The organism is Pseudomonas gingeri, assembly GCF_013386115.1.
Lineage (GTDB): Bacteria > Pseudomonadota > Gammaproteobacteria > Pseudomonadales > Pseudomonadaceae > Aquipseudomonas > Aquipseudomonas gingeri.
Window position 1 is genome coordinate 226,543 of the sequence record NZ_JACAOR010000005.1, and the last position, 114,778, is coordinate 341,320.

100 protein-coding genes and 5 tRNA genes are annotated in these 114,778 nt (G+C 60.1%); 64 read left to right on the forward strand and 41 right to left on the reverse strand.

Features of this window, described 5'->3' with window-relative positions:
- Positions 1-184: 184 nt before the first annotated feature.
- Complete coding sequence (gene glyA / locus HX881_RS09025; protein ID WP_017123436.1) at positions 185-1,438, reverse strand: serine hydroxymethyltransferase; 1,254 nt, start codon at positions 1,436-1,438, stop codon at positions 185-187.
- Between the two features lie 247 nt (positions 1,439-1,685).
- The gene (locus HX881_RS09030; protein ID WP_017123437.1) at positions 1,686-5,537 is read right to left on the reverse strand and encodes a sensor domain-containing protein; all 3,852 of its coding nucleotides are present in this window, start codon (positions 5,535-5,537) and stop codon (positions 1,686-1,688) included.
- 289 nt (positions 5,538-5,826) lie between these two features.
- Here HX881_RS09030 and ettA point away from each other — a divergent pair, with 289 nt between their 5' ends.
- A complete protein-coding gene (ettA, locus tag HX881_RS09035) occupies positions 5,827-7,491 on the forward strand; it encodes an energy-dependent translational throttle protein EttA (protein ID WP_017123438.1) in 1,665 nt (554 codons plus the stop codon).
- A 244-nt stretch (positions 7,492-7,735) separates the two neighbouring features.
- Positions 7,736-9,073 (forward strand): NADP-specific glutamate dehydrogenase, encoded by a 1,338-nt coding sequence (gdhA, locus tag HX881_RS09040; protein WP_177084032.1) that lies wholly within the window; start codon positions 7,736-7,738, stop codon positions 9,071-9,073.
- Here the strand turns inward: gdhA and HX881_RS09045 are convergent.
- Complete coding sequence (locus tag HX881_RS09045) at positions 9,070-9,564, reverse strand: GreA/GreB family elongation factor (RefSeq protein ID WP_017123440.1); 495 nt, start codon at positions 9,562-9,564, stop codon at positions 9,070-9,072. The genes gdhA and HX881_RS09045 overlap by 4 nt on opposite strands.
- A gap of 71 nt (positions 9,565-9,635) precedes the next feature.
- A complete protein-coding gene (locus HX881_RS09050; protein WP_103032776.1) occupies positions 9,636-9,989 on the reverse strand; it encodes a hypothetical protein in 354 nt (117 codons plus the stop codon).
- 272 nt (positions 9,990-10,261) lie between these two features.
- Between HX881_RS09050 and HX881_RS09055 the strand changes: the two genes are divergently transcribed.
- On the forward strand, positions 10,262-10,624 hold the full coding sequence (locus HX881_RS09055) for a hypothetical protein (protein WP_177084034.1): 363 nt from the start codon (positions 10,262-10,264) through the stop codon (positions 10,622-10,624).
- 18 nt (positions 10,625-10,642) lie between these two features.
- Here the strand turns inward: HX881_RS09055 and HX881_RS09060 are convergent, their stop codons facing one another.
- Entirely contained in the window at positions 10,643-12,496 is a 1,854-nt protein-coding gene (locus HX881_RS09060) for an Lnb N-terminal periplasmic domain-containing protein (protein ID WP_177084036.1), read from the reverse strand.
- A gap of 74 nt (positions 12,497-12,570) precedes the next feature.
- The gene (locus tag HX881_RS09065; RefSeq protein WP_017123444.1) at positions 12,571-13,059 is read right to left on the reverse strand and encodes a DUF3015 domain-containing protein; all 489 of its coding nucleotides are present in this window, start codon (positions 13,057-13,059) and stop codon (positions 12,571-12,573) included.
- Positions 13,060-13,337: 278 nt separating this feature from the next.
- On the opposite strand from HX881_RS09065, the gene HX881_RS09070 reads away from it, so the two are divergent.
- Both HX881_RS09070 and HX881_RS09075 read left to right on the forward strand, forming a co-directional pair.
- On the forward strand, positions 13,338-15,776 hold the full coding sequence (locus tag HX881_RS09070; RefSeq protein ID WP_017123445.1) for a Lon protease family protein: 2,439 nt from the start codon (positions 13,338-13,340) through the stop codon (positions 15,774-15,776).
- 284 nt (positions 15,777-16,060) lie between these two features.
- Entirely contained in the window at positions 16,061-16,393 is a 333-nt protein-coding gene (locus HX881_RS09075) for a PA4575 family protein (protein ID WP_017123446.1), read from the forward strand.
- 3 nt (positions 16,394-16,396) lie between these two features.
- Here the strand turns inward: HX881_RS09075 and HX881_RS09080 are convergent, their stop codons facing one another.
- Positions 16,397-18,223: a hypothetical protein gene (locus tag HX881_RS09080; RefSeq protein ID WP_177084038.1), complete on the reverse strand. Its 1,827-nt coding sequence runs from the start codon at positions 18,221-18,223 to the stop codon at positions 16,397-16,399.
- Between the two features lie 171 nt (positions 18,224-18,394).
- Between HX881_RS09080 and HX881_RS09085 the strand changes: the two genes are divergently transcribed.
- The 3 genes from HX881_RS09085 (at position 18,395) to bamJ (ending at position 20,059) form a co-directional block, all read left to right on the forward strand.
- Complete coding sequence (locus HX881_RS09085; RefSeq protein ID WP_017123448.1) at positions 18,395-18,883, forward strand: TIGR00645 family protein; 489 nt, start codon at positions 18,395-18,397, stop codon at positions 18,881-18,883.
- Positions 18,884-19,018: 135 nt separating this feature from the next.
- Complete coding sequence (locus HX881_RS09090) at positions 19,019-19,324, forward strand: DUF6482 family protein (RefSeq protein ID WP_017123449.1); 306 nt, start codon at positions 19,019-19,021, stop codon at positions 19,322-19,324.
- 117 nt (positions 19,325-19,441) lie between these two features.
- Positions 19,442-20,059: a BamJ family beta-barrel-assembly machinery protein gene (bamJ, locus tag HX881_RS09095; RefSeq protein WP_017123450.1), complete on the forward strand. Its 618-nt coding sequence runs from the start codon at positions 19,442-19,444 to the stop codon at positions 20,057-20,059.
- 153 nt (positions 20,060-20,212) lie between these two features.
- On the opposite strand, the gene HX881_RS09100 is transcribed toward bamJ, so the two are convergent.
- From HX881_RS09100 to HX881_RS09110, 3 genes are all read right to left on the reverse strand, one after another.
- The gene (locus tag HX881_RS09100; RefSeq protein WP_017123451.1) at positions 20,213-20,470 is read right to left on the reverse strand and encodes a PA4570 family protein; all 258 of its coding nucleotides are present in this window, start codon (positions 20,468-20,470) and stop codon (positions 20,213-20,215) included.
- A 248-nt stretch (positions 20,471-20,718) separates the two neighbouring features.
- A complete protein-coding gene (locus tag HX881_RS09105; protein WP_017123452.1) occupies positions 20,719-21,060 on the reverse strand; it encodes a zinc ribbon domain-containing protein YjdM in 342 nt (113 codons plus the stop codon).
- A gap of 201 nt (positions 21,061-21,261) precedes the next feature.
- On the reverse strand, positions 21,262-22,230 hold the full coding sequence (locus HX881_RS09110) for a polyprenyl synthetase family protein (RefSeq protein WP_017123453.1): 969 nt from the start codon (positions 22,228-22,230) through the stop codon (positions 21,262-21,264).
- Between the two features lie 241 nt (positions 22,231-22,471).
- On the opposite strand from HX881_RS09110, the gene rplU reads away from it, so the two are divergent.
- The 5 genes from rplU to HX881_RS09135 all read left to right on the forward strand — a co-directional run bounded on the left by rplU (position 22,472) and on the right by HX881_RS09135 (position 26,225).
- The gene (gene rplU / locus HX881_RS09115; RefSeq protein ID WP_003176051.1) at positions 22,472-22,786 is read left to right on the forward strand and encodes a 50S ribosomal protein L21; all 315 of its coding nucleotides are present in this window, start codon (positions 22,472-22,474) and stop codon (positions 22,784-22,786) included.
- A gap of 35 nt (positions 22,787-22,821) precedes the next feature.
- Positions 22,822-23,079 carry a 50S ribosomal protein L27 gene (rpmA, locus tag HX881_RS09120; protein ID WP_042934223.1) on the forward strand — a complete coding sequence of 86 codons (258 nt, stop codon included), beginning with the start codon at positions 22,822-22,824 and terminating at the stop codon, positions 23,077-23,079.
- A 200-nt stretch (positions 23,080-23,279) separates the two neighbouring features.
- Positions 23,280-24,503, forward strand: a complete 1,224-nt coding sequence (cgtA, locus tag HX881_RS09125; protein WP_017123456.1) for an Obg family GTPase CgtA — start codon at positions 23,280-23,282, stop codon at positions 24,501-24,503.
- Between the two features lie 121 nt (positions 24,504-24,624).
- Entirely contained in the window at positions 24,625-25,743 is a 1,119-nt protein-coding gene (gene proB / locus HX881_RS09130; RefSeq protein ID WP_177084040.1) for a glutamate 5-kinase, read from the forward strand.
- A 20-nt stretch (positions 25,744-25,763) separates the two neighbouring features.
- Positions 25,764-26,225 carry a CreA family protein gene (locus HX881_RS09135; RefSeq protein WP_177084042.1) on the forward strand — a complete coding sequence of 154 codons (462 nt, stop codon included), beginning with the start codon at positions 25,764-25,766 and terminating at the stop codon, positions 26,223-26,225.
- A gap of 181 nt (positions 26,226-26,406) precedes the next feature.
- Here the strand turns inward: HX881_RS09135 and rpsT are convergent, their stop codons facing one another.
- Positions 26,407-26,685, reverse strand: a complete 279-nt coding sequence (gene rpsT, locus HX881_RS09140) for a 30S ribosomal protein S20 (protein WP_017123459.1) — start codon at positions 26,683-26,685, stop codon at positions 26,407-26,409.
- 252 nt (positions 26,686-26,937) lie between these two features.
- Between rpsT and murJ the strand changes: the two genes are divergently transcribed.
- The 6 genes from murJ (at position 26,938) to ispH (ending at position 34,404) form a co-directional block, all read left to right on the forward strand.
- A complete protein-coding gene (murJ, locus tag HX881_RS09145; protein WP_177084044.1) occupies positions 26,938-28,476 on the forward strand; it encodes a murein biosynthesis integral membrane protein MurJ in 1,539 nt (512 codons plus the stop codon).
- A gap of 172 nt (positions 28,477-28,648) precedes the next feature.
- On the forward strand, positions 28,649-29,599 hold the full coding sequence (gene ribF / locus HX881_RS09150) for a bifunctional riboflavin kinase/FAD synthetase (RefSeq protein WP_017123461.1): 951 nt from the start codon (positions 28,649-28,651) through the stop codon (positions 29,597-29,599).
- Positions 29,596-32,427 carry an isoleucine--tRNA ligase gene (gene ileS / locus HX881_RS09155; protein WP_017123462.1) on the forward strand — a complete coding sequence of 944 codons (2,832 nt, stop codon included), beginning with the start codon at positions 29,596-29,598 and terminating at the stop codon, positions 32,425-32,427. Before ribF ends, ileS begins: the two co-directional genes overlap by 4 nt.
- Positions 32,420-32,935: a signal peptidase II gene (lspA, locus tag HX881_RS09160; RefSeq protein WP_017123463.1), complete on the forward strand. Its 516-nt coding sequence runs from the start codon at positions 32,420-32,422 to the stop codon at positions 32,933-32,935. Before ileS ends, lspA begins: the two co-directional genes overlap by 8 nt.
- Positions 32,936-32,942: 7 nt before the next feature.
- Positions 32,943-33,380, forward strand: coding sequence for an FKBP-type peptidyl-prolyl cis-trans isomerase (gene fkpB, locus HX881_RS09165; RefSeq protein WP_177084561.1), 438 nt, complete (start codon positions 32,943-32,945; stop codon positions 33,378-33,380).
- Positions 33,381-33,456: 76 nt separating this feature from the next.
- Entirely contained in the window at positions 33,457-34,404 is a 948-nt protein-coding gene (gene ispH / locus HX881_RS09170; protein WP_017123465.1) for a 4-hydroxy-3-methylbut-2-enyl diphosphate reductase, read from the forward strand.
- Here the strand turns inward: ispH and HX881_RS09175 are convergent.
- The gene (locus HX881_RS09175) at positions 34,381-34,926 is read right to left on the reverse strand and encodes a GspH/FimT family pseudopilin (RefSeq protein WP_017123466.1); all 546 of its coding nucleotides are present in this window, start codon (positions 34,924-34,926) and stop codon (positions 34,381-34,383) included. The two genes, ispH and HX881_RS09175, sit on opposite strands and share 24 nt — an antisense overlap.
- Before the next feature lie 138 nt (positions 34,927-35,064).
- On the opposite strand from HX881_RS09175, the gene HX881_RS09180 reads away from it, so the two are divergent.
- From HX881_RS09180 to thiO, 7 genes are read left to right on the forward strand one after another with little or no spacing between them, the layout of a single operon-like run.
- Complete coding sequence (locus HX881_RS09180) at positions 35,065-35,529, forward strand: GspH/FimT family pseudopilin (RefSeq protein WP_017123467.1); 465 nt, start codon at positions 35,065-35,067, stop codon at positions 35,527-35,529.
- Positions 35,526-36,002 (forward strand): type IV pilus modification protein PilV, encoded by a 477-nt coding sequence (gene pilV / locus HX881_RS09185; protein ID WP_017123468.1) that lies wholly within the window; start codon positions 35,526-35,528, stop codon positions 36,000-36,002. Before HX881_RS09180 ends, pilV begins: the two co-directional genes overlap by 4 nt.
- Positions 35,999-36,703 carry a PilW family protein gene (locus HX881_RS09190; protein WP_017123469.1) on the forward strand — a complete coding sequence of 235 codons (705 nt, stop codon included), beginning with the start codon at positions 35,999-36,001 and terminating at the stop codon, positions 36,701-36,703. Before pilV ends, HX881_RS09190 begins: the two co-directional genes overlap by 4 nt.
- 7 nt (positions 36,704-36,710) lie before the next feature.
- Positions 36,711-37,235: a pilus assembly PilX family protein gene (locus tag HX881_RS09195; protein WP_017123470.1), complete on the forward strand. Its 525-nt coding sequence runs from the start codon at positions 36,711-36,713 to the stop codon at positions 37,233-37,235.
- Complete coding sequence (locus HX881_RS09200; protein WP_177084046.1) at positions 37,222-40,359, forward strand: pilus assembly protein; 3,138 nt, start codon at positions 37,222-37,224, stop codon at positions 40,357-40,359. The genes HX881_RS09195 and HX881_RS09200 overlap by 14 nt, the downstream gene beginning before the upstream one ends.
- Before the next feature lie 12 nt (positions 40,360-40,371).
- Positions 40,372-40,785: a type IV pilin protein gene (locus tag HX881_RS09205; protein ID WP_017123472.1), complete on the forward strand. Its 414-nt coding sequence runs from the start codon at positions 40,372-40,374 to the stop codon at positions 40,783-40,785.
- A 47-nt stretch (positions 40,786-40,832) separates the two neighbouring features.
- Positions 40,833-41,933, forward strand: coding sequence for a glycine oxidase ThiO (thiO, locus tag HX881_RS09210; protein ID WP_017123473.1), 1,101 nt, complete (start codon positions 40,833-40,835; stop codon positions 41,931-41,933).
- Positions 41,934-42,200: 267 nt separating this feature from the next.
- Here the strand turns inward: thiO and HX881_RS09215 are convergent, their stop codons facing one another.
- The 4 genes from HX881_RS09215 to HX881_RS09230 all read right to left on the reverse strand — a co-directional run bounded on the left by HX881_RS09215 (position 42,201) and on the right by HX881_RS09230 (position 46,569).
- On the reverse strand, positions 42,201-43,544 hold the full coding sequence (locus HX881_RS09215) for a sigma-54-dependent transcriptional regulator (protein WP_177084048.1): 1,344 nt from the start codon (positions 43,542-43,544) through the stop codon (positions 42,201-42,203).
- Between the two features lie 2 nt (positions 43,545-43,546).
- Positions 43,547-45,136, reverse strand: coding sequence for a sensor histidine kinase (locus HX881_RS09220; protein WP_017123475.1), 1,590 nt, complete (start codon positions 45,134-45,136; stop codon positions 43,547-43,549).
- Positions 45,126-45,359 carry a PP0621 family protein gene (locus tag HX881_RS09225; RefSeq protein WP_177064949.1) on the reverse strand — a complete coding sequence of 78 codons (234 nt, stop codon included), beginning with the start codon at positions 45,357-45,359 and terminating at the stop codon, positions 45,126-45,128. Before HX881_RS09225 ends, HX881_RS09220 begins: the two co-directional genes overlap by 11 nt.
- 193 nt (positions 45,360-45,552) lie before the next feature.
- On the reverse strand, positions 45,553-46,569 hold the full coding sequence (locus HX881_RS09230; protein WP_017123477.1) for an outer membrane protein assembly factor BamD: 1,017 nt from the start codon (positions 46,567-46,569) through the stop codon (positions 45,553-45,555).
- A 150-nt stretch (positions 46,570-46,719) separates the two neighbouring features.
- Between HX881_RS09230 and rluD the strand changes: the two genes are divergently transcribed.
- The 20 genes from rluD (at position 46,720) to HX881_RS09330 (ending at position 65,985) form a co-directional block, all read left to right on the forward strand.
- Positions 46,720-47,682: a 23S rRNA pseudouridine(1911/1915/1917) synthase RluD gene (gene rluD, locus HX881_RS09235; RefSeq protein WP_042934227.1), complete on the forward strand. Its 963-nt coding sequence runs from the start codon at positions 46,720-46,722 to the stop codon at positions 47,680-47,682.
- Positions 47,679-48,404, forward strand: a complete 726-nt coding sequence (pgeF, locus tag HX881_RS09240; RefSeq protein ID WP_177084050.1) for a peptidoglycan editing factor PgeF — start codon at positions 47,679-47,681, stop codon at positions 48,402-48,404. The genes rluD and pgeF overlap by 4 nt, the downstream gene beginning before the upstream one ends.
- Before the next feature lie 130 nt (positions 48,405-48,534).
- Positions 48,535-51,099: an ATP-dependent chaperone ClpB gene (gene clpB, locus HX881_RS09245; protein WP_042934230.1), complete on the forward strand. Its 2,565-nt coding sequence runs from the start codon at positions 48,535-48,537 to the stop codon at positions 51,097-51,099.
- A gap of 385 nt (positions 51,100-51,484) precedes the next feature.
- Positions 51,485-51,560: transfer RNA gene (locus HX881_RS09250), tRNA-Asn, on the forward strand.
- 9 nt (positions 51,561-51,569) lie between these two features.
- Positions 51,570-51,646, forward strand: a tRNA-Pro gene (locus HX881_RS09255).
- A 5-nt stretch (positions 51,647-51,651) separates the two neighbouring features.
- A tRNA-Lys gene (locus HX881_RS09260) sits at positions 51,652-51,727 on the forward strand.
- A gap of 108 nt (positions 51,728-51,835) precedes the next feature.
- Positions 51,836-51,912, forward strand: a tRNA-Pro gene (locus tag HX881_RS09265).
- A gap of 815 nt (positions 51,913-52,727) precedes the next feature.
- Positions 52,728-53,516, forward strand: coding sequence for a Wzz/FepE/Etk N-terminal domain-containing protein (locus HX881_RS09270; RefSeq protein WP_177084052.1), 789 nt, complete (start codon positions 52,728-52,730; stop codon positions 53,514-53,516).
- A gap of 36 nt (positions 53,517-53,552) precedes the next feature.
- Complete coding sequence (locus HX881_RS09275; RefSeq protein WP_177084054.1) at positions 53,553-53,963, forward strand: WxcM-like domain-containing protein; 411 nt, start codon at positions 53,553-53,555, stop codon at positions 53,961-53,963.
- The gene (locus HX881_RS09280; RefSeq protein WP_177084056.1) at positions 53,956-54,420 is read left to right on the forward strand and encodes an acyltransferase; all 465 of its coding nucleotides are present in this window, start codon (positions 53,956-53,958) and stop codon (positions 54,418-54,420) included. Before HX881_RS09275 ends, HX881_RS09280 begins: the two co-directional genes overlap by 8 nt.
- The gene (locus tag HX881_RS09285; RefSeq protein WP_177084058.1) at positions 54,417-55,541 is read left to right on the forward strand and encodes a DegT/DnrJ/EryC1/StrS family aminotransferase; all 1,125 of its coding nucleotides are present in this window, start codon (positions 54,417-54,419) and stop codon (positions 55,539-55,541) included. Before HX881_RS09280 ends, HX881_RS09285 begins: the two co-directional genes overlap by 4 nt.
- A 4-nt stretch (positions 55,542-55,545) precedes the next feature.
- Positions 55,546-57,306: an ABC transporter ATP-binding protein gene (locus HX881_RS09290; protein WP_218171633.1), complete on the forward strand. Its 1,761-nt coding sequence runs from the start codon at positions 55,546-55,548 to the stop codon at positions 57,304-57,306.
- Between the two features lie 32 nt (positions 57,307-57,338).
- A complete protein-coding gene (locus HX881_RS09295) occupies positions 57,339-58,214 on the forward strand; it encodes a hypothetical protein (RefSeq protein ID WP_177084060.1) in 876 nt (291 codons plus the stop codon).
- Positions 58,211-59,212 carry a glycosyltransferase family 2 protein gene (locus HX881_RS09300; protein WP_177084062.1) on the forward strand — a complete coding sequence of 334 codons (1,002 nt, stop codon included), beginning with the start codon at positions 58,211-58,213 and terminating at the stop codon, positions 59,210-59,212. The genes HX881_RS09295 and HX881_RS09300 overlap by 4 nt, the downstream gene beginning before the upstream one ends.
- Before the next feature lie 107 nt (positions 59,213-59,319).
- Entirely contained in the window at positions 59,320-60,459 is a 1,140-nt protein-coding gene (locus HX881_RS09305; protein ID WP_177084064.1) for a hypothetical protein, read from the forward strand.
- A gap of 34 nt (positions 60,460-60,493) precedes the next feature.
- The gene (locus HX881_RS09310; protein ID WP_177055197.1) at positions 60,494-61,531 is read left to right on the forward strand and encodes a polysaccharide biosynthesis protein; all 1,038 of its coding nucleotides are present in this window, start codon (positions 60,494-60,496) and stop codon (positions 61,529-61,531) included.
- A gap of 2 nt (positions 61,532-61,533) precedes the next feature.
- Positions 61,534-62,649 carry a UDP-2-acetamido-2,6-beta-L-arabino-hexul-4-ose reductase gene (wbjC, locus tag HX881_RS09315; protein WP_177084066.1) on the forward strand — a complete coding sequence of 372 codons (1,116 nt, stop codon included), beginning with the start codon at positions 61,534-61,536 and terminating at the stop codon, positions 62,647-62,649.
- A gap of 24 nt (positions 62,650-62,673) precedes the next feature.
- Complete coding sequence (wecB, locus tag HX881_RS09320; protein WP_177084068.1) at positions 62,674-63,804, forward strand: non-hydrolyzing UDP-N-acetylglucosamine 2-epimerase; 1,131 nt, start codon at positions 62,674-62,676, stop codon at positions 63,802-63,804.
- Positions 63,805-63,829: 25 nt separating this feature from the next.
- Positions 63,830-65,035 (forward strand): glycosyltransferase family 4 protein, encoded by a 1,206-nt coding sequence (locus tag HX881_RS09325; RefSeq protein WP_177084070.1) that lies wholly within the window; start codon positions 63,830-63,832, stop codon positions 65,033-65,035.
- Positions 65,032-65,985 carry an NAD-dependent epimerase/dehydratase family protein gene (locus HX881_RS09330; RefSeq protein WP_177055189.1) on the forward strand — a complete coding sequence of 318 codons (954 nt, stop codon included), beginning with the start codon at positions 65,032-65,034 and terminating at the stop codon, positions 65,983-65,985. The genes HX881_RS09325 and HX881_RS09330 overlap by 4 nt, the downstream gene beginning before the upstream one ends.
- A 141-nt stretch (positions 65,986-66,126) precedes the next feature.
- Here the strand turns inward: HX881_RS09330 and HX881_RS09335 are convergent, their stop codons facing one another.
- The 3 genes from HX881_RS09335 to HX881_RS09345 form a co-directional block, all read right to left on the reverse strand.
- Positions 66,127-67,428 (reverse strand): NAD(P)/FAD-dependent oxidoreductase, encoded by a 1,302-nt coding sequence (locus HX881_RS09335; RefSeq protein WP_017123502.1) that lies wholly within the window; start codon positions 67,426-67,428, stop codon positions 66,127-66,129.
- 63 nt (positions 67,429-67,491) lie between these two features.
- On the reverse strand, positions 67,492-67,665 hold the full coding sequence (locus tag HX881_RS09340; protein WP_017123503.1) for a DUF3094 family protein: 174 nt from the start codon (positions 67,663-67,665) through the stop codon (positions 67,492-67,494).
- A gap of 67 nt (positions 67,666-67,732) precedes the next feature.
- Positions 67,733-68,362 carry a DUF1780 domain-containing protein gene (locus HX881_RS09345; protein WP_042934238.1) on the reverse strand — a complete coding sequence of 210 codons (630 nt, stop codon included), beginning with the start codon at positions 68,360-68,362 and terminating at the stop codon, positions 67,733-67,735.
- A 135-nt stretch (positions 68,363-68,497) separates the two neighbouring features.
- On the opposite strand from HX881_RS09345, the gene HX881_RS09350 reads away from it, so the two are divergent.
- Both HX881_RS09350 and HX881_RS09355 read left to right on the forward strand, forming a co-directional pair.
- Entirely contained in the window at positions 68,498-69,196 is a 699-nt protein-coding gene (locus tag HX881_RS09350) for an energy-coupling factor ABC transporter permease (RefSeq protein WP_017123505.1), read from the forward strand.
- A 78-nt stretch (positions 69,197-69,274) separates the two neighbouring features.
- Positions 69,275-69,490 carry a hypothetical protein gene (locus tag HX881_RS09355; protein WP_177084072.1) on the forward strand — a complete coding sequence of 72 codons (216 nt, stop codon included), beginning with the start codon at positions 69,275-69,277 and terminating at the stop codon, positions 69,488-69,490.
- Between the two features lie 5 nt (positions 69,491-69,495).
- Here HX881_RS09355 and yacG read toward each other — a convergent pair whose 3' ends face one another.
- From yacG to pilB, 5 genes are read right to left on the reverse strand one after another with little or no spacing between them, the layout of a single operon-like run.
- Positions 69,496-69,699 carry a DNA gyrase inhibitor YacG gene (gene yacG, locus HX881_RS09360; RefSeq protein WP_017123507.1) on the reverse strand — a complete coding sequence of 68 codons (204 nt, stop codon included), beginning with the start codon at positions 69,697-69,699 and terminating at the stop codon, positions 69,496-69,498.
- On the reverse strand, positions 69,696-70,319 hold the full coding sequence (coaE, locus tag HX881_RS09365; protein ID WP_177084074.1) for a dephospho-CoA kinase: 624 nt from the start codon (positions 70,317-70,319) through the stop codon (positions 69,696-69,698). Before coaE ends, yacG begins: the two co-directional genes overlap by 4 nt.
- A complete protein-coding gene (locus HX881_RS09370) occupies positions 70,316-71,188 on the reverse strand; it encodes a prepilin peptidase (RefSeq protein ID WP_177084076.1) in 873 nt (290 codons plus the stop codon). The genes coaE and HX881_RS09370 overlap by 4 nt, the downstream gene beginning before the upstream one ends.
- Positions 71,189-71,190: 2 nt before the next feature.
- Positions 71,191-72,408, reverse strand: coding sequence for a type II secretion system F family protein (locus tag HX881_RS09375; protein WP_218171634.1), 1,218 nt, complete (start codon positions 72,406-72,408; stop codon positions 71,191-71,193).
- Positions 72,409-72,411: 3 nt separating this feature from the next.
- Positions 72,412-74,112, reverse strand: a complete 1,701-nt coding sequence (pilB, locus tag HX881_RS09380) for a type IV-A pilus assembly ATPase PilB (RefSeq protein WP_177084078.1) — start codon at positions 74,110-74,112, stop codon at positions 72,412-72,414.
- A 224-nt stretch (positions 74,113-74,336) separates the two neighbouring features.
- Between pilB and HX881_RS09385 the strand changes: the two genes are divergently transcribed.
- The 4 genes from HX881_RS09385 to HX881_RS09400 all read left to right on the forward strand — a co-directional run bounded on the left by HX881_RS09385 (position 74,337) and on the right by HX881_RS09400 (position 78,089).
- Positions 74,337-74,750 carry a pilin gene (locus HX881_RS09385; protein WP_177084080.1) on the forward strand — a complete coding sequence of 138 codons (414 nt, stop codon included), beginning with the start codon at positions 74,337-74,339 and terminating at the stop codon, positions 74,748-74,750.
- Positions 74,751-74,872: 122 nt separating this feature from the next.
- On the forward strand, positions 74,873-76,519 hold the full coding sequence (locus HX881_RS09390) for a tetratricopeptide repeat protein (RefSeq protein ID WP_177084082.1): 1,647 nt from the start codon (positions 74,873-74,875) through the stop codon (positions 76,517-76,519).
- Between the two features lie 93 nt (positions 76,520-76,612).
- Positions 76,613-77,974, forward strand: coding sequence for an O-antigen ligase family protein (locus HX881_RS09395; RefSeq protein ID WP_425503501.1), 1,362 nt, complete (start codon positions 76,613-76,615; stop codon positions 77,972-77,974).
- Positions 77,975-78,013: 39 nt separating this feature from the next.
- Positions 78,014-78,089 (forward strand) — tRNA-Thr (locus tag HX881_RS09400).
- Between the two features lie 47 nt (positions 78,090-78,136).
- Here HX881_RS09400 and HX881_RS09405 read toward each other — a convergent pair.
- Both HX881_RS09405 and HX881_RS09410 read right to left on the reverse strand, forming a co-directional pair.
- Positions 78,137-78,358: a hypothetical protein gene (locus HX881_RS09405; RefSeq protein WP_017123513.1), complete on the reverse strand. Its 222-nt coding sequence runs from the start codon at positions 78,356-78,358 to the stop codon at positions 78,137-78,139.
- Positions 78,358-78,831, reverse strand: coding sequence for a Tse2 family ADP-ribosyltransferase toxin (locus HX881_RS09410; protein ID WP_017123514.1), 474 nt, complete (start codon positions 78,829-78,831; stop codon positions 78,358-78,360). Before HX881_RS09410 ends, HX881_RS09405 begins: the two co-directional genes overlap by 1 nt.
- A gap of 173 nt (positions 78,832-79,004) precedes the next feature.
- On the opposite strand from HX881_RS09410, the gene HX881_RS09415 reads away from it, so the two are divergent.
- Positions 79,005-80,501, forward strand: coding sequence for a DNA-3-methyladenine glycosylase 2 family protein (locus HX881_RS09415; protein ID WP_177084084.1), 1,497 nt, complete (start codon positions 79,005-79,007; stop codon positions 80,499-80,501).
- Positions 80,502-80,529: 28 nt separating this feature from the next.
- Here HX881_RS09415 and nadC read toward each other — a convergent pair whose 3' ends face one another.
- Entirely contained in the window at positions 80,530-81,378 is an 849-nt protein-coding gene (gene nadC, locus HX881_RS09420) for a carboxylating nicotinate-nucleotide diphosphorylase (RefSeq protein ID WP_017123516.1), read from the reverse strand.
- Between the two features lie 374 nt (positions 81,379-81,752).
- On the opposite strand from nadC, the gene HX881_RS09425 reads away from it, so the two are divergent.
- The 5 genes from HX881_RS09425 (at position 81,753) to HX881_RS09445 (ending at position 88,323) form a co-directional block, all read left to right on the forward strand.
- Complete coding sequence (locus HX881_RS09425) at positions 81,753-83,975, forward strand: DUF1631 domain-containing protein (RefSeq protein ID WP_177084086.1); 2,223 nt, start codon at positions 81,753-81,755, stop codon at positions 83,973-83,975.
- Between the two features lie 84 nt (positions 83,976-84,059).
- Positions 84,060-84,623, forward strand: coding sequence for a 1,6-anhydro-N-acetylmuramyl-L-alanine amidase AmpD (gene ampD, locus HX881_RS09430; RefSeq protein ID WP_017123518.1), 564 nt, complete (start codon positions 84,060-84,062; stop codon positions 84,621-84,623).
- On the forward strand, positions 84,620-85,459 hold the full coding sequence (gene ampE / locus HX881_RS09435; protein ID WP_017123519.1) for a regulatory signaling modulator protein AmpE: 840 nt from the start codon (positions 84,620-84,622) through the stop codon (positions 85,457-85,459). Before ampD ends, ampE begins: the two co-directional genes overlap by 4 nt.
- A gap of 1,602 nt (positions 85,460-87,061) precedes the next feature.
- Positions 87,062-87,766 (forward strand): methyl-accepting chemotaxis protein, encoded by a 705-nt coding sequence (locus HX881_RS33165; RefSeq protein WP_425503502.1) that lies wholly within the window; start codon positions 87,062-87,064, stop codon positions 87,764-87,766.
- A gap of 173 nt (positions 87,767-87,939) precedes the next feature.
- Complete coding sequence (locus tag HX881_RS09445) at positions 87,940-88,323, forward strand: hypothetical protein (protein ID WP_177084090.1); 384 nt, start codon at positions 87,940-87,942, stop codon at positions 88,321-88,323.
- Here the strand turns inward: HX881_RS09445 and HX881_RS09450 are convergent.
- Both HX881_RS09450 and cra read right to left on the reverse strand, forming a co-directional pair.
- Positions 88,298-89,089: a TatD family hydrolase gene (locus HX881_RS09450; RefSeq protein WP_177084092.1), complete on the reverse strand. Its 792-nt coding sequence runs from the start codon at positions 89,087-89,089 to the stop codon at positions 88,298-88,300. The genes HX881_RS09445 and HX881_RS09450 overlap by 26 nt on opposite strands.
- A 2-nt stretch (positions 89,090-89,091) precedes the next feature.
- The gene (gene cra / locus HX881_RS09455) at positions 89,092-90,087 is read right to left on the reverse strand and encodes a catabolite repressor/activator (protein ID WP_177084094.1); all 996 of its coding nucleotides are present in this window, start codon (positions 90,085-90,087) and stop codon (positions 89,092-89,094) included.
- 434 nt (positions 90,088-90,521) lie between these two features.
- Here cra and ptsP point away from each other — a divergent pair, with 434 nt between their 5' ends.
- The 3 genes from ptsP to HX881_RS09470 are packed head-to-tail and all read left to right on the forward strand — an operon-like array spanning position 90,522 to position 96,081.
- Entirely contained in the window at positions 90,522-93,383 is a 2,862-nt protein-coding gene (gene ptsP / locus HX881_RS09460) for a phosphoenolpyruvate--protein phosphotransferase (RefSeq protein WP_177084096.1), read from the forward strand.
- On the forward strand, positions 93,383-94,324 hold the full coding sequence (gene pfkB, locus HX881_RS09465; protein WP_177084098.1) for a 1-phosphofructokinase: 942 nt from the start codon (positions 93,383-93,385) through the stop codon (positions 94,322-94,324). Before ptsP ends, pfkB begins: the two co-directional genes overlap by 1 nt.
- A gap of 11 nt (positions 94,325-94,335) precedes the next feature.
- Positions 94,336-96,081: a PTS fructose-like transporter subunit IIB gene (locus HX881_RS09470; protein WP_177084100.1), complete on the forward strand. Its 1,746-nt coding sequence runs from the start codon at positions 94,336-94,338 to the stop codon at positions 96,079-96,081.
- A gap of 125 nt (positions 96,082-96,206) precedes the next feature.
- On the opposite strand, the gene HX881_RS09475 is transcribed toward HX881_RS09470, so the two are convergent.
- Complete coding sequence (locus HX881_RS09475; protein ID WP_177084102.1) at positions 96,207-98,732, reverse strand: PepSY domain-containing protein; 2,526 nt, start codon at positions 98,730-98,732, stop codon at positions 96,207-96,209.
- Positions 98,733-98,960: 228 nt separating this feature from the next.
- Between HX881_RS09475 and HX881_RS09480 the strand changes: the two genes are divergently transcribed.
- Positions 98,961-99,746: a tetratricopeptide repeat protein gene (locus tag HX881_RS09480; protein WP_177084104.1), complete on the forward strand. Its 786-nt coding sequence runs from the start codon at positions 98,961-98,963 to the stop codon at positions 99,744-99,746.
- Between the two features lie 133 nt (positions 99,747-99,879).
- Here HX881_RS09480 and HX881_RS09485 read toward each other — a convergent pair whose 3' ends face one another.
- The 5 genes from HX881_RS09485 to HX881_RS09505 all read right to left on the reverse strand — a co-directional run bounded on the left by HX881_RS09485 (position 99,880) and on the right by HX881_RS09505 (position 105,153).
- Positions 99,880-101,043, reverse strand: a complete 1,164-nt coding sequence (locus tag HX881_RS09485; RefSeq protein WP_103032579.1) for a type III PLP-dependent enzyme — start codon at positions 101,041-101,043, stop codon at positions 99,880-99,882.
- 668 nt (positions 101,044-101,711) lie between these two features.
- A complete protein-coding gene (locus HX881_RS09490) occupies positions 101,712-102,869 on the reverse strand; it encodes an osmoprotectant ABC transporter ATP-binding protein OsmV (RefSeq protein WP_177084106.1) in 1,158 nt (385 codons plus the stop codon).
- A complete protein-coding gene (locus tag HX881_RS09495; RefSeq protein ID WP_017123528.1) occupies positions 102,866-103,519 on the reverse strand; it encodes an ABC transporter permease in 654 nt (217 codons plus the stop codon). Before HX881_RS09495 ends, HX881_RS09490 begins: the two co-directional genes overlap by 4 nt.
- Positions 103,520-103,528: 9 nt before the next feature.
- The gene (locus HX881_RS09500) at positions 103,529-104,422 is read right to left on the reverse strand and encodes a glycine betaine ABC transporter substrate-binding protein (protein WP_017123529.1); all 894 of its coding nucleotides are present in this window, start codon (positions 104,420-104,422) and stop codon (positions 103,529-103,531) included.
- Positions 104,423-104,436: 14 nt separating this feature from the next.
- Positions 104,437-105,153, reverse strand: a complete 717-nt coding sequence (locus tag HX881_RS09505) for an ABC transporter permease subunit (protein WP_177084108.1) — start codon at positions 105,151-105,153, stop codon at positions 104,437-104,439.
- Positions 105,154-105,493: 340 nt separating this feature from the next.
- Between HX881_RS09505 and HX881_RS09510 the strand changes: the two genes are divergently transcribed.
- Both HX881_RS09510 and HX881_RS09515 read left to right on the forward strand, forming a co-directional pair.
- On the forward strand, positions 105,494-107,077 hold the full coding sequence (locus tag HX881_RS09510) for a peptide chain release factor 3 (protein ID WP_177084110.1): 1,584 nt from the start codon (positions 105,494-105,496) through the stop codon (positions 107,075-107,077).
- A 257-nt stretch (positions 107,078-107,334) separates the two neighbouring features.
- Positions 107,335-107,598: a hypothetical protein gene (locus tag HX881_RS09515; RefSeq protein WP_177084112.1), complete on the forward strand. Its 264-nt coding sequence runs from the start codon at positions 107,335-107,337 to the stop codon at positions 107,596-107,598.
- Positions 107,599-107,713: 115 nt separating this feature from the next.
- On the opposite strand, the gene HX881_RS09520 is transcribed toward HX881_RS09515, so the two are convergent.
- The 6 genes from HX881_RS09520 to HX881_RS09545 form a co-directional block, all read right to left on the reverse strand.
- Positions 107,714-108,682: a peptide ABC transporter ATP-binding protein gene (locus HX881_RS09520; protein WP_177084114.1), complete on the reverse strand. Its 969-nt coding sequence runs from the start codon at positions 108,680-108,682 to the stop codon at positions 107,714-107,716.
- Positions 108,682-109,650 (reverse strand): ABC transporter ATP-binding protein, encoded by a 969-nt coding sequence (locus tag HX881_RS09525; protein ID WP_017123534.1) that lies wholly within the window; start codon positions 109,648-109,650, stop codon positions 108,682-108,684. Before HX881_RS09525 ends, HX881_RS09520 begins: the two co-directional genes overlap by 1 nt.
- 10 nt (positions 109,651-109,660) lie before the next feature.
- Positions 109,661-110,572 carry an ABC transporter permease subunit gene (locus tag HX881_RS09530; RefSeq protein ID WP_177084116.1) on the reverse strand — a complete coding sequence of 304 codons (912 nt, stop codon included), beginning with the start codon at positions 110,570-110,572 and terminating at the stop codon, positions 109,661-109,663.
- A 10-nt stretch (positions 110,573-110,582) separates the two neighbouring features.
- Entirely contained in the window at positions 110,583-111,593 is a 1,011-nt protein-coding gene (locus tag HX881_RS09535; protein WP_017123536.1) for an ABC transporter permease subunit, read from the reverse strand.
- A 75-nt stretch (positions 111,594-111,668) separates the two neighbouring features.
- The gene (locus tag HX881_RS09540) at positions 111,669-113,264 is read right to left on the reverse strand and encodes an ABC transporter substrate-binding protein (RefSeq protein WP_017123537.1); all 1,596 of its coding nucleotides are present in this window, start codon (positions 113,262-113,264) and stop codon (positions 111,669-111,671) included.
- Between the two features lie 77 nt (positions 113,265-113,341).
- Positions 113,342-114,742 carry an OprD family porin gene (locus HX881_RS09545; protein WP_042934261.1) on the reverse strand — a complete coding sequence of 467 codons (1,401 nt, stop codon included), beginning with the start codon at positions 114,740-114,742 and terminating at the stop codon, positions 113,342-113,344.
- Between the last annotated feature and the right edge of the window lie 36 nt (positions 114,743-114,778).

A 114,778-nucleotide genomic window follows, 5' to 3' on the forward strand; every position in this document is an offset into this window, starting at 1 on the left:
GCAAGCCGGCTCCCACAGGATGGTGCTCCGCCATCGCCAGCAAGCCGGCTCCCACAAGAGGGTGCTCCGCCGCCAAGGCGCTGCTCTGCTACGAAGGAGCGACGGACGGCGAGTTTTCTCCAGGCGAAAAAAAGCCCGGTCATCGCTGACCGGGCTTTTTCAATGTTGCGTCAAGCGGGGTTTATCAAGCGCCGTAGACCGGCAGCTTCTTGCAGATGGCCTTGACCTTCTCGCGAACGGCGTCGATCACCGCTTCGTTGTTCAGGTCGGCCAGGATGTCGCAGATCCAGCCGGCCAGCTCGCGGCATTCGGTTTCCTTGAAGCCACGGGTGGTGACTGCCGGGGTGCCGAAACGCAGGCCGGAGGTGACGAACGGGGAGCGTGGGTCGTTCGGTACCGAGTTCTTGTTCACGGTGATGAACGCCTTGCCCAGGGCGGCGTCGGCGTCTTTGCCGGAGATGTCCTGCTTGATCAGCGACAGCAGGAACAGGTGGTTCTTGGTCCCGCCGGAAACCACGTCGAAACCGCGCTCGATGAACACTTCGGCCATGGCCTGGGCGTTCTTCACCACTTGCTCCTGGTAGGCCTTGAACTCAGGCTGCAGGGCTTCCTTGAAGCAGATCGCCTTGGCGGCGATGACGTGCTCCAGCGGGCCGCCCTGGGCGCCCGGGAATACCGCGGAGTTCAGCTTCTTCTCGATGTCGGCGTTGGCGCGAGCGAGGATCAGGCCGCCACGTGGGCCGCGCAGGGTCTTGTGGGTGGTGGTGGTGACGACGTCGGCGAACGGCACCGGGTTCGGGTAGACGCCAGCGGCGACCAGGCCGGCCACGTGGGCCATGTCGACGAACAGGTAGGCGCCGACTTTGTCAGCGATTGCGCGGAAGCGTGGGAAATCGAGGATCTGCGAGTAGGCGGAGAAACCGGCCACGATCATTTTCGGCTTGTGCTCGACCGCCAGGCGCTCGACTTCGTCGTAGTCGATCAGGCCGTTGGCGTCGATGCCGTACTGCACGGCGTTGTACAGCTTGCCGGAGGAGGAAACGCTGGCGCCGTGGGTCAGGTGGCCGCCGTGGGCCAGGCTCATGCCCAGGATGGTGTCGCCGCCTTGCAGCAGGGCCAGGTAGACGGCAGCGTTGGCCTGGGAGCCGGCGTGTGGCTGGACGTTGGCGTAATCGGCGCCGAACAGTTCCTTGGCGCGGTCGATGGCCAGTTGCTCAACCACGTCGACGTATTCGCAGCCGCCGTAGTAACGCTTGCCCGGATAGCCTTCGGCGTACTTGTTGGTCAGGACCGAGCCCTGGGCTTCCATCACCGCGGGGCTGGTGTAGTTTTCCGAGGCGATCAGCTCGATGTGCTCTTCCTGGCGCTGAGCTTCTTGCTCCATGGCGGCAAAGAGATCGGCGTCGTACTTGGCAATAGTCAAATCACGGCTGAACATGGCGGTCCTCAAGGATCGGGGGCAGAAAAGGAAGGCATTCTAACCCAATGGGTTTTATCTGGCATATGAAAGGGCATCATGTCGCAGATAAGCGGTGTTCAGGTTTGCCGGCGGCACCTGCCAGGGCCTCTTCGCGGGCAAGGCCGGTTCCTGCGATTTTGCGTCATGTGCAACACCCGTGGTCGCCCCCGTACTGGTGGGAGCCGGGCTTGCCCGCGAATGCGTCTGTCCAGGCGCCACGGGCCTGTCAGTCGAACATGAACAGCGCATCGTTGCTGAACTGTGCCTCGAAGCGATTGGCGGCCATCGGCCTGCCGAACAGGTAGCCCTGCACTTCGTCGCAACCGTGTTCGCGCAGGAAGTCCAGCTGCTCGTGGGTTTCCACGCCTTCGGCGATCACCGCGAGGTTGAGGCTGTGGGCCATGGCGATGATGGCCCGGGCGATCTGCGCATCCTGTTCGCCCGACGGCAGGCCGTCGACGAAGGTGCGGTCGATCTTCAGGACGTCGATGGGGAACTGCTTGAGGTAGTTGAGCGACGAGTAACCGGTGCCGAAGTCGTCCACGGCGATGCTCAGTCCGAGGTTCTTCAGGCCGGCGAGGATCAGCATCGCCTCGCTGACTTCGCGCATCAGGATACTTTCGGTCAGCTCCAGCTCCAGGCACGCCGGGGGCAGGCCGGTGTCCCGCAGGATGGTGGCGATCCGCGTGCCCAGTTGTCCGTCGGAGAACTGCCGGGCGGAAATGTTCACCGAGACCTTCGGCACCCGGACCTTGTTCTGGTGCCAGGTCTTGAGTTGGCGGCAGGCCTCGGACAGCACCCAGTCACCGACATCCACCACCAGCCCGAGCTCTTCCAGGACCGGGATGAAGTCGCCCGGCGGTACCAGCCCGCGTCGTGGATGGCGCCAGCGCAGCAAGGCTTCGGCGCCGGTCAGGCGCTTGCCGTCGCCGCTGAACTGCGGCTGGTAGTAGAGCACGAACTCGTTCTGTTCCAGGGCGTGGCGCAGGTCGCTTTCCAGTTCCAGGCGCTCCAGAGCGCTGGCGTTCATGTCGGCCTGGTAGAACTGGAAGTTGTTCTTGCCGCGCTCCTTGGCGTGGTACATCGCGGTGTCGGCGTTTTTCATCAACTGACTGAGTTCGCTGCCGTCCTGCGGGCTCAGGGCGATACCGATACTGGCGGTGACGAAAAACTCCCGTCCTTCGAGGACAAAAGGCGTCACCAGGCTCGAAAGGATCTGCTCGGCGACGTGGATCGCCCGGTTCAAGGCCATTTCGCGAGTGACCCGTGGCTGCAGGAGCAAGGTGAACTCGTCGCCGCCCATGCGCGCCACGGTGTCATCCTCGGCGACGCAGGCCAGCAGGCGCGTGGCCATTTCCTTGAGCATGCGGTCGCCGGCGGCATGGCCGAGGGAGTCGTTGATCGGCTTGAAGCGGTCGAGGTCGAGGAACATCAGCACCACCCAGGACTTCTGCCGCTCGGCCTGTTGCAGCGCGGTGTGCAGGCGGTCCTGGAACAGCGTGCGGTTGGGCAGGTGGGTCAGGGCGTCGTAGTAGGCGAGGCGATGGATCCGCTGCTCGCTGGCCTTGCGCTCGCTGATATCGCTGAAGAAGCACACGTAGCTGGCGAGGTCGCCTTCGTCGTCGAGTACGGCGGTGATGCCGACCCAGGCCGGATAGTGCTCGCCACTGCGGCGCTTGAGCCAGACTTCGCCTTCCCAGGTGTTGTGCTGTTGCAGTTGCTTGAGCACATAACGCAGGTGGGCTTCCTGCTGGTCGTCGACCGTCAGCATGTTGGGCAACTGGTCGAGGACATCGGACACGGCATAACCGCTGACGCGGCTGAAGGCCTCGTTGGCCTGGACGATATAGCCGGCCGGATCGGTAATCAGGATCGCCGAGGTCGAGTGCTCGAATACCGTGGCGGCCATGCGCAGGTCTTTTTCCGCGCGGCGCTGCTGGCTGATATCGCGACCGACACCGAGAATCCCTTCGAAGGCGCCGTGCTCGTCCCAGACCAGCACCAGGCGCAGTTCGATCGGGATCTTGCGGCCATCGGCCCGCAGGCAGTCGAACAGGAACAGCTGGGTCTGTACCTGGCTGCGCAGCTCGGCCAGTTGTTCGGGCTTGTCCAGGGCTTTGCTGACCCGCTCCATCAATTGGTAGATGCCGGTCAGTTGCGTCGGGTTGGCGATGGTCGAATGCCAGCCGTTCTTGAATACCCAGTCGACTTCATAACCGAGCACGGCATGCACCGACGGACTGACGTAGTTCAGGTGCAGCTTGCTGTCGGTGGAGAAGATCACATCGCTGATGCTTTCGGCGAGCATTCGGTAGCGCTGTTCGCTGTCGCGCAGGGATTCGCTGGCTTCGATCTGGTCGGTGATGTCCTTGGCGACGCCGATGATCCGCGTGACCTGGTCGTATTTATCCCGGGCCAGCGCCTGTTCGCGGATCTCGAAGCGCCGCCACTGGTTGTCGCGGTGGCGGAAGCGCAACTGGCACTGCAACAGCTGGCTGTAGCCGGCGTGGCGCTGCTGGTGGCGCAGGCGGTGGTAGTGTTCGGCGTCTTCGGGGTGCAGCAGGATTTCCCAGAAGTACTCGCCCATCTGGTGCAGTTCGCTCTTGTTGTAGCCGAGCGTCTGGCCCAGGTGGTGGTTGCTGAAGATCATCCGCTGGCTGATCACGTCCTGGACGTATAGGTGATCCGGCACGGTGCGCACGACATCCGACCAGAACCCTTCGCGCTCCAGCAGCGACAATTCGATCAGCTTGCGGCTGGTGATATCGGTGATGCTGAGGATGACCGCCGGGTAGTCGCCGGGATCTTCCGGCAGGCGCAGTACCAGCCACAGGTGCTGGTCCTGGCCGTGGGCATCGGTGAGCTTGATCTCCAGTTCCAGTTGGCTCTGGTGGTTGATCAGCGCTTCCACCAGCGGGTAGCCGATACCGGTGATCTGGGTCGGGCAACCGTCTATCAGGCACTTCCAGGCGGTCTCGCAGGAGTCGACATTGAGCAGGCGCAGCGCGACCAGGTTGACTTCGGTGATGCGCAATTCTTCCAGCAGCAGGCGACGGTGTTCGGGATCATGGGCGATCCAGCGCTTGAGGCTTTCGCTGTCGGTCAGGTGGTTGTCGGCGAGAAAGGCCGGCAGCCCCGACAGGTCGAGGACGCACAGCGCTACGCCGGTGCCTTCGAAGATGTCCTGGTAGCGACGGCGCCCTTCATGGACCTGGCGCTGGCGCCGGCGCATATTGATCAGGGCCAGCACCGGCAGCATCGACAGTCCCAGTCCCAGCAGGCACTTGCCGATCAGCGCCGGGAGCAGTTCCTCGAGGACCTTGCGCTGGTCGAACAGGCCGCGCAGCTGCCAGTCGCTGTTGGACAGCGGGACGATCAGCACGCTGTTGGCTTCGTCATCCGGTTGCAGCACCGAAGGCCGTGGGGTGATGTCGTTGTCACGGCTGATGACACGATGGTTCAGGCGGTTCTCGATGACCCAGGTCGGCTGGAATTTCTGCTCGGACTGACGGGTAAGGCTCTGGAACAGCGTCGGTGCCAGGCGCAACGCCCAGTAGCCGTTGGTCTCGCCGCTGGCCTGGCGCAGCAGCAGGTGCACCATCGAGCCGTCGTCGTCATTGGTGAAGTAATAGGTCTGGGTGCGACTGCTGCGCCGGACCAGTTCGGCGAGGTAGTCGGCATCGTGGCTGTCGACGGCGCTGTCGCTGATGATGTTGCCCTTGGCGTCGAGCAGGGCAATGCTCTGGATGTCCGGCAGGGACAGGCGCAGCTTGCCGAGCAATTGCTGTTGCTGCTCGCGGTTCTCGGGCTTCTCGAAGATCGGCAGCAGGTTGGCCGCGATCTGCGCATTGAGCTTCATGTTCAGACTGACGTGATCGGCCAGTTCGGCACTGTAGTCGATGCTGTATTGGCGCTGGATCTTGCGGGTGTGCTGGAACTGATCGATCAGTTGCCAGAACAGCAGGGCGAGCAGGAACAACACCAGTATCGCCAGTACGCCTTTGATTGTGCCGCGCAGGGGTGTGCCGGACACATGACGGGATGCGCGCGCGGGCGATGGCGGGTTGGCGTTGGTCAAACTGTGATCCTGCGGTTGGGCTGGATTGGCGCGACGTGCACTATAAGCCGGACGCCCGAAGGGCGGCTAGCATGCCTTGACTTGTGGCAAAGTGCCAGCCCCGTTCGACCGAGCGGTTTGCCCTGTTTCACGCATTCAGGTAGCTTTGCCGGTTACGCGGGAGTTTTGCGCTCCTCTTTGAGGCCGGGATCGGCGTTGCGTTTGACAAGCATGATGCATGCCGCACTATCCCGCCTTGTCCGAGCTACGCTCGCGCCTTTATTCATCAGTCACTGACGCTAGGTTCTCCATGGCTCAATACGTCTTCACCATGCATCGGCTGAGCAAAGTTGTTCCGCCGAAGCGGGAAATCCTGAAAAACATCTCCCTGTCGTTTTTCCCGGGCGCCAAGATCGGCGTTCTTGGCCTGAACGGTTCGGGCAAGTCCACCCTGTTGAAAATCATGGCTGGCGTCGACACCGAGTTCGACGGTGAGGCGCGGCCGATGCCGGAGCTGAATGTCGGCTACCTGCCGCAGGAACCGCAACTGGATCCGACCAAGACCGTGCGTGAAGTGGTCGAGGAAGCGGTCAGCGTGATCAAGGACGCCCAGGCGCGCCTGGACGAGGTCTACGCCGCCTACGCCGACCCGGACGCCGACTTCGACAAGCTGGCCGCCGAACAGGCCAAGCTCGAAGCCATCCTGCAGGCCAGCGACGGTCACAACCTGGAGCGCCAGCTGGAAGTCGCCGCCGATGCGCTGCGCCTGCCGGCCTGGGACGCGAAGGTCGAACACCTGTCCGGCGGTGAAAAGCGCCGTGTGGCCCTGTGCCGCCTGCTGCTGTCGGCTCCCGACATGCTGCTGCTCGACGAACCGACCAACCACCTGGACGCCGACTCCGTCGCCTGGCTGGAGCACTTCCTGCACGACTTCCCGGGCACCGTGGTCGCGATCACGCACGACCGTTACTTCCTCGACAACGTTGCCGGCTGGATCCTCGAACTCGACCGCGGCGCGGGTATTCCGTACGAAGGCAACTACTCGGGCTGGCTGGAAGCCAAGTCCGATCGTCTGGCCCAGGAATCCAAGCAGCAGTCGGCCCATGAAAAGGCCATGAAGGAGGAACTGGAGTGGGTGCGCAAAGGCGCCAAGGCCCGCCAGTCGAAATCCAAGGCCCGTCTGCAGCGCTTCGAGGAAATGCAATCGCAGGAATTCCAGAAGCGCAGCGAGACCAACGAAATCTATATCCCGGCCGGTCCGCGCCTGGGCGACAAGGTCATCGAGTTCAAGAACGTCAGCAAGGGCTATGGCGACCGCGTGTTGATCGACAACCTGTCGTTCAGCATGCCCAAGGGCGCGATTGTCGGCGTGATCGGCGGTAACGGTGCCGGTAAGTCGACCCTGTTCCGCATGCTGATGGGCAAGGAAACCCCGGACTCGGGCAGCATCGAGATCGGTGAGACCGTGCAACTGGCCTGCGTCGACCAGAGCCGCGACGACCTCGACGGCAGCAAGACGGTGTTCCAGCAGATCTCCGACGGTTCCGACCAGATCCGCATCGGCAACTACGAAATCCCTTCGCGTACCTACGTCGGTCGCTTCAACTTCAAGGGCGGCGATCAGCAGAAGTTCGTCAAGGACCTGTCCGGTGGTGAGCGTGGCCGCCTGCATCTGGCCCTGACCCTGAAGGAGGGCGGCAACGTCCTGCTGCTCGACGAACCGTCCAACGACCTCGACGTGGAAACCCTGCGTTCCCTGGAAGAAGCCCTGCTGGACTTCCCGGGCGCGGCCATCGTGATCTCCCACGATCGGTGGTTCCTGGACCGTGTGGCGACGCACATCCTCGCTTACGAAGACGACTCGCAAGCGGTGTTCTTCGAAGGCAACTACACCGAATACGAAGCGGATCGCAAGAAACGCCTCGGTGACGCAGCGGCCCAGCCGCACCGCGTACGGCACAAGAAACTGGCCTGATCAGGTCGGTGGTCGAGAAAACGGAGCCTTCGGGCTCCGTTTTTTTTGCCTGTCGTTCCCAGGTGCAACCCGGGTGGCTGATAGCCTTTTTATGGTGCGTTTTGCGCCCTGAACTCGGAATATTTATATAAATTGCACCATTTAAATTCATAACTGCGACATTTTGCACTGTCGTAGTGCTCTTTCAATTGCTACAGTCCGGGTCAATCTCCTGATAACGACAACTCATTGACGAGACTTTTTCATGATCGAATCCGTTGACCACTTCCTCGCCCGCCTGAAAAAACGCGACCCGGACCAACCGGAATTCCATCAGGCGGTGGAGGAGGTCCTGCGCAGTCTCTGGCCGTTTCTGGAGAGTCATCCGCACTACCTGGCCTCGGGCATTCTTGAGCGTCTGTGCGAGCCGGAGCGGGCCGTGGTGTTTCGCGTGTCGTGGGTCGACGACCAGGGCAAGGTCCAGGTCAATCGTGGTTTCCGTATCCAGATGAACAGCGCCATCGGCCCCTACAAGGGCGGCCTGCGTTTCCACCCGTCGGTGAATCTCGGTGTGTTGAAGTTCCTCGCCTTCGAGCAGACCTTCAAGAACGCCCTGACCTCGCTGCCGATGGGCGGCGGCAAGGGCGGCTCGGACTTCGATCCCAAGGGCAAGAGTGACGCGGAGGTCATGCGTTTCTGCCAGGCGTTCATGAGCGAGCTGTACCGGCATATCGGTGCCGACGTAGACGTCCCGGCCGGTGATATCGGAGTCGGCGCCCGGGAGATCGGCTTCCTGTTCGGTCAGTACAAGCGCCTGGCCAACCAGTTCACCTCGGTACTGACCGGCAAGGGCATGACCTACGGCGGCAGCCTGATCCGTCCGGAAGCCACTGGCTTTGGCTGTGTGTATTTCGCCGAGGAAATGCTCAAGCGCAAGGGCGATGGGGTCGAGGGCAAGCGCGTGGCGATCTCCGGTTCCGGCAACGTTGCACAGTACGCCGCGCGCAAGGTCATGGACCTGGGCGGCAAGGTGATTTCGCTGTCCGACTCCGAAGGCACGCTGTATTGCGAGGCCGGCCTGACCGACGAACAGTGGCAGGCGCTGCTGGCGTTGAAGAACGTCCAGCGCGGGCGGATCAGCGAGCTGGCGCAACGCTTTGGCCTGGAGTTCCTCGCCGGCCAGCATCCGTGGACCCTGAGCTGCGATATCGCGCTGCCCTGCGCGACGCAGAACGAACTGGACGCCGAGGCGGCCCGGACCCTGTTGCGCAATGGCTGCCTGTGCGTGGCCGAGGGTGCGAACATGCCGACCACCCTGGAGGCTGTGGATATCTTTATCGAGGCGGGCATCCTGTTCGCCCCGGGCAAGGCTTCGAATGCCGGTGGCGTGGCGGTCAGTGGCCTGGAGATGTCACAGAATGCCATGCGCCTGTTGTGGACCGCCGGCGAGGTCGACAGCAAGCTGCACGGCATCATGCAATCGATCCATCATGCCTGCGTGCATTACGGCGAGGAAAACGGCCGGGTCAACTACGTCAAGGGCGCGAACATCGCCGGCTTCGTCAAGGTCGCCGAGGCCATGCTGGCCCAGGGTGTGGTTTAAGCCGGGTCGATGCGCAGGATCTCGATCAGCTGGTCCCCGGCCGGTCGTTTCCACAGCACTTCATCGCCGGGGTGCGCGCCGAGCAGCGCCCGTCCCAGCGGCGAGCCCCAGTTGATCAGGCCGCTGGCGTAGTCGGCCTGGTCTTCGCCGACGAGCTGGACCTGTTGTTCCTCGTCCTGTTCGTTGGCGAAGGTGACGCGGCTGCCGATCTGCACCACTTCGCTGGAGGTCGCCGGAGCGGCCAGCATGGCGCTGGACAGGCGCTGGTTGAAATAGCGCAGGTCCCGTTCGATATCGGCCTGGCGCTGTTTGTCGGCCTGTTCACCGAGGGCGCTCTGCCGGCTGTATTCGGCCTGCAACCCGGCGACGCGTTCCTGCAACTGGGCCAGGCCCGTCGCGGTGACGTAGTTGGGCTGCGTGCTGACCTGGCGCTCCACCGGCTGGCTGGCCTGGGCGGCGGCGCTGTCTTCGTTGACGAAGGCACGACTCATGGCATTCTCCCGTGCATGGCATATGGACCATGCTCGCAGGATTCGGTGCCGGGGAATTGTCCGAAAGCGACCTATTGCGAACGGTAGGCCCGTGCGGCGTCACGGTCTTTCTCCTGTTGCCAGGCGCGTTCGCGCTCGTCCCAGTGGCGGTTCTTGTAGGTGTCGCGGTCCTGATTCTCGAGCATGGCCTGGCATTGCCGGAAGCCGTCATCCCAGCCCGTGGCGTATTCACGTTCCTGGAGATAGCGGGAAACGTTCTTGCGGAATTCGCCGGTGATCGCACCGGCGGCTTGCCGGCCACTGCCGCAGCCGTCGTCGAAGCCATCGGCGAACGCCGGTGGATAACCCTGGGCGAGCAGGTGATCGTGGGTCGATTCACAGCCCGCCAATCCCATCATTGCTGCCAGCAACAGCCAACGCCACATCGTGATACCCGTACAGATCGACCCCTATGGAGTTGAGTGTAGAAGGTCGCGCGTGAGCGCAGCGTCAAGAGGTTGTGATGAACCTGTTGAGCCTGTTCGCGCTCCTGTGACGTCGGGCAATGAGCGGTTTGTGCGTCTGGGCAGTAAACTTTTTCGACCCGGGTCGTTATCTTTCTGTTCAGGTTAAAGCAGTACCGGGCGCTCTGTGCCAGGTGTTTCAGTCCCGCGCCAGGGCGTGGGGGCAATCGCAGTCGAAAGAAAGAGAGTCGTGTATGAGTTGCTTCAAACCCCATGGCGTGGGTGTCGGCCTGACCCTGTCCGCCTGTGTTGCCGTGGGTGACCCCTTGCCGGCGAGCTCTTTGGAGAGCACCTTGTTGGGCCGTTATGGCATAACGCCAGATCAGTTGCCCGTGGCAACTCAGGTGGAAGTGTCTTACGAGAAGTCGCCCAGCCTGTTTCAACTGAAGCCCGAGGCGCCTCTGGTGGATGTCCGCTTCGGCGAGCGGAAGGGGCCGGAGGAAGTGGGCAATATCACCATCGACAACATGGCCCGGCGCGATTACGAGCGTTGCCTGCGACTGCAGGGCGAGTTGCTTGAGCGCGAGTCCGGACGACCGAACCCGCGCTGTGGATAGCGGGCCATCAGTCCCGCCTCAGTAGTGATACCACTTCAGTTCCAGCATGACCTCGTTTTCCGCCGAGGCCAGTTTGCTGAACTCGCGCTGGGCGCTCAGGCGCAGGCCCAGGTTGCGCGACAGCTCCCATTGCTGGTTAAGGCTCAGGCTGCGGCGTACTTCGCCATTGGTGAAGTAGTCACCCTTGGCTTCCACGCTGAGATTGCCCAGCGGGTTTTTCCACAGCAGCCCGGTATCGAACCCGGCGGCCGGTGAGACGAACGCGGCGAAATCGGCATTGTGTTCCACGCGCACGGTGCCGAGGGCGAAGCCGAGCAGCTCATCGTTCAATTGCCAGGTACCGCCGGCCCCGCCATTGACGTGGCTGACCAGGGTCTGGTCATCGTGCTTGCCCGGCACCCGCTCCAGGCCGCCGGTCACTTGCCAGGACCAGGGTTGCAGCAGCGCGTTGCGCGGTGTCAGCGAGCGAATGGTGGCCAGGTCCAGTTGCTGCAATTGCCAGTGGTTGCCTTCGTACTGGCGCAGTTTCATCTGCAGGATTTCGATCTGGGCGCCGAGCGGGAAGCCCTCGGCGTTGTCGTTCAGGTCGTGATAGGCCATGCGCAGGCCGTACTCGCCGAAGGCCTTGTCGCCGCGGGTGCCGATCCCGGCCTGCCAAGTGCGCGACTCATGGCCGTTTTCCGGCAGTCCGGGCGGCGTGATCTGCAACTCTGGCGCGGGGTTCTGGTTGATCGCCCGGAGCAGTTCGAAGCTGCGTTGCGAGCGCACCGGGTCGCGCTCCAGGCCGTTGGCCCGATAACGTTCGAGGCGATAGGCGGCATCGACGATCAGCGCCTGGCGGGCCCTGGGCTGGGCCTTGAACAGCGGGTCCTGGAGGACTTTCTGGTCGGCGCTGACTTTCAGGACCCAGGCCTGCTCATCGTCCGTCAGGGGCTTGGCCCGTTCCAGCAGTTCGCGTTCACGGGACGGGCGATAGTCGATCCTTTCCACCAGGCCGGCCTCCTTGACCGCCTTCACCGTGTCGGTGGGGATGGCGGTCAGCGGGAACTGCCCGGTCAGGCGCAGGCTCGGGCGGGCAACCTGCAGCAGTTCCAGGAGGCGATAGGAGCAGTTTTCGTCGAAGAAGAAGTAGTCGAACTGAATCTGCTTGAGTTCCCAGACGTGCTCGACCATGCGTTGGGTTTCTTCCGGCGTGAGGTTCAGCCGGTATTCCCACAGGTCGCGGTTTTCCAGGCTGCGGTATTCGGAGAGTTTTTCCTGGTAGGGCACCAGGGCGAACAGGCCGGGGTAGCCGCCCATCAGGCCTTTCCAGGCATACAGAATGCTGTTGTCCGAGCCTTCGATATAGGCCCCGAAGTTGATCGCGTAGCTGAGCAGCGCGGTCTGGTCGCGCTGGACATCTTCCTGGTCGATACGCAGCAGGGTGTGGCCGAACATCGACGAGGGGCTGTTCAGGTAGGCCGCCGGAAAGATCATCACCGTGCTGTGGGGCGAGACGTCCTTGAACCACTGGTTGAAGTCGGAGCAGTCCGGGGCCGGCAGGTCGGTCAGTTGCAGTTGCGCCTTGAGCCAGCGGCTGCGGGCCGGGTAGACGCACTGGGCGTGCTGGTTGCCGGCGCTGGCCGGGGCATATAGCGCGGCGACGGTGGCTTTCAGTTCCGCATCCGGGTGATGGGCGCCGTCGGCGGCGAGGAAGAATTTCTTGTCGCTCACATAGCTGCGCCAGCCGCCCAGCTTGGCGCTTTCGTAATGGCCCAGGGAGATCCAGAAGGGATCGTTGGCCAGTTGTTGCAAACGTTGATCATCGATGTGCGAAGCGGCTTGGAGCGGGGCGCAGACACAGAGCGCCAGGTAGGCAAGGCGTTTGAGCATGATGGGCAACTGTTGTCCGGCGAAAGAGGGTAGGGCAGGGGTTGCCCGCTCCGGAAGGAGCGGGCGGGGCTCGGTCAAGCCTGGGTCGCGTACTTGGCCAGGCGTGGATCGCTCTTGAGTACGGCCAGGGTGTTGGTATGCACGTCGTCTGCGGTCACGTCAGCCTTGCTGAAGATCTGCTGGAAGTGCTCGTGGGTCACGGCGGCGAAATGGGCGCGGTCTTCCGGTGCGACCCCCAGGACCACGGCGTAGGTGGTCAGCGCTTCGCCCTGACCCTTGGCCATGTCTTCCGACAGCTCGTTCATCATGCCATTCATGGCAATCCAGGATTTGCCACCGTAGGTCAGTGCGTCTTTGGTGGTGCAGCCGTTGGTGCCGGACGTCATCCCGAAGGTGGCGTTGCCGGAGGTGCCGTTGGTGGTGGAGGCCAGGAAGTGTGCGGGGGTGCCACGTTGACCTTTGAACAGCATGTTGCCCCAACCGCAATCCGGGCCGCCTGGCGCCTGCGCCAAGGCCTGGAAGGAGACAACGGTGAAGAGAGTACCGAGAAGAATCCGTTTCATAGCTTTGTTCTCTTTATGTGCATACCAATGGACAAGGGTGTCCGGCCTGTGAGAGCGCCGGTGGGCCGGTTATCAGTCCAGCCGCGCATGTTGGAGTTTAGGCACGATCCAAGGGTTCCGTGGTTTTTTCCCTTTATGAATAAGATATACACCTTCTTGTAGTCCGGCTCCCGGGGCTTTTGTCCCGCTGCGAGGATTCACCTGCCACTTGCCTTGCCAGCCGGGTACGGCCAGCGCCAGAATGCCTTCATCTGCCCCGCCTGATGTAAGGAAGCCCGATGCCTGATTCTGTTGCTGCCAGCCTGCGTCTAGCGCCCGAAGCGCTGACTCGCCCTTTCTCCGCTGAACAGTTCAGCTTCTCTACCACCAATGATCTGGAGCCCTTTCGCGGTGTGCTTGGCCAGGAACGCGCGGTCGAAGCATTGCAGTTCGGTGTGGCGATGCCACGCCCCGGTTACAACGTATTTGTCATGGGAGAGCCCGGCACCGGGCGTTTTTCTTTCGTCAAACGCTACCTGAAGGCGGAAGGCAAGCGCCTGCAGACCCCCTCGGACTGGGTCTACGTCAACAATTTCGATGAGCCGCGCGAGCCACGGGCGCTGGAGTTGCCCGCGGGCGAGGCCGGCGCGTTCATCAGCGATATCAACGGTCTGATCGACAATCTGCTGGCGACGTTTCCGGCGGTGTTCGAACATCCGTCCTATCAGCAGAAGAAAAGTGCCATCGACCGTGCGTTCAACCAGCGTTATGACCGCGCCCTGGATGTGATCGAGCGCCTGGCGCTGGAAAAGGAAGTCGCCCTGTATCGCGACAGCACCAATATCGCGTTTACCCCGATGAGCGACGGCAAGGCCCTCGACGAGGCGGAGTTCGCCCAGTTGCCGGAGGCCGAGCGCGAGCGTTTCCATACTGATATCGCCGATCTCGAAGAACGTCTCAACGAGGAGCTCGCCAGCCTGCCGCAGTGGAAGCGCGAGTCGAGCAACCAGTTGCGCCAGTTGAACGAAGAGACCATTACCCTGGCCTTGCAGCCTCTGCTCGCCCCGCTGTCGGAGAAGTACGCCGAGAACGCGGCAGTCTGTGGTTATCTGCAAGCGATGCAGGTCTACCTGCTCAAGACCGTGGTCGAGCAACTGGTGGACGACAGCAAGACCGACGCGGTTGCCCGCAAGTTGCTGGAAGAGCAGTACGCGCCGAGCCTGGTGGTCGGGCATCCGGCCAGTGGCGGGGCGCCGGTGGTGTTCGAGCCGCATCCGACCTACGACAATCTGTTCGGCCGGATCGAATACAGCACCGACCAGGGTGCGCTGTACACCACCTACCGGCAATTGCGCCCGGGGGCGCTGCATCGCGCCAACGGTGGTTTTCTGATCCTCGAAGCGGAGAAGATGCTCAGCGAGCCCTTCGTCTGGGACGCGCTCAAGCGCGCCCTGCAATCGCGCAAGCTGAAGATGGAGTCGCCCCTGGGCGAACTGGGTCGCCTGGCGACCGTGACCCTGACGCCGCAGATGATCCCGCTGCAGGTCAAGGTCATCATCATCGGCGCGCGCCAGTTGTACTACACCCTGCAGGACCTGGATCCGGACTTCCAGGAGATGTTCCGGGTGCTGGTGGACTTCGACGAAGACATCCCGATGGTCGACGAAAGCCTGGAGCAGTTCGCCCAGTTGCTCAAGACCCGCACCTCGGAAGAGGGCATGGCGCCGCTGACCGCCGATGCGGTGGCGCGCCTGGCGACCTACAGTGCGCGCCTGGCCGAGCACCAGGGGCGTCTGTCGGCACGGATCGGCGATCTGTTCCAGCTGGTCAGCGAGGCGGATTTCATCCGTCACCTGGCCGGTGACGAACGCACCGATGCCGGCCATATCGAACGGGCGCTCAAGGCCAAGGCCACGCGGACCGGCCGGGTCTCCGCGCGCATCCTCGACGATATGCTGGCGGGGATCATCCTGATCGATACCGCCGGCGCCGCGGTGGGCAAGTGCAACGGCCTGACGGTGCTGGAGGTCGGCGATTCGGCGTTCGGCGTGCCGGCGCGGATTTCCGCCACGGTCTATCCGGGCGGCAGCGGTATCGTCGATATCGAGCGCGAGGTCAATCTCGGGCAGCCGATCCACTCCAAGGGCGTGATGATCCTCACCGGCTACCTGGGCAGCCGTTATGCCCAGGAATTCCCCCTGGCGATCTCCGCGAGCATCGCCCTGGAGCAGTCCTATGGTTATGTCGATGGCGACAGCGCTTCCCTGGGCGAGGCCTGCACGCTGATTTCGGCCTTGTCGAAGACCCCGCTCAAGCAATGCTTCGCCATTACCGGTTCGATCAACCAGTTCGGCGAGGTGCAGGCGGTCGGTGGGGTCAACGAGAAGATCGAGGGCTTCTTCCGGCTCTGCGAGGCCCGTGGCCTGACCGGCGAACAGGGTGCGATCATCCCGCAGGCCAACGTCGCCACGCTGATGCTCGACGAGAAAGTCCTGCAGGCCGTCCGGGCCGGGCAGTTCCATGTGTATGCGGTGCGTCAGGCCGACGAGGCCCTCAGCCTGCTGGTGGGCGAACCCGCCGGCGAGCCGGATGCCGACGGCCAGTTCCCGGAAGGCAGCGTCAATGCACGGGTGGTGGAGCGCCTGCGAGTGATCGCCGAAATGATCAGCGAGGATGACCTCAAGGAGGCCGAGAGAGAGGCCGCCGAGCAGGCGCTGGCGGAGGTCAAGCCGTCCTGACGGCGCGCATGGACTGTGGGAGTGGGCTTGTTGTGGGAGCGGGCTTGCCCGCGAAGCTTCTGGTGCTCTCAAGGGCCTCTTCGCTGGCAAGCCAGCTCCCACAAGTTCCGCAAGGGCGGGGGTCAAGGCTTTGGCGCCCGTTCCCCTGGCGCCCGTTGGTCCTCCAGGTCCTTGCGCCCGGTGGATTTATTCTATTCTCTGGGCAAGGACATCCACTGTAGTCACTGGAACGATGCAGCCTTCACGTCGGAGGCTGAAGACAGGACCTACCGAGGGTCGCCGCCATGTCGCGCAGCCTTTGTCTTACCCGCCAATGCCTGGGCCTGGTCACCCGTATCGAATGCGTCATTCGCCCGCTCGCCGGGGATAACGGGATGTGGACCCTCTTGTTCGCCGCCGGAATGGCCGGTGAGCAACCCTCCGCAATCAAATCCCAGGGCCCTTTCCACGGCCCCTTCGTCGCCGAATCGATCCTCGACTCGATTGTCGAAAGCCTGACCCTGCACGGCTACGAACTGGCCGAGGAACCGCAGATCTGGCGCCTGCACCTGCAGGCCCAGCTACGGCAGATCAACGGCGAGCGCGGTCGACATCCGGGTGGCTACGAGCTGCACTGAGGATTACTCGGCGGGCTCGTTGCTCTGGACCTTGTCGAGCTTGACTTCGAAACCGTACTCGACGGTCTGCAGGTCGGTGCGCTGGTAGCTTTCCAGTTGCGTCGGTTGCCCGTAGAAATAGTGCACGTCATAGAGCGGCGGTGAGTCGGCCTTCTCGTTGTGGCTGGTGGCGAGGATTTCCTTCAGGTAGTTGCCACTGTCGTCCTTGGCGTAGAAGCGCCAGGACTCGGCCGGGAACAGTTTCTGGTCGACCACCAGAGCATTGCCCTTGAGTTCCAGGCCCTTGGGCAACTGCCGGGCGTCCAGGGTGTTTTTCTGGATATTGGCGAGAAACAGCGGTATCGAGCCGATGGCATAGGCCGGCGTTTCCGGGAACAGGTTGAGGTCGTAGGTGATGGTGCCTTCCAGCGGGTTGACCTCGAACGCTTCCTTGGGCAGTTCCAGCGGTTCGCCGCGTTTTCCCTGTTCGTCTTCGGCAAAGAACGTCACCGGGCTGTCGCCAGGGTTGAAGGATGAGCCGAGCAGTTCGTCGTTGAACGTCTTCGGATGGTCGAACTCGATGCGCGCGGCGCTGGCGTCGTCCACGGACTGGCTGATGCTGACACTCTTTTTCAACTGCTCGGCGTCGAGGTCGGCGTCCTTGAGGTAGTGGGGCGCCTGGTCGTCGTAGACCACCACCGGCATCGGCAGTGGCTGGATGTCCTTGCTGGTGGTGTCATCGAACTGGCGTATCGGGAGGTCCAGTTCCTTGCGGTTGACGGTGGCATCGGAGAAATCCAGCACGCTGATTTCCAGCTTGTCGATCATGCCGTTGAAGTACACGCGGGTGTAATGGCTGCTCTGCCTGGCCTCGAAGGCTTTCTGCTCATCGTCGAGTTTCTTCTCGAACGCGTCGCTCCAGCTCTTCTGCTTGAGCATCTCATCCAGTTGCTGCTGGTAGAAGGCGATCTGCGCGGCGTTTTCGTTGATCGACCCCGAGCGCGAGAGGAACTGGCCGGTACTGTCCCTGGCCTGGGCGATCAGCGGGTTCAGCGCCGTATCGCCGACCTGCGCCGCCTGGGGCGCGCTGTTGCTCAGTTCGATCTCGGCATTGTTCTTGTCGAGCGAGACCAGGGTCAGGCTGATGTTTTCGCTGGTCTGCCGCTTGCCGATGTCCTTGCGGGTCAGGTCGAAGGTAAAGACCTTGCGCGGGGCGATCACCTCGACCTTGCCGTGCAGGGTCAGGGGTTGGGGCTGGTTGCGGTTCTCGACTTCCACCCCGTCGACGTACGGGTAGGTCACCGTCAGGTCGTCGGGGTTGGTCATGTTGGCGCTGGACGGGCTCAACTGGATGCCGGGATCGGTCTCCGACCATTCGGGCTGGAAGGGTACGACCTGCTTGTTGCTCAGGGTCACCGACTGCCATTCCAGGGCATGGGGGAAGGGAAACTCGGTCGGGTAGTTGAAGCTGAACGGGAAAATCGGCTGCAGGTCGGTCAGGTAATCGGAGCTGGAGGCCTTGCGCAGCACGAACAGCCCGTTGATGTAGGTGTCGGCCAGGGCCTGCGGGGTCGGGTAGTGCTTGAGCAGCGCCAGGGCATCGTCGCTGTACTCTGTCTCGATCGGCTTGTCCCGCAGGCGCAGGCGGGCGCGTTCGAGCAGCAGCAAGGAGCCGCCGAGGTCCGCGACGGCGTCCTTGAGCTTGGGATCCTGGATCGTGTCGAGGGTCTTTTCGAATTCTGCGGTTCTTTCCTCGAGGCTGGTCTGTTGTTGCTTGTCATTGGGGGAGCAGCCGCTCATCAGCAGAGCTACCGAGAGTCCGAGGCAACCCAGGGGGCGTCGCAAATCCATTGTTCAGTTTTCCTGTCCACAGTGCATGCGCGATGTCGTTGATGCCGACACTAGCAGAAAATCGCTTTTGCAGAGCTGTCCCTGTGTTGAACGAGGCGTCTGGCGGGAGCTTTTTCCCTCGGGTTTCACGGCTGGTATACTCGCCGCCATTTCAGGCGATATGTGAGATTCATGGAACGTTTTATCGAAAATGCAATGTATGCCTCGCGCTGGCTCCTGGCGCCGATCTACTTCGGGCTGTCCCTGGGGTTGCTGGCATTGGCGCTGAAGTTCTTCCAGGAAGTGTTTCACGTCATCCCCAACGTGTTTGCCATGGCCGAGGCCGACCTGATCCTGGTGCTGCTGTCGCTGATCGACATGGCGCTGGTGGGTGGGCTGCTGGTGATGGTGATGATTTCCGGCTACGAGAACTTCGTTTCCCAGCTGGATATCGATGAAGAGAAGGAAAAGCTCAGCTGGCTGGGCAAGATGGACTCCACCTCGTTGAAGATGAAGGTGGCGGCTTCCATCGTGGCGATCTCTTCGATTCACCTGCTGCGGGTGTTCATGGACGCCAAGAACGTCGATCCGGTGCACTTGCAGTGGTATGTGATCATCCACATGACCTTTGTGATCTCGGCCTTCGCCATGGGTTACCTGGACAAGCTGACCAAGCACTGATCGTCACGCTCCGTGGCCGTGTTCGCGCCGCCCGTCCGTTGTGAAACGGACGGGCGGCGTGGTTTTCGCCTTGTGCTTTTGTCGGGTCAGGCATATGCCTGTCTATAGCCCAGTCCGAAAAGTCGAGGTGCGCCCATGAACCTGCAAGAGCTGAACAGTTTCGCCCTCGCCGGGCGGATCGACGAGTTGAACCTGATCTCCCTCGAAGGCGGCATCTATCTGCTGGAAGCGCGGATGCACGGCGCGGCCTACCCGCTCAACGACGATCATGGGCAGACCCTGCACCTGCGTTCGGTGGAGCATGCCAGGGAGGTGCTGGAACGAATGCCGAAGCTGCCGTTCCACCTGATCCATACCTCGGTGCACGACGAAATGTGCGGGATGCCGGCTAGTGCCGAGGACAGCCTGAAGGTGCCCATCGCCTTCCATTCTGGCTGGTGAGGCTGCTGACAGCGGACGCTTCTGTGCTAGTCTGCTCGCCCTTTTTGGTTCCGGGCGCGAGGGGAAATGCCGTATTCCAGGGTGTTTTCCAGAGCAGACCCATAGCGGAGCAGTGTTATGTCCGAAGTAAATCTGTCCACCGACGAAACCCGCGTCAGCTACGGCATCGGCCGTCAGCTGGGCGACCAACTGCGTGACAACCCGCCACCGGGCGTGAGCCTGGACGCGATCCTGGCCGGTCTGACCGACGCGTTTGGCGGCAAGCCAAGCCGTGTGGGCCAGGACGAACTGTCCGCCAGCTTCAAGGTCATCCGCGAAATCATGCAGGCCGAAGCGGCTGCCAAGGCTGAAGCCGCGGCAGGTGCCGGCCTGGCATTCCTGGCTGAAAACGCCAAGCGTGACGGCATCACCACCCTGGCATCGGGCCTGCAGTTCGAAGTGCTGACTCAAGGTGAAGGCGCCAAGCCATCCCGTGAGGACACCGTGCGTACTCACTACCACGGCACCCTGATCGACGGCACCGTGTTCGACAGCTCCTACGAGCGTGGCCAGCCAGCCGAATTCCCGGTAGGTGGCGTGATCGCCGGCTGGACCGAAGCCCTGCAACTGATGAATGCCGGCAGCAAATGGCGCCTGTATGTGCCGAGCGAACTGGCCTACGGCGCTCAAGGCGTTGGCAGCATCCCGCCGCACAGCGTTCTGGTGTTCGACGTCGAGCTGCTCGACGTTCTTTAACCCGCCGCACCCGCCTCTCCATGGGGGCGGTCCTTGTGTGGGAGCAGGTTTGCCGGGATGTCGGACCGCCGCGAAGGCGGTCTTACTGCCACAAGCAGTGTGGCGGATGTACCGGCCTCTTCGCGGGCAAGCCCGCTCCCACAGACACCGTTGTCATACCTGCAGCTTGCTGTTCAGGTCCCCCGTCGGGCGCAAGGCCCGGGCATAGCAGAACAGAAACAGGTTGCGCACCAGTTCCTTGAGCACCAGCGGTTCACTGGAGCTCAGGCCGCTGACATCCAGGTCACCCTGGTCCTGCAGTTCATTCAGGGCTTCTTCTTCCAGTACCGCACAGACTTCACCCGTTTCCCGATGCAGGATGCGCAGGTAAGGGTGTGGGCGGTCCAGCCAGGCATCGATCAAATAAGTCATGGTCTCATCTCCTTGATGGGTTTCAATGAGAATAATTCTTATTCAAAGAATAGCAAGTGCCTATTGGCGGATTCCTGGTTTTTCTGTGGGGGAATTGTCGGGCGTCAAGCGCAGGGAGGTGATTGATCGTTCCCATGCTCCAGCGTGGGAATGCCTTGCTGGACGCTCTGCGTCCGTTGCGCAGGCGCCGCGGAGCGTCACGGCGGCGTTCCCACGCAGAGCATGGGAACGATCGAGTTGGCGTTTGCTCAGACCTTTCTGACGAACTCGGACTTGAGTTTCATCGGGCCGATGCCATCGATCTTGCAGTCGATATCGTGGTCGCCGTCGCACAGGCGGATGTTCTTGACCTTGGTCCCGACCTTGACCACCAGGGAGGTGCCCTTGACCTTCAGGTCCTTGATCACGGTGATGGTGTCGCCGTCCTGCAGGACGTTGCCCACGGAATCCTTTTTCACGCTGTCGTCGGACGCGGTCTCGGCTTCGCCGGTGGCGGACCACTCATGGGCGCATTCCGGGCAGACCAGTTGGGTACCGTCTTCGTAGGTGAATTCGGAATTGCATTTCGGGCAGGGTGGCAACGTGCTCACTAAGGCTCCTCGGGTTCGGGAAGGCTAAAAGCGCACATTATATAGGGTTTTTAACGAAGGAGGGGGCGCGACAACGCAAGACAGGTTGACGCAGGACGTTGCAGGAGCCCGGCTTGCCGGCGATGACGTGCGCAAGAGCAACGCATCGTTCAAGGACCTCATCGCCGGCAAGCCGGCTCCTACGGTAGGCCGCTATTGGCCTCAGTGAGTGCGGGCGACCGCGAACTCGCTCAGTTCCACCAGTGCATCGCGATACTCGCTGGCCGGCAGGGCCTCCAGGCAGGCGATCGCCCGGGCGACGTAGTCACGGGCCAGTTGCGCGGTGTATTCCAGCGAGCCCGAGGCTTCGACGGCGGCGCGGATGCTTTCCAGGTCCTCGATCCCGCCCTTCTGGATCGCCTGGCGCACCAGGGCCGCCTGCTCCGGCGTTCCTTCACGCATGGTGTAGATCAGCGGCAGGGTTGGCTTGCCTTCGGCCAGGTCGTCACCGACGTTCTTGCCCAGGGTCTCGGCATCGCCCTTGTAGTCCAGCAGGTCGTCGACCAGCTGGAAGGCCACGCCGAGGTGGTCACCGAAGGTACGCAGGGCTTCGGCCTGTTCCGGCGTCGCCTGGCACAGGGCGGCGGCGCTGTGGGTGGAGGCTTCGAAGAGCATCGCGGTCTTGCCGCGGATGACTTCCATGTAGGTTTCCTCGGTGGTGCTGGCGTCGCGCACCTTGGACAACTGCAGCACTTCGCCCTCAGCGATGATGCGCGTGGCCTGGGAGAGGATCTTCATGACCGGCATCGAACCCAGTTCGACCATCATCTCGAAGGAGCGCGAGTACAGGAAGTCGCCGACCAGCACGCTGGGAGCGTTGCCCCACATGGCGTTGGCGGTGGAGCGGCCACGGCGCATGCCGGACATGTCGACCACGTCGTCGTGCAGCAGGGTCGCGGTGTGCAGGAACTCGATGGTCGCCGCCAGCAGGCGCAGGTCATCGCCTTCGCGCCCCAGGGCCTTGCCGCACAGCAACACCAATAAAGGACGCAGGCGCTTGCCCCCGGCCGAGGTGATGTAGTCGCCGATTTTCGAGACGAGCGGCACCCGGGAAGTCAGCTGCTTCTTGATGATGCCGTCGACGGCGCTAAAATCGTCCGCCACCGCGCGGTAGAATGCTTGGGGTTGCATCAGCGAGAGTCGCTCCAGAAGGGTTGCGCGGCATGCTAGGGCGGGGGTTCCGGCCTGTCAAGGCAGGATACCGGGCCACTTGCAAGGATCAGGCGGCTTGCGTACAATCGCGCACCCTGAACTTCCTGGGCAGCACCTGCCTTACGCAATTGCACTTGGGCCGTTCCAGCCCCATGCAGCCATGCCAGCCAATACCTTTACCTATAAAGCGCTGGGTGAGCAGGATTATCGGAGAAATACCATGTCTTACGCAGTAATCGTTACCGGCGGCAAGCAGTACAAAGTCGCTCCAGGTGAATACCTGAAGATCGAAAAACTGGAAATCGCCACTGGCGAATCCGTTACCTTTGATCGCGTTCTGTTGGTCGCCAATGGCGATGACGTGAACATCGGCGCTCCAGTTGTTGCTGGCGCTACCGTTGTGGCTGAAGTGATCTCCCAAGGTCGTCACGATAAAGTCCGCATCATCAAGTTCCGTCGTCGTAAGCACCACATGAAGCGTATGGGCCACCGTCAGTGGTACACCGAGATCAAAATCACCGGTATTCAGGCTTAATTTCAGCCTAATCCCCTTTTTGGAGAATTGAACTCATGGCACACAAAAAAGCTGGTGGTAGTACCCGTAACGGTCGCGACTCAGAAGCCAAACGCCTTGGCGTGAAGATGTATGGCGGCCAGGCTATCAAAGCGGGCAACATCATCGTGCGTCAGCGCGGTACCCAGTTCCACGCCGGTTACGGCGTTGGCATGGGCAAGGATCACACTCTCTTCGCTAAAGTCGAAGGCGTGATCAAGTTTGAAGTAAAAGGCGCTTTCAACCGCCGTTACGTGAGCATCGTCGCGGCTTAATCGCGAGAGTGCTGGAGAAGCCCCGTCTTGCGACGGGGCTTTTTCGTTTGTGGGGTGAGTCTCTTGCAAAGCTGTTTGTATGGGCTGCCGGCGCTGGATTTTTCGGTCGTTGATTGAGGTCGCCGCGCTCATCTTTGCAAGGGTCTTATACTTGATGTTTGTGGTTATTCGGCTCGTCCCGGTGGCGAGAGGCGTGTGTTATGAAGTTCGTTGATGAAGTATCGATTCGCGTAAAGGCTGGTGACGGCGGCAACGGTTGCATGAGCTTCCGTCGGGAAAAATTCATCGAAAACGGTGGCCCCAACGGGGGTGATGGAGGTGATGGCGGTTCGATCTACATGGTCGCCGACGAAAACCTCAACACCCTGGTGGACTACCGCTACACCCGGCACTTCGATGCCGAGCGTGGTTCCAATGGTGGCAGCACCGACTGCACTGGCAAGAAGGGCGAGGATCTGGAGCTGCGTGTGCCGGTCGGCACCACGGTGATCGATTCCGCCACCCAGGAAGTCATCGGCGACCTGGTCAAGGCCGGCCAGCGCCTGCTGGTCGCCCATGGCGGCTGGCACGGTCTGGGCAACACCCGCTTCAAATCCAGTACCAACCGGGCGCCGCGTCAGACCACGCCGGGCAAGCCGGGCGAGCAGCGCGACCTCAAGCTGGAAATGAAGGTGCTGGCTGACGTCGGTCTGCTGGGCTTGCCGAATGCTGGCAAGAGTACCTTTATCCGCTCGGTCTCGGCCGCCAAGCCGAAAGTGGCGGACTACCCGTTCACCACGCTGGTGCCGAACCTGGGCGTGGTCAGTGTCGACCGCTGGAAAAGCTTCGTTGTCGCGGATATCCCGGGCCTGATCGAAGGTGCCTCGGAAGGTGCCGGCCTGGGGATTCGCTTCCTCAAGCATCTGGCGCGTACCCGTCTGTTGCTGCACCTCGTCGACATGGCGCCGCTGGATGACAGCAGTGCGCCGGATGCCGCTGAAGTGATCGTCAACGAACTGGCCCGCTTCAGCCCGTCCCTGGCGGAGCGTGATCGCTGGCTGGTGCTGAACAAGTGCGACCAGATCCTCGAGGAAGAGCATGAGGAGCGGGTCAAGGAAGTTGTCGACCGTCTGCAGTGGACCGGTCCGGTCTATGTGATCTCGGCAATTGCCAAGGAAGGGACCGAGCGTCTGACTCGCGACATCATGCGCTACCTGGAAGATCGTCTCGATCGCCTGGCCAACGATCCGGCCTACGCCGATGAGCTGCGTGATCTCGACCAGCGTATCGAGGATGAGGCGCGTGCCCAGTTGCAGGCACTGGATGACCAGCGGGCCCTGCGCCGCAGCGGCGTCAAGAGCGTCCATGACATCGGTGACGATGACTGGGATGAAGAAGATGTCGATGACGAAGATGGTCCGGAAATCATTTACGTCCGCGACTGATTCATTGGTTAAACTACTACGCCGCTCACTGAAGCGGCGTTTTAGTCTCTGTAAAACGTAAATCACATAATCGCGTGGATGGTGCTCGGTCGTGCCATTCGCTGGCTAAGGTTGGAAGATCATGCGGAGCAAGGTGACAGGTGCGCAGCGTTGGGTCGTGAAGATCGGCAGCGCACTGCTGACGGCGGACGGCAAGGGTCTGGATCGCGCGGCAATGGGTGTCTGGGTTGAGCAGATGGTGGCCTTGCACGAGGCTGGCGTGGAGCTGGTGCTGGTGTCTTCGGGTGCCGTGGCGGCGGGCATGAGCCGGCTGGGCTGGACGGTGCGACCGAGTGCCATGCACGAGTTGCAGGCGGCGGCGGCCATTGGCCAGATGGGCCTGGTGCAGGCCTGGGAGTCGAGCTTTGCCGAGCATGGTCGTCATACCGCGCAGATCCTGCTGACCCATGATGACTTGTCCGACCGCAAGCGTTACCTCAATGCGCGCAGCACCTTGCGGGCCCTGGTGGAGCTCAAGGTAATCCCGGTGATCAACGAGAACGACACCGTGGTCACCGATGAAATCCGTTTCGGCGACAACGACACCCTGGCGGCGCTGGTCGCCAACCTGGTGGAAGCAGACCTGCTGGTGATCCTGACGGATCGCGACGGCATGTTCGATGCCGACCCGCGCAACAATCCCGATGCCCAGCTGATCCATGAGGCGCGTGCCGATGATCCGGCGCTGGACGCGGTGGCGGGCGGTACCGGCGGCGCCCTCGGGCGTGGTGGCATGCAGACCAAGCTGCGCGCGGCGCGACTGGCGGCACGCTCCGGCGCGCATACCATTATCGTCGGCGGTCGTCTGGAGCGGGTCCTGGATCGCCTTAAGGCGGGCGAGCGCATCGGTACCTTGCTGTCGCCCGAGCGCGGCATGCTCGCGGCGCGCAAGCAGTGGCTGGCCGGGCATCTGCAGACCCGTGGCACGCTGGTGCTGGATGACGGTGCGGTCAACGCCCTGGCGCGTGATCACAAGAGCCTGCTACCGGTGGGGGTGAAGCTGGTGCAGGGTAGCTTCCGTCGTGGCGAAATGGTCGTGTGCGTGGCTGCGGATGGTCGTGAGATTGCCCGCGGGCTCGCCAACTACAGCGCTCTTGAGGCGCAGAAGATCATTGGTCAGTCGTCGGATGCGATTGTCGGCTTGCTGGGTTACATGGCGGAGCCGGAACTGGTTCATCGCGATAACCTTATTCTGGTGTGATGGGTTCGAGGGAGAAGGGCATGGGGTTGGCAAGAGGATTGTTGGGGTTGTTCCTGGCGATGCCGTTGTTGGCATCGGCCGAGGAAATCGGCCAGGTGTCCACGGTGTTCAAGTTCGTCGGGCCGAATGACCGGATCGTGGTCGAGGCGTTCGATGATCCGAAGGTCGAGGGCGTGACCTGCTATCTGTCCCGTGCCAAGACCGGCGGCCTGAAAGGTGGTCTGGGTCTGGCGGAGGATCGTGCCGAGGCGTCGATTGCCTGTCGCCAGGTCGGGCCGATTCGCTTCAGTGGTGAGCTGAAGGATGGTGACGAGGTGTTCAAGGAGCGCACGTCGCTGGTCTTCAAGACCATGCAGGTGGTGCGTTTCCTCGACAAGAAGCGCAATACGCTGGTGTACCTGGTCTATAGCGATCGGTTGATCGAGGGCAGCCCGCAGAATGCGGTGACGGCTATTCCGATTCTGCCTTGGCCGAATCAGTGAGAATCAAGGGTTGCCCGCTGCTATTGGTTGTCGCGAACCTGTAGGAGGCAGGCCTTGCTCTTGCGGAGTTGATAGATCGTTCCCACGCTCCGCGTGGGAATGCCGCCCGTGACGCTCCGCGTCACAAGTCGCAGGCAATAAAAAACCGACCCTGGGGTCGGTTTTTTAACAAGCGTGTCGCTTAGGCTGCGGCAGCAAGGTTCAGAGCCTTGATGTGGCCATTCAGACGACCTTTATGGCGAGCAGCCTTGTTCTTGTGGATGATGCCTTTATCGGCCATACGGTCGATAACAGGAACAGCCAGAACATAGGCAGCTTGCGCTTTAGCAGCGTCTTTTGCGTCGATGGCTTTCACTACGTTCTTGATGTAGGTACGAACCATGGAACGCAGGCTGGCGTTGTGGCTGCGACGCTTCTCAGCCTGTTTTGCACGTTTTTTGGCGGAAGGTGAGTTGGCCACCGTCGAGCTCCTCGAAAGACTTTTTAGGAAATAGCAAACAAAATAGGCCGCGAATCATGCCGATGAGTTGAAGTCTTGTCAAGGGCAGGCGATGCGTTCCGCTGAGTGGTATATGTGGGACACCGGGATATTTCTTTCCGGCGTACGACCTGTAAACTCGCGAGCTTTGGCTCTGTGCTGTTGCGGCGCGGAGTATCGCATAGCTGGGCGCTTTATTCGCCTGTTCTTTACCCAAAGGCACACAATCCTTCAATGAATCTGCTCAAGTCGTTGGCCGCCGTCAGCTCTATCACGATGATTTCCCGGGTCCTGGGGTTTGTTCGCGATACCATCATCGCGCGCGCCTTCGGCGCCGGAATGGCCACCGATGCCTTCTTCATTGCCTTCAAGTTGCCCAACCTGCTGCGCCGGATCTTTGCCGAAGGGGCCTTTTCCCAGGCGTTCGTGCCGATCCTGGCAGAGTACAAGAGCCAGCAGGGCGAGGAGGCGACCCGCACCTTCATTGCCTATGTGAGCGGCATGCTGACCCTGGTCCTGGCCCTCGTCACGGTGCTCGGAATGGTGGCCGCGCCCTGGGTGATCTGGGCCACCGCGCCCGGCTTCACCGATACGCCGGAGAAGTTCAAGCTGACCGCCGACCTGTTGCGGGTGACCTTTCCTTATATATTGCTGATCTCGCTGTCGTCCCTGGCCGGCGCGATCCTCAATACCTGGAACCGCTTCTCGGTCCCGGCCTTCGTGCCGACCCTGCTGAATGTCAGCATGATCATTTTTGCCCTGTTCCTGACGCCGTATTTCGACCCGCCGGTGATGGCGCTGGGTTGGGCGGTCCTGGCGGGCGGCCTGGCGCAACTGCTCTACCAACTGCCGCACCTGAAGAAGATCGGCATGCTCGTGCTGCCACGCCTGAACCTGCGCGACAGCGGTGTCTGGCGGGTCATGAAGCAGATGCTGCCGGCGATTCTCGGGGTCTCGGTGAGCCAGATTTCGTTGATCATCAACACCATTTTCGCCTCGTTCCTGGTGGCTGGCTCGGTGTCCTGGATGTATTACGCCGACCGCCTGATGGAGCTGCCCTCCGGCGTGCTGGGCGTGGCCCTGGGCACCATCCTGCTGCCGATCCTGTCCAAGACCTATGCCAGCAAGGATCGCCACGAGTACTCGCGCATCCTCGACTGGGGGCTGCGCCTGTGTTTCCTGCTGGTGCTGCCGTGCTCCCTGGCATTGGCGATTCTCTCCGAACCCTTGACCGTTTCACTGTTCCAGTACGGCCAGTTCAGTGCCTTCGATGCCTCCATGACCCAGCGGGCGCTGATCGCCTACTCGGTCGGCCTGCTCGGGATCATCATGATCAAGGTGCTGGCGCCGGGCTTTTACGCGCAGCAGAACATTCGCACGCCGGTGAAAATCGCGATTTTCACCCTGGTGGTCACCCAGTTGCTCAACCTGGTCTTTATCGGGCCGCTGGCCCATGCCGGGCTGGCCTTGGCCATCAGCGGCGGCGCCTGCATCAATGCCGGCCTGTTGTTCTGGCAGTTGCGCAAGCAGAAGCTGTTCATCCCGCAGCCGGGCTGGAGTCTGTATCTGCTGAAGCTGCTGGTCGCTGTCGGCATGATGTCGGCGGTATTGCTGGGCTTGATGCACTGGATGCCGGCCTGGGACCAGGGGCACATGCTCGAACGCTTCCTGCGCCTGGGGGCGCTGGTGGTTGCCGGGGTGCTGGCCTACTTTGGAATGCTGTTGCTGCTGGGCTTGCGCCTGCACCATTTCAATCGCAAGTCGTTGATGTGAGGGAGCGCCGCGTTTCTGTGGGAGCCGGGCTTGCCCGCGAAGCTTTTAGCGCTCTCCGGGCCTTGTTCGCCGGCAAGCCGGGCTCCTGCGGGGGCATGTGTCGACGCGTGACAGGTATTAAGCCGGGCCCGGTATGGTTATAATCGACCACTTTATGAGCAAGAAGCGCGTTATGCAGCTGGTTCGAGGCCTCCACAACCTGCGTCCCCGGCATCGGGGCTGTGTCGCCACTATTGGCAACTTTGACGGTGTTCATCGTGGTCACCAGGCCATCCTGGCCCGACTGCGCGAGCGTGCGCTGGAGTTGGGCGTGCCCAGCTGCGTGGTGATTTTCGAGCCGCAGCCCCGGGAGTTCTTCGCTCCGGAGACCGCGCCGGCCCGCCTGGCGCGCTTGCGCGACAAGCTGCAACTGCTGGCCGCCGAGGGCGTGGACCGGGTGCTGTGCCTGGCGTTCAACCAGCGCCTGAGCAAACTCAGTGCCGCCGAGTTCGTCGATACGATCCTGGTGGACGGGCTGGGTGTGCAGCATCTGGAGGTCGGTGACGACTTCCGTTTCGGCTGCGACCGGGCCGGCGATTTCGATTTTCTGCTGCAGGCGGGTAACGTCCGCGGCTTTACCGTCGAGGCGGCGCAGACCGTCGAACTCGATGGCTTGCGGGTCAGCAGCACCCAGGTGCGTAACGCCCTGGCGGCAGCCGACTTTGCCCTGGCCGAGCGTCTGCTCGGCCGTCCGTTCCGGATTGCCGGACGGGTGTTGCACGGACAGAAGCTGGCGCGCCAATTGGGTACGCCAACGGCCAACGTGCAGCTCAAGCGCCGTCGGGTGCCGTTGACCGGGGTCTACCTGGTCAGCGTCGAGATCGACGGCCAGCCGTGGCCGGGCGTCGCCAATATCGGCGTGCGACCCACGGTTTCAGGTGATGGCAGCGCTCACCTGGAAGTGCACCTGCTGGATTTTGCCGGTGATCTGTATGACCGGCGTTTGACCGTGGTCTTCCACCACAAGCTGCGCGATGAGCAGCGATTCGCCTCCCTCGAGGCGCTCAAGACGGCGATCAATGCGGACGTCGCCGCCGCCCGTGCCCACTGGCAGGGTTCACCGCTTAAAAAGAGCCTGAAATGACCGACTACAAAGCCACGCTTAACCTCCCGGACACCGCCTTCCCGATGAAGGCCGGCCTGCCACAGCGCGAACCGCAGATCCTGCAGCGCTGGGACAGCATTGGCCTGTACGGGAAGTTGCGCGAGATTGGCAAGGATCGTCCGAAGTTCGTTCTTCACGACGGTCCTCCATACGCCAACGGCACGATTCACATCGGTCATGCGTTGAACAAGATTCTCAAGGACATGATCATCCGTTCCAAGACCCTGGCCGGCTTCGATGCGCCGTATGTGCCGGGTTGGGACTGCCATGGCCTGCCGATCGAACACAAGGTCGAAGTGACCCACGGCAAGAACCTGGGCGCGGACAAGACCCGCGAACTGTGCCGTGCCTACGCCACCGAGCAGATCGAAGGGCAGAAGTCCGAGTTCATCCGCCTGGGCGTGCTAGGCGACTTCGCCAACCCCTACAAGACCATGGACTTCAAGAACGAGGCCGGTGAAATCCGTGCCCTGGCCGAAATCGTCAGGGGCGGTTTCGTGTTCAAGGGCCTCAAGCCGGTGAACTGGTGCTTCGATTGCGGCTCGGCGCTGGCCGAAGCCGAAGTCGAGTACCAGGACAAGAAGTCCTCGACCATCGACGTCGCGTTCCCGATTGCCGATGAGTCCAAGCTGGCCGCCGCGTTCGGCCTGTCGTCGCTGACCAAGCCGGCCTCGATCGTGATCTGGACCACCACCCCGTGGACCATCCCGGCCAACCAGGCGCTGAACGTCCATCCGGAGTTCACCTACGCCCTGGTCGATGTCGGCGACAAGTTGCTGCTGCTGGCCGAGGAACTGGTGGAGTCCTGCCTGTCCCGCTACGGCCTGGAAGGTGCGGTGATCGCCACCGCCAAGGGCGAAGCTCTGGACCTGATCAACTTCCGCCACCCGTTCTACGATCGCCTGTCGCCGGTCTACCTGGCCGACTACGTCGAGCTGGGCGCCGGTACCGGCGTGGTTCACTCCGCCCCGGCCTACGGCGAGGACGACTTCAAGACCTGCAAGCACTACGGCATGGTCAATGACGACATCCTCACACCGGTACAGAGCAATGGCGTGTACGTCGACTCCCTGGAGTTCTTCGGCGGCCAGTTCATCTGGAAGGCCAACCCGAACATCGTCGACAAGCTCAGCGAAGTCGGTGCCCTGCTGCACACCGAGACCATCAGCCACAGCTACATGCACTGCTGGCGCCACAAGACCCCGCTGATCTACCGCGCCACCGCGCAGTGGTTCATCGGCATGGACAAGGCGCCCGTGGCTGGCGATACCCTGCGCGAGCGGGCGCTCAAGGCCATCGAGGACACCCAGTTCGTGCCGGCCTGGGGCCAGGCCCGCCTGCACTCGATGATCGCCAACCGTCCCGACTGGTGCATCTCCCGCCAGCGCAACTGGGGCGTGCCGATTCCGTTCTTCCTCGACAAGGAAAGCGGTGAGCTGCACCCGCGTACCGTCGAGCTGATGGAGCAGGTGGCCCAGCGTGTCGAGAAAGAAGGCATCGAGGCCTGGTTCAAGCTGGATGCCGCCGAACTGCTGGGTGACGAAGCGCCGCGGTACGACAAGATCAGCGACACCCTCGACGTCTGGTTCGACTCCGGCACCACCCACTGGCACGTGCTGCGTGGCTCGCACCCGGTAGGCCACGAGAGCGGCCCGCGCGCCGACCTGTACCTGGAAGGTTCGGACCAGCATCGCGGCTGGTTCCATTCTTCCCTGCTGACCGGTTGCGCCATCGACAACCATGCGCCGTATCGCGAACTGCTGACCCACGGTTTTACCGTCGACGAAGCCGGCCGCAAGATGTCCAAGTCCCTGGGCAACGTGATCGCGCCGCAGAAAGTCAACGACACCCTGGGCGCCGACATCATGCGCCTGTGGGTCGCCTCGACCGACTATTCGGGCGAAATGGCGGTGTCCGACCAGATCCTGCAGCGTAGCGCCGACGCCTACCGGCGTATCCGCAACACCGCGCGTTTCCTGCTCTCCAACCTGAGCGGCTTCAATCCGGCCACCGATATCCTGCCGGCGGACGAAATGCTCGCCCTGGATCGCTGGGCGGTGGACCGTGCACTGTTGCTGCAACGCGAACTGGAACTGCACTACGGCGAGTACCGTTTCTGGAACGTCTACTCCAAGGTGCACAACTTCTGCGTGCAGGAACTGGGCGGTTTCTACCTCGACATCATCAAGGACCGCCAGTACACCACCGGGGCCAACAGCAAGGCGCGGCGCTCCTGCCAGACCGCACTGTTCCACATCTCCGAGGCGCTGGTGCGCTGGATCGCGCCGATCCTGGCCTTCACCGCCGACGAGCTGTGGCAGTACCTGCCGGGCGAGCGCAACGAATCGGTGATGCTCAATACCTGGTACGAAGGCCTCAGCGAACTGCCGGAAGGCTTCGAGCTGGATCGCGCCTACTGGGAGCGGATCATGGCGGTCAAGGTCGCGGTCAACAAGGAAATGGAGAACCTGCGGGCAGCCAAGGCCATTGGCGGCAACCTGCAGGCGGAAGTCACCCTGTTCGCCGAAGAGGCACTGGTCACCGACCTGAACAAACTGAGCAACGAACTGCGCTTCGTGCTGATCACCTCCACCGCGACCGTGGCGCCTTTGGCGCTGGCGCCGGCGGATGCCGTGGTCACCGAGGTGCCGGGCCTGAAGCTCAAGGTGGTCAAGTCCGGCCACGCCAAGTGTGCCCGTTGCTGGCACTGCCGCGAGGATGTCGGGGTGAACCCGGAACATCCGGAAATCTGCGGTCGCTGCGTCGACAACATCAGCGGCGAAGGCGAGGTGCGTCACTATGCCTAATGCCGGTGCCGGCCGTTTCGGCCGCCTGGGCTGGTTGTGGTTGAGCGTGCTGGTCCTGGTCATCGACCAGGTCAGCAAGCTCCACTTCGAAAGCTCGCTGACCATGTACCAGCAGATCGTGATCATTCCCGACTACTTCAGCTGGACCCTGGCCTATAACACCGGCGCGGCCTTCAGCTTCCTGGCTGACAGCTCCGGCTGGCAGCGCTGGCTGTTCGCCCTGATCGCGGTCGTGGTCAGTGCGGTGCTGGTGGTCTGGCTCAAGCGCCTGGGGCGCAACGAAACCTGGCTGGCCATCGCCCTGGCACTGGTGCTGGGTGGGGCGCTGGGCAACCTGTACGACCGCATCGCCCTGGGTCATGTGATCGACTTTATCCTGGTGCACTGGCAGAACCGCTGGTACTTCCCGGCGTTCAACTTTGCCGACAGCGCCATTACGGTGGGCGCGGTGATGCTGGCGCTGGACATGTTCAAAAGCAAAAAGTCCGGAGAAACCGTTCATGACTGAACACGCAGTGGCTGAGCAACGGATCGGTCAGAACACCCAGGTCACCTTGCACTTCGCCTTGCACCTGGAAAATGGCGACACGGTCGACAGTACCTTCGACAAGACCCCGGCGACCTTCAAGGTTGGCGACGGCAGCTTGCTGCCGGGCTTCGAAGCGGCCTTGTTCGGCTTCAAGGCCGGTGACAAGCGCAGCCTGACCATCCCGGCGGAAAATGCCTTTGGCCAGCCCAACCCGCAGAATGTGCAGATCATCCCGCGTTCGCAGTTCCAGGGCATGGAGCTGTCGGAAGGCTTGCTGGTGATCTTCAACGATGCGGCCAATACCGAGCTGCCTGGTGTGGTCAAGGCCTTCGATGACGTCGAAGTGACCGTCGACTTCAACCATCCTCTGGCCGGCAAGACCCTGACCTTCGATGTGGAAATCTTCGAGGTCAAGGCGCTGTAGGAGCCGGCTGGCTGGCGATAGACCGCGCAAGCGGTCAAACTGATCTGAAACCCGCGCGCAAGACACGAGGCACAGCATGCAAATCAAACTCGCCAACCCCCGTGGCTTCTGCGCCGGCGTGGACCGGGCGATTGAAATCGTCAACCGGGCCCTGGAAGTCTTCGGACCGCCGATCTACGTGCGTCACGAAGTGGTGCACAACAAATTTGTCGTCGAAGACCTGCGCGCCCGCGGCGCCATCTTTGTCGAGGAGCTGGACCAGGTGCCGGACGACGTCATCGTCATCTTCAGTGCCCACGGCGTTTCCCAGGCCGTGCGCAGCGAGGCGGCCGGTCGCGGGCTGAAGGTGTTCGATGCCACCTGTCCGCTGGTCACCAAGGTGCATATCGAAGTCGCGCGCTACAGTCGCGATGGTCGTGAATGCATCCTGATCGGCCACGCCGGGCACCCGGAAGTGGAAGGCACCATGGGGCAATACGACGGCAGCAACGGTGGCGCCATCTACCTGGTGGAGGACGAGAAAGACGTCGCCGCCTTGCAGGTGCGCAATCCCGACAGGCTGGCCTTCGTGACCCAGACCACCTTGTCGATGGACGACACCAGCCGTGTCATCGACGCCCTGCGGTCTCGGTTCCCGGCCATTGGCGGGCCACGCAAGGATGACATCTGCTACGCCACGCAAAACCGCCAGGACGCGGTCAAGCAACTGGCGGACGAATGCGATGTGGTGCTGGTGGTCGGCAGCCCGAACAGCTCCAACTCCAACCGCCTGCGTGAGCTGGCCGAGCGCATGGCGACCCCGGCCTACCTGATCGACGGCGCCGAAGACATGCAACGCAGTTGGTTCGAGGGTGTCGAGCGCATCGGCATCACCGCCGGCGCCTCGGCACCGGAAGTACTGGTGCGCGGGGTGATCCAGCAGCTTCAGGCCTGGGGCGCCACCGGTGCCGATGAGCTGGCCGGTCGCGAGGAGAACATCACGTTCTCCATGCCTAAGGAACTACGCGTTCGCTCGTTGCTCTGAGCCTGCAGTCTGACAGAGCGCCTCCGGGCGCTCTCGTGTATCGATCCGCGCTCTGCCGGTGGAGGCCAGTACCACCCGCAGGTGGCTGATGGCTTGCTCCCTCGCGCAGACATGCAGCGTGCCTCCCCTCGATGAGCCGTTCTCGTAGCGCAGTTCGCCCAGGCTGGTGAAGCGGATAAAGCTGCGCATGGTGGTATTGCCCCTGATGGGGGTTCTGCCATCTCCGCGTCGCTCACTCAGGACCGGGTTGTCCGGGTCCTCATGGCCGTTTCCGTTCTGGTCGATCACGATCCTCCAGCCACGGCTCCAGTCGCCTTCCAGCGGGTGAATGATCACGCTTCGCTGGCGCAGGATCGCTTCGGTGCGGGCCGTGCGCAGGCCGGTGGCGAGTTCATCGGCCGAGACTCTTCGGTGCTGGGAGTCCATGAGGTCCCTGAACGACGGAAAGGCCAGATGGGCCAGTAGGGCGATCAGGGCCAGCCCGACCAGCAGTTCGATCAGTGTGAAGCCTCGCGGTGACATATCGGCCGACTCCCTGTTTATTTTGATGACAGTGCTTCCGTGCACTGGTCCATCCAAAACAACCGTATATCCTGTCGTCGGTTGTCTGGAGGACAGGGCTAGTTATAGTCCAGAGCAGGCGGGGTGGGGAGTACGCATATGTTTCAACGTACCAGAGGTTTCACGCTGGTCGAGCTGATGGTCGCGGTGGCGGTGCTGGCGATTCTGGTCACGGTCGCGGCACCGGTGTTCACCAGCAGCATCCAGAAGACCCGAGCCGATTCCGAGGCCAGCGACCTGATGCGCGCGTTGAATTATACCCGTCTCGAGGCGATCAACCGGGGGGTGAATGTGCGCATTGCGCCCACGGCGGTCGGAGGCTCCTGGACCCAGGAACTGACCACTCGGCTGAGCCCAGCGGGGAACGTGCTGCGGGTGACTCCGGCCATGTCGACGGCGGCGACGGTGGCGAGCAATAACGTGGCGTTCATCGAGTTCAACAACCTCGGTGGGCTGGCCAGCCCGGCGGCCAATACCACCCTGACCTTTGTCGAGGGGGCCTACACCAATGCGGTCACCGTGTGCCTGACAGGGCGGATCGTCCTCAATGGAGTGTGCCAATGATGCGTAGCGATCAACGGGGCACAACCCTGGTGGAAGTGCTGGTGGCCATGCTGGTCATGGCGATCGGTCTGCTCGGTGCGGCGGCCTTGCAACTCAATGCCCTGAAGAGTACCGACAGCTCGACCATCGGCACCCAGGTCAGTTTCATCACCTACGACATACTGGATCGCATTCGAGCCAACCCTTGTTCGAATTCCACGCTCAATCCCTGCGTCAATCCCGGGGCTGACTATCAGTTGGGAAGCCTTACGGCTCCCAGCAGCATTTCGACGATACGGGACCAGGATCTGTCCGACTTCGTCACCAACCTGAACAATATCGCCGGTGCGGCGAACGTTACCGGCACCATCTCGGTCGCGTCCGGTGTCGTCACTATCACGATCAACTGGAATGACGCACGCGCCGCGAACGCTGCCGCCACTTCGACCTTCTCCCTGGTCAGCCAGGTTTCAACCGTGTGGAACGGCCTATGAAAAAGCTTTCCGGGGGATTCGGCCTGGTCGAGATCATGGTTGCGCTGGTGCTGGGCCTGGTGGTGGTCCTGGGCGTTACACAGATATTCGTCGCGGCCAAGAACACCTACACGAGCCAGACCGCCGCTGCCGGGATTCAGGAGGATGCTCGCTTCGTGCTGAGCAAGATCCAGCAGGAAGTCCGCATGGTGGGGATGTTCGGGTGTGTCGGCACCGTGGCGGACTCCAGTGACAACAGCGCCTTCACCGCGGCCTACAATGCGCCGATTACCTGGGACAACGCCAATCAGGCGCTGACTCTGGTCACCGCGGACGTCGGCAATAACGGTACGGTGCCGGCCTGGACGATTCTCTCCGATTGCCTGGTGCAATCCACGGCCTATACCGGCGCCCGGGCGGCGGGCAGTGGGCAGATCGCCTTGCCGGTCAGGCAACTGGTCTACTCCTTCGCCAACAACCAACTCTATATCGGCCCGCTGAACAATCGCCAGCCACTGATCAGCAATGTGCAGGCTTTTTCGGTGTCGTTCGGGATGGCCCGGACGGTGCTCGACAGCACGGCGTTCAGTTACTCCGCCAACCCCTCCAACGCAGCCCTGATTCGCAGTGTGCGCCTGACCCTGACGCTGAGGGACCCGACCAACAAGGTCAGCAATCGCACATTCAACGTCGTGGCGTCCGTGCGTAACCGGCTCAGATAAGGAGGGCATGCATGTGAAGACTTTTGCCCGTGGGGCTCATCGATTCAATCCGCGATCCCAGCGCGGCATGGCATTGCTGGTCAGCCTGGTGTTTTTGCTGTTGCTGACGCTGATCGGTATTTCGTCGATGCAGAACGCCAACCTGCAGGAAAAGATGTCCGGCAGCGTCAAGGTGCGCAACGAGTCGTTCCAGTTTGCCGAGAGCGCGCTACGTGTGGGGGAAAGCATTGTGCAGGCGTCGACATACGATTTGGCGGTTTGCTCAAGCACCACGCGCTGTGCACCGCCCGCCGAGGCGACCAACAATGCCGTGGCGCTGACCGCGGGCGCCAATGCCACTTCGGGAGTCACCTGGGTGGCGGTCACCAATGGTTTCTATGGCATCCAGAAGCTGGGCACCACCAAGGACCCGGTCAATGTGAACCAGGCGGGCATGGAAGACAGTCTTTCCTGGACCACCTACAGGATTACCGGCGTGGGTAATCAGGGTGCGTCGCGCACCGTGCTGGAGAGCATCTATGTCAAGAAGTAAGCGGTCGGGCAGCGGGCTTTCGCGACTCGCCAAACTGATAGGCGGGGGGCTTCTCGGGCTCTACCTCAGTGCTCCGGCCTATGCCTTCACGCCCTCTGACTCGCCCTTGTTGAGCGCCGGTTCGGTGACACCGAACGTGATGCTGCTGGTGGATAACTCGGGGAGTATGAACAACCTGATTCGTACGGCGGACTTCAATCAGGCGACGACGACTCCCCAGGTCTACAACTGCGCTTCGAATACCAGTTGCAGTACCAACATCAATGGCCTGGTCACGCTCGATATGACCAATGAGAATCAGTTCATCAGTGATTTCAACCAGGGTGGCTGCAGCAGTGGCTACGATGGTTTCAGAATCGCTACCAGTGTCAGTAACAATGCGCCTACCAATGTTCTTTACTGCATCAAGTTCCCCGATCCCGTCGGTGGTGGCAATACCCGGATTTCCAACCGGTATGTGGCTTATCTCATCGCCAGGATGATCACCGCCGGGCTGGTCAAAAAGGACTACTCCACCGACAGTACGATCCCCAATGACTATCGGATCAACGTCGCACGTAACGTGTCCTCGTCACTGGTCACCAGCAACCGCAACCTGCGTATCGGGCTGGCGACCTTCAATTCGCCTCGCAGCGGTGATAATGGTCCGGGCGGTAATATCGCCCGGGGGATCAGCGATCTGTCGCCGGTGAGCGGGTCGACCACCCAAGCCCAGGCGGACACCAACTACAACGCGCTGATTTCCTCTATCGGTGGTCTGTCGGCGGTTGCCAACACGCCATTGGCTGAAACGTATTACGAGATCACTCGCTATTTCCGTGGGATGGCGCCGTACTACAACTCGACACCGAGTACCTATACCAGCCCGATCCAGTACCGCTGCCAGAAGAACTACGGGGTGGTGATCACGGATGGCCTGCCGACCTATGACCGCACGTTCCCGAGCAACGACCCTCTGGGCGGCAGCAACCTGCCGAACTGGGACGGGATCAATAATGACGGCGACAACCTGAGTGGCGACGGCGAAGGCGACACGCTCTATCTGGACGATATCGCCAAGTTCGCCTATGACATCGACATGCGCTCCGCGGGTAACGATGCTGCCGGCAAGAGTTGGGACGCTGCGGACTTCCCGAAACAGAATATGTTTACCTACTCCGTGGGGTTTACGGCTGACAACCAGATGTTGGCCGATACCGCGCGGTATGGACACGGTAACTACTATCAGGCGACCGACAGTGCGGGGTTGAACGCGGCGCTGTCGGCGGCACTCAATGACATCACCTCCAAGGCGGGATCCGGCGGTGGTGGCGCAGCGAGTTCATCGAGCCTGCGCGCCAATACCTTGTTCTATACCTCGCAGTACGACCCCACCGATTGGCGCGGCACCATCCGGGCCTTTGCGTTCAATACCGACGGATCGCTCAGTTCCACGGCCAACTGGACGAGCGACACGACCATCTCTCCCAGCGGCACGGCCACTCCAACTTTTCAGTCTTGGAATACCCTGACCAGCGCGGCTATCACTCTCGCCTATGGCAACTTCGCCCCGCTTCAGCAGGTCGCCCTGGGATTGAGCCTGCCCCTGGGCGTTACCGGCAACGATCTGGTGGAGTGGAGCAAGGGCACCAACAGGACCGGTCTGAAAACCCGCAGCGTGTACCTGGGGGACGTCGTCAACTCGCGACTGGTTTATGCGTCGCCGACCGATCGCACGGCATCGGACAGTCTTGGCGACACCACTTACACCACCTACCTGGACGGCAAGAGTACCGGGATGACGGCTCGCCTGGTGGTCAACGCCAACGATGGATTCTTCAACGTCATCGACCCGGTGGTTGGCAACCGCCTTTATGCCTACATGCCGTCGAGTGTGATCAACAACCTGCACTATGTCGCCGATCCGAACTACATCAATGGTACCAGCCACAAGTTCCTCAACGATGGCCAGATCACCGTGGCCGATGCCAAGCTCAACAGCACTTGGAACACTGTCGCGGTAGGCGGTGTCGGTGCCGGTGGCAAGGCGTTCTTTGCGATCCGGCTCTACGGGGCGTCGACCTCCAACACCATCAGCGCCCTGTGGGAAATCAAGGCGCCGGATGTCGCCAATACGCTCAACGTCTTCAATGACCTGGGTTATGCCTATGCCAAGCCGGAAGTCGCACGCCTGGCCGATGGTCGCTGGGCGGCGTTCATCGGCAACGGCTACGGCAGTACCTCCGGTGTGGCGGCGTTGTATGTGGTGGACATGCGCGACGGTTCGCTGATCACCAAGATCACCGCCGACAACACCGGGAACAACGGCCTCAGCTCGGTGAAGCTGCGAGTCAATGCTCAAAGTGTCGTGCAGTATGCGTACGGCGGCGATCTGAAAGGGCAGATGTGGAAGTTCAACCTGACCGACTCCACACCTTCGAACTGGGGGATGGCATTTGGTGGCGCACCGCTGTTCACCGCTTCGGGTGGTTCGGCCCAGCCGATTACCGCGCAACCGGTCGTCGGCAACCTGCCCGGACAAGGCAAGCTGGTCTATTTCGGTACCGGCAAACTCAGTGAAACGGCGGACAAGACCACCACGGCACGCCAGGCGTTCTACGCCGTCCTGGATAATGACGGGACCAGCGCCAGCTATACCGAGAGCAATCTGGTGGCCCAGACGATCAATGCTCCCGCGACGGGAACGTCGTTTTTCACCTCCAGTCAGAATTCGGTCGATTACACGACCAAGAAAGGGTTCTACTTCTCCCTGGTTCTCAACAACACCCTGACCGGGGAGCGGGTCATTTACCCGGCGCTCCTGACCTTTGGTCGATTGATCTTCACGACGGCCATCGTTGACACCAGCGACCCGTGTTCGAGCTCGGGATCGGGCCGACTGATGGATGTCGATGCGGTGACCGGGGCCATGCTGACGTACCCGGTGCTGGACTCCAACAACGATCGGCGAGTCAATGCCAGCGACCAGATATTCAGTGGTATCAACTACAGTGGTGGCGTGCCGAACATCGGTGGCCTGGTCAGCAATCCTGATGGGTCCCAGATCATTACAGGGCCGCAAGGCTCGCCGATCGAACTGGGTGGCGTGAACAACCGACGCATCATGTGGCGACAATTACAGTGAGTGAGGGAATCAATGCGTAGAGCCAGTAAAGGTTTCACCCTGATCGAGTTGATGATTGCCGTGGCGGTTGTCGGGATTCTTGCCGCTATCGCCTATCCAAACTACACCGCCTACGTGCAGCGCACTCATCGCTACGAAATTGCCGAATTGCTCTACGAGCAGGCGCAGGCGCTGGAGCGTTTCTACTCGCGCAGCGCCACCGCGGCCAACCCGGTGGCTACCTACGCCGGGGCGACGGTGAGTGGCGGTAACACGTACTACACGATTGCCTCGAACCTTGCCGCGACGGGGTTCACCTTGACGGCAACCCCGATACCGGGTTCGATGATGGCCAATGATGCCTGTGGTACCTATACATTGAGCAACACCAACGCTCGAACCAACTCCGGAGCGGGCATGAGCCTCAAGGATTGCTGGGGTCGCTGAATCTGTCAGGGATGTTGTGTCGGTTTCTTTTCTGTCTGGATCAATAAATGAGTACCCAGCAACACGTAGTCATTGTCGGCGGCGGTGTGATTGGCCTTTTGACCGCATTCAACCTGGCCGGGCAGGTCGCCCGGGTAACCCTGCTTGATCGTTCCGGCCTGGGCCAGGAGTCCTCCTGGGCCGGCGGCGGGATCGTCTCGCCGTTGTACCCATGGCGCTACAGTTCGGCCGTCACGGCCCTGGCCCACTGGTCCCAGGATTTTTATCCACAACTGGGTGAGCGACTTTTCGCCAGCACCGGTGTGGATCCCGAGGTGCACACCACCGGGCTCTACTGGCTCGACTTGGATGACGAGGCCGAGGCCCTGGCCTGGGCCGAACGCGAGCAGCGCCCGTTGAGTCCTGTGGATATCTCGGCGGTCCATGACGCCGTGCCCGTCATGGGCGGGGGCTACTCCCGGGCGATCTACATGGCCAATGTCGCCAATGTGCGCAATCCGCGTCTGGTGAAATCACTCAAGGCGGCCTTGCAGGCATTGCCCAATGTCACCCTTCACGAACAGTGCGAAGTCAGCGACTTTATCCGCGAGGGCGGGAAGGTGGTCGGCGTGCAGACTGCCACAGGTGGCATTCGGGCCGACCAGGTGGTGCTGGCTGCCGGTGCCTGGAGTGGTGAACTGTTGAAGAAGCTGGGCCTGGAGCTGCCGGTCGAGCCGGTCAAGGGCCAGATGATTCTGTACAAGTGCGCGGCGGATTTTCTGCCCAGCATGATCCTCGCCAAAGGGCGTTATGCTATCCCGCGACGCGACGGCCATATCCTGATCGGCAGCACCCTGGAGCACGAGGGGTTCGACAAGACGCCGACCCTGTCTGCCCTGGAAAGCCTCAAGGCATCGGCGGTGGAGCTGATCCCGGCGCTGGCGGGCGTCGAGCCCGTTGCCCACTGGGCGGGATTGCGCCCCGGCTCGCCGGCGGGCATCCCGTTCATTGGTCGGGTCCCCGGTTTTGACGGGCTCTGGCTCAACTGCGGGCACTACCGCAACGGCCTGGTGCTGGCGCCAGCGTCCTGCCAGCTGTTTGCCGATCTGTTGCTGGGACACGAACCGATCATCGACCCGGCACCTTATGCGCCCGAGGGCCGGCTCTGAAGCTTCCCCGGTGATCCTGGAAACCCAACCCTGTAGGAGCCTGGCTTGCCAGCGATAAAGCCAGTGGGAGCTGCATTGATCTTGCGGCCGCCATCGCCGGCAAGCCGGCTCCCACGGGATTCGGGCTGGGCGTGGAGTCCGTGTCCGAGCACAAACAATGTAGGAGCCTGGCTTGCCAGCGATGAGGCCGGTGGGAACTGCATTGATCTTGCGGCCGCCATCGCCGGCAAGCCGGCTCCCGCAGGGGCTGTGTCAATCAATGAGCGTTTAATCCAGCCCCAGTTTCTTGAGGCGATATCGCATCGAGCGGAATGACAGGTTCAGTCGCTGGGCCGCCGCGGTGCGGTTCCAGCGGGTTTCCTCCAGGGCCTGGAGGATCAGCTTGCGCTCGATGCTTTCCAGGTAGTCTTCCAGGTTATCGATCTGCGCCAGGCTCGGCTCCCCGGGCTCGGCGTTATTGCCCTCGGCTTGCGCCAGTCGCAGGTCGCTGGCTTCGATCTGCTCGTTTTCGCACAGGGTGTAGGCTCGTTCGAGCATATTCTCCAGTTCGCGCACGTTACCGGGAAAGCGATAACCCTTGAGGGTATCCAGGGCATGGGGATGCAACCTGGCGGCAGGTTGCCCGCTGCCCGAGGCCAGGCGCTTGAGCACATTGGTCGCCAGTGGCTCGATATCGTCGCGGCGTTCGCGCAGCGAGGGCACCCGCAGCTCGATGACGTTCAGCCGGTAATACAGGTCCTGGCGAAAGCGTCCGGCGCTGACTTCGCCGTTCAGGTCCTTGTGGGTGGCGCACAGGATCCGCACATCCACCACTTCCTCCTGCTGACCGCCGACACTGCGCACGGCCTTCTCCTGGATCGCCCGCAGCAGCTTGACCTGCATGGCCAGGGGCAGGTCGGCGACCTCATCGAGAAACAGGGTGCCGCCGTTGGCGGCCTGGAACAATCCGGGCTTGTCTTCGACGGCACCGCTGAAGCTGCCTTTGCGATGGCCGAAAAACTCGCTTTCCATCAGCTCCGAAGGAATCGCCCCGCAGTTGACCGGCACGAACGGGCGCTCGGCGCGGGGCCCTTGCTCGTGGATCAGGCGTGCCACCAGTTCCTTGCCGCTGCCTGATTCGCCACTGATATACACCGGCGCCTGACTGCGGGCCAGCTTGTCGATCTGCTTGCGCAGGGCGCGCATCGGCAACGAATCGCCCAACAGACGGTTATCGATGGGCGGCGGTTTTTCACCGGCCAGCGGCAGGCGCAAGGCACTGGCGACCAACTCCCGCAGGCGGGCGAGGTCCACCGGCTTGGTCAGGAAGTCGAAGGCGCCGGACTTGAGGGCGTTGATTGCGGTGTCCAGGCTGCCGTAGGCGGTGATCATCGCCACGGGCACCTGGGGGTGGCGCTGCTGGATGTGCTGGACCAGTTCCAGCCCCGTACCGTCCGGCAGGCGCATGTCGGTCAGGCACAGGTCGAAGCTGTCCCGGGCCAGTTTTTCCCGGGCTTCGCCGACGTTGCGGGCGCTCTGGGTATCGAGTTTCATCCGGCCCAGAGTGATTTCCAGGAGTTCGCGGATATCCGGCTCATCATCGACGATCAGGATCTTTTGCCGTGGGCTCATGTTCAACTCTGTTTGCGTGCGTGAGCGAAGGTGATGCGAAAGCAACTGCCGCCTTGGCGCCTGGAGTAGTCCAGGCGGGCCTGGTTGCTTTCGCATAACTCGCGGGACAGGTACAGGCCCAGGCCCGTGCCCTGGCTTTCGGTGGTGAAGAACGGCTCGAACAGGTGCTGCAGCTGTTCGGGGGCGACGCCGGGGCCATTATCCAGTACTTCCAGGGTCGGCAGTTCATTCTTCTGTTCCAGCGACAGCTTCAGCCAGACCTCGGCCTGATCATGCAACTGGGCACTGTAGCGCAGGCCGTTTTCCAGCAGGTTGTTCAATACCTGTGTCAACTGTAGCGGGTCGGCGCGGGTTTGCAGCCAGGCACTGCCGATCTCCAGGTGGAGTTGCTGGTTCGGTCGGGCCCGTTCGCGCCATTCGCTGACAAAGGTCTCCAGCCAGGTGCCCAGGTCGAGCAACTGCGGTTCGGCGGGTCGCCGGCGGGACAGCTGGAGTACATTCTCGATCACCAGATTCATGCGCTTGGACTGATCCTGGATTATTTGCGTGAGACGCCGGTCAGGACCTTGCAGTTCCTCCGACTCCTGCAGCAGCTGGGCGGCGTGGCTGACGGCACCCAGGGGGTTGCGGATTTCGTGGGCGATACCGGCGGTCAGGCGGCCCAGGGCGGCGAGCTTGAGTTGCTGGGCCTGTTGGGCGATCTGCGACAGGTCCTCGAGGAAAACCAGCGTTTGCTGTTGCTCACCACGCTGCAGTGCGATGAACGCGGGCTGCAGCACGGCGCTGCCACCGGCGATTTTCAGGCTTTGCGGGCGCAACGTGGGATTGCTTTGCCACAGGCGCAGGCGGGCGATCAGCTCTGGCGAGCAGCTTTCGATCGATTGCCCGATGACATCGGTCTGGCCCAGCAGTGCGAGGACGCTGGGGTTGGCCAGTTGGGCGCGGTACTCGGCATCGAGTACCAGGATGCCGGTGCGCATGCGTTGCAGGATCAGTGCATTGAGCGCTTCGAGGTTGGTCACGTCACTGGCGCGCTGTTCGGCCAGGGTATCGCTCACGATCAGCAGGCGGGTCAGGCCCTGGACGAGCAGCGCCGCGGCAAAGCACAGGGCGCCGAGCAGCCCGGCCTGTACGTAGTAGTTGGCGGCTGCCGGGCGGCTGAAGCTCAGGTAGAAGGTCAGGTAGATAATGCCGATGGCCGATACGGCGGCAATCAACAGGCCGATACGACCACGCAGCAGCACGTTGCTGATCGCCACCGAGGCGATCAGCAGGTTGCCGATCCCGCTGGGTGTGCCGCCGGCGGCATAGAACAGGCCGGAGAGCATGATGGCGTCGGCCAGCGCCAGGCTGAAGACCTGGGCCTGGCGCTTGGGGTTTTCCAGCAGCACCACTACCAGGATATTCAGGATCAGGTAGATCCAGCTGCCGGTGCGAAACAGCTCGCCGTCGGCCAGCTCCAGCAACTTGTCGTCCATCTTGCTGGAAATCAGCAGGACCAGGGCCACGCCGATGCTCAGGCGATACAGGTGATAGAGCCGCAGCAGGCGTTGTGCCTGGGAGCCTTCGAGACTGAGGGTCTCAGCGGTCACGAGCGCCCGGGCCTTGCTCGAGATGGGCCTGGCTGCAATACCACTGCTGTTGCTGGCTCAGGGCGCGGTCGCGAGGCAGGTGCACGCCGCAGTGCGCGCAACGTACCATGGGCGGGGCATTCAGCTCGTCGGAGGGGCGGGCGGCGGTTTCGGCCCGTTTGAATTTGCGCCAGAACCATACGGCGGCAGCGATCAGAGCAATCCAGAACAGTAAACGAACCATGGCGACCAGCTATTCGGCGAGTGATCCGGCAGTTTAGCCAAGCTCATGACGGGCGCACAGAGCAATTACCGCGGGCCGGGCCAAAGATAAAAAAAAGAGCCCATAAGGGCTCTCTTTTGAACAGATGTCGCTGTTTGCGCGAGGATAGCGGTGAATGTCACACCGCTATCGCCAGCAAGCCGGCTCCCACGACTCAGTCGAACACACCGAAGGTCATGTAGCTGAACCACGAACGGTTGCTGTTGCTGCCCTCGGCTTCATGCTGTTCTTCTTCAACGGCATCGCCTTCGGTCGGCTTCAGGTCTGACGGGATCGCATCCTTGGCATCCTGGAACTGTTTCAGCACGTCCTGGTTGGCGCGGGTTTCTCCCGGTGGCAGCGGCGGACGGGATTCGATCAGGCCCAGGGTGGCCTTGCTCAGCCAGGAGCGGTTGTCCGCCTCGGCGACGCGTGGCACGAACTGGCCGTCGACCAGGCTCGGGTGATTCGGGTAGTTGGCCTTCAGGACTTCCAGGCTGCTGGCAGCCAGTTCATCCAGGTGCAGGCGCTGGTAGGACTCGACCATCACCGCCAGGCCGTCACCGACCGAAGGGGTTTCCTGGAAGTTCTCCACCACGTAGCGACCGCGGTTTGCCGCGGCGACGTAGGCCTGGCGAGTCAGGTAGTAGTCGGCCACGTGGATCTCGTAGGACGCCAGCAGGTTGCGCAGGTAGATCATGCGCTGCTTGGCGTCCGGCGCGTAGCGGCTGTTCGGGTAGCGGCTGGTGAGCTGGGCGAACTCGTTGTAGGAGTCGCGGGCGGCACCCGGGTCACGCTTGGTCATGTCCAGCGGCAGGAAGCGCGCCAGCAGGCCCACGTCCTGGTCGAAAGAGGTCAGGCCCTTGAGGTAGTAGGCATAATCCACGTTCGGGTGCTGCGGGTGCAGGCGGATAAAACGCTCTGCCGCGGACTTGGCCGCTTCCGGCTCGGCGTTCTTGTAGTTGGCGTAGATCAGTTCGAGCTGGGCCTGGTCGGCGTAGCGGCCGAACGGATAGCGCGACTCCAGGGCCTTGAGCTTGGCGGTGGCGCTGGTATAGCTGTGGTTGTCCAGGTCGGCCTGCGCCTGCTGGTACAGCTCGACTTCGCTCAGGTTTTCGTCAACGACTTCCTTCGATGAGCAAGCAGCGGTCAGTGCGAGGATGGCGATCAGCAGCAGGTGTTTCACTTGCATGGCGGCTTGCGTCCCTATGACGGCCGCTGTCTTGGGCGGGGCCGTCCTGTTATGATGAGTGCCCCGTTGAAAGCCTCGGGGCAAAAGACGCCGTATTTAACCACAAGCGCGCAGCCGAAACCAAAGGCTGTGCCGACGCCTAGTCCGAGCATGTCCGATAAAATTGAACTTCGCGCAGAGGTGCCGTCCGAACTGGGCGGCCAACGCCTCGATCAAGTCGCCGCACAACTATTCGCCGAGCACTCGCGCTCGCGCCTTTCCGCCTGGATCAAAGACGGCCGCCTGACTGTGGATGGAGCGGTCATCCGCCCGCGAGACATCGTCCATGGCGGCGCCATCCTCGAGCTGACCGCCGAGCAGGAGGCCCAGGGCGAATGGATCGCCCAGGACATCGAGCTCGATATCGTCTATGAAGACGACGATATCCTGGTCATCAACAAGCCCGCGGGCCTGGTGGTGCACCCGGCTGCCGGGCATGCCGATGGCACCCTGCTCAATGCCTTGCTGCACCACGTGCCGGATATCATCAATGTGCCGCGCGCGGGCATCGTGCATCGCCTGGACAAGGACACCACCGGCCTGATGGTCGTGGCCAAGACCATCCAGGCGCAGACGCAGCTCGTCACGCAATTGCAGAGCCGCAGCGTCAGCCGCATCTATGAGTGCATCGTGATCGGTGTGGTGACGGCGGGTGGCAAGATCAACGCGCCGATCGGCCGGCACGGCCAGCAGCGCCAGCGCATGGCGGTGATGGAAGGCGGCAAGCAGGCGGTGAGTCACTATCGCGTGCTCGAGCGTTTCCGCTCCCATACCCACGTCCGGGTGAAGCTGGAAACCGGGCGTACCCACCAGATCCGTGTGCACATGGCTCACATCAACTTCCCGTTGGTCGGTGATCCGGCCTACGGCGGACGTTTCCGCATCCCGCCGGCCGCAAGCATGACCATGGTCGAGTCGTTGAAGAACTTCCCGCGCCAGGCCTTGCACGCACGCTTCCTGGAACTGGACCATCCGACGACCGGTCAGCGCATGAGCTGGGAATCGCCGCTGCCGGACGACTTCGTCTGGTTGCTGTCGCTGCTCAAGCAGGATCGCGAGGCGTTCATCGGGTGAGTGACTTCCTGATTCCCGACTGGCCTGCGCCGGCAAGGGTCAGGTCCTGTGTCACTACCCGGGCGGGCGGTGTCAGCCTGGCACCGTTCGATAGCCTGAATCTCGGCGATCATGTCGACGACGATCCGCTGGCGGTCGCGGAAAACCGTCGACGTCTCAATAGCGCCTTCGATATCCGTCTGGCCTGGTTGCGCCAGGTGCATGGGGTGGTGGTGGTCGAGGCCGATCCGGCGGTGACCGCCGAGGCCGATGGCAGCTGGACTGCGACACCGGGGGTTGCCTGCACGGCGATGACCGCCGATTGCCTGCCGGCGCTGTTCTGTGATCGTGCCGGTACCCGTGTGGCGGCGGCCCATGCCGGTTGGCGCGGCCTGGCGGCGGGAGTGCTGGAAGCGACCGCCGATAGCCTCGACGTGCCCGCCTCGGAGATTCTGGTCTGGCTCGGCCCGGCTATCGGCCCGCAGGCCTTCGAAGTGGGGGCCGAGGTCCGCGAAGCCTTTGTCTCGAGCCATCCCCAAACCAGCGATGCCTTTGTTCCCAGCCGCAACGCCGGGCGCTTCATGGCGGACATCTATGCCCTGGCCCGCCTGCGTCTGGCGGCACGGGGGATCACGGCGGTCCATGGCGGCGGCTTCTGCACGGTTTCCGATCCGCGCTTCTATTCCTATCGGCGCAGCCCGCGCACCGGTCGTTTTGCTTCCCTGATCTGGCTCGAAGGCTAGACTCTCCTGATCTGCGTCAATTGTCCGACGCTTGAAACTCCCAGAATCGACCGCATCTATAGGGGCATCTGGCAGGTTTCTTCATTCAGGTGTGTCCATCGCTCCGGCCTGCTCAAAAGGAAGGTGAAAAATGCGTATAGACCGATTGACCAGCAAATTGCAGTTGGCATTGTCCGATGCCCAGTCCCTGGCCGTAGGCCTCGATCATCCGGCTATCGAGCCCGCCCACTTGATGCAGGCGTTGCTGGAGCAGCAGGGTGGTTCGATCAAACCCCTGCTGATGCAGGTAGGCTTCGAGGTCAACAGCCTGCGCAAGGAGTTGAGCAAGGAGCTCGACCAGTTGCCGAAAATCCAGAATCCCACCGGCGACGTGAACATGTCGCAGGATCTTGCGCGCCTGTTGAACCAGGCTGACCGGCTGGCCCAGCAGAAGGGCGATCAATTCATCTCCAGCGAACTGGTGCTGCTCGCCGCCATGGACGAGAACAGCAAGCTTGGCAAGTTACTGCTGGGCCAGGGCGTCAGCAAGAAGGCCCTGGAGAACGCGATCACCAACCTGCGCGGTGGCGCGGCAGTCAATGACGCCAACGTCGAGGAGTCGCGCCAGGCCCTGGACAAGTACACCGTCGACCTGACCAAGCGTGCCGAAGAGGGCAAGCTCGATCCGGTGATCGGTCGTGACGACGAAATCCGTCGCACGATCCAGGTGCTGCAACGGCGGACCAAGAACAACCCGGTGTTGATCGGCGAGCCCGGCGTGGGCAAGACCGCGATCGCCGAAGGCCTGGCCCAGCGCATCATCAATGGCGAAGTGCCCGACGGCCTGAAGGGCAAGCGCCTGCTGTCGCTGGACATGGGGGCGCTGATTGCCGGGGCGAAGTACCGGGGCGAGTTCGAAGAGCGCCTGAAGTCGCTGCTCAATGAGCTGTCGAAGCAGGAAGGGCAGATCATTCTGTTCATCGACGAATTGCACACCATGGTCGGCGCCGGCAAGGGCGAAGGCTCGATGGATGCAGGCAACATGCTCAAGCCGGCGCTGGCCCGCGGCGAGCTGCACTGCGTCGGGGCGACCACGCTCAACGAGTATCGCCAGTATATAGAGAAGGACGCGGCCCTCGAGCGGCGCTTCCAGAAGGTCCTGGTGGACGAGCCGAGCGAGGAAGACACCATTGCCATCCTGCGCGGCCTGAAGGAACGCTATGAGGTTCACCACAAGGTGGCGATCACCGATGGCGCAATCATTGCCGCGGCCAAGCTCAGTCATCGCTACATCACCGATCGCCAGTTGCCGGACAAGGCCATCGACCTGATCGATGAGGCCGCCAGCCGCATCCGCATGGAAATCGATTCCAAGCCGGAAGTGCTGGACCGCCTGGAGCGTCGCCTGATTCAGCTCAAGGTCGAATCCCAGGCGCTGAAGAAGGAAGACGATGAGGCGGCGATCAAGCGCCTGGAAAAACTCCAGGAAGAAATTGTCCGTCTGGAGCGCGAGTACGCCGACCTGGAAGAAATCTGGACTTCGGAAAAAGCCGAAGTGCAGGGTTCTGCGCAGATCCAGCAGAAAATCGAGCAGTCGCGCCAGGAGTTGGAAGCCGCCCGCCGCAAGGGTGACCTCAATCGCATGGCCGAACTTCAGTACGGGGTGATCCCGGACCTCGAGCGCAGCCTGCAGATGGTCGACCAGCATGGCCAGAGCGAAAACCAGTTGCTGCGCAGCAAGGTGACCGAGGAAGAAATTGCCGAGGTCGTTTCCAAGTGGACCGGTATTCCGGTGTCGAAGATGCTCGAAGGCGAGCGCGACAAGCTGCTGAAGATGGAAAGCCTGCTGCACCAGCGCGTTATCGGTCAGGAGGAAGCGGTAGTGGCCGTCGCCAATGCGGTACGGCGTTCCCGTGCCGGGTTGTCCGACCCGAACCGGCCGAGCGGCTCGTTCATGTTCCTCGGCCCGACCGGCGTGGGCAAGACCGAGCTGTGCAAAGCCCTGGCCGAATTCCTGTTCGACACCGAAGAGGCGATGGTGCGGATCGATATGTCCGAGTTCATGGAGAAACACTCCGTGGCTCGCCTGATCGGTGCGCCACCGGGCTATGTGGGCTATGAAGAGGGCGGTTACCTGACCGAGGCGGTACGCCGCAAGCCTTACTCCGTCATCCTGCTGGACGAGGTCGAGAAGGCCCATCCCGATGTGTTCAACATTTTGCTGCAGGTGCTGGAAGACGGTCGCCTGACGGACAGCCATGGTCGTACCGTGGATTTCCGCAACACGGTCATCGTGATGACTTCCAACCTGGGCTCGGTACAGATCCAGGAGCTGGTGGGCGATCGTGAGGCGCAGCGGGCAGCGGTGATGGATGCGCTGGGTAGTCATTTCCGGCCGGAGTTCATCAACCGGGTCGACGAAGTGGTGATCTTCGAGCCGTTGGCGCGGGATCAGATCGCCGGTATCACCGAGATCCAGTTGGGCCGCCTGCGTGGACGCCTGGCTGAGCGCGAGCTGAAGCTGGAGTTGAGCGCCGAGGCCATGGACAAGCTGATCGCCGTCGGTTACGACCCGGTCTATGGTGCGCGGCCGCTCAAGCGGGCCATCCAGCGCTGGATCGAGAACCCGTTGGCACAGTTGATCCTGTCGGGGCGCTTTGTCCCCGGGGCGAGCGTTACGGGTACGGTGGAAAACGATGAGATCGTCTTTGCCTGAGGTCCGCGATCACTTGTAGGAACTGGCTTGCCGGCGATGGCGTGCGCAAGGACGATGCAGGGCTCATGGGCCCTATCGCCGGCAAGCGGGCTCCCACAGGATTTCGGAAAGCTTTTTTTCGGTAGGGCGTTGAACTCAAAGAAAAAGGCTTGTAAAGTGCGCCCCGCAGTACGGTCACCCCGGATTTCCCTCCCCAGGGGAATTCCTGAAAAAAGATTGCAAATCATTGTCTTGAAAGCAATTTAGGGGGTTGACAGGGTGGTTTAAGGTTGTAGAATAGCGCGCCTCAGACACACGAACGCAGCGATGCGAACGAGTCGAAGAGTAAGCTTCCAGCGATGGGAGTGAGCGTTGGATGTAAGAGTTGTAACTTGAAATATGTAGTTCCGTGATAGCTCAGTCGGTAGAGCAAATGACTGTTAATCATTGGGTCCCAGGTTCGAGTCCTGGTCACGGAGCCAATTTCAAACCGGGGTATAGCGCAGTCCGGTAGCGCGCCTGCTTTGGGAGCAGGATGTCAGGAGTTCGAATCCCCTTACCCCGACCATTTTTGGGTCGTTAGCTCAGTTGGTAGAGCAGTTGGCTTTTAACCAATTGGTCGTAGGTTCGAATCCCACACGACCCACCATTTTTGAAACCAGTTAGCGCTGGAATCGAATCTTAAGATCAGAGGCCAAAAGCGCTGATCGAAGAAGGCGCCTTTTAATTTCAAAACTAAAAGGTGCCTTTTTTTTACCGGGGTATAGCGCAGTCCGGTAGCGCGCCTGCTTTGGGAGCAGGATGTCAGGAGTTCGAATCCCCTTACCCCGACCATATTCAGAAAAAAAAAGCACCCGCAAGGGTGCTTTTTTTTGCGGTTGAATTCAATAAGTCAGGTGGGATGACAGCCTATTTATCCCATTACCCCACGTTCAAGCCTCCTTTGCTTCCGTCCTTGTGAAACATTGTTGCAGCAGGAGCACTGTCGCGTTTTAGATTCAAGTCAGGCCTTCACAGGCAACAGCATTGAAGAAATTATGGCGTTCCCGAAACCGTTTGTGATTGAAGCGAGGCAGCGGGATAATCGCATGAGGACGTGATCTCCACGGTTCGGGGAGGCGTTAAAGATTGCGATCCAGGGGCAGCGATGAGACTCGAAAGAGGCTGTCTGTGCTCTATCATTTGCTGGATGCGGCGCTGCATCACATCTTGAGAATCTATAGTTTTTCCATTTGTATCATATGGTTAGCTACAAAATTGGTATCATTCATGTAAAAGTTCTCATCGTGGGTGGCGGAGTCGTTTTTTTGATATCAGACATAAAGTCCGTATGAATCTATCGAATTAGACGAAGTGATCTGTAAGATGGAGGCCCGGCTCTCTATCATATGAGCTGCTGAGCTTGTATCGGCGAGCGTTTGATATGTGTAATCGAGTCATCGCGGGGTGGTTCGATGCTGAGCGTGACTTTTAGGGTTGGCGCCCTCCCTGCGAATAAATTGTGTCTTCAGGAGCTGGTGCCGTCTTTTTGAGCGGGTGCGTGCGAGAATGCCTCGGAGTGGGGGGGCGTTTGGCGGTCCGCCGGGCAACTCTGACCCTTCAGTGGTATGCTTCAGGTTTTGATCTGTGGAATGGAGATGCCGCGATTCATGAGTACCCAGCGTAACGAGCCAAAAACGACTCCTGAAATATATAAAATGGAGGAAATTAACTTTTCTGAGTTGTTTCAATATTTTTGGCAAAAAAAAGCACTGATATTATCATTTGTTATTTCCGGATTTATCATTGCTGCCACTGCTGCTTATTCAATAAAACCCGTGTACCAAACATCTGTATTAATAATTCCGCCTTCTATAGCTGGCCTGGGTGATCTGGTTCAGGTATCCGACACTAAAATAGCAAGGGATAGCAATGCGCTTCTGGCTCAGGCACTAGAGTTTTCGGAGGGAGCAACTGAAGTTCTCAAACGAAATCTTATGTCAGAGGCCATGGTACAGAAATTTAAAGAGAGAAATTCGCAAGCTGAAGAGTTATTGAGTATTCACGTATCAGAGGATAGGCTTCGTTGTAAAAGCATCACTTTGCCAGATAGAAGAATGGCCTGCAACAGCGTGATGCTAACGGTGAGCGGAGTCGATCGTTTGAAGCTAAAGCCCGCTCTGGATGCCTATTTGCACTATGTTGCGGCGCTTACAGCTGTGGAAATTAATGAATTTATGACTGGCATGGGACTTGTTCACCGTTATGATGAATCGGGTCTTTATCGTGTCGAGAGGGCTTCGGTGGTGCCTGATACACCGATCAGGCCAAGAAAGATACTGATTTTTATTTTGGGTGCTTTTCTGGGCGGTGCTGTAGGTGTGATTGTCGTAATTGCCAGAGATTTGTTCGGGAGAAATGAAAGTGGATTTGGCAAAAAAAATAGAGTTAAAGAATAGCGCCAATGAAAACTTTCGAATAGCGGAGCATATAAAGTGAGTCTGATCAAATGGATTGATTTCCCTAGTTTAGGTGATGAGAGAGGTGGCTTGGTTGCTCTCGAAATCGGTATGGAAAAAGCAATACCGTTTGATATCAAACGTGTTTATTATATATATCGAACGGCCGAAGGTGTCAGTCGAGGCTTTCATGCGCATCGTAACTTGAAACAAGTTGCCATTTGTGTTTCTGGAAAGTTTCGTATGGTTCTTGATAATGGTGTTGCGCGTGAAGAAACCTGGATGGACAGTCCAACCAGGGGACTGCTGATTGAGAGCATGGTCTGGCGAGAGATGCATGATTTCAGCGATGATTGCATATTATTGGTGCTGGCCAGCGAGCACTATGATGAGTCTGACTATATAAGAAGTTACAATGATTTTATAGGATTGGTCGGCTATGAGTAGTATTCATGCCCTTGCGGACGTCAAAAGTATAAATATCGGTAGTGCGACACGTATATGGCAGTATAGCGTTGTTCTTGAAGGTGCGGTAATTGGTAGTAATTGTAATATATGTGCTCATACCTTGATCGAGGGTGACGTTGTAATTGGTGATAACGTTACCGTGAAGTCTGGAGTTTTTTTATGGGACGGTACTCGAGTAGAGGATAACGTATTTATTGGCCCTAATGCTACTTTCACCAACGATTCTATGCCTAGGTCAAAGATCTATCCCGACGCTTTCCAAGGGATAACTCTTAAGGCCGGTTCGAGTATTGGGGCTAATGCGACACTACTACCAGGCATAACCGTAGGTCGCAACGCAATGGTCGGGGCGGGGGCTGTGGTAACAAAAGATGTTCCCGATAGTGCTATTGTGGTTGGCAATCCTGCAAGAATTATCAGGTATCTGGATAAATGATCAGCTTTCTTGATTTGAAAAAAATAAACTCAACGATACGCGATGAGTTGATTGAATCTTGTACTCGTGTCATCGATTCGGGTTGGTATATTGGTGGTCAAGAGCTTTCGGCTTTCGAAGAGCGGTTTGCTGCTTACAGCGGCAGCAGGCACTGCATTGGTGTTGCCAATGGCCTGGATGCTTTGAGTTTGACATTACGCGCTTGGAAAGAGTTGGGGCTGCTCAAGGATGGCGATGAAGTAATTGTTCCTGCTAATACATACATAGCAAGCATTCTTGCTATCACTGAAAATCGCCTGATACCAGTATTAGTCGAGCCAAACGCGGCGAGTTATAATCTGTGTCCTAATAATGCCGAGGCAGCAATTACCTCTAAAACACGTGTCATCATGCCGGTCCATCTGTACGGACAGTTGTCCGACATGCCCGCATTGATATCTCTGGCCCGGCGAAATGGCCTACTTATATTGGAGGACTCCGCTCAAGCCCATGGAGCAAGCCTGAATGGTCGTAGAGCGGGTAGCTGGGGAAATGCCTCAGGCTTCAGCTTTTACCCTGGGAAGAATCTCGGGGCCTTGGGCGACGCGGGAGCTATTACTACCGATGACGATGAACTGGCAAAAGTGTTGATTGCGCTACGTAACTATGGCTCCCATGAAAAATACCAAAATCTTTATCGCGGAGTGAACAGCCGTCTGGATGAGATCCAGGCCGCCATGCTGAACGTCAAACTCAAATATCTCGACGAGCAAACGGCTCGACGCAGAAAAGTTGCGCAGATGTACATGGAAGGGATCAACAATCCGGTTATAGTCTTACCATTGCCGAGTGATGCTTCTCCCTTATCACTAGACAGCCATGTATGGCATTTGTTCGTTATTCGATGCCAGCAGCGTGACCAGTTGCAGCGCCACCTAAGTGATCAAGGTATTCAGACTATTATTCATTATCCTATTCCGGCCCACCAACAACAGGCCTATAAAGAGTTTAATGGAGAAAGCTATCCGCTAACTGAAATTATCCATAAGCAAGTTCTGAGTTTGCCAATGGGGCCTGATATGACTTCGATTGAAATCGATCAAGTCATTACAGCCGTTAATAATTTTTCCTGCGAAGAGTGAATCAATGATTCAGTTGTTAGGCCGTCTTTGGAAGTGTTTTACACTTAAAAGAAAGCTGCAGTTTTTCGTAATACTCGGACTTATGGTGATCGCTTCGTTCGCAGAGGTACTCAGCATCGGTGCGATAGTTCCATTTCTGGCTGTCTTAATTAACCCCGAGAAAATTCTGAATCAGCCATTGGCCGGCAGCATGCTCAAAGCCTTAAATATAGATTCTGCTGGTGGGCTCTTGCTTCCTCTGACTGTTATTTTTGCCGCTGCCGCTATTTTTTCCGGTGTCAGCCGTTTTATTTTGATGTGGGCTCAAAATAGATTAAGTTCCGCGGTGGGGGGGGATCTATCAGGGAATGTGTATAAAGCGATAATTTATCAACCTTATAGCAAACATGTCTCTCGAAATAGTAGCGAAATCATAACGGCGATATTTAATAAGGTAGATACTGTCGTTCGTGAGTTCCTGTTTCCAGTTTTGACAATTGTTAGCTCAGTTTTTATGATGCTGGCAATACTTGTGATTGTGCTTGCAATTTCGCCCATGGTAGCATTTCTTGCATTTGCTAGTTTTGGTGGGGTTTATTTGTCTGTCGTGTTAATAACAAGGAAGCAGTTAAAAAAAGATAGTTATGAGGTGAGTGTAAGTTCTGACAGGCTTCTAAAGCTCTTGAGTGAGAGTCTTGAAGGGATTAGGGATGTAATTATTGATTCCTCCCAGAGGACTTATCGTAAAGACTTCAGTAGCGCCGATTACAAACTGCGTCGTGCAAAAGCCAATATTCAGATTATTGCAAACTCACCACGGTTCGCTATAGAGTCATTTGGTATGTTGATGGTCGCGGTTTTTGCTTACTGGCTTGCTCAGATGCCTGGGGGGTTACTTGCATCGATTCCTATGTTGGGCGCTCTGGCGCTCGCGGCACAACGGCTGTTGCCCGTATTGCAGCAGTCCTATGCCGCTTGGGCATGCATCAGTGGAGCGCAAGACTCCCTGCGAGATGTGTTGAATCTTCTTCCGCATAAGAACGATCAAGTTGAAGTGGAATCAGCGCGAATCCCCATGGGGTTTGATGATTGCCTCTCTTTGGATTCAGTATCATATCGCTATCGAGACGATGCTCAATGGGTGCTGAAAAACATCAGTTTGAACATTTCGAAAGGCAGTCGAATTGGACTGATGGGCGCAACTGGTAGTGGGAAAAGTACCTTGATTGATATTTTGATGGGGCTATTGACACCTACGGAGGGAGATTTTTTGGTTGACGGTGTTAAGGTAAGCGCAGGCAATAGTCGGAACTGGCAAGGGAACATAGCCCATGTGCCACAACAAATATTTCTATCTGATGCCTCAGTGGCTGAAAATATTGCTTTTGGGGTGCCATACGAGAATATAGACTTCGATCGTGTTCGATATGCTGCCGCCAAGGCACAGATGTCCGATGTGATCGAGTCATGGTCCGCTGGCTATGATACTCCGGTTGGAGAACGAGGCGTTTTTCTGTCTGGTGGACAGCGTCAACGTATCGCAATTGCCCGTGCTTTTTATAAAGATGCAAAAGTCATTGTTTTGGACGAGGCTACCAGTGCCTTGGACAGCAAGACTGAGCTGGAAGTAATGCGCGCCGTTGATGGGCTGGGAGACGATATAACACTGATTGTGATTGCGCATCGGCTGAATACCCTGAAAGCATGCGACACGGTCATCGAAATTGAAGACGGGATCATCGTAAGGCATGGCTCTTACGAAGCAGTGTGCGGCTCTGCCCACTAGTTATATCCAGTCTGATATTTATGGGGAGCGTTATGGTTAATAGTATTGATGGGGCGATCGAAACAGACTGCACAATCATTGTTAATTCATGTGATAGTTATGAAGATGTTTGGCTGCCATTTTTTTGTTCGTTTGTGGAAATGTGGCCGGATTGTGGCTGTAAAATAATATTGAATACAGAGCGGAAGAGCTTCAGCTTTGATGGACTTCAACTATGCACATTAGAGCTATCAGCCACCGATGCTTTACGGCCTTGGGGGTGGCGGCTGCGTCAAGCACTATCGCTTGTGGAAACTGATTTCGTTATTACCCTGTTTGACGATTTTATTTTAGAAGCCCCGGTTAATCAGCTTAATTTAATTAATTGTATTCGTGATATGAAAGAACGCCACGAAGTTGCTGTTTATTATTTTAGCAATATTCCGGGTGCTAATAACCGCGAAAAATCTCTTGAAGGGTTTGAGTTGGTCGGAAGCAGGAATGATTATCGCTTGAATTCCGCTCCTGCTATCTGGAGGGTCAAGCGGCTTATCGACTTTACGGGGAATCTTGACTCGCCATGGGCGTGGGAGTTTTTCGGTAGCGGTCGGACCTATGGTAGCGGTGATTTATTCTACTGCGCTCAAATAGGGAGGGAAAATACATTTGTCTATAATTACACCCTTGGCGGAGCTATTCGTCGAGGGAAATGGGTGTTGAATGTTATTTCCCCAGTTTTAAAGAAGTATAATATTTCGATAGATCTTTCACGGCGAGGAATCGCAAGCGAATCCTTATCTGTTGGAAAATACGGTTTAAAATGGAAATTTGAGTTTTTTGTTTTGGGTTTCAGAATGATTGGGTTCAAGGCTTTCATATTTTTATATAGGGTTTTGGTAAAGAAAATTATAAAAGGTGCTCGGCTGTGATTAAGAAAAAATTTACTTTCGCTGTTTTAACGTTTAATCACGAGCTATATATTGTTGAGCACCTTGAAAGTATAAGGTTTCTAATAGAAAGCTATGGAGATGCATATGATTTTTGCTTGATTGTTGCTGATGATGGCTCCCGGGACCAAACCATCGCTTTGGTAAATCGCTGGTTATCAGTTTATGGCGATTTGTTTTGTGACGTGAAGATCTTAGGTGATGGGACAAATAATGGCACGTGTTTTAATTATACTCGAATTTGGCCGTTGGTTGAGGGTGAGCTGTTCAAGATAACTGCTGGTGATGATGTATATTCTTGTGTGAATCTCTTCGAAGAAGCCTCGCAGTTGTCTTCGCACGATTTTTTTTCAGGGCTTCCACTGTTGTTGATTGATAGTAATATCATTGAGTCGCGATCAACGATATTTCATATTTTGGCTACAGAAATTATTTATAAGGGTAAGCCATTTATTGAGCGTTTGAGGAATATAGGAAGTATAAATACGCCAAATTTGTTTTGTAATAAGAAATTCTTGTTGAATAAAGAGCTTTCAGGTTTTATTGAGGGATATAGTGTCACTGAAGATTTTCCAATGCTGGTAAAGATTGCTGGATCATATAGTGATGTTGATTTTTATCAGTCTCGTAAGGTCTATGTTTATTATCGTCGAACATCAGGTTCGACATACCTTGTCAGAGGCTCGGATTTTGATCTGGATAAGTTGAAAGTTTTTAATTATATGCTTTCAATGGAAAAGGGGTGGTTGAATCGGTTTCTTTTGAGAAATAGAATTTACTGTTATGGTCTTGATAATAAAGCCCTAAAAACTATTCTGAATCTTAATTATTTTGCGTACTTGCTCAGGCTTCTTTTGAATGTACTTCCTGTTTTTCGGTCGGTGCAGGCAGCCAAGTTGAACGTGGAGGAACACCAGGCTCACTTCAGGTTGATTAGCGAAAGGGCGAAAGCGTTCCTGAATGGCCGTTTTGAGGTCTAAAGTAACTAGCCAGCGTCTTTTGGCAGGGCTCTCGAATATTTTTCTGGCGCGCAGGTTGTTAGGTTCGTGATGCCGCATGTATTTTTTTGCTCTTGATAGGAGGGCCTATGCCATTGTTATTGGATAGCTTGTACCTACGGTTACTGGTGCTCCTGCTGGCCCTGGCGCCACTCTTTTCAAATTATGTTTTTGAGGGCATGATTAGTGTTGGTGATGTTTTTTGTATTGTCGCATTTTTTGGGTGCCTTTTATATTTAAGATTGAGTTATTTTTTTCTTGGTGTGATTTTTAGTTGTTTTGTAGTTGTCTTTGTCTCGTTGGCTTTTTTGTTGATGAAGAGTGAGGTTTCTGCAAGTTTTTTTAGAGCTGCTTTTTTTCTGGCCTTGCCGTGTTTTTTATTGTCTATGAGGGAGGAATTGTATGCGTTTTTTTTGCGATCCTATTTATCTCTTTCATTGATTTTTTCGGTGTTTCTGGTTGTGCAAGTCATGGTTTATTATATTTTTAATCAAGGTTTTACTTTGATGTTGCCATGGCCTACTTATGAGGGTGATACGGTTGAGGTTCTTGATCATGCGATTCAGGGTTTTAGAACCGGTGGCGTTTTTAGGGAGCCGAGTTATTTTTCTATATATGTTATTCCTGCATTATTTTTTTTTGCTTTACGACGGAATTATGTAAAGCAGTTGCTCTTGGTTGGGGCGCTGGTGCTTTCAACATCTTCAATGGGGTTGGCCGCTTCTATTTTTTCATTTGCTTTTTATCTGAATGCGAGTGGCAGACTTAGAGAAAATTTTAAGAGGGTTTTATTCGCGGTTTCAGCCGTTGTCGTTGCAGTGCTTTTGCTTTTGTTTTTTCGAGATGTTTCTTGGGTGGAAAGATTTCTTGACGCTTTCGGTGAGGACGGCCCGTTGAGAGTCAGGCTTGAGCCAATGCTGTTGGCCGCTAATAATGCAGGCCTTTGGGGTGGGGAGTTTGGTTCGAGTGATACTATGGTCAATTCATTTTTTGATGGTGGTGAATGGCATAATTCAGTGTCCTATCTTTTGATGAGGTTGGGATGGCTGTTTTTACTTCCTTTTATGATGCTGTTAATTCGCTTGGGGACATTGGGGGCATTGGCATGTACAGGGTTGATTTTTTTTACCAACGCATTTTCTAATGCATTTTCGACGGTTTTTCTCTTGGCATTCTACTCAATTAACTTGCTTTGCAGCGAACAGAAGTTAAAATATTCCGTTTCTTGAGCAGTCGTTGTGGCTGAATTTACCTGGTGAGAGCATGCTTTTTAAAGACAAGGTTTTGTTGATAACCGGAGGTACGGGGTCTTTCGGTAATGCGGTCCTCAAGCGTTTCCTTGATACCGACATCGCTGAGATTCGGATTTTCAGCCGTGACGAAAAGAAGCAGGATGACATGCGCAAGCGCTATGCCAGTTCCAAGCTGAAGTTCTATATTGGCGACGTCCGTGACTATCAGAGCGTGCTGAACGCCACGCGTGGTGTGGACTATATCTTCCACGCCGCCGCGCTCAAGCAGGTGCCATCCTGTGAGTTCCATCCTATGGAGGCGGTCAAGACCAACGTCCTGGGGACTGAGAATGTGCTTGAGGCCGCTATCCAGAATGAGGTCAAGCGAATCGTGTGTCTGAGCACGGACAAGGCTGTCTATCCAATCAATGCTATGGGAATCTCCAAGGCAATGATGGAGAAGGTCATGGTGGCCAAATCCCGTAACGTTGACGAAAGCAAGACGGTCATTTGCGGTACCCGTTATGGTAACGTCATGGCCTCTCGTGGTTCTGTGATCCCGCTGTTTATCGAGCAGATTCGTGCTGGCAAGGCGCTCACACTCACCGACCCTAACATGACGCGCTTCATGATGACTTTGGCTGATGCCGTGGACCTGGTACTTTATGCATTCGAACACGGAAACAGTGGTGATCTGTTTGTGCAGAAAGCACCGGCTGCGACAGTCGAAACATTGGCCCAGTCGCTGACGGCGCTGATTGGCAAGCCTGAGCACCCAATCGAGGTGATTGGCACCCGGCACGGTGAAAAACTTTATGAGGCCTTGCTCAGCCGTGAGGAAATGGCTTGCGCCGAAGATATGGGGGATTATTTCCGTGTTCCCCCGGATTTGCGTGATCTTAACTACGCCAAATTTGTCGAGCAGGGAGAAACCAAGATATCCCGAACTGAAGACTACAATTCGCACAATACCGAGCGCCTGGATGTTGCTGGCATGCAGAGATTACTGTTGAAATTGGACTTTATGCGTGCCATTCAACGAGGCGAACACGCAACGCCTGAGGAGTGAGCATGAAGGTCCTGATCACTGGTGCTAATGGGTTTGTTGGCCAGAATCTCATTGCGCACCTCAATGAGCGCGCCGATATTGAGGTACTGCGTTTTACACGTGATGACCCAAGAGACAGCCTGCCGGACTTGGTAAGGCAGGCGTCCTGTGTCTTTCATCTCGCTGGCGTAAATCGGCCACAAGACCCTCAGGAGTTCCGCATTGGCAACACTGATCTGACCAAGGCATTGTGTGAGGCGGTCAAGGCTTCAGGTCGGCGGATCCCGGTGTTGTATGCGTCATCGAGCCAGGCGGAACTGGATAATCCCTACGGCAATAGCAAGCGTGCAGCTGAGCAATTACTATTGGCACTTGCCGAGGACAGGGTGCCTGTACATATTTTCCGTCTGCCAAATGTTTTCGGTAAGTGGTCTCGTCCTAACTACAACTCTGCGGTGGCAACCTTCTGCCACAATATTGCCCGTGACTTGCCTATCCAGATCAATGATCCAAATGCTCGTATCAACCTCGTTTATATTGACGATGTGATCCGCAGCTTTGTCGCTCTGATGGATGGTGAGCGGAGAGGCACATCATTCGTCAGTGTCGAACCACAGTACACCATCACGGTAGGCGAGTTGGCCGAACAATTGAACGCGTTTCGGAGCAGCCGTCAGACGCTGATCACCGAGCCCGTAGGGGTGGGATTGGTTCGAGCGTTGTATTCTACCTATCTGAGTTACTTGCCGCCGGAGAGCTTTGCTTATAGCGTTCCCAAGTACGGGGATCCGCGTGGCGTCTTTGTGGAAATGCTCAAGACTCGGGATTCCGGGCAGTTTTCTTTTTTCACCGCGCACCCTGGAATCACACGTGGCGGGCACTACCACCACTCCAAGACAGAAAAATTTCTGGTCATCCGGGGGAAGGCCTGTTTTCGTTTCCGGAATATTGTTTCAGAAGAGTTTTATGAGCTTTTCACTACTGGGGAGCAGCCACAGATAGTTGAAACTGTTCCGGGTTGGAGTCACGACATCACCAATGTTGGTGAAGATGAAATGATTGTCATGTTGTGGGCCAACGAAATTTTTGATCGTGAACATCCGGATACTTATACGCGAGATGTTGGCACTGAAGCCTGAGCGTAGCATGCAGGAAAGAATGCAATGAAAAAATTGAAAGTTGTTACTGTTGTCGGGACCCGACCAGAAATCATTCGTTTGTCACGTGTGATGGCAAAGCTCGATGAGTACTGTGAGCACGTATTGGTGCATACAGGGCAGAATTATGACTACGAACTGAATGAGATTTTTTTCCAGGATCTGGGTATTCGAAAACCCGATCACTTCCTCAATGCCGCAGGTGCCACTGGTGCCGAAACTATCGGTAATGTGATCATTGCCGTGGATCGTGTGCTGGCAGAGGTCAAGCCCGAGGCGTTGTTGGTGCTTGGTGATACCAATAGCTGTATGGCGGTTATCCCGGCCAAGCGTCGCAAGATCCCGACCTTCCACATGGAGGCAGGTAACCGCTGTTTCGACATGCGGGTTCCAGAAGAGATCAATCGACGGATTGTCGACCACACAGCGGATATCAATCTGACATATAGCAGTATTGCTCGCGACTACCTACTGCGTGAGGGGTTGTCACCCGATACGGTTATCAAGACCGGTAGCCCAATGTTTGAAGTGCTCAGTTATTATCGCGAGGGTATTGAGGGCTCTGACGTGCTGCAGCGCCTCGGACTGGAGGTCGGGAAATTTTTCGTGGTCAGCGCCCATCGTGAAGAAAATGTCGACTCCGACAAGAGCTTTCTCAAACTGGTCGATATTCTCAATAATGTAGCTGAACACTATGGCCTTCCCGTGATAGTTTCTACTCACCCGCGTACGCAGAAGCGTGTGGATGCCATGGGGGTGAAGTTTCACGAGAATGTGCGCTTGCTCAAGCCGTTGGGATTCAAGGACTACAACAAGCTGCAACTTTGCTCCAAGGCAGTATTATCCGATAGTGGTACCATCAATGAAGAGTCGTCGGTTTTGAACTTTCCGGCACTCAATATCCGAGAGGCTCACGAACGGCCTGAAGGAATGGAAGAGGCTGCGGTGATGATGGTAGGCCTGGAGGTCGAGCGTGCCATGCAAGGACTTCAGATCTTGGAGTTCCAGGCTCGGGGCGAAGAGAGGGGGCTGCGCCTGGTGGCCGACTACAGTATGCCTAATGTGGCAGAAAAGGTAGTACGAATTATCCATAGCTATCGTGATTATGTGATGCGTACCGTTTGGAAACAGTACTGAGCCTTGGTGAGTTGGTGAGTCTGAAATGAACAAGGTTTTTGTAGTTTCTGAATATGTTTATTCGGCTCAAAACTCTACAGGCTATTTCTGGTCAAAGGTTATTGATCGGGTCGGATTGACTTACGGAGGGGTCAAAGTCATTGCTCCTGTTTCAATAGCTTCGGAGAAAAGTAAAAGTGCTGTCTCAGGAGTCGAGTACGTCGAGTTTCAGTCGGTAAACTTCAATAAAAATCGACTTTTTTCGCGGTTACTGGGACAGCTTCAGTACTGCATTCGTTTTTTGTATCATATAGCCCGTCACGTTCGTCGCAATGATGTAGTTCTCTCCGGAACCAATCCGGCTCTTTTACTCATGCTTCTCCCTGTTCTGAAGTGGCTGCTTGGATTTCGTTGGTGTTTGCTGGTTCATGATGTTTTCCCTGAAAATCTTGTTCCGGCAGGAATTTTGAAAAAAAACAGCTTGATATACTCAATATTATCCTGGTTATTTTCTATTATCTATTCGCGAGCGGATCATATTATTGTTATTGGTCGCGACATGAAAAAGCTCGTTTCAAAAAAGATAGAGGCTCGTGTAGATATCACAGTTATCCAGAACTGGGTAAGTGATCAGGATGTGGTATTGGAAGCACGTGATAATTCTGAGCTGATAGATCGGTTGGGTTGGAAAGACAAGGTGGTCTTTCAGTTTTTTGGAAATATCGGCAGGGTTCAAGGTGTAGATAACCTTCTTGCGGCTATCCGTTTAGTGTCAGATCGACGTGCGGTATTTCTTTTTATTGGCGATGGTGCAGCGGTTGAGACTCTCAGGTCTTTTATAGAATGCAATGGACGACATGATGTTGCATATATCGGAACTGTCAGTCAGAGTGAAAAGAGCAAGGGTTTAGCTGCTTGTGATGTGGCGTTGATCACCTTGGAGCAGGGAATGTTGGGGTTGGGGGTGCCAAGTAAAGCCTATTTTTCCATGGCGGCAGACAAGCCGTTATTAGCCGTCATGGACAGTCAGGCTGAAATTGCGCAGATGATAAATGATGATTCGATCGGATGGCATTGTGATGCCTCTGACCCTGTAGCTCTCGCCGCTCTTATTGATCATGTCTGTCAACAGGATTTGACACTTATGTCTGGCCGCTCCCGAAAGGTATTACAAGATAAGTACTCGGAGGCTAAAGCACTCGAAAAATTCATTACCTGTATAAATACCATTATGAAGGTGCGACCCTCATGAAGGTTTTAGTCACTGGTGCCAATGGTTTTTTAGGACTTCAGGTGGTGCAGGCTTGCCAGCAAAGAGCGCTGGAAGTGATTGCATGTGTTCGTTCAATTGAGGCGTTACCCTCACCTTGGGTGAAATCGCCCGACTTGGGACCGGGAGCTGACTGGACTCTGCTGCTTGAGGGGGTTGATACCGTTATTCACACTGCCGGTATTGCCCATCGTGTCGGACAACAAGGGGCGGAGTTGCGCCGTCTCTTCGAGACAGCCAATGTAGAGGGCACGGTGGAGCTTGCTCGTCAGGCTTTGGATGCGGGAGTCAGACGTTTCATTTTTATCAGCTCCATCGGTGTTAACGGCACAGCTACCCTGCCGGGCTCGAGTTTTTCCGAGTCCTCGATTCCGGCTCCCGGAGCTGATTATGCTATTTCGAAGTGGCGAGCAGAGGTGCAGCTGACGTCCTTACTGGACAATCGATCGATGGAGTTGGTGATTATCCGGCCACCCTTGATTTACTCTGGACGGGCCCCCGGAAATTTTCAGCGGTTGCTCAAGTTGGTGGCGAGTGGGGTGCCCTTGCCTTTTGCTTCCATAGAGAATCGGCGCAGCATGGTCGCGTTGGAGAATGTGGCTGATTTTATCGCTCATTGTGTCCAGCATCCTCGTGCTGCTAACGAAGTCTTTCTGATTTCTGATGGTGTTGATGTGTCCACACCGAGCATCATCAATTATCTGGCTGATGGAATGGGCCGCAAGCCTCGCTTGCTGTTCGTGCCAGACAAACTGTTGCATTGGGGGGCCAGGTTATTGGGAAAAGAAGCGATTTATAGCCAGCTGTGCGGGTCATTGGTTGTCGATTCCAGCAAGGCGCAGATGTTTCTGGACTGGAGGCCGCTCATTACTCCTGAATATGGATTGATAAGGGCTGGCTTGGAATTTCAGGTCGCTGACAGCCGTAATTGATGGAGAGTCCTGTCTGATAAAAAATTGATGAGTCAGCCGCCACTAGTGCGTCGACGTTTATAAGTGATGCCCCGGGGAAATGCTGGCGCCCAGTAAGCAAAGCCATATGCCCTCACGTTGCTCGTGAGGGCACACGATCTATCAGTGCAATTTCAACCGCGGATCCGTCCCACGCCCGATCCGGCTCCCCAGCATCAGCATCAAGGTACGGAACGTGCCATACAACGCCATCTGGTGCATGCGGTACAACGACACGTAGAACATCCGCGCCAGCCAGCCCTCCAGCATCACGCTTCCCGTCAGGTTACCCATCAGGTTGCCGACGGCGGAGAATTTCGACAGCGAAATCAGCGAGCCGTAGTCGGTATAACGATACTCCGGCAAGGTCTTGCCTTCGATTCGCAGCTTCAGCGATTTGGCCAGCAACGACGCCTGTTGGTGCGCGGCCTGTGCCCGCGGCGGCACATTGCGGTCGCTACCCGGCTGCGGGCAGGCCGCGCAGTCGCCAAAGGCGAAGATGTTTTCGTCGCGGGTAGTCTGCAGGGTCGGCAGCACCTGGAGCTGGTTGATGCGGTTGGTTTCCAGGCCGTCGATATCCTTAAGGAAACCTGGCGCGCGGATCCCGGCCGCCCAGACCTTGAGGCTCGCCGGAATGATCTGACCATCCGCGGTGACCAGGCTTTCGGCGGTCACTTCGCTGACCGAGGCGTTGGTCATGACCCGGACGCCGAGTTTCTCCAGGGTTTTGTGCACCGGTCCGCCGATCCGCTCGGGCAGGGCGGGCAACACCCGTGGTCCAGCTTCGATCAGGGTGATATGCATGTTTTCCGGCTTGATCCGGTCCAGGCCATAGGCCGCCAGCTCATGGGCCGCGTTGTGCAGTTCGGCGGCGAGTTCCACGCCAGTGGCGCCGGCGCCGACGATGGCCACGCTGATCATTTGCTCGGGCGCGTCGATGTTCCCGGCATGGGCGCGCAGGTAGTGATTGAGCAGTTGCTGGTGGAAGCGCTCGGCCTGCTTGCGGGTGTCGAGGAACAGGCAGTGCTGGGCGGCGCCTTGGGTGCCGAAGTCGTTGGTGGTGCTGCCGACGGAGATCACCAGCGAGTCATAGGCCAGTTCGCGGGCCGGTAGCAGTTCCACGCCGTTTTCATCATAGGTCGCGGCCAGCTGAATCTTTTTTCCGGCGCGATCGAGCCCACTCATGCGCCCGAGCTGGAACTCGAAGTGGTTCCACTTCGCCTGGGCAACATAATTGAGTTCGTCTTCCGAAGAGTTCAGGGAACCGGCGGCTACTTCATGCAGCAGCGGTTTCCAGATGTGCGTCAGGTTCGCGTCGACAAGCACGATGCTGGCCGTTCCGCGTTTACCCAGGGTCTTGCCCAGGCGGGTCGCCAACTCCAGGCCGCCGGCGCCGCCGCCAACGATCACGATACGATGGTTCATGGGGATATCTCACAAGGCTGAAGGAAATCTGTGCTTGCGTTATCCGGGCGAGCGCGAGGCAGCTCATAGCGCCAGATAACTCAGGAGGCGGCTCAACAGACCCAGGCCGATCACCACGACCAGCACTACCACCAGGAGCATCCACGGCCGGAAGGGCCGGCGCTCGACTTGGTGCTGGGAAAGCTGCAGGTACTGTTCGACATGCTTCTGGTCGTCCGGGTTCAGGCGGCTGCTCATGAAAGGCCTCGTCAGGTAGACGTAACTGGATAGGTAAACGCTACAGGATAGGAGCTTACACCATGGCTCACAGACTGATGCCGACATCGAAGACAATGCTGCGTCCCAGGTTGCCGCGCAGGAAGTCCGGGGCGTCGGGATGGGCGAACAGGACCCGGGCGAAAGTCGGGCCCACCAGCGACAGCGAGCGCCAGCCCTGGCGCAGGTATTCGGTGGGTGGTGGGAAGTGGCTGTTGAGGTCCAGCACTTCGCGTTTCAGGCTGGCGAAGGCGATGATGTCCAGCTCGCCGAGGTCCAGGCCGCGCTCCTTGTAGTTGTGGGCTTTCTTGCGCAGGGTCGGTGCCAGGCGTTGCAGCAGCTCCGAGGCGGGGATGCGCTTGGGCCTGGCCTCGCGGCGTACCAGTTGGCTCAGGGAAAACGCGCTGCGTCGGCGCTGCAGTTCTTCGCGCCATTCATCGTTGAGGCGGCGGCCTTCGTCGAGGACGAAAAACACTTCGAAGCACGCATCGCGAAACAGCACGTCCGGTGGTTCCTGGCCGGCGGGGTGGAAGTCTTCGTTACGGTAAGGCACGTTCAGCCCTTGCAGGAGGCGCTGGCAGACCCAACGCTCACGCTCCCATTTGCGGGCATTGGAAAGAAACGTGTTGGCTTGCTCGGCCTGGATGGTCAGCAAGCGTAAGAAGTCTGAGTCGTCCATGGCCCAAGCTTAGCGTCGAAACCATGACTGCTGGAAGTGGTGTACGGATTTTGTCGGGGCGGGCTGTCGCGAGGCTCGGTGTAGACTGTAGGACCTATACGGACGGGGAGTTCCGGGTGTGACGGAGAGGTCCTTATGATCGGCGCGCAATTGCTGTCGCCCGAGAGCCTGATCATCGGCTGGCTGGTTTATCTGCCGGTGCTGCTGTGGGCGATCTGGCGTTCGCCCTGGGTCGAACTGTTTACCGACAGTCGGCGCCAGCACCTGTTGTTCGGCACGGTATTCGCGTTGTTCCTGCTCTGGCTGGTGCGACGGGATTTCGATACGGGGGTGTCCTACCACTTTATCGGCCTGACCGCGGTCACCCTGTTGCTGGACTGGCCGCTGGCGATCGTCGGTGGGTTGGTGGCGCAGCTCGGCCTGGTGCTGCTCGGACGCCAGGACCTCGCCGCGTTGGGAGTCAATGGCGCGCTGCTGATCCTGCTGCCGGTGCTGGTGACCGAGGTGTGCGCGATGGTCGTGGAGCGCGCACAACCGAAAAATCCCTTTGTGTATATCTTCTGCTCCGGGTTTTTCGCCGCCGCCCTGGCGGCACTCCTGTGTCTGCTGGCGAGTCTGGCGCTGTTGTGGTTCGACGGGCGTTTTGCGATGCCGGAGTGGCTGGAGGATTTTATTGGCTACCTCTGGCTGATCATTTTTCCCGAGGCGTTTATCAACGGCATGGTGATCAGTGCGTTGGTGGTGTTCTGTCCTGAATGGCTGGAAACCTTCAACCGCACACGTTATCTATCGGCGCCCTGGAAGGACAACGAACCGCCCGGTGGCTCTCGTTGACCGGCAGCGTTGACCTGCATCAAATACCGGTATCCGGCTCACCGCCATGCTTCGTGAAAACAACCGGAGGTGGTCGGCATGAGTGTGTACGAATGGGCGCGTCAGGAAGTACGGGCCAGCCTGGAGGCTGCGCACACGGCGGGTTTCGAGCCTGGGCTGGGATTGCGCGCCTTGCTCAGCGCGGTGGTGCAGCAGAGCAAGGCGGTGCGCAGTGCCGAGGATCTGGCCGACGAGTTGCAGTTTCTCGCCGAGAACCTCGATGAGGGACAGGACTACAGCTTTATGCGGCCTTGATCAGTTCAGTGGGCACGCGGTGGCAGATCGTCGGAGAACAGGTCGTCCTCGGCATCCGGGCTGACGGGAATCTTGTGTTCCTCCGAGGCCCAGGCACCCAGGTCGATCAGCTTGCAGCGATCGGAGCAGAAGGGCCGGTTGGTATTGGTCGCGCTCCATTCCACGGGGGCGCCGCAGGTCGGGCATTCGACGGTCAGGGATTGGCTCATGATTGGCCTCCACGCAAAGTAAGGTAAAAGGTGTGCAGGCGTTCGACTTCGCTGTGCAGCCAGGCGAGGTCGCGGTCGTTGACCAACACATCGTCGGCCAGTTTCAGACGTTCTTCGCGGCTGGCCTGAGCCTTGAGGATCGCCTGCACCTGTTCTTCGCTGGTCTGGTCACGCAGCAGTGTGCGCTGGACTTGCAGTGCCTGCGGCGCGTCGATGACCAGCACGCGCTGGGTCGTTGCATATTGGCCCGATTCGATCAGCAAGGGTGAAACGAGGATCGCATAAGGCGATTGTGCGCGGGTCAGGTGGCTGGCGATCTCCTCGGCAATCAGCGGATGCAGCAGGGCTTCCAGCCAGCGCCGTTGTCCGGCGTCTGCGAAAATCAGCTTGCGCAGGGCACCGCGGTCCAGCTGGCCGTCGGCTTGCAGCACGCCAGGGCCGAAGTGCTCGGCGATCTTCAGCAACGCCGGGCGACCGGGTTCCACCACCCAGCGCGCTGCGTGATCGGCATCCACGGCATGGATGCCGAGGTCGATAAAGTGCTGGGCCGCCGCGCTCTTGCCGCTACCGATACCGCCGGTAAGACCGAGAATCCAGGGTTTTGAAGCAGCTTTGGTCATTTGAAACCGGCAAATTGCAGATAAGAAGTGGTTATTTGACCACCCCAGAGCAATGCAATCCACCCGGCAATCGCCAGATAGGGACCAAAGGGGATTGGCGTCGAGGTTTGGGCATTGCGCAGGCGCAGCAGAATCAGCCCCAGGATCGCACCCACCAGGGATGACAGCAGGATGGTCAGCGGCAGGATTTGCCAGCCACCCCAGGCGCCGAGCATCGCCAGCAGCTTGAAGTCGCCGTGGCCCATGCCTTCCTTGCCGGTCAGCAGCTTGAACACCCAGTACACCGACCACAGGCTCAGATAGCCGGCGACAGCGCCCCAGAGGGCGTCGCCCAGGGAGGTGAAGACCGCGAAGTGGTTGGCGATCAGGCCCAGCCACAGCAGCGGCAGGACCAGGGCGTCAGGCAGCAGTTGGTGGTCGGCGTCGATCAGGCTCATCGCCAGCAGGCCCCAGGTCAGCACCAGCATCAGGCCGGCGGGCCAGCCGAAACCGAAATGCCAGGCGACAAAAGCCGAGAGCAGACCGCAGGCCAGTTCGGTCAGCGGATAGCGCTTGCTGATGGGCGCCTTGCAACAGGAGCATTTACCGCGCAGCAGGGCATAGCTGATCAGTGGCAGGTTTTCCCAGGCACGGATCGGGTGGTTGCAGTGCGGGCAATGGGAGTGGGGCAGGAGCAGGTTGTAGGTCGCAGCGGGCTCTGGTTGTGGCAGGCCCAGGACTTCGTGGGCCTGGGTACGCCAATCGCGCTCGAGCATCTTCGGCAGGCGCCAGACGATGACGTTGAGGAAGCTGCCGATGATCAGGCCGAGGATGAGCGTGAATAAAACAAAGGCCAGCGGGTGGCTGGCCAGGAAGTCGGGTAGGGGCATGTTCAGACTACTGAGCCGAGTTTGAAGATAGGCAGGTACATGGCGATCACCAGCCCGCCGACGATAACCCCCAGAACCGCCATGATGATGGGTTCCATCAGGCTGGTCAGGCTATCGACCATATTGTCGACTTCAGCTTCGTAGTAGGTCGCGACCTTGTCGAGCATATCGTCCAGGGCGCCGGACTCTTCGCCGATGGCCGTCATCTGGAGCGCCATGCTGGGGAACACTCCGGTAGCGCGCATGGAGAAATTCAGTTGCATTCCTGTGGAGACATCCTGTTTGACACGGTTGACGGCATTCTTGAAGACGATATTGCCGGTCGCGCCCGAGACGGAATCCAGGGCCTCCACCAGCGGCACACCGGCGGCGAAGGTAGTCGACAATGTTCGCGCAAATCGGGCGACGGCGGACTTGTAGAGCAATGGACCGATGATGGGCATCTTCAGGAGCATCCGGTCCATCCAGTTGCGAAAGCGCTCGGAGGTTTTGTGCGCACGCTTGAGTGCATAAGCTCCCCCGACCAGGGCCAGGATCACAATCCACCACCAGTCTTGCAGTATCTGTGAGAGGCCGATCACCATCAGGGTGAAAGCCGGAAGTTCGGCGCCAAAGCCGGCAAAAATTGCCTGGAACTGCGGCACTACCTTGATCAGCAGGATCCCGGACACGATGATCGCCACGAGTACCACGGCGATCGGGTAGTTCATGGCCTTCTTGATCTTGGCCTTGAGCGCTTCGGTTTTTTCCTTGTAAGTGGCTACCCGATCCAGAAGGCTTTCCAGGGCACCCGCCTGTTCGCCAGCATCCACCAGGTTGCAATACAGCTCGTCGAAATACTCGGGTTTCTTGCGCAGGGAGGTCGCGAAGCTGTTACCGGCGGCGACCTCCTGCTTGATATCGTCCACCAGCTTGCGCATGTTCGGGTTGTCGAAGCCCTCGGCGATAATGTCGAACGACTGCAGCAGCGGCACGCCGGCCTTCATCATGGTGGCCATCTGGCGGGTAAACAACGCGATATCCATGGGCTTGATGCGTTTGCCCTTGCTGAAGATCGACACGCCTTTTTTGCGTACCTTACCGGGATTGATGCCCTGTTTACGCAGTTGTGCCTTGACCAGTGCCGGGTTGTGTCCGGTAAGTTCCCCGGACATCTTGGTACCTTTCTTGTCGGTACCCTCCCAGGCATATACGCTGATCTTTACTGCTTTCGTCGCCATGGCTTAGTCCTTGGTGACCCGGTTGACTTCTTCCAGGCTGGTCAGGCCTTGCATGGCTTTGCGCAGCCCGGAGGTTCGAAGGTCGTTGAAACCGTCCTTGCGCATCTGGGTGGCGATCTCGATCGAGTTGCCTTCGGCCATGATCAGTCGCTGCAGATCGGGGGTGTTCTTGACCACTTCATAGATCCCGACGCGGCCTTTGTAGCCGGCGTTGCAGTGGTCGCAGCCGACGGGCTCATAGATCTTGAACTTGCCAATCTGGTCTGCAGGGAAGCCCTCCTTGAGCAAGGCTTCTTCAGGAATATCGATTTCCCTTTTGCAATATGTGCACAGTTTGCGTGCCAGGCGCTGGGCGATGATCAGGTTGACCGAGGTGGCGATATTGAAGCCAGGGATGCCCATGTTATGCAGGCGGGTCAGGGTTTCCGCGGCGCTGTTGGTGTGCAGGGTCGACAACACCATGTGGCCGGTCTGGGCCGCCTTGATCGCGATCTCGGCGGTTTCCAGGTCGCGGATCTCGCCGACCATGATCACGTCCGGGTCCTGACGCAGGAACGAGCGCAATGCCTGGGCGAAGTCCAGTCCCTGTTTTGGATTGACGTTGACCTGGTTGATGCCTTCCATATTGATCTCCACCGGGTCTTCGGCGGTGGAGATATTGATATCCACGGTATTGAGGATATTCAGGCCGGTATACAGCGAAACGGTTTTACCGGAACCGGTAGGGCCGGTGACCAGGATCATCCCCTGTGGCTGCTTCAGTGCGGCCATATAGAGGTCCTTCTGCTCCGGTTCATAGCCCAGCGCATCGATGCCCATCTGGGCACTGGACGGGTCGAGGATCCGCATCACGATCTTTTCGCCCCACAGCGTCGGCAGGGTGTTGACCCGGAAATCGATGGCCTTGGTTTTCGAGATACGCATCTTGATCCGACCGTCCTGGGGCTTGCGACGCTCGGAAATATCCAGGCTGGCCATGACCTTCAGGCGCGCGGCAATGCGCCCGGCAAGGTGGATCGGTGGCCTGGCCACTTCCCGCAGGATGCCGTCGGTACGCAAGCGGACTCGGTAGACTTTTTCATAGGGTTCGAAGTGTAGGTCCGATGAGCCGCCCTTGATGGCATCCAGCAGCATTTTATTGACGAAACGCACCACGGGGGCATCGTCGGCATCCTGGCCGGCGATCTGCTCGTGTTTCTTGTCATCGACCGACTCGATATCCAGGCCTTCGAGGTCGACGTCCGCCATGTCCTCCAGGCCGCTGGAATTGCTATCGAAGAATTTGTCGATGGCATCGGAAAGCTTGTCATCTTCTACCAGGATCGCCTCGGTGGTGAGACCGGTGCTGAACTGGATATCGGTGATTGCCTGGTGATTGCTTGGGTCAGAGATGCCGACAAAGAGCTTGTTGCCGCGTCGCCATAAAGGTAGGACATGGTGCTGGCGGATCAGCTTCTCACTGACCAGGCCCTTGGGCTGGCTCTCCTTGTCGAGGCAGCCCAGGTCGAGCAGGGCTACGCCGAAATGCTCCGAGGCGATTTCCGCGACCTGCCGGCTTTTCACCAGTTTGTTCTGGACCAGATAGCTGACCAGGGAAATGCGATTGCGTTGGGCTTGCTGATACGCCTGCTGAGCGTTTTTGTCGGTAATCAGCTCGGCTGCCACCAATTGCTTGGCCAGACCGGAAAGGGCGATATCGTTCATTTGGGCACCAAACACAAACAGTCGGAGACTTATAGCGTAGTCGGGCTATGGTGCCAAATCGGGGATGGGGAGGTGACAAAAAATGTCAGGTTCTGTTGTTCTGAAGCAGTCTTTCGAACGGAAAAAGGCTCTGCATCAATCATTCCGTGTTGTATTGGGGGGTGGCACGGGCTGTGCTTCGGGACGAATGAGCCATACGGCCTTTTCACGTCTGGAGACGAAATATGAATGCTCAAAAGGGTTTCACCTTGATCGAACTGATGATCGTCGTGGCGATCATTGGTATTCTGGCGGCGATTGCGTTGCCGGCTTACAATACCTACACACAAAAAGCACGCTTTGCTGAGGTGATTTCGATTGCTGATGGATACAGAGCAGCGGTAGCGGTTTGTATGAGTGATATCGCGAGTACAAACGGCGTTGGTTGCAGTGCAGGGTCTAACGGGGTACCCGCAGTGGTTGCAGCGAGCTCGTCGATTCCTAGCCTGGCGTCTATGAGCGTGACTAACGGGACTATTTCGATTACTGCCAACCCAGTTGCTGGCAGCTACACCTACATCATTGCGCCTACAATGACCGCTGGTGCAATTACCTGGGCTCAGACTGGTAGCTGCTTGGGCGCCGGTTATTGCAAGTAATACCTTGAATAGCATTATGTTGATTTGCGAGTATTGAAAAGGATCGGCACCTTCTTAAGGGTGCCGATTTCTCCATCCGAAGATGGGGAATTATATTTTTAAGTTCTAATATAGAGAACTCCATGGTCTCCCGTCGCTTGGTGCTTTCAGCTTGCGCTGTTTTGTCAGCTATTCTGCTATTTTTTATATGTTTTCCATTTCTGAATAACCCTCTCGTATTTGACGATGAGCCTTTTTTTAGACTGGGAGAGCCAGCCAGTTATCTCGCGAGGGGCTTCAGCCTCTCTCCTCGACTTTGGGTCTATGACTCGTTGGCAGCAACCTTTATTTATATCAGTGATAGAATTCTCTGGCTGCGAGTTGAGAACCTTTTTTTTCATGGCTGTACCGCCCTGGCGTTGTTTGGCTTTATCCGAGAGCTGCTTCTTGGCCTGGAGCGCCGAAACGATTTTTTTCTGAGCGCTGAAACTGCAGCTTTTATTGCAGCGTTTTTGTTTGCAATACATCCATTGGCTATCTTGACCCAGGGCTATCTTATTCAGCGCACCATTGTTTGCGCTACTCTGTTCGGGATTCTTGGTCTTTGGGCCTTCTGGAAAGGTCTTTCAGGTAAGCGCTGGGTGCTTTGGCTATCCTGCTTGTGCATGGTGTTATCCATGTATGCCAAAGAACATGCGGTAATGTTGCCTGCTTTGTGCTTTCTGCTATGGATATTGCACCGTAGAAGCAAATTACCATCCCCTTTCGCCGCTCGCGAAATAATGTCGGTGCTGGCGTTGCAGGTGCTTATCTCTGTTTCCGTCGTGCTATGGGCTAAAGGCGTAATTGGGCATGCTTATGAAAACATGAGTGAAGAGATGCTTATGGACGAGAGTTTTCGCCCGGAGGGGTCGCTTTACCTGTTGAGCTTGCTGAATCAGATGGGTTTGTTTTTCAAATATCTCTCCATCCTGATCCTGCCTCAAGGCAACACCATGGGGTTGGACCTGCGAGTCCCCTTCCCGCTGAGTTATGGAGTCTGGTGGGCCTGGACAGGTTTACTGGCGTTTGTTGCTTATGGCGTTGCGGCTATCGTGTTGCTGATGCGCGGTGGCAGCAAAGGGCTGCTAGGGTTCGCGCTTTTGTTCCCTTGGACACTTTTTGCGACGGAGCTGGTTTCGGTGCGTCTTCAGGAGCCGTTCGTGCTGTATCGCAGCTATCTCTGGATTCCAGGGCTGTTCATCGGACTGGCTTTGGGGCTGCGACGCCTCAAGCGATTTTATATCGTGACATTGATCCCGGTCTTTGCGCTTTATCTGTGCGGAATATCCTATGATCGGTTGATGTCGCTGTCTGCTCCTTTTTTTGTATGGGATGAAGCAGCGCGATATTTTGAGGCCCAAGGAGAAAAGCCGGGTCTGTTTGGCGGTTATCGTATTTATTACAATCTGGGGAGTACTTATCTGGACGCTGGTTTTGTCGATCTGGCATTGGCGAACCTGGATAAGTCGGTTGCCTTGAAACCAAGTTATGCTTATGCCTATCATCAGCGCGGCAAGGTCTTTCTTATGAAAGGTGAGCCGGAAAAGGCGAAAGTCGAGTTCGAGCAGGCGATCAGACTCCGGCCCGCTTATGCCAAGCCCTATCTGGGAATGGCGGATGTGTACAAGAGTCTTGGCAATCCTGATGAAGAACGGCGTTATCTGGAACTCGGATGCAGCAAAGGTAACCAGCCGGCCTGTGACAGAGTCAACCCAAAGCTCCCGTTGATGTTGCTGCCCAAGACTTGATTTATCGCAAATACAGCTGAAAGTAGAGATTCCGAGGTCATCATGGATCATGCCCGGGACGGGTATTCAAGGGCCTGTCTGATCACAGTTTTGATGATCATGGCCCTGGTGATCAGTTGGCGTGGGCTGGACGGGCATACCATTCAGCGTATCGGGCAGTTGAGTATCGGGGTTATCCTCATCTTTCCCCGACTCAGTCGTAAGTCGCCATTTTCTCCGATAGACCGAACAACTTATATCGCTGCTGGTCTTGTCTTTGCGGCAGGTACGATCTCAATATCGATGGCGCACCAACCGTTATGGGCTGGTGTCGAAATTGCGGTAGCCGCGATCTGTTTTGCGATTGCCGAGATCATCTCGGGTATACGTCGAACAGGTATGACAAATCTGGATCGGCTGTTGATTCTCTTTGTGGTCTTTATCTGCGCGTTCAAGAGTATTGACTTTGCAGCACGGGCACTTCATTTTTTCGTCAATGGTACTGGCTTACTTGATACCGATTCACTTCTAGGCGGTTTTTCAAATAAACGCTTTTATGGGCAGTTCCAGACGTTCACCTTACCGCTTCTAGTGCTCCCCTTGTTGTTAGTGACGACAAAACGTTCTGCCCAGGCTTGGGTATTTCTGCTTCTCAGTTTTTGGTGGTTGATTGCGATAAGTGGCGGCACGCGTGGCACTTGGCTCGGAATGGGAGTTGCTGGTGTGGTGATGTGGGTAGCCGGTCAACCTGGAAGACGCTGGCTTACCTGGCAGCTCCCGGCAGCGGCAACCGGATTGCTTTTTTTCTGGTTGATATTTGCCGTCCTGACCGACTACCTCGGCATTGAAGTCCGCAATTTCGCTGGCGCTCGCCTCACCACCACGCTCTCGGCTCGCGACGTCCTTTGGCAACAAGCCTGGGACATGATCCGCGAACGCCCCTGGCTCGGCTTCGGCCCCATGCACTTCGCCGATATCCACAACCCCATCGCCGCCCATCCGCACCAGGCCATTCTGCAATGGGCCAGCGAATGGGGCGTGCCTTCCACCTTGCTGGTGATGTGGCTGGTCGGGCGCGGGCTCTGGGCAACTTTCCGGCTGATCCGCGAACGCGCCGACTCCAGCGATCCGGTCGACCTGTTGCGTGTCTGTCTGTTCGCCAGCCTGATCGGCGCCCTGACCCAATCCATGGTCGACGGCGTGATCGTCATGCCGTACTCGCAGCTGTGGTTGTCCCTGGTGGTCGGCTGGCTGATGGGCATTCATGTCTGGAAAGGCGAGCCAGCGAAACCCCACGCTTTCATCCACTGGTCCTGGATGGGCATCAGTACCGCCGCCGTTCTGTTCCTGGTGTATGTCGTGATCCGCGACGTGCCCCATCTGGACGAGCGCAACAGGCTCTATCAGGAACAATACGGCGGCCACTTCCAGCCGCGTTTCTGGACCCAGGGCGTGATCGCGATCAAGCCGCGGTAGCTTGCCCCGTTCGTCGCCCGATGCTAGCGTTAGCGCCACGCCGGTGTAGCTCAGTCGGTAGAGCAGCGCACTCGTAACGCGAAGGTCGTAGGTTCGATTCCTATCTCCGGCACCACCTGACCGATAACAGTCCCCCCGATCGCTCGGGAGGACTGTTGATCCCTAGTGCTCATCCAGCAACACCTCCAGTGGTACGCCGACGTCATCGGCAATTTTTCTGTACTCGTCCTTCACATGGTCGAACAGCTGGGTCAGTTGCAGCAGGTACTCTTCGTAATCTTCCACGTCGCCATCGAGGTTCGCATCGATCAGGCGCTTCTGGTTCGAGATGGCGTCACGCAGGGTCATTACCAGTATCGGTGCATGCAGGTCCGGGATTTCCATCAGAGATTTCCTTCTTTGATCGCGCTTTGCGCCAGGTCGGCCAGCAGGCGTTTATAGGTGGAGAGCAACATGCTCCGCACGGGAGCGATGGTGTAGTGGGTCGCTTCGAAGGACTCATTGTAGCCATCCTTGACGATGACCAGCCCGTCCGGGATTTTCGTCCCTTCCGGCAGGCGGTAGTAGTCCCAGCGCTTGCCCTTGAAGGTCTGGCTCCTGTCGAAAGTGCTGGTTCCCTCCGGCTTGGTGGGATGAATGATGACCCACTCCTTGTTCTCCACGGTTTCAACCGTGATGTCGGGCCGGCGGAACTGCCTGTTGTCCATCATGTAGCCCTTCTCGACCGGCGCGAGCAGGGGCAGGGGACTGTCCGAGCGCAGTGCCCGCCACAGGTTGGTGGGGATCTCGCCAAAAAAGAATCGATCAACCTGGTCTTTCGGGACCAGGATTGTCCTGTCCAGCTTTGATTCACTCATTGTTGCTTCCCTGCCGGTGGCGTTTGCTGATTCGCGGGTGCGTCGCCCCTCCATTCGACGTCGGGCGATGTATCGAAGGGCCGGAAAACAGGTATAGCCAAGATCCGGTTTTTTGCTTTATCGATGTCCGAAAATGGCGAGATCGATCACATTGCCGGTGCTAACCTGCGCCCATGAACATGACAAGCGCTGTGCCGTTTCCCGCTGCCGATATCTGCGAAAAGGCTCGCCTGAGCCGTGATGCGCGGTTCGACGGGGTGTTTTTCACCGCCGTACTCAGTACTCGGATCTACTGTCGGCCGGTCTGTCCGGCGCGGCCACCCAAGGTCGAGAATGTGCAGTACTACCCCAGTGCCGCCGCCGCCGAGGCGCTGGGTTTCCGGCCCTGCCTGCGCTGTCGGCCGGAGCTCGCGCCGGGCAATAGCGTCTGGCTGCACGGCGAGCATCTGGTGGCGCGGGCCCTCAAGCTGATTCATGAAGGGTTTCTCGCCGAGCATTCTCTCGACGAACTGGCGGCACGGCTGGATGTCGGTGGGCGGCAATTGCGGCGCCTGTTTGTCCAGCACCTCGGCGCGCCGCCCATTGCGGTGCATTCGACCCAGCGCCTGCTGTTCGCCAGGCAACTGCTGAACGAAACCGCGCTACCGATCACCGAGGTGGCGTTGGCATCGGGATTCCAGAGCCTGCGCCGGTTCAATGCGGCCTTTGCCGAAGCCAACCATGTCGCGCCTCGGGAACTGCGCCGCAAGCCCGGGGCCGACGCCGGCAGCGCGCTCGTCCTGCGCCTTGGTTATCGGCCACCCTACGATTTCAAGGCGCTGCTGGCGTTTCTCGCCAGCCGTGCCTTGCCGGGGATCGAGGTGGTCGAGGCGGACAGCTATCGGCGGGTCTTCGGCGATGCCGGTTCGCCCAGTTGGCTGCGGGTCAGTCCGTGGTCCGGCGATGCTCATGCGCTTAAGCTGGAGCTCTTCAACGTCGCCCCTGCGCAGATGTTGCCGGTGGTGACGCGGATTCGCCGGATGTTCGACCTGGATGCCGACCCACAGGCCATCGCCGCCACGCTGGGCGCCAGCCCGGTGCTGGCACCCTGGGTCGAGCGTTATCCCGGCCAGCGCTTGCCGGGCGGTTGGGACGGTTTCGAGATATCGGTACGGGCGGTATTGGGTCAACAGGTCAGCGTCGCCGCGGCACGCACCCTTGCCGCGCGTCTGTTGACCCGCTTCGGCTGCGTGCTTGAAGTACCGCCGGCACCTGGCCTGGACCGGCTGTTTCCCACGCCCGAACAATTGCTCGACGCCGACCTGGTCTCGATCGGTGTGATCCGCACCCGCGCAGCCACTCTCCAGGGGATTGCCCGGGCCTTGCTCGACGGACGGGTGGACTTTCGCGCGGAGCAGCGCCTGGGCGACTTCGTCAGAAGCTGGACCGTGCTGCCGGGTATCGGCGAATGGACGGCCCATTACATCGCCATGCGCGTGCTCAATCATCCGGATGCGTTCCCCGCCGCGGACCTGATCCTGCGTCGGGAAGTCGTCGAGGACGGTCCACCCTTGACCACCAGGGCCCTTGAAGGGCTGGCCGAGGCATGGCGGCCCTGGCGCGCCTACGCGGTGATGTACCTGTGGCGCGGGGCGGTGGAGTCCGAATTGATACGCCGGAGCCGGAAATGAACGCAAGCCTGGTCTATCAGGACGCGGCTCAGAGACTCAGGCGCATCGACAGGTCCACGGCCTTCACATCCTTGGTCATCGCGCCAATCGAGATGTAGTCGACGCCGGTCCCGGCAATCGGCCGCAGGGTGCTTTCATTGATGCCGCCACTGGCTTCGAGCTTGGCCTTGCCGGCGTTCAGGCGCACGGCTTCACGCATATCGTCCAGACTCAGCTCGTCGAGCATGATGATATCGGCGCCCGCCGCCAGTGCTTCCTTCAGTTCTTCCAGGCTTTCCACTTCGATTTCCACCGGCTTGCCCGGTGCGATCTTGTGCGCGGCGCTGATGGCCTGGGCGATTCCGCCGCAGGCGGCGATATGGTTTTCCTTGATCAGGAAGGCGTCGTACAGGCCGATGCGGTGGTTATGGCAGCCGCCGCAGGTCACCGCGTACTTCTGCGCCAGGCGCAGGCCCGGCAGGGTCTTGCGGGTATCGAGCAGCTTCACCGCGGTGTCGGCCACCTGGTCGGCGTAATAGCGTGCGTGGGTGGCAACGCCGGAGAGCATCTGCAGGAAGTTCAGCGCGCAACGTTCGCCGCTGAGCAACGAGCGCGCCGGACCCTCAAGGTGGAATAGCGCCTGGTTTGGTCGCACCCGTTCACCGTCGCGCACCTGCCAATGCACCGCAACCCGTGGATCGAGCTGGCGAAATACGGCGTCGACCCAGGCCGTTCCGGCAATCGTCGCCTCGTCACGGGTGATGATGGTGGCCTTGGCCAGCCGTTCGGCGGGGATCAGTTGCGCGGTGATGTCGCCGCTGCCGATGTCTTCGAGCAACGCGCGGCGCACGTTGGCTTCGATTTCGGCGGTCAGGTCGGCGAGACGTAGATTCGGCATAACGGGCTCCACAAACAAAGTCCCTCGATTATAGGGCCTTGGCGCCGGCTAACCCAAGGCGCGGCTGCCCGCGCGTTGCCCCGCGAACCTGCATTTGGTCGCCTCGGCTGAGCGTTTTTGCGTCTTTGACGGTCTATCTGACGACAAGGGCGAAAAGGAATTGCAGAGTTCGCTAGCAAAAGTGACATCTTTTGCAAGATAATATGCCTTGTAATTGACGTCATAGCTTTGACGTCTCTGTGATTCCCAGATTATCGATACCCCCGACGGGTGCCCGGGCGCTCGCCGTGAAGGGGTTGTGAGCGACGTGCCCATGACCCGCGCAGACCGATTGTTCACACAGAACCGAAGAACCGCAGCAGCAGGAGGCTTGGATGCACAATGACGGGAAGGTAGTGCCTTTGCACAAGGCCACCGATGAACGAGCGACGCCGTCGCCGCTCGCCCGTTTGCCCGTGGTTCTGCTGCAGGTTCGCGACAAGGCCGCGCAGCAGCTCAAGCAGGGCCTGCAAGTGCTGTTCGACAATGCCGATGACACCCTGTTCGAAATGGCCGACAAGGCCTTGAACAATGTCGACCAGAACACTTTCTTCGAAGCCATGCGCGACCTGCGCCTCAAGCGCAAAAGCATCGAGCGCGGCTTTCTCGAACGGTTTTTCGAGGCCTTTGTCGGCCTCTGTCAGTACGATATCAACGAGGTGACGCTGCCTGCGCCGATGTCCTACGACAAGCTGGCGCTGGTTCCGAATGACGAACTGGAAAAGACCGTCGCCCTGGATGCGATGGTCGCCAAGGTCCTGAGCCGTGACGGTTTTGCCCTCGGCCAATTGACCACCCGCCTGAATGCCTTGATCACCCGGCGCCTCGAGGATCAGGACAATCCCATGGGCCCGGCGATGCTCTGCGAGTATTTCCTCGAGGCCGGGCGCGACCTGGGGGTGGAGATCAAGGTCAAGCTGATCATCCTCAAGCTGTTCGAGAAATATGTCCTCAGCGACGCGGACCAGTTGTACGCCGAAGCTAACCAGTTGCTGATCGCCACTGGCGTGTTGCCGGAACTCAAGGCCGTCCCGTCCCGTCGCGCCTCCGATCGTCCGACCGCCGCCGCGCGGGCCAGCCAGGATGAGACAGGAGCGGCCAAGGCGGGCTCTTCATCCCTCGATGCCAGCGTCCAGGAAGTGTTCTCGGCCTTGCAGGAACTGTTGCTGCATGTGCGTGGCAGCGTGGCGCCCAGGCTGGATGCGGGCTCCGAGATCCAGCCGATTTCCACCCGCGATCTGTTGCGGCTGCTCTCGCATTTGCAGCAATACGTCCCGACGCAGACCGCTCCGGACGATTTCGACCTGCGCAATCAGCTGGAACAGCTGCTGACCCGGGTCAGCGTCAAGAGCGGCAAGTCGCGCGTGGTCGGGGTCATGGACGAAGACGTGATCAACCTGATCGCCATGCTCTTCGAATTCATTCTCGACGACCGCAACCTGCCGGACTCCCTGAAGGCATTGATCGGACGCTTGCAGATTCCGATGTTGAAAGTGGCGGTGCTGGACAAGAGCTTTTTCAGCCGGGGCAGTCATCCGGCCCGGCGCCTGCTCAACGAAATCGCCTCCGCGGCCATGGGCTGGGGCGCGCGCGACGACTATCAGCGCGATGCCTTGTACGTGCGCATCGAACAGATCGTGCAGCGCCTGCTGAATGACTTCGTCGACGACCCGGCGATCTTCTCCGAGTTGCTGGTGGATTTCCTCGCCTTCACCAGTGACGAACGTCGCCGCAGCGAGTTGCTCGAGCAGCGTACCCGTGACGCCGAAGAAGGCCGGGCCAAGGCCGAGCAGGCGCGCCAGCGGGTCCAGGAAGTATTGAACGAGCGGCTGCTGGGCAAGACCTTGCCCGAAGTCGTGGTGCGCTTGCTGCAGGAGGCCTGGAGCAAGGTGCTGCTGCTCACCTGTCTCAAGCACGGCGAGGCGTCCGCCGAATGGCAGGCTGGCCTGCAAACCATGGACGACCTGATCTGGAGCGTGGAGCCCAGCGGCCAGGCCGATGCCCGCCTGCGCCTGCTGGAACTGGTGCCCGGCCTGCTCAAGGCGTTGCGCGACGGCCTCACCAGCGCCGCCTTCGACCCGTTTGCCACCAGCGAATTCTTCAGCCAGTTGGAAAGCCTGCATGTCCAGGTTTTCCAGCGCCTGGCGAAACAACAGGCCGAGCCGGCTACCGTCGATGAGGCGCAACCGGCGATGGTCGCGGTGCTGGAGGAAATCGTCCTCGGTTCACCGGACGACGCGCCCGCCGAGGAGCGTCTGGTGGAGCTGCCCGAAAATGACGCCGGGCTGCTGTGGGTCCGGCAGTTGCGGATCGGCAGTTGGGTCGAGATCCGCGAGGACGATGAAAACAGCCTGCGTTGCAAACTGACGGCGATCATCGAGTCCACCGGCAAGTACATCTTCGTCAACCGGACCGGCATGAAAGTGCTGGAACGCACGGTCCAGGGCCTGGCCGTCGAGTTTCGTCGCGGAGCGGTGCGGTTGCTGGACGACGCGCTGCTGTTCGACCGTGCCCTGGAGTCGGTCATCGGCAATCTGCGGCGGTTGAAGGCGCGCTGAGTTTTTTTGCGCAGAGAGTGCTGCCCATGTCGGCCTCTATCGCGGCATACTGGGCCTGTCGCTTTTATCCTCGAAGGAACCTGTATGCAGCTGGATCCCGCCACGGGTTGGTGCCAGGACGTGGATCAATGCCCGTCGCCCAACTTCAACGAGCGCCCCGAAGGGGAAGTTTCCCTGCTGGTGATCCACAACATCAGTCTGCCGCCCGGGCAATTCGCCACCGGGAAAGTCCAGGAATTTTTCCAGAATCGCCTGGATGTCACGGAACATCCCTACTTTGACGGCATTGCCCACCTACGGGTGTCTGCGCACTTTCTGATTGAACGTGACGGCAAGGTCACGCAGTTTGTCTCCTGTCTGGAACGGGCATGGCATGCCGGTGTGTCGAGTTTCGAAGGGCGCGAGACCTGTAACGATTTCTCCCTGGGCATCGAGCTGGAAGGCACCGATGATCTGCCTTTCACCGAAGCGCAGTATGCGTCGTTGATTGCCCTGACCCGGCAACTGCTGGACGCTTATCCGGCAATCACCCCGCAACGGATTTGCGGCCACAGCGATATTGCCCCGGGGCGCAAGACCGATCCGGGAGCGGGCTTTGACTGGGAGCGCTTTCGCGTCGCCCTGCAGGAAAAAGGAGAGTCACAATGAGTTTTCTGGTGCTGCTGCTGGCGGTATGGATCGAGAAGTTCTCGGCCCTGCGCCAGCGTGTCCAGCGTGATGGCGCCTGGTTGGGCGAACTGGCCAGGCTCGAGTCCAGCCCTCGTTGGGCGAAGCAGCCGTGGCTGGTACTGGTGCTGCTGGTGTTGCTGCCGGTTGCCTTGCTCGGCCTGCTGCTGATGGTGCTGCAGCCGGTGGCCTATGGTCTGCTGGCGCTGCCGGTGCATCTGTTGGTGGTGATCTACAGCCTGGGACGCGGCGATCTGTTGGCGGCCCTGGGACCTTTCCGCGATGCCTGGCGGCGTGGTGACGTGCAGGCCGGGGTGCATGTTGCCCGGCGTGACATGAACGTGAAGTGCGCCGAGAACGGTGAGGAACTGCTGGAAAAGGTCCAGGGCTACTTGCTGTGGCAGGCCTACCAGAGTTTCTTCGCGGTGATCTTCTGGTATTTCCTGCTGGGCCCGGTGGCCGCCTTGAGCTATCGCCTGCTGGCCCTGGCCGCGGAGCACAGCCGCAATCCGGCCCTGGCCGAGCGCGCCACCTTGCTGCGCCATGCCTTCGACTGGCTGCCGGTACGCCTGCTGGCGGCGAGCCTGGCGCTGGTCGGCAATTTCGTCGCGGTCAGCCGGGTGATGCTGCACGAGCTGCTCAACTGGGACATTACCGCTGAGCAACTGGTGGAGAAAGTCGGGCGGGTGGCGGGAGAAGTGCCGGCCGCCGTCGTCGGTGCCGATGGCGTCACCAGCCTGGACAGCCTCTGGGAACTGCTGCTGCGGGCGGCGGTGCTCTGGTATGCCGGTTTTGCCCTGTGGACCGTGCTGATCTGATGCCTTGAGGGACACTAGCAGGGGCACGGCCGGCGCTCGATTGCCGACGCAATCACTGTAGGCGCCGGCTTGCCGGCGATGAGGCCGGTGAGCCCAGTGGTGCCTGTCGGGACACCATCGCCGGCAAGCCGGCTCCCACAGGTTTGCGGGCGATCGGTTAACCTTAAGTTACAAAACTCCTTTCCGAATTACGTTATACAAGCAGTAGCTGCGGATGCTGGCTTTATGCCTCGTCGTGCCTGCCACAATAAAAATAATAGGAAAGGGAGCGTTCTAGTGAAGAGCTTGCTATATCCCGCCGTCGCCCTGATGAATCGCCTGAGCTTCGGGATGAAGTTCAGTCTGATCAGCGTGCTGTTCTTCGTGCCGATGCTGGTGACCAACTTCTACCTGGTGCGTGACTCCTACCGTGAGTTCTCCGCGACCCAGGTCGAGCTGCAGAGCCTGGATCTGCTCGGCAGCAGCCTGACCCTGCGACGTGACCTGGAGACCCTGAACAATCAGGTGCAGATCAACGCGGTGCTGGGACAATCCGGCAAGGCCGGTGACCTGGAAAGCCGGATCAACCAGTTGGAGCAGAGCGTCCTGGACCGGCTCCAGGGCCTGACCGCGGTGACCGGCGACCCTGAGCAGATGGCGGTATTCACCGCCAAGCGCGACGAAATGGTCAGTGCATTCAAGGCCCAGCAAGTCGAAAGCTCCCTGCAGAGCAAAAGCGCGCTGATCGAGAAGCTGCTGGGCAAGGCACAGATTTTCAGCAAGATCATCGCCAGCCAGTCCGGGCTCAGTCGCGACGGCCAGAGCGATCTGCGCCAGTTGAGCGAGCTGATCACCAGCGTCACACCGCAAGTCACCCAGACCCTCGGCGAAGGCCGCTCCATGGGCGCTTATTCCCTTGGCCAGGGGTTTCTCAATTCATCGTCCAGCACCCGCTTTGACGAGTTGTTGCAGCAGATCGAGAAGCTGCAGGCCGAATATGCCCTCAAGTTGCAGGACGCCCTGGGCAGCAGTCGCAACGCCCATCAGGCGCTGGATTCGTTGACCGCGGCCAGCCAGGCCTCGCTGAAAAAGGCCAGCGAGGTGTTCGAGGAGCAGGTGGTGATGGCCGAGACCCTAGAAGCGCCCTGGCCGGCCTTCTACGATCAGGTCAGTGGCTTGATGGCCCAGACCTACAAGCTCAATGACGCGACCCTGGGGTATATCGATCAGGAGCTGCAACAGCGCCTGGCGCAGAATCGCCTGCATATGCTGTTGCTGGTGGTGGCGCTGGCGGTGGTGTTTCTCTCTATCGTCTACCTGTATGGCGGTTTCTACGCGTCGACCCGCACCACCTTGCGTCGCCTGGGCGAAATGATGAACAAGGTCGCCGCCGGGGACATGACTGTCAGTTTCATTGCCCACAGCCGCGATGAACTGGGTGAACTGGGCGCGGTGTTCAATGGCACGGTGGCCAAGATCCATGACCTGATCGAGCGGGTCGGGCAAACCGTCGGCGAAGTCGAGCGTCAGGCCGGGCAGGTGGAATCGGTATCGGCCCGGAGCAACCAGGCGGTGGCCGGCCAGCGCAGCCAGATCGAGCAGGTGGCGACGGCGATGAACCAGATGTCGGCCACCGCCCAGGAAGTAGCGCGCAGCGCGGCGGCGGCGGTCAGCAGTGCCCATAGCGTCAATGATGAAACCCTCAGCGGCCGGGCCCTGGTCGAGTCGCAGCAGGGCAGCATTGCCCAGTTGGCCGGGGAGATCGACCAGTCGGTACAGGTAATCAACCAGTTGGCCATCGACAGCCAGTCCATCAGCCGGGTCCTGGATGTGATCAAGAGCATCGCCGAACAGACCAACCTGCTGGCGTTGAACGCCGCCATCGAAGCGGCGCGTGCCGGGGAGCAGGGGCGCGGCTTCGCGGTGGTGGCCGATGAGGTCCGCACCCTGGCCAAGCGCACCCAGCAATCGACCGAAGAGATCGAGCAGATGATCGGCAAGCTGCACGGCGGTGTCGGGGCGGCGGTCAAGGCCATGGGCGTCAGTCATCAGATGGCCGACGGTACCGTGAGCCAGTCGGAAAAGGTCCAGCAGGCCCTGGAAAACATCCTCGGCGCGGTCGGCATGATCGTCGACCAGAACCAGCAGATCGCGGCGGCCGTCGAACAGCAGACCGCGGTCGCCCATGATATCGACCAGAATATCGTCGAGATCAACCGGGCCGGAGAGCGCACGGCCGATGGCGCGCACCAGACCGAGAATGCCAGCCGGCAACTGTCGGCGCAGGTGGTTGAACTCAAGCAGTTGATCGGTGCGTTCCGGGTGTGACGCGGGTCTTGGGCCTTGGAATAGTCTGTAGTACTTAAAATCTTGGCGTGTAGGCCAGATCCTGTTTTCTTTGCGGGCCGATCTTTCGGCTTACGGTGGGTGAAAACCCATCTATACCGGACTCATCGGTGAGCCGTTATCGCTCGGGAGGAACAGGTTTGAAGGATACGCTCATGGGCGTCAAGGGGATGTGCGCGCACTGCCGTGGCACATTTCCCCTCAGCGCCTGGCACTTGAACGCGATTGCCATCAACGAAAGCTTCGCCTGTCGCTGCTGCGACAAGGCGCTGCAGCTCAATTGCCCGAGGCAACTGAAGCGCTTCAGGTCGCTGGACGCATGGTCGCCGCTCAAGGCCAGCATGATGCTGTTGATCGGCTCCTCGTTGCTGGTTGCGCTGGTCTGCGAATGGCTCGGCCTGATCAGCGTGGTCGAGCAGCTCAACTTTTCCCTGCTGGCGCTGCTGCTGTACTTCGCCACCTTGCGTTACGCCCGCCACCGGCAGCAGATGACGCTGGTCCTGCAGGTCGCGGTCAGGCCGGATTCTGTGGCCAGTTGAACAGCGCACACGCGTTGGCGCTGCTGGCGGCGGCCAATGCCTGCGGGCTGACGGCCATGAGTCCGGCGAGGGCGGCGCAGATGGCCGGCAGGTGCTCCGGACTGTTGCGCATGCCGGGATACATCACCGGTGCCATGTCCGGCGAATCGGTTTCCAGCACCACGGCATCCAGGGGCAGGCCGGCAATGACCTTGCTCAGGCGCAAGGCCTGGGGCCAGGTGCCGGCGCCGCCGAGGCCGAGCTTGAAACCGAGCTTGAGGTATTCCCGGGCCTCTTCGCGACTGCCGGCAAAGGCGTGGATGATTCCGCCACGGCCCAGGCGAAAGCGCTTGAGTGTCGCGATGGTCGCCGCATGGCTGCGACGCACATGCAGCAGTGCCGGCAGGTCGAAGTCCGCGGCGAGTTGCAACTGGGCCTCGAACAGCACCTGCTGGCGCTCGCGATCGAGCTGCGGCAGAAAGTAGTCCAGGCCGAACTCACCCACCGCGCACAGCTGTGGATGGTGGGCCAGGCGACTGAGCCAGGCGCCCAGTTCGTCCAGGTCGGCCGGGCGATGATCTTCCAGGTACACCGGGTGCAGGCCGAACGCCGCATGCAGTTGCGGATCGCCCAGCACCAGGTCCCAGACCCGCTGCCAGTTCTGTCGATAGACCCCCAGCACCACCATCCGGCCAACCCCCAGGGCGCGACTGCGACCGAGCAGCGCGTCGCGATCTGCGTCGAAATCCGGAAAGTCGAGGTGGGTATGGGTATCGATCAACTCCATGCTCAGGACTCGCGGATACGCTGCTTGAAGGTCCGCGCTATCGCCTGGACGCCGGGTCGGTAGTCCTTGTCCTCGATGGCGGCCAGCGCCAGTTGCAGGGCCTTGTCGGCGATCAACGGGTGCTGCTGGGCCATGGCGTTGACGGGCAGGGGCAGGAAGTCCAGCAACTGGGTGTCGCCGAAGGTGCCCAGGCGCAGCGGCTGTGGCTTGAGCGGATGGTCGTGCAAGGCATCGAACACGCCCTGCAGCAGCACATAGGAGGTGGTGACCAGCGCGTCGGGCAGATGGCCGAGGCGCTTGACCAGTGCATCCATCAGTTGCCGGCCGCAATCACGGCTGAACGCTTCGCCGTGTTCGATCAACACCTCGCCCTTGAAACCGTCCAGCGCGTCCTGGAAACCGGCGGCCCGCTGCCGGCTGATGCTCAGCTCGGCGCGGGCGCCGATCAGGGCGATATGGCGTGGCATCGGCTGCAGCAGGCTGCGGGTCAGTTGCAGGCTGGCCTGATGGTCATCACTGACCACCGAGCAGAAATGCGTCGGCTCCATCTCCCGGTCGATGGCGATGACCGGCATTCCCAGGTCCTGCAACTGGCGATAGCTGTCATCGTCGGCCGGCAGGCAACTGGCGACAAACAGGGCGTCGCAGCGACGGGCGCGGAACAGTTGCAGCAACTGGCGTTCGCTGTCCGGGTCATCGTCGGAACTGGCGATCAGCAACTGATAACCGCGGGCGCGGGCACCTTGCTCCAGCAGCTTGGCGATACGTGCGTAACTGGGGTTTTCCAGGTCCGGCAGGATAAACCCGAGGGTGCGCGTCTTGCGGCTGCGCAGGCCGGCGGCCTGGGGATTGGGGGTGAAGCCATGCTGCTCGACCACGGCCCGGACCCGCTCCACGGTGCTGCTGCTGATACGCTGTTGCTCGGCCTTGCCGTTGATGACATAGCTGGCAGTGGTGACGGACACACCGGCCAGTTGGGCAATATCACTGAGTTTCAAGCGGATGATTCCTTGTTTGCTGTAGCTCACGGCTGCATTTTCTCTGATCGTATCCTATTCCGGCAGTCGACTGTGGAAGCGGGCGGGTGTGGGCACCGGACGGGTAGGGGAGCCCACTTGTGGGGAAGCGGGCTCGTGTGGGAGCGGCCTTGCCCGCGAACAGGCCCGCCAGATCACTGAAAAATGCGCGGCTCTTCCAGCAGATTCGCCGACAGCCAGTTGTCGACCAGCAGGGCTTCAACCCGGAACAATAATCGAGTAACGTGTCCTACACGCTAGATTAAACGTTTCAGCAAGCGTATTTTCCGGGGATTGCGTCCGGTGTCACGGTCCTGCCGAAAGACCGTTTCGCTATGTTCTGGCACGCAAGCCCAGGCTGATTCATTCAAAACAATACCTAGCGTCCCGTTGTGGGCGCTGAATAGGAGAAAGGCATGCTCGAGCTCACCGTAGAGCAGATTTCCATGGGCCAGTCGGCCGTGGACAAGTCTGCTGCCCTGCAACTGCTTGCGGACAAGCTGGTGACCGACGGCCTGGTGGCCGAGGGCTACCTGGCCGGCTTGCAGGACCGTGAGGCGCAAGGCTCGACCTTTCTCGGCCAGGGCATCGCGATTCCCCATGGCACCCCGCAGACCCGCGACCAGGTATTCGCCACGGGTGTGCGCCTGCTGCAGTTTCCCGAAGGCGTGGATTGGGGCGATGGCCAGATCGTTTACCTGGCCATCGGTATCGCGGCGAAATCCGACGAACACCTGCGCCTGCTGCAACTGCTCACCCGTGCCCTCGGCGAGACGGACCTGGGCCAGGCCCTGCGCCGTGCAAGCTCCGCCGAAGCCTTGCTGAAACTGCTGCAAGGCGCGCCGCAGGAACTGGCGCTGGATGCCCAGATGATCGGCCTCGGCGTGGCGGCCGACGATTTCGAAGAACTGGTCTGGCGTGGCGCCCGCCTGCTGCGCCAGGCCGACTGTGTGAGTAACGGTTTTGCCGCGGTCCTGCAGCAGGTCGAAGCGTTGCCGCTGGGCGATGGCCTGTGGTGGCTGCACAGTGAGCAGACGGTCAAGCGGCCGGGGCTGGCGTTTGTCACACCGGAAAAGCCGCTGCGCTACCTCGGCCAACCCTTGAGTGGGCTGTTCTGTCTCGCCAGTCTCGGCGAAGCCCATCAGGCCCTGCTCGAACGCCTGTGTGCGCTGCTGATCGAAGGCCGTGGCCATGAACTGGGACGCGCCACCAGCAGCCGGGCGGTACTGGAGGTTCTGGGCGGCGAATTGCCGGCCGACTGGCCGAGCGCGCGCATCGCCCTGGCCAATGCCCATGGCCTGCATGCCCGGCCGGCGAAGGTTCTCGCGCAACTGGCGAAGCGTTTCGACGGCGATATTCGTGTGCGCATAGTCGACGCCCCGGGCAGCGCGGTGTCGGTGAAAAGCCTGAGCAAGCTGCTCAGCCTCGGCGCGCGCCGGGCCCAGGTGCTGGAGTTCATTGCCGAACCGGGGATTGCCGCCGATGCCTTGCCGGCCTTGCTGGCGGCGGTGGCAGAAGGCCTCGGCGAGGAAGTCGAACCCTTGCCGGCGGTGAGCGCCGCCAGTGTGGCCGTGGACGAGGTGGTCGTAGCCTTGACGGCACCGGTTGCCGGCAGCCAGGTCCAGGCGATTGCCGCTGCGCCGGGGATCGCCATCGGCCCCGCGCATATCCAGGTCGCGCAGACGTTCGACTACCCGTTGCGTGGCCAGTCGGCCGCGCTCGAGCGCCAGCGCCTGCACAGCGCCTTGAGTGAGGTGCGCAAGGATATCGAGGGTCTGATCCAGCGCAGCAAAGCCAAGGCCATTCGCGAGATTTTCATCACCCACCAGGAAATGCTCGACGACCCGGAACTGAGCGACGAGGTCGACACCCGGCTCAAGCAGGGTGAAAGCGCCGAAGCCGGCTGGATGGCAGTGATCGAGGCGGCCGCCCGGCAGCAGGAGTCCTTGCAGGATGCACTGCTGGCCGAGCGGGCGGCGGACCTGCGGGATATCGGCCGGCGCGTGCTGGCGCAGTTGTGTGGTGTCGAAACCCTGGCCGAGCCCGAGCAGCCCTATGTACTGGTGATGGACGAAGTCGGCCCGTCCGATGTGGCGCGCCTGGATCCGGCGCGGGTGGCGGGGATTCTCACCGCCCGCGGCGGAGCCACGGCGCACAGTGCGATCGTCGCCCGTGCCCTGGGCATCCCGGCACTGGTCGGGGCGGGCGCGGCGGTGCTGTTGCTGGCGCCGGGCACGACCTTGCTGCTCGACGGCCAGCGTGGCCGGCTGCATGTCTCGCCGGATGCCGTCGCCTTGCAGCGTGCCACCGAGGAGCGCGACAGCCGCGAACAGCGCCTGCGCCAGGCTGCCGAACAACGTCACCAGGCGGCGCTGACCCTTGACGGGCATGCGGTGGAAGTCTTTGCCAATATCGGTGAAAGCGCCGGAGTCGCCGGCGCGGTGGAACAGGGCGCCGAAGGCATCGGTCTGTTGCGCACCGAACTGATCTTCATGGCGCATCCACAGGCGCCGGACGAAGCCACCCAGGAAGCCGAATACCGGCGGGTGCTCGACGGCCTGGGCGGGCGACCGCTGGTGGTCCGAACCCTGGATGTCGGCGGCGACAAGCCGCTGCCTTACTGGCCGATCGCCAAGGAAGAAAACCCGTTCCTCGGCGTGCGCGGTATCCGCCTGACCCTGCAACGGCCGCAGATCATGGAAAGCCAGTTGCGCGCCCTGTTGCGGGCCGCCGACAACCGCCCCCTGCGGATCATGTTCCCGATGGTCGGTAGCGTGTCGGAGTGGCGCCGGGCCCGGGAAATGACCGAGCGCCTGCGCCTGGAAATTCCGGTGGCCGACCTGCAACTGGGAATCATGATCGAAGTGCCGTCGGCGGCGTTGCTGGCGCCGGTGCTGGCCCGGGAAGTGGACTTCTTCAGTGTCGGCACCAACGACCTGACGCAATACACCCTCGCCATCGACCGTGGTCACCCGACACTTTCGGCCCAGGCCGATGGCCTGCACCCGGCCGTGCTGCAACTGATCGACATCACCGTGCGCGCGGCCCATGCCCATGGCAAGTGGGTCGGTGTCTGCGGCGAACTGGCGGGCGACCCGCTGGCGGTACCGGTGCTCGTCGGGCTGGGGGTGGATGAATTGAGCGTTGCGGCCCGCAGCATTCCCGAGGTCAAGGCGCGGGTGCGCGAACTGACCCTGCCGGCCGCACAGGCCCTGGCCCGTGCGGCCCTGGCCGTGGGCAGCGCCGATGAAGTGCGCGCCCTCGTGGAGGCGGTGTAATGGCGCGGATTCTGACGCTGACCCTGAACCCTGCGCTGGACCTGACCGTGCAACTGGCGCGGCTGGAGCCGGGCCAGGTCAATCGCAGCGAGGCCATGCAGACCCACGCGGCCGGCAAGGGCGTGAACGTCGCCCAGGTGCTGGCGGACCTCGGGCATCAACTGACCGTGAGTGGTTTTCTCGGCGAGGACAATCAACAAGCCTTCGAGACCCTGTTTGCCCGCCGTGGATTTGTCGATGCCTTTGTCCGCGTGCCGGGGGAGACCCGCAGCAATATCAAGCTGGCCGAGCACGACGGCCGCATCACCGACCTCAACGGTCCCGGTCCGCTGGTCAGTGCCGAGGCCCAGCATGCCTTGCTGGACCGGCTGGAACAGATCGCCCCCGGTCATGATGCCGTGGTGGTCGCGGGCAGTTTGCCCCGGGGCGTCAGTCCGCAATGGCTGCAAGCGCTGTTGCGGCGGTTGAAACAGCTGGGCCTGAAAGTCGCCCTGGACACCAGCGGCGCAGCCTTGCAGGCCGGACTGGCGGCGGGGCCCTGGTTGATCAAGCCCAATACCGAGGAATTGGCCGAAGCGCTGGGCAGCCCCGTGACCTCATTGCTCGCGCAATCCGCGGCAGCGACCCGGTTGCGTGCCCAGGGCATCGAGCACGTGGTGGTTTCCCACGGTGCCGAAGGGGTCAACTGGTTCTGCGCCGCACCGGCATTGCACGGGCTGCCGCCGACCGTCAGCGTGGCGAGCACCGTCGGTGCCGGCGACGCGTTGCTGGCCGGCATGCTTCATGGCCTGCTCAGCGGGCACGGCGCGGAGCAGACCCTGCGCACGGCCACGGCGATTGCCGCCCTGGCCGTGACCCAGATCGGTTTCGGCATTGGTGACAGGGAACGCCTGGCGCAGCTTGAACGCGGCGTCAGCGTGCACGCCCTAACAGAACAATAAGAGGGATTGTGATGAAGTTAGCCATTGTTACCGCCTGCCCGAACGGCATGGTCACCAGCGTGTTGTGCGCTCGCCTGCTGGAAGCGGCAGCCCAGCGCCAGGGCTGGAGCACCAGTGTCGAAGTACACGATAGCCGGCACCCGGAGCGCCAGTTGTCGGCGGCGACCCTCTCGGCGGCGGAATGGGTGCTGGTGGTCAGCAGCGCGCCTGTGGATATGTTGCGCTTTGTCGGCAAACGGGTGTTCCAGACCACCCCGGCCCAGGCGTTGCAGGACGTCGAAGCGGTACTGCGACACGGTGCCGAAGAAGCGAGTGTCTACATCGCCCCCGAGGCCGCGGTTGCGGCGCCGGTGGTGGCCCAGCGCGCACCGCGCCTGGTGGCGGTGACGGCCTGCCCGACCGGCGTCGCTCATACCTTCATGGCCGCCGAAGCCTTGCAACAGTCGGCCAGGCGCCTGGGCTATGAGCTGCAGGTGGAAACCCAGGGCTCGGTCGGTGCACGCAACCCGTTGAGCGCGGCGGCGATTGCCGAAGCCGACGTGGTCTTGCTGGCGGCCGATATCGAAGTCGCCACCGAGCGTTTCGCCGGCAAGAACATCTACCGGTGCGGCACCGGCGTGGCCCTGAAACAACCGGACGCGACCTTGCGCAAGGCCCTGGCCGAAGGCACGCCGGAGAGTGCCGCGACAGGCGCTGGCGCGGCGCCGGCCAGGGAGGAAAAGGCCGGTGTCTACAAGCACCTGCTGACGGGGGTTTCGTTCATGTTGCCGATGGTGGTGGCGGGCGGCCTGTTGATCGCCCTGTCCTTCGTCTTCGGTATCACTGCGTTCAAGGAGCCGGGCACGCTGGCCGCGGCGCTGATGCAGATCGGCGGGGAAAGCGCCTTCAAGCTGATGGTGCCGCTGTTGGCCGGCTATATCGCCTACTCGATCGCCGACCGCCCCGGGCTGGCCCCGGGGATGATCGGTGGCCTGCTGGCGAGCACCCTTGGCGCCGGGTTTATCGGCGGGATCGTCGCCGGTTTTCTCGCCGGCTACAGTGCCAGGGCGATCAATCGTCATGCGCGGTTGCCGGCCAGTCTGGAAGCCTTGAAGCCGATCCTGATCATTCCGTTGCTGGCGAGCCTGTTCACCGGCCTGGTGATGATCTATGTGGTCGGCAAGCCGGTGGCGGGGATGCTGGAGGGGCTGACGCATTTCCTCGACAGCATGGGCACCACCAACGCGATCCTGCTGGGTGTGCTGCTCGGCGGGATGATGTGCGTCGACCTCGGCGGGCCGATCAACAAGGCAGCGTATGCCTTCTCGGTCGGGCTGCTGGCGTCGCAGAGTTATGCGCCGATGGCCGCGACCATGGCCGCCGGCATGGTGCCACCAATCGGCCTGGGCATCGCCACCCTGATTGCCCGACACAAGTTTGCCCGGAGCGAACGGGAGGCGGGCAAGGCTGCCTTCGTGCTGGGCCTGTGCTTTATCTCGGAAGGGGCGATTCCCTTTGCCGCCAAGGACCCGTTGCGGGTGATTCCGGCGAGCATCGCCGGTGGCGCGCTGACCGGTGCCCTGTCGATGTACTTCGGCTGCAAGCTGATGGCGCCCCATGGCGGGCTGTTCGTGATGCTGATTCCGAATGCGATCAACCACACGCTGCCGTATCTGCTGGCGATCATCGCCGGCAGCCTGCTGACCGCGGTGACCTATGCCGTGCTCAAGCGACCGGAAGCAGTCGAGTTGACCGTGGAGCCGGCCCAGGCGCAATGATCGTTCCCACGCTCCGCGTGGGAATGCCTCTCTGGACGCTCTGCGTCCGCTTTGTGACGCGGAGCGTCACGGGCTGCATTCCCACGCGGAGCGTGGGAACGATCGGAGTGAGCGGTGGGTGTCGGTCAGTAGACGTCCCGCCGATAGCGCCCTTGCTCGATCAGGCGCTCCACGGACTCGGCCCCGAGCAGTTCCACCAGGACCTGGTCGACACCCGATGCCATGCCCTGCAGGCTGCCGCAGATATAGATCGCGGCACCTTCGGCGAGCCAGCGGTGTAGCTCATCCGCCGCCTCCCGCAAGCGGTCCTGCACGTAGATCTTGTCCTGCTGGTCCCTGGAGAATGCCAGGTCCAGCCGGGCGAGGTCGCCCGTCGCCAACCAGCCCTGCAACTCTTCCCGACAGTAGAAGTCGTGGGCGATGTTGCGTTCGCCGAACAGCAGCCAGTTGCGTGTCTGGCCATCGGCGATACGTGCCTTGAGCAGGCTGCGCAATCCGGCCAGCCCGGTACCGTTGCCCAACAGGATCAGCGGACGCGGTTCGCCGGGCAGATGGAAACCGCTGTTGCGCCGCAGGCGCAGGCTGATGGCCGCGCCCACCGGCGCATGTTCGGTCAGCCAGCCGGAGCCGAGCCCGAGGCTGCCGTCCGCGTGCCGTTCCTGGCGGACCAGCAGTTCCAGCTGGCCGTCGCTGGCGATGGAGGCAATGGAGTATTCACGCAGGGCGAGGGGCACCAGCGCATCGACCAGGGCCTGGGCATGCAGGCCCACCAGGTGTCCGCGATTATCCGGTAACTGGCGACCGGCCAACGCCTGGGCCAGGGTTTCCTGCAGGCCGTCGAGTTGCACCGGGGTAGTGGCTTGCAGGCCGAGCCCGGCGAGGAAATGTTCGACTGTCGCGCCGTGGTGACGCGGCATGATTTCCACCAGGTCACCTGCTTGCCATGGGGTTGGCGTCGGAGCATCCAGGCCGATCAGGTAGACGCCGGAACCGCTGCTGCCCGGGTTGAGCAACACGCGTCGAGCCAGGGTCCAGTTGTCGAACCGTGGCGCCTGCCATGCCACCAGGGGCGCACTCCCGGTAATCTGGCTGAGCTGCTGCTGCCAGTAGCGCAGGGCATAGGGATCGCCGCTGTCGACTTCGATCGGCGCGAACAGGACGTTGCCGCCGCGGGCTTCGAGCCAGTGATGCAGGCGTCGGGCAAAGCCGCAGAAATGCGGGTACTGGCGATCACCGAGGGCCAGCACCGAATAATTCAGGCCATCGAGGGCCAATGCCTGACCCAGCACCTTGCGCTCGAAGCCACGGGCGCTGTCGGGCGCTTCGCCGTCACCAAAGGTGCTGACGACAAACAGGGCATGCTGCGATTCGCGCAGCTCCCGTTCGCCGACCTCGGCCAGGGGCTGGACCCGCACCGGCAGACCGGCGGCCTGCAACTGGCCGGCGGTCTGCCAGGCCAGTTGCTCGGCGAAACCGCTCTGGCTGGCGAAACCCACCAGCCAGGCGGGAGCGTTGCTGCTGTTCTGGCCGAGCCCGCCGCGGGCTTTTTTCACCGCGCGTTTCTTGCGGCGGCGATCGAGGTACAGCAGCCAGCCGGTAATGAAGAACAGCGGCATGGTCAGGCTGGAAAGCGTCAGCAGGATGCGCCCGGTAAGGCCGAAGTAGCTGCCGACATGCAGCGCATAAATACTGGTCAGCAACTGTCCCTTGAGGCTTTTGTCGGCATAGCGGAAGTGCTCGCGGATGGCGCCTGTGGCCGGATCCAGCATGATCTGGTTGAGGGCGCGATCATGGGGTGAATCCTCGAGCAGGTAATACACGGTTGCCGGCTGGCCGGCCACGGGTGGCATGCGGATGTTATAGGCGCTGAGCTCGGGGCCCGCGGCACTCTTGATGCTGCTCCAGATCGCGTCGTAGTCGGCGGTGGGCGTCGGGCCGGTCGGGGCGGGGCCACGTCCGACCTTGCGCTGCTGGGCCACGGAGTCGGCGAACAGCTTGTTCAGGCCGTTGCTGTACCACTCGTAGGACCAGGACAAACCGGTCAGGGCCGACAACAGGTAGAACACCAGGCACCAGGTTCCGGCAACGGAGTGCAGGTCCCAGTTGAAGGCGCGGCCTTTTTTCGCCCAGTCGAGGGTCAGCCAGGCACGCCAGTCGAGGGCCTTGCGCGGCCAGCGCAGGTACAGGCCGGAGAGGCAGAAGAACACCAGCATCAGGGTGCAGGCGCCGGTGATCTGGCGACCGGTGTCGCCCATGGCCAGGTACCGGTGCAGTTGCAGCATCAGGTTGAAGAAGTCCAGGCCGACGACATCGCCCTGGTAGTCACCGGTGTAGGGATCGAAATAGCGCAGCTGCCCGCGTCGTTCACCCGGCGGCGCGGTGAAGAACACCCGGCCGGCGCTGTCGCCGTGGGGCTCGACCCACAGCATCGCGACGGTCTGGCCTTCTCTGGCTTCGAGCCTGCGCACCAGCTCGGCGGGCGGCAGGGCCTCGTGGTTCGGTGCCTCGACTTGCAGCACCGAGGGATTGAGCAGACGCAGCAGTTCGTCCTGAAAGGACACCGTGGCCCCGGTGATGCCCATGAACGCCAGCACCAGCCCGGCACTGATGCCGAACAGCCAATGCAACTGGAACAGTGTTTTCTTCAACACGGCGACCGCCTTGCTCAATCAAAGTCATGCTTCACGGCGCGCATTATGCCGTGTGTGCGAATGCGACGAATTCATATTTGTTAGCTTTTTACAAACAGACTGCTACATAACGCTACAGGCGCCAGGGCGGTCGGAAACGCAGATGTAAGGCGCTTATCGGTGCGTATCTTACCGCATCAATGGGAATCAGATACTATTGCGATTATTTCTCTTTAAGGTGTCGGCGTCATGCTGTTGTACAGGCGCGAAGAGGTGCTGGACGGCGATTCGCTCAAGGTCATGCTGGAAGAGAACCCGGCCCGCGCAGCCCAGGCGATCCTGCTGGCGGCGGCGGAAGGGGTCGTCGAGGCCCAGGCGTTGCTGGGGCAGATACTGCTGGACGGGCAGGGCATCGAACGCGACCAGGCCCTGGCGCTGCGCTGGTTTGAAATCGCCGCGAATAACGGTCACTTGATGGCGCGCAACATGCTCGGGCGTTGCCATGAGCACGGCTGGGGTTGCGCGCCCGATGAGCAGCTGGCGGCGCGGCATTACCACCTGGCGGCGCAGGGCGGGCTGGACTGGGGGTTGTACAACTACGCCAACCTGCTGGCGACCGGACGCGGGGTGCGGGAGGATCAGGCCCAGGCGCTGGCGCACTACCGGCGTGCTGCCGGGATGGGCCATGCCAGATCGATGAACCTGCTGGGGCGCTACCTGGAAGATGGGCGTTTCTGTCCCGCTGACCTTGTTGCCGCCTGCGAGTGGTATCGCCGGTCCGCCGAGGCAGGGGATTTTCGCGGGCAGTTCAGTTACGCGACGGTGCTGGCCGACCTGGGCCGGGTCGACCAGGCGCTGGAGTGGCTGCGCAAGGCGCTGGCTGGCGGCAATCTGAAATTCCTGCGGATCAGCCGCCAGACCCTGCTGGCGGCCAGGGATCCGCGAATCCGTGCCATGGCGCTGGCCTACCACCAGCAGGCGGCTGCCCTGGGCGACGAGCAGGATCGCGCGGCACTGCACAGGTTGTTGGGCTGAGCCTTCAAGCGCCCTGGAGTACCTTCTGCGGACCCGGGCATCGATGGGTGTCAGCGGATAGCCCGGCAAAGTGACAATAAAAAAGGCCCGTGAGCAATCACGGGCCTTTCGGCTGCAGCGCAGGCGTGGAGGCTTACACGTAGAACGACTTCAGCGGCGGGAAGCCATTGAATTCAACCGCGCTGTAGCTGGTGGTGTAGGCGCCGGTGGACAGCCAGTAGAGGCGGTCGCCGATGGCCAGGTTCAGGGGCAGGCCGTACTTGTAGTTTTCGTACATGATGTCGGCGCTGTCGCAGGTTGGGCCGGCGATGACCACTTCCTCCATCTCGCCTTTCTTCTCGGTCCAGATCGGGAACTTGATGGCTTCGTCCATGGTTTCGATCAGGCCGGAGAACTTGCCCACGTCGGTGTATACCCAACGTTCGACGGCGGTCCGCGATTTACGTGCCACCAGCACCACTTCGCTGACCAGGATACCGGCGTTGGCGATCAGCGAACGGCCTGGCTCGAGGATGATTTCCGGCAGGTCGTCGCCGAAGTCTTCCTTGAGGAAGCGGATGATTTCCTCGGCGTAGGTTTCCAGGCTGTTGGTGCGGGTGATGTAGTTGGCCGGGAAGCCGCCGCCCATGTTGATCAGCTTGAGGTGGATGTCGTCTTCTTCTTTCAGGCGCTCGAAGATCACCTTGACCTTGGCGATAGCCGCGTCCCAGACGCTGATATCGCGCTGTTGCGAGCCGACGTGGAAAGACACGCCGTAAGGCACCAGGCCCAGGTCGCGGGCGAGGATCAGCAGGTCCATGGCCATGTCGGTCTGGCAGCCGAACTTGCGCGACAACGGCCAGTCGGCGGTGGTCGAGCCTTCGGTGAGGATGCGTACGTAGACTTTCGAGCCCGGTGCGGCCTTGGCGATGTTGCGCAGGTCGGCTTCGGAGTCGGTGGAGTACAGGCGCACGCCCTTCTCGTAGAAGTAGCGGATGTCCTTGGATTTCTTGATGGTGTTGCCGTAGCTGATGCGATCCGGGCTGACGCCCTGGTTCAGCACTTTATCCAGCTCGTAGATCGAGGCGATGTCGAAGCTCGAGCCTTTCTTGTTCAGCAGGTCGATGATTTCGACGGCCGGGTTGGCCTTGACGGCGTAGTAGACCTTGGCGAATTCGAAACCTGCACGCAGGTCATCGTAGGCCTGGGAGATCATCTGGGTATCGATGACCACGAAAGGGGTTTCTTGCTTGTCGGCGAACGCCTTCATTTTCTCAAAGGTATCGCGCGCGAAATAGTCTTCGACCTGGATCGACATGCGGGGGGACTCCTAGTGGCAAACGTGAGTTATCAATGGGTGCAAATGAACGTCCTCCGTATCCCCACTTTGGTTCGCCTACTTCCCAAGGCATGTCGCCGAAAGCAAAAAGGCCATGGGATCAACCGCTTCCCTTGGCCTTGCTGTCTCGTCGTCAGTACTTGAGCCGGATGGATCGTTTCCAGCATGGACGTTCGGCGCGAACTTTAGGACTTGAGGGGCTTGAGATCAACTAAAAATGTCGCGTTTTTGCACGCGCTCGTCGCGTAACCCGGATCAGTCACTTATTTAACCGACCCGGATGACAGTCTGATGTTCCCTCGGGAAGGGGATTTTTGCGGGTTTTATGCCAATCCCCGTTGGCGCTGCCTGTGTCGGAGGGGCGGGTCTGGGAGCAGGCTGTTGTGGGAGCGGGCTTGCCCGCGAAGCTGTTGGCGGTTTCAAGGGCCTCATCGCTGGCAAGCCAGGCTCCTACAGGTTGCGTGTCGTATACAGCATTTGCGTTCGGCACCGTATCCCTGTGGGAGCGGGCTTGCCCGCGAAGCTGTTGGCGGCCTCAGGGGCCTCATCGCTGGCAAGCCAGGTTCCTACAGGTTGCGTGTCGTGTGCAGGATCTGCGTTCGGCAGCGTCTCCCTGTGGGAGCCGGCTTGCCGGCGATGGCGGCCTGTCAGACCGCGGCCATCTCGGCAGGCGACACAATGCTGGTCTTGGCCCCTCGGGAGCGCCCGGAACTCAGGTAGGCGGCAATCGACTCCTGGGTCACTTCGCCGAGGAACACCCGCTCTGCGTCCATCACCGGCAGCCACGAGCGGTTGAACTCGTACATCCGCGACAACAGAATGCGCAGATTCTCGTCGTAGGCTGCGGTCGCATTGAACTCGCGCAGGTACTGCCCACAGTTGCCCGCCTGGCGATGCAGGTCGCGGCGGCGGACATAACCCAGCGCCTTGTTCGCGGCATCGGTCACCACCACATAGCGGCGGTCGTGCTCGTCCATCAGCTCCAGGGCGTCGGCCACCGGCGTTTCCGGGCTCACCGACGGGGCGTTGTCCGCCGCGTCCTCGGCCTTGACCAGCAACAGGCGCTTGAGGGTGCTGTCCTGGCCGACGAAGTTGCTGACGAAATCATCCGCCGGATGCGCCAGCAGCGTGTCCGGATGGTCGATCTGGATCAGCTTGCCGCCGCGGAAGATGGCGATCTTGTCGCCCAGCTTGAGGGCTTCGTCGATGTCGTGGCTGACCATGATCACGGTCTTGTTCAGTGCCCGCTGCATCTCGAAGAACTCGTTCTGGATCATCTCCCGGTTGATCGGGTCGACCGCGCCGAACGGCTCGTCCATCAGCAGCAGCGGAGCATCCGCCGCCAGGGCACGGATCACGCCGATGCGCTGCTGCTGGCCGCCGGACAGTTCCCGTGGATAACGGTGCAGGTACTGCTTGGGTTCGAGCTTGATCATGCTCATCAACTCGCGGGCCCGGTCATGGCATTTCTGTTTGTCCCAGCCGAGCAGGCGCGGCACCACGGTAATGTTTTCCTCGATGGTCATGTTCGGGAACAGGCCGATCTGCTGGATGACGTAGCCGATATTGCGGCGCAGCGTCACTTCGTCGAGCTGGGTGGTGTCTTCGCCGTTGATCAGGACCTGGCCCGAGGTCGGCACGATCAGCCGGTTGATCATCTTCAGCGTGGTGCTCTTGCCGCACCCCGAAGGGCCGAGAAAGACGCAGATCTCGCCTTCGTTGACGGTCAGGCTCACCGAGTCGACGGCCTTGACGGCCTTGCCGTTGCTTTGGAAGGTCTTGCTCAGATTCTGTAGTTCGATCATTTCAGGAGTCCTTTGGGAGTCAGCGAGCGTTGCAGCCATTGCAGGAGCAGGTCGGCGGCGATGGCCAGGACACTGACCAGCACGGCACCGACGATCAGCATCGACATGTCGCTGCGGCTGATGGCCGCGAGGATGAGTACGCCCAGGCCGCCGGCACCGATGGTGGCGGCGATGGTCATGACGCCGATGTTCATCACCACGGCGGTGCGCACGCCGGCGAGGATCACCGGCACCGCGATCGGCAGTTCGACCATGCGCAGGCGCTGGCCGAAGGTCATGCCGATGCCGCGGGCGGCTTCACGGATGCCCGGCTCGACGCCGGTCAGGGCCAGGTAGGTGTTGCGCATGATCGGCAGCAACGAGTAGAGGAACACGGCGGTGATCGCCGGCAGCGGTCCGAGGCCCTGGCCGAATTTCGAGTAGAACGGCAGCAGCAGGCCGAACAGGGCAATCGACGGCACGGTCAGCAGCACCGTGGCACTGGCTTGCAGGGGGCCGGCCAGCGCCGGGAAACGGGTCATCAGTACGCCCAGGGGCACGCCGACGACAATCGCCAGGGTCACGGCAATGCCGACTAAAGTGATGTGTTGCCCGGTCAGGTGCAGGACCAGTGGCCAGTCCAGATGGGAAAAGGCGTTCAGGAATTCCATGTCTTCTCCTCAGTGGATGGGGTGTTGGCGCAGGAAGTCGGCGGCCACGGCGGACGGGCTTTGGTGATCGACGTCGACCCGGGCATTGAGCTGGCGCATGGTGTCGTCGTCGAACAGTTCGGCGAGCGGCTTGAGGTCGGCGGCCAGTTGCGGATGAGCGTCGAGGTAGGCCTGACGCACCACGGGGGCGGCGGTGTAGTCCGGGAAGTAGTGGCGGTCATCCTCCAGCAGCTTGAGCTTGAAGGCGTTCAGGCGACCGTCGGTGGTGTAGACCAGCCCCGCGAACACCTGGCCATTGCGCAGCGCCGTATAGACCAGGCCGGCATCCATCTGGCGAATGTTCTGGCGCGTCAGGTTCATGCCATACAGTTTCACCATGCCTTCCAGGCCGTCGGAGCGGTTGGCGAACTCGGTGTCGAGGGCTACCAGGTGCCGCTCTTTCGCCTCGGCGGCGAGTACCGTGGTCAACTGGCTGATGGTGTTGATCTGCGGGTACTGTTGCGCGACCTTCTGCGGCAGGGCCAGGGCGTAGGTGTTGCTGAACTTCGACGGCGTGAGCCAGACCAGGCCCTTTTTCGCATCGAGTTCCTTGACCCGTGCGTAGGACTGTTCGCTGTCGAGTTTTTCCGTCACATGGTTGTAGGCCACCAGCGATACCCCGGTGTATTCCCAGAGCATGTCCAGTTGCCCGCTTTCGTGGGCGCTACGGGCCAGGTTGCTGCCCAGGCCGCCGGTGACCCGGGTGTCATAGCCCTTGGTCCGCAGGTACTGCGAGGTGATTTCCGCGAGCAGGGTTTGTTCGGTGAACACCCGGGCGCCGATGCGGATCACGGGCTTTTCGGCGGCCTGGGCCCATCCTGCGAACAGCAGGGCACAGCCTAGAAACAAGCAGAATCTTTTCATGGTTTTTCCTTTGCTCAGGCGGGCCGCAGGCCGCGTTCCAGCCAGAGGCGGCTGGCCAGTGTCACCAGGCCATCGAGCAGCAGCGCCAGCAGGGCGGTACACGCCGCGCCGAGGATCAATTGCGGCTGATTGTTCAGGGCGATGCCGGGGAAAATCAGGCTGCCCAGGCTGTTGGCGCCGATCAGGAAAGCCAGCGGCGCGGTACCGACGTTGATCGCCAGGGCCACCCGCACACCACCGACGATGATCGGCACGGCATTGGGCAGCTCGACCCGCCAGAGCACCTGGCGCGGGGTCATGCCGATGCCGACGGCGGCTTCCTTGAGGGATCCCTCGACGTTTTTCAGGCCTTCGTAGGTGTTGCGCACGATGGGCAGCAGGGACGCGAGGAACAGCGCCAGGATCGCCGGACCCGCGCCGATGCCGAGGATCCCCAGGGCAATCGCCAGTACTGCCAGGGGGGGGACGGTGTTACCGATATTGAACACCTGCATGAAGCGTTCGGCGCGGCCCACCATGGTCGGTCGGCTGAGGAAAATGCCGGCGGGAATCCCGACGACAAGGGCGGCGAACATCGACGCCAGTACCAGGTAAAGGTGAGCTTGCAGGTAGAACCACAAGTCGTCTCGGTAGTGCTCGATAGTGCTGATGCCGATCCAGTGGATCAGCAGGGCCAGGAGGACGATGACGACCGCTCCTCCGATAAGCCCTTGGCCATAGCGATTAGCCACAGATGGACTCCTTTTTTTTCAGTCGGCAGACAGTTTTCCGTGAGGCGAGGCCATGCCCGGCTTCTGGAAAAGTGTTCGCGAAAAGCAGCTGTCGCCATGCCGGAAACACAACATGGGAAAGCCATAAGCGCCGCCTTCGTCAGGCTAACTTGCTGATTTTTCTACACCTGACGAAAGGTCATGGCAGGGGAATGGACGCCTGTGCGCTTTAAAAGGTTCCCCAATTAATTGCATTTGGCCATCTCGTGGCCTGCCGGGCGGCAGGGCAGCGGTGGCCGCTGGGGTCGGCTTTGGTCTATAATCTGCGCCCTTTTTTGAATCACCTGTCAGGCGATTTCCCATGACCAACCAGGCCGCCGAAGTCGCGAAACGCCGCACCTTCGCCATTATTTCCCACCCGGATGCGGGTAAGACCACCATCACCGAAAAGCTGTTGCTGATGGGCAAGGCGATTGCGGTGGCGGGCACGGTGAAATCTCGCAAGTCCGATCGCCATGCCACCTCCGACTGGATGGAGATGGAGAAGCAGCGTGGTATCTCCATTACCACCTCGGTCATGCAGTTCCCCTACCGGGACCACATGGTCAACCTGCTCGACACCCCGGGTCACGAAGACTTCTCCGAAGACACCTATCGGACCCTGACCGCCGTGGACTCGGCGTTGATGGTGCTCGACGGCGGCAAGGGCGTCGAGCCACGGACCATCGCCCTGATGGATGTCTGCCGCCTGCGTGACACGCCGATCGTCAGCTTTATCAACAAGCTCGACCGCGATATCCGCGACCCGATCGAACTGCTCGACGAAATCGAGGCGGTGTTGAAGATCAAGGCCGCGCCGATCACCTGGCCGATCGGCTGCTACCGCGACTTCAAGGGCGTCTACCACCTGGCCGACGACTACATCATTGTCTACACCGCCGGTCATGGTCACGAGCGCACCGAGGTGAAGATCATCGAGAAGCTCGACTCGGACGAAGCCCGCGCCCACCTGGGTGACGAGTACGAGCGGTTTATCGAGCAACTGGAACTGGTGCAGGGCGCCTGCCACGAATTCAACCAGCAGGAGTTCCTCGACGGCCAGCTGACCCCGGTGTTCTTCGGTACCGCGCTGGGCAACTTCGGTGTCGACCATGTGCTCGACGCCGTGGTCGACTGGGCGCCCAAGCCGTTGGCCCGGGTGGCCAACGAGCGTACGGTCGAGCCGGTGGAAGAGAAGTTCTCCGGCTTCGTGTTCAAGATCCAGGCGAACATGGACCCCAAGCACCGCGACCGTATCGCCTTCATGCGCATCTGCTCCGGCAAATACGACAAGGGCATGAAAATGCGCCATGTACGTACTGGCAAGGACGTGCGGATCGGCGATGCGCTGACCTTCTTCTCCTCCGAGCGTGAGCAACTGGAAGAGGCCTACGCCGGCGACATCATCGGCCTGCACAACCACGGCACCATCCAGATCGGTGACACCTTCACCGAGGGCGAGGCCCTGGGTTTCACCGGTATCCCGCACTTCGCCCCGGAACTGTTCCGCCGCGTACGCCTGCGCGATCCGCTCAAGTCCAAGCAACTGCGCCAGGGCCTGCAGCAGTTGGCGGAAGAGGGCGCGACCCAGGTGTTCTTCCCGGAGCGCAGCAACGACATCATCCTCGGCGCCGTCGGTGTGCTGCAGTTCGATGTGGTCGCCAGCCGCCTGAAAGAGGAATACAAGGTCGAATGTTCCTACGAGCCGATCACCGTCTGGTCCGCGCGCTGGATCGAGTGCGGCGACAAGAAGAAGCTGGAGGAATTCCGCGTCAAGGCCGTGGAAAACCTGGCACTGGACGGTGGCGGTCACCTGACTTACCTGGCGCCGACCCGGGTCAACCTGGCGCTGATGGAAGAGCGCTGGCCGGATGTGAAATTCCGCGCCACCCGTGAGCACCACTGATTCGTCACGGACGAACAACGGGCTCCACCGAAAACCCCGCTGCTCGGCAGCGGGGTTTTTTATGGGCGGTTGAAACGTGCCATAGGTTTTTCAGTTCTGCTCAATAGTCGGAATCGTTCTAAGAGGCGCCGGAAAGTTTCATGTAGCCAGCATGGAAAAAATTCGTCGACGGGGCTAGGTTCAGACAAAGCTGGCGCAGGTTCTGCGAGCCGGCGCTCAGGCACTCGCGACTTACCTACAGAAGGACTGGATCGACGATGAAAATCTTTCAACGCATTGTGTTGCTGCTCAAGGTGCTGGTGATGCTGTCACTTGGCACGACGGCAGCCTGGGCCAGCACGAGCCCGCCCCAGGCCCATGGCTTGTGGGGAGCGAACAGTGTCCAGGGCAGTGGTTTGATGGTCGCCAAGTCTGATGCCGAACCCGGTGACGAGAATCAGGGTGGCAGCAAGGGCGACGATGACTCCACCACACCCGCGCCTGACAGCGACGACGATGAAGATGGTGACAACGATACTTGATCGTTCAGGACCAGAAATGAAAAAGCCCCTTCTGCCGGGTCGATGCGCAACCTGACAGAAAGGGCTGGGTTTCCAGCGCCCTCGCTTCTTCAGGAGGGCGCTTTTTTGTTGCCGGTCAGAGGAACTGTTCGGCGTAGTGGCAGGCAACCTGGCGGGTATCGACCTGGCGCAACTCCGGCAGTTCCGTGCTGCAACGCTCGGTCGCGTACGGGCAGCGCTTGTGGAACGCGCAGCCGCTTGGCGGGTTCAGCGGGTTGGGCAGCTCGCCGACGATCTTGATCTTCGGCTTCAGCGGGTCCGGGTGAATGGTCGGGGTCGCTGACAGCAGTGCCTGGGTGTACGGGTGCAGGGGACGGGTGTAGATGTCCTCTTTCGGGCCCATTTCCGCGGGCCGGCCGAGGTACATCACCAGCACCTGGTCCGCCACATGGCGCACGACCGCCAGGTTGTGGGAGATGAACACGTAGGCGGTGTTGAACTCCTGCTGCAGGTCCATGAACAGGTTCAGTACCTGGGCCTGGATCGAGACGTCGAGGGCCGAGGTCGGCTCGTCCGCCACCAATACCTTGGGCTGCAGCATCATCGCCCGGGCCAGGGCGATCCGCTGGCGCTGGCCGCCGGAGAACATGTGCGGGTAACGCTGGTAATGCTCAGGGCGCAAGCCGACCTGGCGCATCATCGCCTGCACTTTCTCGCGGCGCTCGGCAGCCGACAGGTTGGTGTTGATCAGCAGCGGCTCGCCGAGCTGGTCACCGATCTTCTGCCGTGGATTGAGCGACGCGTAGGGGCTCTGGAACACCATCTGCACGTCTTTGCGCAGTTGCTTGCGCTCGGCCTTGTTGGCGCCGTTGACTTCCTGGCCGGCAATCTTCAGCGAGCCGGAAGACGGCTCCTCGATCAGGGTCAGGGCACGGGCCAGGGTGGACTTGCCACACCCGGATTCGCCCACCACGGCCAGGGTCTTGCCGGCTTCCAGTTCGAACGACACGCCGTTGAGGGCGCGCACCAGCGCATGGCCCTTGAACAGGCCGCGGGAGACTTCGTAGTGACGGGTGAGGTCGCGGGCGGTGAGAACGACGGCCATTACGCCACCTCCTGGTTCAGCGGGTAGAAGCAACGGGCGAGACTATTGGTTTTCGGGTCCAGGCCCGGACGCTGCTGGCGGCAGCTCTCTTGCACGTACGGGCAGCGCGGCGACAGCAGGCAACCCTGCGGGCGGTCATAGCGGCCGGGAACGATGCCCGGCAGGGTCGACAGGCGCGCGGCGCCCAGGCTGTGTTCCGGAATCGCCTTGAGCAGCGCTTCGCTGTAGGGGTGCGCCGGGACCTCGAACAGGCCCGGGACCTGGCCGACTTCCACGGCCTGGCCGGCGTACATCACGCAGACCCGCTGGGCGGTTTCGGCGACGACCGCGAGGTCGTGGGTGATCAGCACCAGGCCCATGTTCTGCTCTTGTTGCAGGTTGAGCAGCAACTCCATGATCTGCGCCTGGATGGTCACGTCCAGGGCGGTGGTCGGCTCATCGGCGATCAGCAGTTTCGGCTCGCCGGCAATCGCCATAGCAATTGCCACGCGCTGGCTCATGCCGCCGGACAGTTGGTGCGGATAGGCATCCATCCGACTGGCCGCGCCCGGGATCTCGACCTTTTCCAGCAGCTCGATGGCACGCTTGCGGGCTTGTTTGCCGGACATCTTCAGGTGCAGGCGCAGGACTTCCTCGATCTGGAAACCCACGGTGTAGCTGGGGTTCAGCGCGGTCATCGGGTCCTGGAACACCATCGCCAGGTCCTTGCCGACGATCTGCCGGCGCTGGCGGGCGTTGAGCTTGAGCATGTCCTTGCCGTCGAAGCGCAGGGCGTCGGCGGTGACGATGCCGGGATGCTCGATCAGGCCCATCAGCGCCATCATGGTCACGGATTTACCCGAACCCGACTCGCCAACGATGGCCAGGACTTCGCCCTTGTCCACGGCCAAGTCGAGGCCGTCGACCACCGGGACGGCGGTCTTGTCGCCGAAGCGGACATTGAGATTCTTGATTTCTAGCAGTGACATGGGAATCTCCTCAGGCGGCATTCTTGAGTTTCGGGTCCAGCGCATCGCGCAGGCCGTCGCCCATCAGGTTGATTGCCAGCACGCTGAGCAAAATGGTCAGGCCGGGCAGGCTGACGACCCACCAGGCGCGTTCGATGTAGTCACGGGCCGAGGCCAGCATGGTGCCCCACTCGGGGGTTGGCGGCTGGACGCCGAGGCCGAGGAAGCCCAGGGCGGCGGCATCGAGGATCGCCGAGGAGAAGCTCAGGGTGGCCTGGACAATCAGCGGTGCCATGCAGTTGGGCAGCACGGTAATGAACATCAGGCGTGGCAGGCCGGCACCGGCGAGGCGGGCGGCAGTCACGTAGTCGCGGTTCAGTTCGCCCATGACCGCGGCGCGGGTCAGGCGCACATAGGACGGCAGCGAGACGATGGCGATGGCGATCACGGTGTTGATCAGGCCAGGGCCGAGGATGGCGACGATCGCCACGGCCAGCAGCAGCGAAGGCAGGGCGAGCATGATGTCCATCAGACGCATGATGGTCGGCCCGAGGATCCGCGGGAAGAAGCCGGCCAGCAGGCCCATCAGGATTCCGGGAATCAGCGACATCACCACCGAGGACAGGCCGATCAGCAGCGACAGGCGCGAGCCCTGGATCAGTCGCGACAGCAGGTCGCGGCCCAGCTCATCGGTGCCCAGCAGGAACTGGGTCTGGCCGCCTTCAAGCCAGGACGGCGGGGTGAGCAGGAAGTCACGGAACTGTTCGCTCGGATCGTGCGGCGAAACCCACGGGGCGAAAATCGCGCAGAAGATCACCAGCAGCATGAACAGCAGGCCGGCGACGGCGCCCTTGTTCTTGGCGAAGGCCTGCCAGAATTCTTTGTACGGCGATGGATACAGCAGGCTTTGATCGACTGCTACAGAGGAAGTTGGAGTGCTCATGTATAGGATCTCAGCGCTGGTGACGGATACGTGGGTTGGCAAAGCCGTAGAGGATATCCACCACGAAGTTGACCAGGATCACGATGCAGGCAATCAACAGGATGCCGTTCTGCACCACCGGATAGTCCCGGGCGCCGATGGCTTCGATCAGCCATTTGCCGATGCCGGGCCAGGAGAAAATGGTCTCGGTGAGGACCGCGCCGGCCAGCAGCGTGCCGACCTGCAGGCCCATGACCGTCAGCACCGGGATCAGTGCGTTGCGCAGGCCGTGCACGAAGACCACGCGGGTCGGTGACAGGCCCTTGGCGCGGGCGGTACGGATATAGTCTTCGCGCAGGACTTCGAGCATCGAGGAGCGGGTCATCCGGGCGATCACCGCCAGCGGGATGGTGCCCAGCACGATGGACGGCAGGATCATGTGGTGCAACGCATCCCAGAACGCGTCCGGCTGGTCGCTGAGCAGGGTGTCGATCAGCATGAAGCCGGTTTTCGGCTCGATGTCGTAGAGCAGGTCGATGCGTCCGGAAACCGGGGTCCAGCCCAGGCTGACGGAGAAGAACATGATCAGGATCAGGCCCCACCAGAAGATCGGCATCGAGTACCCCGCCAGGGAGACACCCATGACCCCATGGTCGAACAGCGATCCTCGTTTGAGGGCCGCGATCACGCCGGCCAGCAGGCCGAAGACGCCGGCGAACAGCAGGGCGGCCATGGACAGTTCCAGGGTCGCCGGGAAGAGGGCGGTGAATTCGGTCCACACGCTGGTGCGTGTGCGCAGGGATTCACCGAGGTCGCCATGGGCGAGTTTGCCCACGTAGTCGATGTATTGCGCGTAAAGCGGCTTGTTCAGACCGAGGCGTTCCATCGCCTGGGCATGCATTTCCGGGTCGACCCGGCGCTCGCCCATCATGACTTCCACGGGGTCGCCAGGGATCATGCGAATCAACGCGAAGGTCAACAGTGTGATGCCGAAAAACGTGGGGATCAGCAACCCCAGTCGGCGGGCAATAAAACTAAACATCTTGTTGTGTACCTCATCAGCCGGTTAGGCGTGCCGGTCGCTGCCCGGGGTGCGGGCGGCGACCGGCGTATTTTTCTACTTCACCTGGGTCGTGGCGAAGTTATTGGTGGACAGCGGGTTAATGTGATAACCCTCTACGTTCTTGCGCATGGCGGTAAACATCTTGGGATGAGCCTGTTCGACCCACACCACTTGGTCGTGCAGGATTTCCAGGGCTTTCTCATAGAGTGCGGCGCGCTCGGCAGGATCAGTCTTGGCACGGGCCTGCTCGATCAGCGTCTGGAACTGCTGGTTGCACCAGCGGCTGTAGTTTTCGCCGTTTTTGGCGGCTTCGCAACTCATTAGCGGGGTCAGGAAGTTATCCGGGTCGCCGTTGTCGCCACTCCAGCCGGCCGAAACCAGGTCATGTTCGCCTTTTTTCGCCCGCTTGAGCATCTCGGCCCACTCCATGACGCGGATATCGATCTTGATGCCGACCTTGGCCAGGTCCGACTGGATCAACTGTGCGCCCAGTTGCGGGTTCGGGTTGGTCGGGCCACCGCCGTTGCGAGTGTACAGGGTGAAGACCGTGCCTTCGGGCACGCCGGCTTCCTTGAGCAGGGCGCGGGCCTTGTCCAGGTTCTGCGCGGGGTTCTTCAGCTTGTCGTTGTAGCCCAGCAGGGTCGGCGGGTAGGGGTTGACCGCCGCGATGGCGTTGCCCTTGCCGTACAGGGTGTCGACGTAGGTCTGTTTGTCCAGGGCCAGTTCGATGGCCTGGCGCACTCGCACATCGCTCAGGTATTTGTGCTCGGTATTGATGGCGGTGTAGCCGGTGGACATGGCCGCCATGCTGACGACCTGCAGGTTCGGGTCGGCCTGGATGCTCGGGACGTCATCCGGTTTCGGATACAGCGCCACCTGGCACTCGTTGGCCTTGAGCTTCTGCAGGCGGGTGTTGTTGTCCGGGGTGATGGCGAATATCAGCGCTTCGGCCGGTGGCTTGCCACGGAAGTAGTCCGGGTTGGCCTTGTAGCGGACCTGCGCATCCTTGGCATAGCGCTGGAAGATGAACGGGCCGGTGCCGATCGGCTTGGCGTTGAGGTCATCCATCTTGCCGGCCTTGAGCAACTGGTTGGCGTATTCGGCGGAGTGGATCGAGGTGAACGCCATGCCCAGGTCGAGCAGGAACGGTGCTTCGGGCCGGGACAGGGTGAACCGCACGGTCAGATCGTCGACTTTTTCGACGCTCTTGAGCAGGTTCTGGAAGTCCATGCTTTCAAAATACGGGAAGCCGACGGTGGATTGCTTGTGCCAGGGGTGATTCGGGTCCAGCTGGCGCTGGAAGCTCCAGAGCACGTCGTCGGCATTCAGCTCACGGGTCGGTTTGAAGTAATCGGTGCTGTGGAACTTGACGCCTTTGCGCAGGTGGAACGTGTACTGCAGGCCGTCGGGACTGATCTCCCAGCTTTCGGCCAGGGCCGGCTGGATCTCGGCCGTGCCCGGCTTGAAGTCCACCAGGCGGTTGAACAGGGTTTCAGCCGCTGCGTCGGAAGTGACGGCGGTGGTGTACAGAACCGGATCGAAACCTTCCGGACTGGCTTCGGTGCAGACCACCAAGGGTTTTGCCGAAACGCCGATGGCAGCAGTCAGCAAGGTGGCTGCGATAGCCGCTCGCAAGGGAAGCATCTTCATATAAACCCTCCGTAATCAAATGAGCCAGATTAGTCGCCAGGGCCGATTCGTCGAATCGACCCTGGCATCGTTACGTCTTAAAGAATCTTGAATGGAATGGTGGTGACCAGGCGGAACTCGTTGAGGTTGCCGTCAGCCTGTTGTGCGCTGGCGCGGTGAGTGGTGTAGGTCGCACGGATGGCGGTGGCCTTCAGCGGACCACTTTGCACCGCGTAGGACGCGCCGATGCCGTATTCCTGGTGCTTCTCGCCGTCCATCAGGCGCAGGTCGCTGCGTTTTACGCCAGCCTCGCCATAGGCGGTGCCGGTGTAGTGGGTGCCGTCGATGCCCCAGCCGCGGGAGCTGTAGACGTTGAACTTGAGGCCCGGCACGCCGTATTCGGCCATGTTGATGCCATAGGCGATCTGGAAGGACTTCTCGTTCGGTCCGTTGAAGTCCGAGAGCAGGGAGTTGGCCAGGTAGATGCCGTTGGTTTCGTGCAGGTAGTCGAAGTACTCGTTACCGTTCACCTGCTGGTAGGAGAAGGTCAGGCTGTGAGCCTGGTGAGTCAGGCCGAGGGACAGCGAGTAGGTGTCGTTGTCGATTTCGCCCATCTTCTTTTTGCCGGTGTCGACGGTCTTGTAGTAGTTGAAGCCGGTGGTCAGGCCCAGTACCGAAGTGTCGCCCAGGTCATGGGTGAAGCCCGCGTAGTACTGGTTCCAGAAGTCTTCGACCTTGGCGGCGTAGAGGCTGGTCTTCAGGCTCTTGAACGGCTGGTAGGTCATGCCGGCGGTGTTGACGTGGTCGGTTTCCTGGCCGTTGCCGTATTCGCTGCGGAATTTCGACAGGCTCTGCTCGGTCCGTGGCGAGACACGGTCGAAGGTGCCCAGGTCGAAGGCCATGTTGCTCAGTTCTTCACTGTGGATGCTCACACCTTCGAAGCTGGAAGGCAGGGCACGGTTGCCGATGTTATCGACGATCGGCGTGCTGAAGTTCTGGCGACCGGCGGTCAGGGTGGTGTTGGAGACGCGGGCCTGGACGTTGGCCAGGCCCAGCTTGCTCCACTGGCCGACGGCATCGCCGTCGCTGTGGGTCAGGGTACGGTTGGAGCCGCCGGCCATGTCCTTGCGGTCACGGTCCAGGGCGATGGCGTTGTAGGCCGCCACTTCGGTCTTGAAACCCACGGTGCCCTGGGTGAAACCCGAGCTGTAGTTGAGGATGGTGCCCTGGGCCCAGTTGATGCGGCGCGGGGTCGGCGTCGGGGTGGTGCCGCCTTTTTTGTAGGAGAAGCGGTCATCACGGCGCTTCAGTTCGTTGGCGTACCAGTTGCGGGTGGTGCCGCTCAGGCTCTGGCCATCGATAAAGCCCTTGGCTTCACTCTGGGCATTGCCGGTATTGATGCCGGTCGGAATGAAATCCTGGCTCTGGGATTCCGCATGGGCCATCAGGGTGGTGCTACTGATTGCTAAGGCTAACAACGCTTTTTGAGAGAGTTTCAACGTACCGCTCCTTTTTCTTTCTTTTTGAAATGCCGG

Coding starts and splice junctions, on each gene's coding strand:
- HX881_RS09230 (WP_017123477.1), bottom strand. CDS start 46,569: ATGCAAGTGAAACACCTGCTGCTGATCGCCATCCTCGCACTGACCGCT.
- HX881_RS09405 (WP_017123513.1), bottom strand. CDS start 78,358: ATGGAAATCCCGGACCTGCATGCACCGATACTGGTAATGACCCTGCGT.
- gdhA (WP_177084032.1), top strand. CDS start 7,736: ATGATCGAATCCGTTGACCACTTCCTCGCCCGCCTGAAAAAACGCGAC.
- ampE (WP_017123519.1), top strand. CDS start 84,620: ATGAGTTTTCTGGTGCTGCTGCTGGCGGTATGGATCGAGAAGTTCTCG.
- HX881_RS09530 (WP_177084116.1), bottom strand. CDS start 110,572: ATGAGCACTCCAACTTCCTCTGTAGCAGTCGATCAAAGCCTGCTGTAT.
- ptsP (WP_177084096.1), top strand. CDS start 90,522: ATGCTCGAGCTCACCGTAGAGCAGATTTCCATGGGCCAGTCGGCCGTG.
- HX881_RS09045 (WP_017123440.1), bottom strand. CDS start 9,564: ATGAGTCGTGCCTTCGTCAACGAAGACAGCGCCGCCGCCCAGGCCAGC.
- ampD (WP_017123518.1), top strand. CDS start 84,060: ATGCAGCTGGATCCCGCCACGGGTTGGTGCCAGGACGTGGATCAATGC.
- HX881_RS09200 (WP_177084046.1), top strand. CDS start 37,222: ATGTCAAGAAGTAAGCGGTCGGGCAGCGGGCTTTCGCGACTCGCCAAA.
- ribF (WP_017123461.1), top strand. CDS start 28,649: ATGCAGCTGGTTCGAGGCCTCCACAACCTGCGTCCCCGGCATCGGGGC.
- HX881_RS09445 (WP_177084090.1), top strand. CDS start 87,940: ATGGGCGTCAAGGGGATGTGCGCGCACTGCCGTGGCACATTTCCCCTC.
- bamJ (WP_017123450.1), top strand. CDS start 19,442: ATGTCCGAAGTAAATCTGTCCACCGACGAAACCCGCGTCAGCTACGGC.
- yacG (WP_017123507.1), bottom strand. CDS start 69,699: ATGAGCCAATCCCTGACCGTCGAATGCCCGACCTGCGGCGCCCCCGTG.
- HX881_RS09205 (WP_017123472.1), top strand. CDS start 40,372: ATGCGTAGAGCCAGTAAAGGTTTCACCCTGATCGAGTTGATGATTGCC.
- HX881_RS09070 (WP_017123445.1), top strand. CDS start 13,338: ATGCCTGATTCTGTTGCTGCCAGCCTGCGTCTAGCGCCCGAAGCGCTG.
- HX881_RS09080 (WP_177084038.1), bottom strand. CDS start 18,223: ATGGATTTGCGACGCCCCCTGGGTTGCCTCGGACTCTCGGTAGCTCTG.
- HX881_RS09355 (WP_177084072.1), top strand. CDS start 69,275: ATGAGTGTGTACGAATGGGCGCGTCAGGAAGTACGGGCCAGCCTGGAG.
- rplU (WP_003176051.1), top strand. CDS start 22,472: ATGTCTTACGCAGTAATCGTTACCGGCGGCAAGCAGTACAAAGTCGCT.
- HX881_RS09395 (WP_425503501.1), top strand. CDS start 76,613: ATGATCATGGCCCTGGTGATCAGTTGGCGTGGGCTGGACGGGCATACC.
- rpmA (WP_042934223.1), top strand. CDS start 22,822: ATGGCACACAAAAAAGCTGGTGGTAGTACCCGTAACGGTCGCGACTCA.
- murJ (WP_177084044.1), top strand. CDS start 26,938: ATGAATCTGCTCAAGTCGTTGGCCGCCGTCAGCTCTATCACGATGATT.
- HX881_RS09370 (WP_177084076.1), bottom strand. CDS start 71,188: ATGCCCCTACCCGACTTCCTGGCCAGCCACCCGCTGGCCTTTGTTTTA.
- cgtA (WP_017123456.1), top strand. CDS start 23,280: ATGAAGTTCGTTGATGAAGTATCGATTCGCGTAAAGGCTGGTGACGGC.
- HX881_RS09110 (WP_017123453.1), bottom strand. CDS start 22,230: ATGCAACCCCAAGCATTCTACCGCGCGGTGGCGGACGATTTTAGCGCC.
- HX881_RS09425 (WP_177084086.1), top strand. CDS start 81,753: ATGCACAATGACGGGAAGGTAGTGCCTTTGCACAAGGCCACCGATGAA.
- HX881_RS09540 (WP_017123537.1), bottom strand. CDS start 113,264: ATGAAGATGCTTCCCTTGCGAGCGGCTATCGCAGCCACCTTGCTGACT.
- ileS (WP_017123462.1), top strand. CDS start 29,596: ATGACCGACTACAAAGCCACGCTTAACCTCCCGGACACCGCCTTCCCG.
- HX881_RS09520 (WP_177084114.1), bottom strand. CDS start 108,682: ATGGCCGTCGTTCTCACCGCCCGCGACCTCACCCGTCACTACGAAGTC.
- HX881_RS09280 (WP_177084056.1), top strand. CDS start 53,956: ATGAGTAGTATTCATGCCCTTGCGGACGTCAAAAGTATAAATATCGGT.
- HX881_RS09330 (WP_177055189.1), top strand. CDS start 65,032: ATGAAGGTTTTAGTCACTGGTGCCAATGGTTTTTTAGGACTTCAGGTG.
- HX881_RS09135 (WP_177084042.1), top strand. CDS start 25,764: ATGGGGTTGGCAAGAGGATTGTTGGGGTTGTTCCTGGCGATGCCGTTG.
- wbjC (WP_177084066.1), top strand. CDS start 61,534: ATGAAGGTCCTGATCACTGGTGCTAATGGGTTTGTTGGCCAGAATCTC.
- HX881_RS09495 (WP_017123528.1), bottom strand. CDS start 103,519: ATGGAATTCCTGAACGCCTTTTCCCATCTGGACTGGCCACTGGTCCTG.
- HX881_RS09305 (WP_177084064.1), top strand. CDS start 59,320: ATGCCATTGTTATTGGATAGCTTGTACCTACGGTTACTGGTGCTCCTG.
- HX881_RS09225 (WP_177064949.1), bottom strand. CDS start 45,359: ATGGTTCGTTTACTGTTCTGGATTGCTCTGATCGCTGCCGCCGTATGG.
- HX881_RS09180 (WP_017123467.1), top strand. CDS start 35,065: ATGTTTCAACGTACCAGAGGTTTCACGCTGGTCGAGCTGATGGTCGCG.
- HX881_RS09270 (WP_177084052.1), top strand. CDS start 52,728: ATGAGTACCCAGCGTAACGAGCCAAAAACGACTCCTGAAATATATAAA.
- HX881_RS09375 (WP_218171634.1), bottom strand. CDS start 72,408: ATGGCGACGAAAGCAGTAAAGATCAGCGTATATGCCTGGGAGGGTACC.
- HX881_RS09480 (WP_177084104.1), top strand. CDS start 98,961: ATGCTGTTGTACAGGCGCGAAGAGGTGCTGGACGGCGATTCGCTCAAG.
- HX881_RS09215 (WP_177084048.1), bottom strand. CDS start 43,544: ATGAGCCCACGGCAAAAGATCCTGATCGTCGATGATGAGCCGGATATC.
- ispH (WP_017123465.1), top strand. CDS start 33,457: ATGCAAATCAAACTCGCCAACCCCCGTGGCTTCTGCGCCGGCGTGGAC.
- HX881_RS09290 (WP_218171633.1), top strand. CDS start 55,546: ATGATTCAGTTGTTAGGCCGTCTTTGGAAGTGTTTTACACTTAAAAGA.
- HX881_RS09295 (WP_177084060.1), top strand. CDS start 57,339: ATGGTTAATAGTATTGATGGGGCGATCGAAACAGACTGCACAATCATT.
- HX881_RS09060 (WP_177084036.1), bottom strand. CDS start 12,496: ATGCTCAAACGCCTTGCCTACCTGGCGCTCTGTGTCTGCGCCCCGCTC.
- HX881_RS09055 (WP_177084034.1), top strand. CDS start 10,262: ATGAGTTGCTTCAAACCCCATGGCGTGGGTGTCGGCCTGACCCTGTCC.
- coaE (WP_177084074.1), bottom strand. CDS start 70,319: ATGACCAAAGCTGCTTCAAAACCCTGGATTCTCGGTCTTACCGGCGGT.
- HX881_RS09340 (WP_017123503.1), bottom strand. CDS start 67,665: ATGAGCAGCCGCCTGAACCCGGACGACCAGAAGCATGTCGAACAGTAC.
- HX881_RS09485 (WP_103032579.1), bottom strand. CDS start 101,043: ATGTCGATCCAGGTCGAAGACTATTTCGCGCGCGATACCTTTGAGAAA.
- proB (WP_177084040.1), top strand. CDS start 24,625: ATGCGGAGCAAGGTGACAGGTGCGCAGCGTTGGGTCGTGAAGATCGGC.
- clpB (WP_042934230.1), top strand. CDS start 48,535: ATGCGTATAGACCGATTGACCAGCAAATTGCAGTTGGCATTGTCCGAT.
- HX881_RS09175 (WP_017123466.1), bottom strand. CDS start 34,926: ATGTCACCGCGAGGCTTCACACTGATCGAACTGCTGGTCGGGCTGGCC.
- HX881_RS09470 (WP_177084100.1), top strand. CDS start 94,336: ATGAAGTTAGCCATTGTTACCGCCTGCCCGAACGGCATGGTCACCAGC.
- pfkB (WP_177084098.1), top strand. CDS start 93,383: ATGGCGCGGATTCTGACGCTGACCCTGAACCCTGCGCTGGACCTGACC.
- HX881_RS09085 (WP_017123448.1), top strand. CDS start 18,395: ATGGAACGTTTTATCGAAAATGCAATGTATGCCTCGCGCTGGCTCCTG.
- wecB (WP_177084068.1), top strand. CDS start 62,674: ATGAAAAAATTGAAAGTTGTTACTGTTGTCGGGACCCGACCAGAAATC.
- HX881_RS09500 (WP_017123529.1), bottom strand. CDS start 104,422: ATGAAAAGATTCTGCTTGTTTCTAGGCTGTGCCCTGCTGTTCGCAGGA.
- HX881_RS09385 (WP_177084080.1), top strand. CDS start 74,337: ATGAATGCTCAAAAGGGTTTCACCTTGATCGAACTGATGATCGTCGTG.
- HX881_RS09050 (WP_103032776.1), bottom strand. CDS start 9,989: ATGTGGCGTTGGCTGTTGCTGGCAGCAATGATGGGATTGGCGGGCTGT.
- HX881_RS09390 (WP_177084082.1), top strand. CDS start 74,873: ATGGTCTCCCGTCGCTTGGTGCTTTCAGCTTGCGCTGTTTTGTCAGCT.
- HX881_RS09100 (WP_017123451.1), bottom strand. CDS start 20,470: ATGACTTATTTGATCGATGCCTGGCTGGACCGCCCACACCCTTACCTG.
- glyA (WP_017123436.1), bottom strand. CDS start 1,438: ATGTTCAGCCGTGATTTGACTATTGCCAAGTACGACGCCGATCTCTTT.
- HX881_RS09335 (WP_017123502.1), bottom strand. CDS start 67,428: ATGAACCATCGTATCGTGATCGTTGGCGGCGGCGCCGGCGGCCTGGAG.
- HX881_RS09450 (WP_177084092.1), bottom strand. CDS start 89,089: ATGGAGTTGATCGATACCCATACCCACCTCGACTTTCCGGATTTCGAC.
- HX881_RS09490 (WP_177084106.1), bottom strand. CDS start 102,869: ATGATCGAACTACAGAATCTGAGCAAGACCTTCCAAAGCAACGGCAAG.
- HX881_RS09075 (WP_017123446.1), top strand. CDS start 16,061: ATGTCGCGCAGCCTTTGTCTTACCCGCCAATGCCTGGGCCTGGTCACC.
- lspA (WP_017123463.1), top strand. CDS start 32,420: ATGCCTAATGCCGGTGCCGGCCGTTTCGGCCGCCTGGGCTGGTTGTGG.
- thiO (WP_017123473.1), top strand. CDS start 40,833: ATGAGTACCCAGCAACACGTAGTCATTGTCGGCGGCGGTGTGATTGGC.
- HX881_RS09510 (WP_177084110.1), top strand. CDS start 105,494: ATGACCAACCAGGCCGCCGAAGTCGCGAAACGCCGCACCTTCGCCATT.
- pilB (WP_177084078.1), bottom strand. CDS start 74,112: ATGAACGATATCGCCCTTTCCGGTCTGGCCAAGCAATTGGTGGCAGCC.
- HX881_RS09310 (WP_177055197.1), top strand. CDS start 60,494: ATGCTTTTTAAAGACAAGGTTTTGTTGATAACCGGAGGTACGGGGTCT.
- pilV (WP_017123468.1), top strand. CDS start 35,526: ATGATGCGTAGCGATCAACGGGGCACAACCCTGGTGGAAGTGCTGGTG.
- rluD (WP_042934227.1), top strand. CDS start 46,720: ATGTCCGATAAAATTGAACTTCGCGCAGAGGTGCCGTCCGAACTGGGC.
- HX881_RS09345 (WP_042934238.1), bottom strand. CDS start 68,362: ATGGACGACTCAGACTTCTTACGCTTGCTGACCATCCAGGCCGAGCAA.
- HX881_RS09325 (WP_177084070.1), top strand. CDS start 63,830: ATGAACAAGGTTTTTGTAGTTTCTGAATATGTTTATTCGGCTCAAAAC.
- HX881_RS09525 (WP_017123534.1), bottom strand. CDS start 109,650: ATGTCACTGCTAGAAATCAAGAATCTCAATGTCCGCTTCGGCGACAAG.
- HX881_RS09515 (WP_177084112.1), top strand. CDS start 107,335: ATGAAAATCTTTCAACGCATTGTGTTGCTGCTCAAGGTGCTGGTGATG.
- HX881_RS09065 (WP_017123444.1), bottom strand. CDS start 13,059: ATGAAACGGATTCTTCTCGGTACTCTCTTCACCGTTGTCTCCTTCCAG.
- HX881_RS09535 (WP_017123536.1), bottom strand. CDS start 111,593: ATGTTTAGTTTTATTGCCCGCCGACTGGGGTTGCTGATCCCCACGTTT.
- HX881_RS09285 (WP_177084058.1), top strand. CDS start 54,417: ATGATCAGCTTTCTTGATTTGAAAAAAATAAACTCAACGATACGCGAT.
- HX881_RS09410 (WP_017123514.1), bottom strand. CDS start 78,831: ATGAGTGAATCAAAGCTGGACAGGACAATCCTGGTCCCGAAAGACCAG.
- nadC (WP_017123516.1), bottom strand. CDS start 81,378: ATGCCGAATCTACGTCTCGCCGACCTGACCGCCGAAATCGAAGCCAAC.
- HX881_RS33165 (WP_425503502.1), top strand. CDS start 87,062: ATGTCGGCCACCGCCCAGGAAGTAGCGCGCAGCGCGGCGGCGGCGGTC.
- HX881_RS09195 (WP_017123470.1), top strand. CDS start 36,711: ATGCATGTGAAGACTTTTGCCCGTGGGGCTCATCGATTCAATCCGCGA.
- HX881_RS09350 (WP_017123505.1), top strand. CDS start 68,498: ATGATCGGCGCGCAATTGCTGTCGCCCGAGAGCCTGATCATCGGCTGG.
- HX881_RS09415 (WP_177084084.1), top strand. CDS start 79,005: ATGAACATGACAAGCGCTGTGCCGTTTCCCGCTGCCGATATCTGCGAA.
- HX881_RS09190 (WP_017123469.1), top strand. CDS start 35,999: ATGAAAAAGCTTTCCGGGGGATTCGGCCTGGTCGAGATCATGGTTGCG.
- HX881_RS09090 (WP_017123449.1), top strand. CDS start 19,019: ATGAACCTGCAAGAGCTGAACAGTTTCGCCCTCGCCGGGCGGATCGAC.
- ettA (WP_017123438.1), top strand. CDS start 5,827: ATGGCTCAATACGTCTTCACCATGCATCGGCTGAGCAAAGTTGTTCCG.